General features: G+C 71.3%; 99 protein-coding genes and 2 tRNA genes (2 of these 101 cut by a window edge). 60 read left to right on the forward strand and 41 right to left on the reverse strand.

The features are described 5' to 3' along the window. Window positions 1-70: the 3' portion of a sensor histidine kinase gene (locus tag ISG29_RS00305; RefSeq protein WP_194501385.1), read on the forward strand. Its footprint begins 2,051 nt before the window's first position; the window shows 70 of its 2,121 coding nt (coding positions 2,052-2,121); the start codon falls outside the window, past its left edge; it ends in the stop codon at window positions 68-70. On the opposite strand, the gene ISG29_RS00310 is transcribed toward ISG29_RS00305, so the two are convergent. The 4 genes from ISG29_RS00310 to orn all read right to left on the reverse strand — a co-directional run bounded on the left by ISG29_RS00310 (window position 53) and on the right by orn (window position 3,058). Then, window positions 53-1,648: a phytoene desaturase family protein gene (locus ISG29_RS00310; protein WP_194501386.1), complete on the reverse strand. Its 1,596-nt coding sequence runs from the start codon at window positions 1,646-1,648 to the stop codon at window positions 53-55. The two genes, ISG29_RS00305 and ISG29_RS00310, sit on opposite strands and share 18 nt — an antisense overlap. Next, the gene (locus tag ISG29_RS00315; protein WP_194501387.1) at window positions 1,645-2,199 is read right to left on the reverse strand and encodes a GNAT family N-acetyltransferase; all 555 of its coding nucleotides are present in this window, start codon (window positions 2,197-2,199) and stop codon (window positions 1,645-1,647) included. Before ISG29_RS00315 ends, ISG29_RS00310 begins: the two co-directional genes overlap by 4 nt. 96 nt (window positions 2,200-2,295) lie before the next feature. Further along, window positions 2,296-2,371: transfer RNA gene (locus tag ISG29_RS00320), tRNA-His, on the reverse strand. A gap of 66 nt (window positions 2,372-2,437) precedes the next feature. Then, window positions 2,438-3,058, reverse strand: a complete 621-nt coding sequence (orn, locus tag ISG29_RS00325; protein WP_194501388.1) for an oligoribonuclease — start codon at window positions 3,056-3,058, stop codon at window positions 2,438-2,440. Window positions 3,059-3,129: 71 nt separating this feature from the next. On the opposite strand from orn, the gene ISG29_RS00330 reads away from it, so the two are divergent. Both ISG29_RS00330 and ISG29_RS00335 read left to right on the forward strand, forming a co-directional pair. Beyond that, window positions 3,130-3,609 carry a MauE/DoxX family redox-associated membrane protein gene (locus tag ISG29_RS00330; RefSeq protein ID WP_328827323.1) on the forward strand — a complete coding sequence of 160 codons (480 nt, stop codon included), beginning with the start codon at window positions 3,130-3,132 and terminating at the stop codon, window positions 3,607-3,609. Between the two features lie 43 nt (window positions 3,610-3,652). Continuing rightward, on the forward strand, window positions 3,653-4,384 hold the full coding sequence (locus ISG29_RS00335) for a DsbA family protein (protein WP_194501389.1): 732 nt from the start codon (window positions 3,653-3,655) through the stop codon (window positions 4,382-4,384). On the opposite strand, the gene ISG29_RS00340 is transcribed toward ISG29_RS00335, so the two are convergent. Beyond that, window positions 4,357-5,133 carry a PIG-L deacetylase family protein gene (locus tag ISG29_RS00340; RefSeq protein WP_194501390.1) on the reverse strand — a complete coding sequence of 259 codons (777 nt, stop codon included), beginning with the start codon at window positions 5,131-5,133 and terminating at the stop codon, window positions 4,357-4,359. The two genes, ISG29_RS00335 and ISG29_RS00340, sit on opposite strands and share 28 nt — an antisense overlap. Window positions 5,134-5,279: 146 nt before the next feature. On the opposite strand from ISG29_RS00340, the gene ISG29_RS00345 reads away from it, so the two are divergent. The 4 genes from ISG29_RS00345 to ISG29_RS21445 all read left to right on the forward strand — a co-directional run bounded on the left by ISG29_RS00345 (window position 5,280) and on the right by ISG29_RS21445 (window position 9,068). Beyond that, window positions 5,280-5,966 carry a LuxR C-terminal-related transcriptional regulator gene (locus ISG29_RS00345; protein WP_194501391.1) on the forward strand — a complete coding sequence of 229 codons (687 nt, stop codon included), beginning with the start codon at window positions 5,280-5,282 and terminating at the stop codon, window positions 5,964-5,966. A 61-nt stretch (window positions 5,967-6,027) separates the two neighbouring features. Beyond that, complete coding sequence (locus tag ISG29_RS00350; RefSeq protein WP_194501392.1) at window positions 6,028-6,429, forward strand: response regulator; 402 nt, start codon at window positions 6,028-6,030, stop codon at window positions 6,427-6,429. A 290-nt stretch (window positions 6,430-6,719) separates the two neighbouring features. Continuing rightward, window positions 6,720-7,703: a cytochrome P450 gene (locus ISG29_RS00355; protein ID WP_194501393.1), complete on the forward strand. Its 984-nt coding sequence runs from the start codon at window positions 6,720-6,722 to the stop codon at window positions 7,701-7,703. Between the two features lie 93 nt (window positions 7,704-7,796). Next, window positions 7,797-9,068 (forward strand): sensor histidine kinase, encoded by a 1,272-nt coding sequence (locus tag ISG29_RS21445; RefSeq protein WP_194501394.1) that lies wholly within the window; start codon window positions 7,797-7,799, stop codon window positions 9,066-9,068. Window positions 9,069-9,127: 59 nt separating this feature from the next. Here ISG29_RS21445 and ISG29_RS00365 read toward each other — a convergent pair. From ISG29_RS00365 to ISG29_RS00375, 3 genes are all read right to left on the reverse strand, one after another. Beyond that, window positions 9,128-9,201: transfer RNA gene (locus ISG29_RS00365), tRNA-Arg, on the reverse strand. Between the two features lie 42 nt (window positions 9,202-9,243). Then, complete coding sequence (locus ISG29_RS00370) at window positions 9,244-10,386, reverse strand: YibE/F family protein (protein ID WP_328827330.1); 1,143 nt, start codon at window positions 10,384-10,386, stop codon at window positions 9,244-9,246. A gap of 118 nt (window positions 10,387-10,504) precedes the next feature. Beyond that, on the reverse strand, window positions 10,505-11,929 hold the full coding sequence (locus ISG29_RS00375) for an aminopeptidase P family protein (protein WP_194501396.1): 1,425 nt from the start codon (window positions 11,927-11,929) through the stop codon (window positions 10,505-10,507). A gap of 69 nt (window positions 11,930-11,998) precedes the next feature. Between ISG29_RS00375 and ISG29_RS00380 the strand changes: the two genes are divergently transcribed. The 4 genes from ISG29_RS00380 (at window position 11,999) to ISG29_RS00395 (ending at window position 17,415) form a co-directional block, all read left to right on the forward strand. Continuing rightward, window positions 11,999-13,120, forward strand: coding sequence for a PrsW family intramembrane metalloprotease (locus ISG29_RS00380; RefSeq protein ID WP_194501397.1), 1,122 nt, complete (start codon window positions 11,999-12,001; stop codon window positions 13,118-13,120). Next, window positions 13,117-14,877 (forward strand): dynamin family protein, encoded by a 1,761-nt coding sequence (locus ISG29_RS00385; RefSeq protein WP_235958406.1) that lies wholly within the window; start codon window positions 13,117-13,119, stop codon window positions 14,875-14,877. The genes ISG29_RS00380 and ISG29_RS00385 overlap by 4 nt, the downstream gene beginning before the upstream one ends. 98 nt (window positions 14,878-14,975) lie before the next feature. Then, the gene (locus ISG29_RS00390; RefSeq protein WP_194501398.1) at window positions 14,976-16,622 is read left to right on the forward strand and encodes a P-loop NTPase family protein; all 1,647 of its coding nucleotides are present in this window, start codon (window positions 14,976-14,978) and stop codon (window positions 16,620-16,622) included. Window positions 16,623-16,662: 40 nt separating this feature from the next. After that, window positions 16,663-17,415 (forward strand): methyltransferase domain-containing protein, encoded by a 753-nt coding sequence (locus ISG29_RS00395; protein WP_194501399.1) that lies wholly within the window; start codon window positions 16,663-16,665, stop codon window positions 17,413-17,415. Window positions 17,416-17,435: 20 nt separating this feature from the next. Here the strand turns inward: ISG29_RS00395 and ISG29_RS00400 are convergent, their stop codons facing one another. Next, window positions 17,436-18,635: a glycosyltransferase gene (locus tag ISG29_RS00400; protein ID WP_194501400.1), complete on the reverse strand. Its 1,200-nt coding sequence runs from the start codon at window positions 18,633-18,635 to the stop codon at window positions 17,436-17,438. Further along, window positions 18,632-20,596: a mannosyltransferase YkcB-related protein gene (locus ISG29_RS00405; protein ID WP_328827336.1), complete on the reverse strand. Its 1,965-nt coding sequence runs from the start codon at window positions 20,594-20,596 to the stop codon at window positions 18,632-18,634. Before ISG29_RS00405 ends, ISG29_RS00400 begins: the two co-directional genes overlap by 4 nt. Window positions 20,597-20,950: 354 nt before the next feature. Between ISG29_RS00405 and ISG29_RS00410 the strand changes: the two genes are divergently transcribed. Beyond that, window positions 20,951-21,370 (forward strand): single-stranded DNA-binding protein, encoded by a 420-nt coding sequence (locus ISG29_RS00410; protein ID WP_194501402.1) that lies wholly within the window; start codon window positions 20,951-20,953, stop codon window positions 21,368-21,370. A gap of 45 nt (window positions 21,371-21,415) precedes the next feature. Next, the gene (gene ettA, locus ISG29_RS00415) at window positions 21,416-23,098 is read left to right on the forward strand and encodes an energy-dependent translational throttle protein EttA (RefSeq protein ID WP_194501403.1); all 1,683 of its coding nucleotides are present in this window, start codon (window positions 21,416-21,418) and stop codon (window positions 23,096-23,098) included. A gap of 166 nt (window positions 23,099-23,264) precedes the next feature. Here the strand turns inward: ettA and ISG29_RS00420 are convergent, their stop codons facing one another. Together ISG29_RS00420 and ISG29_RS00425 are read right to left on the reverse strand one after the other, a co-directional pair. Next, entirely contained in the window at window positions 23,265-23,774 is a 510-nt protein-coding gene (locus ISG29_RS00420; RefSeq protein ID WP_328827339.1) for a MarR family winged helix-turn-helix transcriptional regulator, read from the reverse strand. Between the two features lie 73 nt (window positions 23,775-23,847). Then, window positions 23,848-25,065: an acetyl-CoA C-acetyltransferase gene (locus ISG29_RS00425; RefSeq protein WP_194501404.1), complete on the reverse strand. Its 1,218-nt coding sequence runs from the start codon at window positions 25,063-25,065 to the stop codon at window positions 23,848-23,850. A gap of 146 nt (window positions 25,066-25,211) precedes the next feature. Here ISG29_RS00425 and ISG29_RS00430 point away from each other — a divergent pair, with 146 nt between their 5' ends. Continuing rightward, the gene (locus ISG29_RS00430; protein WP_235958407.1) at window positions 25,212-26,102 is read left to right on the forward strand and encodes a thioesterase family protein; all 891 of its coding nucleotides are present in this window, start codon (window positions 25,212-25,214) and stop codon (window positions 26,100-26,102) included. 15 nt (window positions 26,103-26,117) lie between these two features. Here ISG29_RS00430 and ISG29_RS00435 read toward each other — a convergent pair whose 3' ends face one another. Both ISG29_RS00435 and ISG29_RS00440 read right to left on the reverse strand, forming a co-directional pair. Then, window positions 26,118-26,735, reverse strand: a complete 618-nt coding sequence (locus ISG29_RS00435) for an RNA polymerase sigma factor (protein ID WP_194501406.1) — start codon at window positions 26,733-26,735, stop codon at window positions 26,118-26,120. A 788-nt stretch (window positions 26,736-27,523) separates the two neighbouring features. Next, the gene (locus tag ISG29_RS00440) at window positions 27,524-27,898 is read right to left on the reverse strand and encodes a globin (RefSeq protein ID WP_194501407.1); all 375 of its coding nucleotides are present in this window, start codon (window positions 27,896-27,898) and stop codon (window positions 27,524-27,526) included. 218 nt (window positions 27,899-28,116) lie between these two features. On the opposite strand from ISG29_RS00440, the gene ISG29_RS00445 reads away from it, so the two are divergent. Further along, window positions 28,117-28,542, forward strand: a complete 426-nt coding sequence (locus tag ISG29_RS00445) for an OsmC family peroxiredoxin (RefSeq protein WP_194501408.1) — start codon at window positions 28,117-28,119, stop codon at window positions 28,540-28,542. 24 nt (window positions 28,543-28,566) lie between these two features. Here ISG29_RS00445 and ISG29_RS00450 read toward each other — a convergent pair whose 3' ends face one another. Next, on the reverse strand, window positions 28,567-29,607 hold the full coding sequence (locus ISG29_RS00450; protein ID WP_235958408.1) for a mechanosensitive ion channel family protein: 1,041 nt from the start codon (window positions 29,605-29,607) through the stop codon (window positions 28,567-28,569). Between the two features lie 148 nt (window positions 29,608-29,755). On the opposite strand from ISG29_RS00450, the gene ISG29_RS00455 reads away from it, so the two are divergent. Together ISG29_RS00455 and ISG29_RS00460 are read left to right on the forward strand one after the other, a co-directional pair. Next, entirely contained in the window at window positions 29,756-30,151 is a 396-nt protein-coding gene (locus ISG29_RS00455; RefSeq protein ID WP_194501409.1) for a hypothetical protein, read from the forward strand. Next, window positions 30,138-30,521 carry a DUF5130 family protein gene (locus ISG29_RS00460; RefSeq protein WP_194501410.1) on the forward strand — a complete coding sequence of 128 codons (384 nt, stop codon included), beginning with the start codon at window positions 30,138-30,140 and terminating at the stop codon, window positions 30,519-30,521. The genes ISG29_RS00455 and ISG29_RS00460 overlap by 14 nt, the downstream gene beginning before the upstream one ends. Window positions 30,522-31,178: 657 nt before the next feature. Here ISG29_RS00460 and pepN read toward each other — a convergent pair. Next, window positions 31,179-33,722, reverse strand: coding sequence for an aminopeptidase N (pepN, locus tag ISG29_RS00465; protein WP_194501411.1), 2,544 nt, complete (start codon window positions 33,720-33,722; stop codon window positions 31,179-31,181). Window positions 33,723-33,891: 169 nt separating this feature from the next. Here pepN and ISG29_RS00470 point away from each other — a divergent pair, with 169 nt between their 5' ends. Together ISG29_RS00470 and ISG29_RS00475 are read left to right on the forward strand one after the other, a co-directional pair. Further along, on the forward strand, window positions 33,892-35,829 hold the full coding sequence (locus ISG29_RS00470) for a CHAP domain-containing protein (RefSeq protein ID WP_194501412.1): 1,938 nt from the start codon (window positions 33,892-33,894) through the stop codon (window positions 35,827-35,829). Window positions 35,830-35,903: 74 nt separating this feature from the next. Then, on the forward strand, window positions 35,904-36,503 hold the full coding sequence (locus tag ISG29_RS00475) for a mycothiol-dependent nitroreductase Rv2466c family protein (RefSeq protein ID WP_194501413.1): 600 nt from the start codon (window positions 35,904-35,906) through the stop codon (window positions 36,501-36,503). On the opposite strand, the gene ISG29_RS00480 is transcribed toward ISG29_RS00475, so the two are convergent. Continuing rightward, window positions 36,496-37,791, reverse strand: a complete 1,296-nt coding sequence (locus tag ISG29_RS00480; RefSeq protein ID WP_194501414.1) for a DUF2254 domain-containing protein — start codon at window positions 37,789-37,791, stop codon at window positions 36,496-36,498. The two genes, ISG29_RS00475 and ISG29_RS00480, sit on opposite strands and share 8 nt — an antisense overlap. A gap of 93 nt (window positions 37,792-37,884) precedes the next feature. Here ISG29_RS00480 and ISG29_RS00485 point away from each other — a divergent pair, with 93 nt between their 5' ends. From ISG29_RS00485 to ISG29_RS00500, 4 genes are all read left to right on the forward strand, one after another. Then, window positions 37,885-39,129 (forward strand): N-acetylmuramoyl-L-alanine amidase, encoded by a 1,245-nt coding sequence (locus tag ISG29_RS00485; RefSeq protein ID WP_194501415.1) that lies wholly within the window; start codon window positions 37,885-37,887, stop codon window positions 39,127-39,129. A 54-nt stretch (window positions 39,130-39,183) separates the two neighbouring features. Further along, window positions 39,184-40,992, forward strand: coding sequence for a methionine--tRNA ligase (gene metG / locus ISG29_RS00490; RefSeq protein ID WP_194501416.1), 1,809 nt, complete (start codon window positions 39,184-39,186; stop codon window positions 40,990-40,992). A 4-nt stretch (window positions 40,993-40,996) separates the two neighbouring features. Then, window positions 40,997-41,770, forward strand: a complete 774-nt coding sequence (locus ISG29_RS00495; protein WP_194501417.1) for a DUF3626 domain-containing protein — start codon at window positions 40,997-40,999, stop codon at window positions 41,768-41,770. Window positions 41,771-41,868: 98 nt separating this feature from the next. Continuing rightward, window positions 41,869-43,158: a peptidase associated/transthyretin-like domain-containing protein gene (locus tag ISG29_RS00500; protein ID WP_194501418.1), complete on the forward strand. Its 1,290-nt coding sequence runs from the start codon at window positions 41,869-41,871 to the stop codon at window positions 43,156-43,158. A 7-nt stretch (window positions 43,159-43,165) separates the two neighbouring features. On the opposite strand, the gene ISG29_RS00505 is transcribed toward ISG29_RS00500, so the two are convergent. Further along, window positions 43,166-44,338, reverse strand: coding sequence for a hypothetical protein (locus ISG29_RS00505; protein WP_194501419.1), 1,173 nt, complete (start codon window positions 44,336-44,338; stop codon window positions 43,166-43,168). After that, window positions 44,331-44,864, reverse strand: coding sequence for a SigE family RNA polymerase sigma factor (locus ISG29_RS00510; RefSeq protein WP_194501420.1), 534 nt, complete (start codon window positions 44,862-44,864; stop codon window positions 44,331-44,333). Before ISG29_RS00510 ends, ISG29_RS00505 begins: the two co-directional genes overlap by 8 nt. A gap of 172 nt (window positions 44,865-45,036) precedes the next feature. On the opposite strand from ISG29_RS00510, the gene ISG29_RS00515 reads away from it, so the two are divergent. After that, a complete protein-coding gene (locus tag ISG29_RS00515) occupies window positions 45,037-46,137 on the forward strand; it encodes an S-(hydroxymethyl)mycothiol dehydrogenase (RefSeq protein WP_194501421.1) in 1,101 nt (366 codons plus the stop codon). Further along, on the forward strand, window positions 46,134-46,772 hold the full coding sequence (locus tag ISG29_RS00520; protein WP_194501422.1) for an MBL fold metallo-hydrolase: 639 nt from the start codon (window positions 46,134-46,136) through the stop codon (window positions 46,770-46,772). The genes ISG29_RS00515 and ISG29_RS00520 overlap by 4 nt, the downstream gene beginning before the upstream one ends. A 45-nt stretch (window positions 46,773-46,817) precedes the next feature. Here the strand turns inward: ISG29_RS00520 and ISG29_RS00525 are convergent, their stop codons facing one another. Continuing rightward, entirely contained in the window at window positions 46,818-47,978 is a 1,161-nt protein-coding gene (locus ISG29_RS00525; protein WP_194501423.1) for a class I SAM-dependent methyltransferase, read from the reverse strand. 75 nt (window positions 47,979-48,053) lie between these two features. On the opposite strand from ISG29_RS00525, the gene ISG29_RS00530 reads away from it, so the two are divergent. The 4 genes from ISG29_RS00530 to groL all read left to right on the forward strand — a co-directional run bounded on the left by ISG29_RS00530 (window position 48,054) and on the right by groL (window position 52,335). After that, window positions 48,054-49,073 (forward strand): hypothetical protein, encoded by a 1,020-nt coding sequence (locus ISG29_RS00530; protein ID WP_194501424.1) that lies wholly within the window; start codon window positions 48,054-48,056, stop codon window positions 49,071-49,073. After that, window positions 49,070-50,116 (forward strand): hypothetical protein, encoded by a 1,047-nt coding sequence (locus tag ISG29_RS00535; RefSeq protein WP_194501425.1) that lies wholly within the window; start codon window positions 49,070-49,072, stop codon window positions 50,114-50,116. The genes ISG29_RS00530 and ISG29_RS00535 overlap by 4 nt, the downstream gene beginning before the upstream one ends. Window positions 50,117-50,286: 170 nt before the next feature. Beyond that, on the forward strand, window positions 50,287-50,580 hold the full coding sequence (gene groES, locus ISG29_RS00540) for a co-chaperone GroES (protein WP_194501426.1): 294 nt from the start codon (window positions 50,287-50,289) through the stop codon (window positions 50,578-50,580). Between the two features lie 132 nt (window positions 50,581-50,712). Beyond that, window positions 50,713-52,335, forward strand: a complete 1,623-nt coding sequence (groL, locus tag ISG29_RS00545; protein ID WP_194501427.1) for a chaperonin GroEL — start codon at window positions 50,713-50,715, stop codon at window positions 52,333-52,335. Between the two features lie 238 nt (window positions 52,336-52,573). On the opposite strand, the gene ISG29_RS00550 is transcribed toward groL, so the two are convergent. After that, window positions 52,574-54,148 carry a hypothetical protein gene (locus tag ISG29_RS00550; protein ID WP_194501428.1) on the reverse strand — a complete coding sequence of 525 codons (1,575 nt, stop codon included), beginning with the start codon at window positions 54,146-54,148 and terminating at the stop codon, window positions 52,574-52,576. Between the two features lie 113 nt (window positions 54,149-54,261). On the opposite strand from ISG29_RS00550, the gene ISG29_RS00555 reads away from it, so the two are divergent. Then, a complete protein-coding gene (locus ISG29_RS00555; RefSeq protein ID WP_194501429.1) occupies window positions 54,262-55,164 on the forward strand; it encodes a GNAT family N-acetyltransferase in 903 nt (300 codons plus the stop codon). A 137-nt stretch (window positions 55,165-55,301) separates the two neighbouring features. On the opposite strand, the gene ISG29_RS00560 is transcribed toward ISG29_RS00555, so the two are convergent. Continuing rightward, window positions 55,302-56,954, reverse strand: coding sequence for a 13E12 repeat family protein (locus ISG29_RS00560; RefSeq protein WP_194501430.1), 1,653 nt, complete (start codon window positions 56,952-56,954; stop codon window positions 55,302-55,304). A 405-nt stretch (window positions 56,955-57,359) separates the two neighbouring features. On the opposite strand from ISG29_RS00560, the gene galK reads away from it, so the two are divergent. After that, complete coding sequence (galK, locus tag ISG29_RS00565) at window positions 57,360-58,460, forward strand: galactokinase (protein WP_194501431.1); 1,101 nt, start codon at window positions 57,360-57,362, stop codon at window positions 58,458-58,460. Window positions 58,461-58,486: 26 nt separating this feature from the next. Further along, complete coding sequence (gene guaB, locus ISG29_RS00570) at window positions 58,487-59,989, forward strand: IMP dehydrogenase (RefSeq protein ID WP_194501432.1); 1,503 nt, start codon at window positions 58,487-58,489, stop codon at window positions 59,987-59,989. Window positions 59,990-60,010: 21 nt separating this feature from the next. On the opposite strand, the gene ISG29_RS00575 is transcribed toward guaB, so the two are convergent. Continuing rightward, window positions 60,011-60,691, reverse strand: a complete 681-nt coding sequence (locus ISG29_RS00575; protein ID WP_194501433.1) for a DNA alkylation repair protein — start codon at window positions 60,689-60,691, stop codon at window positions 60,011-60,013. Window positions 60,692-60,722: 31 nt separating this feature from the next. Between ISG29_RS00575 and ISG29_RS00580 the strand changes: the two genes are divergently transcribed. From ISG29_RS00580 to rnhA, 5 genes are all read left to right on the forward strand, one after another. Next, window positions 60,723-60,968 carry a DUF3099 domain-containing protein gene (locus tag ISG29_RS00580; protein WP_328827359.1) on the forward strand — a complete coding sequence of 82 codons (246 nt, stop codon included), beginning with the start codon at window positions 60,723-60,725 and terminating at the stop codon, window positions 60,966-60,968. 48 nt (window positions 60,969-61,016) lie between these two features. Continuing rightward, window positions 61,017-62,123 carry a GuaB3 family IMP dehydrogenase-related protein gene (locus ISG29_RS00585; RefSeq protein ID WP_194501434.1) on the forward strand — a complete coding sequence of 369 codons (1,107 nt, stop codon included), beginning with the start codon at window positions 61,017-61,019 and terminating at the stop codon, window positions 62,121-62,123. Between the two features lie 199 nt (window positions 62,124-62,322). Next, a complete protein-coding gene (locus ISG29_RS00590; RefSeq protein WP_194501435.1) occupies window positions 62,323-62,763 on the forward strand; it encodes a hypothetical protein in 441 nt (146 codons plus the stop codon). Between the two features lie 4 nt (window positions 62,764-62,767). Then, a complete protein-coding gene (locus ISG29_RS00595; protein ID WP_194501436.1) occupies window positions 62,768-63,559 on the forward strand; it encodes a carbon-nitrogen hydrolase family protein in 792 nt (263 codons plus the stop codon). Window positions 63,560-63,595: 36 nt separating this feature from the next. Then, the gene (gene rnhA / locus ISG29_RS00600) at window positions 63,596-64,078 is read left to right on the forward strand and encodes a ribonuclease HI (protein WP_328827365.1); all 483 of its coding nucleotides are present in this window, start codon (window positions 63,596-63,598) and stop codon (window positions 64,076-64,078) included. Here the strand turns inward: rnhA and ISG29_RS00605 are convergent. Then, entirely contained in the window at window positions 64,047-64,799 is a 753-nt protein-coding gene (locus ISG29_RS00605) for a phytanoyl-CoA dioxygenase family protein (RefSeq protein WP_194501438.1), read from the reverse strand. The genes rnhA and ISG29_RS00605 overlap by 32 nt on opposite strands. Before the next feature lie 82 nt (window positions 64,800-64,881). Between ISG29_RS00605 and ISG29_RS00610 the strand changes: the two genes are divergently transcribed. Beyond that, window positions 64,882-66,609, forward strand: coding sequence for a glycerol-3-phosphate dehydrogenase/oxidase (locus ISG29_RS00610; protein ID WP_194501439.1), 1,728 nt, complete (start codon window positions 64,882-64,884; stop codon window positions 66,607-66,609). A 131-nt stretch (window positions 66,610-66,740) separates the two neighbouring features. Here ISG29_RS00610 and ISG29_RS00615 read toward each other — a convergent pair whose 3' ends face one another. The 5 genes from ISG29_RS00615 to ISG29_RS00635 are packed head-to-tail and all read right to left on the reverse strand — an operon-like array spanning window position 66,741 to window position 69,694. Beyond that, complete coding sequence (locus ISG29_RS00615) at window positions 66,741-67,235, reverse strand: hypothetical protein (RefSeq protein WP_194501440.1); 495 nt, start codon at window positions 67,233-67,235, stop codon at window positions 66,741-66,743. Between the two features lie 9 nt (window positions 67,236-67,244). Next, window positions 67,245-67,478 carry a hypothetical protein gene (locus ISG29_RS00620; protein ID WP_194501441.1) on the reverse strand — a complete coding sequence of 78 codons (234 nt, stop codon included), beginning with the start codon at window positions 67,476-67,478 and terminating at the stop codon, window positions 67,245-67,247. Next, window positions 67,475-68,101, reverse strand: coding sequence for a sigma-70 family RNA polymerase sigma factor (locus tag ISG29_RS00625; protein ID WP_207792620.1), 627 nt, complete (start codon window positions 68,099-68,101; stop codon window positions 67,475-67,477). Before ISG29_RS00625 ends, ISG29_RS00620 begins: the two co-directional genes overlap by 4 nt. Window positions 68,102-68,126: 25 nt before the next feature. Further along, window positions 68,127-68,534, reverse strand: coding sequence for a hypothetical protein (locus ISG29_RS00630; protein WP_194501443.1), 408 nt, complete (start codon window positions 68,532-68,534; stop codon window positions 68,127-68,129). Continuing rightward, a complete protein-coding gene (locus ISG29_RS00635; RefSeq protein WP_328827372.1) occupies window positions 68,531-69,694 on the reverse strand; it encodes a molybdopterin-dependent oxidoreductase in 1,164 nt (387 codons plus the stop codon). The genes ISG29_RS00630 and ISG29_RS00635 overlap by 4 nt, the downstream gene beginning before the upstream one ends. Window positions 69,695-69,825: 131 nt before the next feature. On the opposite strand from ISG29_RS00635, the gene ISG29_RS00640 reads away from it, so the two are divergent. The 7 genes from ISG29_RS00640 (at window position 69,826) to ISG29_RS00670 (ending at window position 81,449) form a co-directional block, all read left to right on the forward strand. Further along, window positions 69,826-70,989 carry a phosphotransferase family protein gene (locus ISG29_RS00640; protein WP_194501444.1) on the forward strand — a complete coding sequence of 388 codons (1,164 nt, stop codon included), beginning with the start codon at window positions 69,826-69,828 and terminating at the stop codon, window positions 70,987-70,989. Next, complete coding sequence (locus ISG29_RS00645; RefSeq protein ID WP_194501445.1) at window positions 70,986-72,125, forward strand: hypothetical protein; 1,140 nt, start codon at window positions 70,986-70,988, stop codon at window positions 72,123-72,125. The genes ISG29_RS00640 and ISG29_RS00645 overlap by 4 nt, the downstream gene beginning before the upstream one ends. A gap of 33 nt (window positions 72,126-72,158) precedes the next feature. Further along, window positions 72,159-73,610: an aldehyde dehydrogenase gene (locus tag ISG29_RS00650; protein ID WP_194501446.1), complete on the forward strand. Its 1,452-nt coding sequence runs from the start codon at window positions 72,159-72,161 to the stop codon at window positions 73,608-73,610. A 153-nt stretch (window positions 73,611-73,763) separates the two neighbouring features. Further along, entirely contained in the window at window positions 73,764-75,380 is a 1,617-nt protein-coding gene (locus ISG29_RS00655; RefSeq protein WP_194501447.1) for a succinic semialdehyde dehydrogenase, read from the forward strand. Continuing rightward, window positions 75,380-77,104 carry a GMC family oxidoreductase gene (locus ISG29_RS00660; RefSeq protein ID WP_194501448.1) on the forward strand — a complete coding sequence of 575 codons (1,725 nt, stop codon included), beginning with the start codon at window positions 75,380-75,382 and terminating at the stop codon, window positions 77,102-77,104. The genes ISG29_RS00655 and ISG29_RS00660 overlap by 1 nt, the downstream gene beginning before the upstream one ends. A 405-nt stretch (window positions 77,105-77,509) precedes the next feature. After that, complete coding sequence (guaA, locus tag ISG29_RS00665; protein ID WP_194501449.1) at window positions 77,510-79,087, forward strand: glutamine-hydrolyzing GMP synthase; 1,578 nt, start codon at window positions 77,510-77,512, stop codon at window positions 79,085-79,087. Window positions 79,088-79,478: 391 nt separating this feature from the next. Beyond that, entirely contained in the window at window positions 79,479-81,449 is a 1,971-nt protein-coding gene (locus tag ISG29_RS00670; RefSeq protein ID WP_194501450.1) for a metallopeptidase domain-containing protein, read from the forward strand. Window positions 81,450-81,480: 31 nt separating this feature from the next. Here the strand turns inward: ISG29_RS00670 and ISG29_RS00675 are convergent, their stop codons facing one another. Continuing rightward, window positions 81,481-82,995 (reverse strand): SDR family NAD(P)-dependent oxidoreductase, encoded by a 1,515-nt coding sequence (locus ISG29_RS00675; protein ID WP_328827379.1) that lies wholly within the window; start codon window positions 82,993-82,995, stop codon window positions 81,481-81,483. 72 nt (window positions 82,996-83,067) lie between these two features. Between ISG29_RS00675 and ISG29_RS21450 the strand changes: the two genes are divergently transcribed. Together ISG29_RS21450 and ISG29_RS00685 are read left to right on the forward strand one after the other, a co-directional pair. Next, window positions 83,068-83,334 (forward strand): type II toxin-antitoxin system VapB family antitoxin, encoded by a 267-nt coding sequence (locus tag ISG29_RS21450; protein ID WP_194501451.1) that lies wholly within the window; start codon window positions 83,068-83,070, stop codon window positions 83,332-83,334. Next, the gene (locus ISG29_RS00685) at window positions 83,331-83,720 is read left to right on the forward strand and encodes a type II toxin-antitoxin system VapC family toxin (RefSeq protein ID WP_194501452.1); all 390 of its coding nucleotides are present in this window, start codon (window positions 83,331-83,333) and stop codon (window positions 83,718-83,720) included. The genes ISG29_RS21450 and ISG29_RS00685 overlap by 4 nt, the downstream gene beginning before the upstream one ends. A gap of 3 nt (window positions 83,721-83,723) precedes the next feature. Here the strand turns inward: ISG29_RS00685 and ISG29_RS00690 are convergent, their stop codons facing one another. Both ISG29_RS00690 and ISG29_RS00695 read right to left on the reverse strand, forming a co-directional pair. Next, entirely contained in the window at window positions 83,724-84,137 is a 414-nt protein-coding gene (locus ISG29_RS00690; protein ID WP_194501453.1) for a VOC family protein, read from the reverse strand. Window positions 84,138-84,180: 43 nt separating this feature from the next. Then, window positions 84,181-85,707, reverse strand: a complete 1,527-nt coding sequence (locus tag ISG29_RS00695) for an alpha/beta hydrolase (RefSeq protein WP_328827383.1) — start codon at window positions 85,705-85,707, stop codon at window positions 84,181-84,183. Window positions 85,708-85,883: 176 nt separating this feature from the next. Here ISG29_RS00695 and ISG29_RS00700 point away from each other — a divergent pair, with 176 nt between their 5' ends. From ISG29_RS00700 to ISG29_RS00720, 5 genes are all read left to right on the forward strand, one after another. Beyond that, complete coding sequence (locus ISG29_RS00700; protein ID WP_194501454.1) at window positions 85,884-86,672, forward strand: hypothetical protein; 789 nt, start codon at window positions 85,884-85,886, stop codon at window positions 86,670-86,672. Continuing rightward, window positions 86,669-87,235: an RNA polymerase sigma factor gene (locus ISG29_RS00705; protein ID WP_194501455.1), complete on the forward strand. Its 567-nt coding sequence runs from the start codon at window positions 86,669-86,671 to the stop codon at window positions 87,233-87,235. The genes ISG29_RS00700 and ISG29_RS00705 overlap by 4 nt, the downstream gene beginning before the upstream one ends. After that, the gene (locus ISG29_RS00710; protein WP_194501456.1) at window positions 87,232-88,458 is read left to right on the forward strand and encodes an NADH:flavin oxidoreductase; all 1,227 of its coding nucleotides are present in this window, start codon (window positions 87,232-87,234) and stop codon (window positions 88,456-88,458) included. Before ISG29_RS00705 ends, ISG29_RS00710 begins: the two co-directional genes overlap by 4 nt. 151 nt (window positions 88,459-88,609) lie before the next feature. Further along, window positions 88,610-90,490 (forward strand): S53 family peptidase, encoded by a 1,881-nt coding sequence (locus tag ISG29_RS00715; protein WP_194501457.1) that lies wholly within the window; start codon window positions 88,610-88,612, stop codon window positions 90,488-90,490. A gap of 158 nt (window positions 90,491-90,648) precedes the next feature. Beyond that, the gene (locus ISG29_RS00720) at window positions 90,649-91,983 is read left to right on the forward strand and encodes a threonine/serine exporter family protein (protein WP_194501458.1); all 1,335 of its coding nucleotides are present in this window, start codon (window positions 90,649-90,651) and stop codon (window positions 91,981-91,983) included. Between the two features lie 22 nt (window positions 91,984-92,005). Here the strand turns inward: ISG29_RS00720 and ISG29_RS00725 are convergent, their stop codons facing one another. The 3 genes from ISG29_RS00725 to ISG29_RS00735 all read right to left on the reverse strand — a co-directional run bounded on the left by ISG29_RS00725 (window position 92,006) and on the right by ISG29_RS00735 (window position 94,987). After that, window positions 92,006-92,527, reverse strand: a complete 522-nt coding sequence (locus tag ISG29_RS00725) for a DUF402 domain-containing protein (protein ID WP_194501459.1) — start codon at window positions 92,525-92,527, stop codon at window positions 92,006-92,008. Window positions 92,528-92,636: 109 nt separating this feature from the next. Further along, window positions 92,637-93,473, reverse strand: coding sequence for an SDR family NAD(P)-dependent oxidoreductase (locus ISG29_RS00730; protein ID WP_194501460.1), 837 nt, complete (start codon window positions 93,471-93,473; stop codon window positions 92,637-92,639). Further along, window positions 93,470-94,987, reverse strand: a complete 1,518-nt coding sequence (locus tag ISG29_RS00735; protein WP_194501461.1) for a flavin-containing monooxygenase — start codon at window positions 94,985-94,987, stop codon at window positions 93,470-93,472. The genes ISG29_RS00730 and ISG29_RS00735 overlap by 4 nt, the downstream gene beginning before the upstream one ends. A gap of 41 nt (window positions 94,988-95,028) precedes the next feature. On the opposite strand from ISG29_RS00735, the gene ISG29_RS00740 reads away from it, so the two are divergent. Further along, window positions 95,029-95,631 (forward strand): TetR/AcrR family transcriptional regulator, encoded by a 603-nt coding sequence (locus tag ISG29_RS00740; protein WP_194501462.1) that lies wholly within the window; start codon window positions 95,029-95,031, stop codon window positions 95,629-95,631. 150 nt (window positions 95,632-95,781) lie between these two features. Here the strand turns inward: ISG29_RS00740 and rocD are convergent, their stop codons facing one another. The 4 genes from rocD to ISG29_RS00760 form a co-directional block, all read right to left on the reverse strand. Further along, entirely contained in the window at window positions 95,782-97,023 is a 1,242-nt protein-coding gene (gene rocD, locus ISG29_RS00745; protein ID WP_194501463.1) for an ornithine--oxo-acid transaminase, read from the reverse strand. Between the two features lie 104 nt (window positions 97,024-97,127). Then, window positions 97,128-98,636, reverse strand: coding sequence for a sensor histidine kinase (locus tag ISG29_RS00750; RefSeq protein ID WP_194501464.1), 1,509 nt, complete (start codon window positions 98,634-98,636; stop codon window positions 97,128-97,130). A gap of 3 nt (window positions 98,637-98,639) precedes the next feature. After that, window positions 98,640-99,359, reverse strand: coding sequence for a response regulator transcription factor (locus tag ISG29_RS00755; protein ID WP_194501465.1), 720 nt, complete (start codon window positions 99,357-99,359; stop codon window positions 98,640-98,642). A 130-nt stretch (window positions 99,360-99,489) separates the two neighbouring features. After that, entirely contained in the window at window positions 99,490-101,049 is a 1,560-nt protein-coding gene (locus ISG29_RS00760) for an FAD-dependent oxidoreductase (RefSeq protein ID WP_194501466.1), read from the reverse strand. 167 nt (window positions 101,050-101,216) lie between these two features. Between ISG29_RS00760 and ISG29_RS00765 the strand changes: the two genes are divergently transcribed. Further along, entirely contained in the window at window positions 101,217-102,890 is a 1,674-nt protein-coding gene (locus ISG29_RS00765) for a Calx-beta domain-containing protein (protein WP_194501467.1), read from the forward strand. Further along, window positions 102,887-105,901: a hypothetical protein gene (locus ISG29_RS00770; protein ID WP_207792621.1), complete on the forward strand. Its 3,015-nt coding sequence runs from the start codon at window positions 102,887-102,889 to the stop codon at window positions 105,899-105,901. The genes ISG29_RS00765 and ISG29_RS00770 overlap by 4 nt, the downstream gene beginning before the upstream one ends. 45 nt (window positions 105,902-105,946) lie before the next feature. Here the strand turns inward: ISG29_RS00770 and ISG29_RS00775 are convergent, their stop codons facing one another. Beyond that, a complete protein-coding gene (locus ISG29_RS00775) occupies window positions 105,947-106,120 on the reverse strand; it encodes a hypothetical protein (protein WP_194501469.1) in 174 nt (57 codons plus the stop codon). Window positions 106,121-106,134: 14 nt separating this feature from the next. Here ISG29_RS00775 and ISG29_RS21210 point away from each other — a divergent pair, with 14 nt between their 5' ends. Then, window positions 106,135-106,266, forward strand: coding sequence for a hypothetical protein (locus ISG29_RS21210; RefSeq protein WP_268927532.1), 132 nt, complete (start codon window positions 106,135-106,137; stop codon window positions 106,264-106,266). Between the two features lie 732 nt (window positions 106,267-106,998). Here ISG29_RS21210 and ISG29_RS00780 read toward each other — a convergent pair. Beyond that, the gene (locus ISG29_RS00780) at window positions 106,999-108,723 is read right to left on the reverse strand and encodes a peptidoglycan recognition protein family protein (protein WP_194501470.1); all 1,725 of its coding nucleotides are present in this window, start codon (window positions 108,721-108,723) and stop codon (window positions 106,999-107,001) included. A gap of 190 nt (window positions 108,724-108,913) precedes the next feature. On the opposite strand from ISG29_RS00780, the gene ISG29_RS00785 reads away from it, so the two are divergent. From ISG29_RS00785 to ISG29_RS00800, 4 genes are all read left to right on the forward strand, one after another. Further along, the gene (locus ISG29_RS00785; RefSeq protein ID WP_194501471.1) at window positions 108,914-109,660 is read left to right on the forward strand and encodes a GTPase domain-containing protein; all 747 of its coding nucleotides are present in this window, start codon (window positions 108,914-108,916) and stop codon (window positions 109,658-109,660) included. A 5-nt stretch (window positions 109,661-109,665) separates the two neighbouring features. Continuing rightward, window positions 109,666-113,604, forward strand: a complete 3,939-nt coding sequence (gene hrpA, locus ISG29_RS00790; RefSeq protein WP_328827397.1) for an ATP-dependent RNA helicase HrpA — start codon at window positions 109,666-109,668, stop codon at window positions 113,602-113,604. Window positions 113,605-113,950: 346 nt separating this feature from the next. Then, on the forward strand, window positions 113,951-115,279 hold the full coding sequence (locus ISG29_RS00795) for an MFS transporter (protein ID WP_194501472.1): 1,329 nt from the start codon (window positions 113,951-113,953) through the stop codon (window positions 115,277-115,279). Further along, window positions 115,276-115,343, forward strand: the start of a protein-coding gene (locus ISG29_RS00800; protein WP_328827399.1) for a pyridoxal phosphate-dependent decarboxylase family protein. The gene runs 1,384 nt beyond the window's last position; 68 of the gene's 1,452 nt are visible here — the first part of the coding sequence; its start codon is at window positions 115,276-115,278; its stop codon lies beyond the right edge, outside the window. The genes ISG29_RS00795 and ISG29_RS00800 overlap by 4 nt, the downstream gene beginning before the upstream one ends.

Here is a 115,343-nt window from a genome sequence, read left to right on the forward strand (position 1 = left end):
GGAGACCGACGAACCGGTGCACGCGACCGGGGCCCGGCCAGGTGCGGGAGGGTCAGCGCAGGGCGAGTAGGGCATGGGCAGCGTGATGGCCGCCCAGCCCGGAGACTGCCCCACCGCGCCGGGCACCGGAACCGCAGAGCAGCACCCGCGCACAGCTGGTGGCCACGCCCCACGCCCGGGCCGGGGAGTCGAGATCCTCGGAGTCGGTGGCCCAGGGCCAGGCGAGATCGCCGTGGAAGATGTGTCCGCCGGGCATGGCCAGGTCGGCCTCGACGTCTTGGGGGATCTTCGCCTCGATGCACGAGGTGCCGTCCTCGTTGCGGTACAGACAGTCCTCCAGCGGCTCCGCGAGGTGCTCCTGCAGCGCGGCCAGTGCCCGGTCGACGGCGATCTGCTTGCGTTCGGCCGCCTCGGCGGGCGAGCCGTCGAAGAGGCCGGCCGGAGTGTGGAGGCCGAAGTAGGTCAGCGTGTGGGTGCCCTTCGGTGCGTCACCGAGGATGGAGGAATCGGTGAGGCTGTGGCAGTACACCTCGCCCGGCATCCGGCTCGGCAGGTGGCCGGCAGCGGCCTCGGCGTGGGCGCGCTCGATCTCCGAGTAGCTCTCGGCGAGATGCAGGGTGCCCGCGAACGCCTCCGTCGGGTCGGCGCCCGAGCGCAGCGCGGGCAGTCGGCGCAGCAGCAGGTTGATCTTCAGTTGCGAGCCCGCCGGCTTGGCGTCGGCCGGCTCCTCGCCCAGCAGTCCGGCGAGGGTCCACGGGGCGACGCCGGACAGCACGTACCCCGCCTGCACGGTGTGGACGCCGGCCGCGTCTCGCCAGGTGATCTCGGCGCCGTCGTCGTCGGTGTCGATGCCACCCACGTCGGCACCCGTCACGATCTCGGCCCCGGCGCGCACGGCGGTGCGAGCCAAGGCGTCGGTCACCGCACCCATGCCGCCCACGGGCACCCGCCACTCGCCGGTGCCGTTGCCGACGAGGTGGTAGAGGAAGCAACGGTTCTGCACCAGCGAGGCGTCGCGCATGGAGGCGAAGGTGCCGATCAGGCCGTCGGTCGCGACGAGGCCGCGCACGAGGTCGTCGGAGAACCGGCGCTCGACGGCGGCGCCGAGAGGCTCTTCGACGACATCGCGCCAGATGTCGGAGGAGATGCGTGAGCGTAGATCCCTCTCGCGGGGCAGCGGCTGCATCAGGGTCGGCGCCACCACCTCGGCGAGCGTGGCCACCTCGCCGTAGAACTGCTGCCAGGCCGCGTACTCATCGTCGCCGCCGGTGAGGTCGCGAAAGGACGCCGCCGTGGCCGCGGACTCGGGCCGGTGCACGTGCAGGCCGGTGGGTCGCCCACCTCGCATCGTGGGCGTGTAGGAGGCGGTGCTGCGCGAGGCGAGCCGGATGTCGAGGTCGAGGTCGGCGACGAGGGCCTCGGGCATGACCGACACCAGGTAGGAGTAGCGCGACAGCCGGACCGGATGACCGGGGAAGGCGGCCGCGGAGACGGCCGCGCCGCCGGTGTGGTCGAGACGCTCCAGCACCAGCGTGGCCAGCCCCGCGCGGGCCAGGTAGGCCGCCGCGGTGAGTCCGTTGTGACCGCCGCCGACGACGACGACGTCGTAGCGTGCACGAAGCGTGGGACTCGCGGGCGTCGAGGTCATCCCGCCACGTTATCGGGCTCGCCGGACGCCGCGCGGACGGTGTCGGGCAGGGTCTTCTCGAAGAACAGCTCCGCCGCGGCGTTGTCGTTGTAGCGCTCGACCTCGCGGTAGCCGGCGCGTTCGTAGAGGGTCACGGCCTCGGTGAGGTGCCGCTTGGTGTCGAGCAGCACGCGCCGATGCCCCAGGTCGAGGGCGCGCCGCTCGAGGTGGCGCAGCATCCGGGCCCCGAGGCCGGCCCCCCGCCAGTCCTCGGCGACCCACATCCGCTTGACCTCGGCGGTGCTCACCTCGGTGGAGAGCAGCGGCAACGCCCGGACGCCGCCGACCGCCACGGGGCGGCCCTGGCTGACGGCGAGCAGGTAGTGCCCACCGGGGTCGAGGAGGGCGTCCCCGTCGGCCAGCCGGAAGCCACCCGGGGTGCGACGGTCGAGCTCGGCGACGTAGCGCGTCACGCACTCCACGACGTCCGGGTCGTCGTCGGGTCGTCGTTCGATCGAGACGGTCGCGGCGCGCGCGAGCTGGCGAGGCGGCGTCCCCGGGCGGCGGGTCATGTCGTCCGACCCTAGTCAGGCCATGCGGCCCCGAGGCGTGAAGGCGCAGAACCCCTGGCCGGACTGGAGTCCGACCAGGGGTTCCCTGATGCTACGTGGGGTGAGCGACGGGACTTGAACCCGCGACCCTCGCGACCACAACGCGATGCTCTACCAGCTGAGCTACGCCCACCGTGGGCCCGGAGTGCCGGACCGGGGACGAGTGTAGGGCGTGCTCGCCGCCGCCACCGAATCCGGGTCAGTGCTCGTGACCGATGCCCGTGATCGAGCCACCGTGACGCTCGGCGATGTGCCGGCTGGTGCCGGTGTCCGGGCCGGGCGGCGGCACGAAGACCGCCTCGCGGTAGTAGCGCAGCTCCTCGATGCTCTCCTGGATGTCGGCCAGCGCCCGGTGGTTGCCGCGCTTCTCGGGCGAGGCGTAGTAGACGCGCGGGTACCAGCGCCGCGAGAGCTCCTTGATCGAGGAGACGTCGACGATCCGGTAGTGCAGGAAGCCCTCGAGGTCGGGCATGTCGCGGGCGAGGTAGGCGCGATCGGTGGCCACGGTGTTGCCGGCCAGGGGTGGCCGGCTGCCGTCCGCGCAGTGCTGACGCACGTAGTCGAGCACCGTCTGCTCGGCCTCGCCCATGCTCACGCCGTCGGCCAGCGCCTCGAGCAGCCCGGACTTCTCGTGCATCTCCCGCACGAAGGGGACCATCTGCTCCAGCGCCTCCGCGGGGGGCTTGATGATGACGTCGACACCCTCGCCGAGGATGTTGAGGTCGAAGTCGGTGACCAGCGCGGCGACCTCGATCAGGGCATCGTTGCGGAGGTCCAGTCCGGTCATCTCGCAGTCGATCCACACCAGTCGGTCGGTCATGGCTGCACCCTACGCCCCGGCCGGCGTCCCTTTTCGGGGGTCGTTCGGCCGCGGCCACTACGCTCGGCTGCGTGCAGGCGACGACGCGGACGACGACTCTGGCCTGGGTGGGCCTGCTCGTGCGGCTGGTGGTGGGTGGCGTGTGGATCGTGGCGGGTGCGATCAAGCTGCCCGACCCCGATGCGGGGATCGATGCCGTGCGTGCCTACCAACTGCTCCCCGGGGCGGTCGTGCCCGCCGTCGGACTGCTGCTCCCGATCGTCGAGGTGGTCGTCGGGGTCGCGCTCGTGCTGGGCCTGCTCACCCGGTTCGCGGCTGTCGTCTCGTGTCTGCTGTTCGTTGCGTTCATCGCCGGCATCTCCTCGGCCTGGGCGCGCGGCATCACCATCGACTGCGGCTGCTTCGGCGGCGGTGGGTACGACCCCGACGCCGCCGCGAAGTACCCCTGGGAGATCGCTCGCGACGTCGCGCTCTTGGCGGCGTCGGCTTTCCTGGTCTGGCGCGGTCGCCGCACGCGGTGGGCGCTCGACGCGAGACTGTTCCGCACCTGACACGACCCCCCGACACGACCCAGACCCGGAGGACCACGAGGCCATGGCCAAGAAGAAGCCCGTCCACGACCGAGCCGCGAAGGCGCAGGCCGCGCGCGACCAGCAGCAGCGCTCGGAGCGCCGCCGCACGCTGCTCTCGGTCGGCGGCGTGGTGCTCGTCATGGCGCTCATCGTCGGCATCGCCCTCTTCGTCCAGCAGTCACGCACGACCACGGTCGACGCGGCCGCGGCCAGCTCGGAGGGCACCTACGGCGTCGCCGTCGGACCCGACGACGCCCCGCACGAGGTCATCGTCTACGAGGACTTCCTCTGCCCCTACTGCGGCGAGCTCGAGAAGGTCACGCACGAGAAGCTGACCGCCGCCGCAGAGGCCGGCAAGGTGCAGGTCGAGTACCGCCCCTTCGACCTGCTCTCCCAGATCAGTGACTACTCGGCCCGCGCCGCCAACGCGTTCGCGGTCGTGCTCGACGCCTCCGGCCCGGACGTCGCGAAGAAGTTCCACGACCTGCTCTACGAGAACCAGCCGGAGGAGTCGGCGGCCACGTTCCCGAGCAACGAGGATCTGCTGGAGCTGGCCGTCAAGGCCGGGGCGAAGGAGGCCGACGTGTCCGACGGCATCCTCAACGACACCATGAACGACTGGGTCGTCAAGGCCACGAAGGCCGCCGAGGATGCCGGCGTGCGCGGCACCCCGACCGTGCTGCTCGACGGCAAGGTCGTGCAGGCCGGCTCGATCGACGAGATGGCTCAGAAGGTGCTCGACGCCGTCGAGTGAGCCCCGGCGCTCGCGTCGGCGGGTGCCTGGCCGGCCGGCGGCACGAACACGTGCTCGGCGGGGCCGGTGAAGTGGTCGAGCAGGGGGCCGCTGAGCGACTCCGAGCCGGTCGTGCTGAGCGACTCCAGTTGCGAGGCGTGGGCGCGGATCGCGGCCAACTTCGTCGCGTGCTCCTCGTCGTCGAGGTCGATGCTGCGCATCGCCTCCCACGGGGCGTCCGCGGGGCTCGTGGTGCGCCACATCAGCACGGGGTACTCCAGCAACGCCGCGCCGGTGTCGGCCGCCACCCGGGCCGCGGCGCGGCCGGCGGCGTCGTGGTCATCGTGGCCGTCGTGCCGCCACGGGGCCACCAGTACGGTGTGCGACCCGTCTCCGACGATCTCGCCGAGGGCGGTCACGACCTGGTCCTCGACGGCGCTCACGCCGCCGTCCGGTGCGCCGAGGAACACCACCGGCGAGCCGGGTGCGAGCACCTCGATGGCGGCGTCCATCTCGGCGAGCCGTTGCGTGGCCAGGGCGTGGCGGGTCGTCTCGCGGCGGGGCGGGTGTGAGTCCTCACCGGCGGTGAGCAGGACGAGGTAGACCTGGCGACCGCGTCGATGGGCGCCCGCGATGAGCCCGCCCACCCCCAGGCTCTCGTCGTCCGGATGGGCCGACACCACCACCACGCGGTCGCGATCGGCGAGGGCCTCGTCGAGCGTGAGTGTGCGCTGTCGCCAGCACGGATGCTCCTGCCAGGTTCTCGGCACGGTGTTCCCTTCGGCGTCCTGGGTTCGGTGTCCGTGGACGGACGGGTGATCTCGGGACTGCGCCCACCGTAGGCGTCTGGTCCGGTCACGTCATCGTTCTCGTGGGTGAACCCGTAAGAGAGCGCGTCATCTCCTATTCTCGCCCCATGTCAACCCACGGCCCGGTGCGTGTCGCGATCGTCAACGACTACGACGTCGTCGTGGCGGGAGTCGCCGCCCTGCTCAAGGCCTACGGCGACCGCGTGCGCGTCGTCGAGCTCAGCAGTGGCATGAGCGTGCTCACCGACGTCGACATCGTCCTCTACGACACGTTCGGCCGCAGCGAGGGTCTCGCCGAGCTCGAGCGGCTGGTGCGCGACAGCGACGCCGTGGTCGTGGCCTACTCGTGGGACGTGGAGGACGCCCTGGTCGACGCCGTCCTCGCGGCCGGAGCGCGGGGGTACCTGCCCAAGTCCGTCACGGCCGGAGCGCTGGTGGAGGCCCTCGAGCGCGTGCACGCCGGTCAGGTGGTGCGCCCGCGCGCCTCGGGTGTCTCGGCGTCCGACGGGTCGCCCACCTCGGGCGAGCGGGAGTGGCCTGGCCGCGCGCACGGGCTGAGCGAGCGCGAGGGCGAGGTGATCGCTCTCATCACCCAGGGCCTCTCGAACCGCGAGATCGCCGAGCGCAGCTACCTTTCCATCAACTCGGTGAAGACCTACGTGCGCACGGCCTACCGCAAGATCGGTGTGCACTCGCGCACCCAGGCTGCGCTGTGGGGCGTCCGTCACGGGTTCAGCCCGGACCGCAACCGGACGGTGGGCGAAGAGGCTGTCGCGCTCGAGACGGACGCCTAGAAACTGCTGGTGATCTGGCCGAATGGCCGAGGCGCAGGGTAAAGCGCAATACCCTGGAGGAGTGTCTTCCCCTTCTCGGACGCTTCGGTTCCTCGTGGTCGAGGACACCGAGGACATCCGCGCGATCGTGACCTGGATGATCCGGCGTCAGGGTCACGAGGTCGAGGAGGCGGCGGACGGCCTCGAGGCCGTCGAGATCCTGGGTCACAGCGACATCGACATCATGCTGCTCGACCTCTCCATGCCCCGCATGTCGGGCGAGGACGTCGTCCGCTGGATGCGCGCCCACCCCGAGGCGCACAGTGAGCCGTTGGTGGTGGTCATCAGCGCCTGGGCCGGCGACCGACGAGCCGACCTGGCCGAGCTGGGGGTGCAGCACGTGCTGTCCAAGCCGCTGCGACGCCACCACCTCGACGAACTCGTCGAGCTCGGGCTGCGGTATCGGTCTCGGCCGGGTGTTTGACCACGATGAAAAGGGATACCCTCATGGGTATCGGGATCAAGTCGTGGTTCCGAGCCGCGTGCACTCGCGCGGACGTCTCTCGGAGGGAGAACTCTCATGATCAAGCGCATCCAGGCCCGTCGTTCCACCGCTCGCGCGGCTCGTCAGATGGCGACCATCTACAGCTGGCGGCCCGGGCTCTGAGCAGCCCGACGATCACGGACGGCGCCGAGTCGGCGGGACGACTCGGCGCCGTCCTTCGTTGTGTCGGCGAGGCCGCGCCCCAGGCGTTGGGCAAGCACGGGCCGTGGGTGGTGACCACCGCCGAGCAGGCTCGCGAGGTGCTCACCAACCCCCGGACTTTCGCCCCCGCCTCGGACGTGTCGCGAGGCGGCGCCGTCGACGCATCGGCCCGGGCACCGCGGCCGTCGGCCTCCGCGGTGCGTGTCGCGACCGACGTGTTCGCGGCCGAGCTGATCGCGGCCACCGAGGTGTGGCGCCGCGGCGGAGTCGCCGACGCCATGCAGGTGCTCCGGCTGCCCGTCGCCCGGTCGACGGTCCGGGCGCTGCTGCCGGAGGCCGGGCCACGCGTCCGCGACGAGCTCGCCGACCTCACCTTGGCCTGGATCGACGCCCTCGGCCCGGTGATCGCCTCCTCGCGCCCGCCTGGCCGCTGGTCTCGGCTGCGTCGAAGGGAGTCGCGCGCGCGACTCGCCGTCGAGGGGGCGCTGGCCGCACACGTCGACCCGGCGGGCGACCCCCGGCGCCGGCCGCCCGTGCTGGCGGCGTCGTTGGCCGCCGGCGTGCAGGTGCCGATCGCGGCCGGCGCCTGGCTGCTCGTGCTGCTGGCGAAGCACCGCCCGGTCGCCCAGGGCGCCGAGGTGGTGCCGGGGCTGGTGTGGGAGACGCTGCGGCTGCGGCCGCCCACCTGGATCCTGCCCCGGGTGACCACCGGCGAGATCGACCTCGGGGGGGAGCGGCTCCCGGCGTCCGCCGTCGTGCTGGTCAGCCCGCTGTTGCTGGGGCGCGACGCGTCGCTGGTGCCCGGTACCGACCTCGACGCGTTCGTGCCCGGGCGATGGACCGAGCAGGCAGGCACGCCCGGGTCGTGGCTACCGTTCGGCGTCGGGCCGCACGCGTGCCCCGGGCGCAGTCTCGGCCTGGCACAGCTCACGTGCCTGGCCACCTGGGCGAACGCGTTGCGGTGGATTGCCGAAGGCGACTGCGCGCTGGATCAGAGTCGGGGTATCTTCCCGAGGTCGGCTCTTCTCAGGTGCACCGATGCGAGGGACTGAGTGAACCAAGCGCAGCCGCGGGGGTCGGCGGTGGCCCCCCGGACTCCGAAGGACGCCTCTGGGGTACAGCGAACACTCCAGGGCGAACCCGCTGTGTCCGCCCGCGCGGTCGAGTTGGCCGTGCGCATCCTCGACGCCCCGCTCACGATCTCCGAGGCCTGCGACCTCGTCGCGGAGCACTTCCTCGCCGGTGGTGTCGACCTGGTCGGCGCGGTGCTGACCTACGGGCGGCCACCGTTCGCGGGGTGGCACTCCCTGGGAGGGCGCGCGATCCTCGGCCAGTGGGTGCGGCCCGGAGCCACCTGTACGGTGCTGCCCAAGGGCTCGGACAGTGCCTCGAGCGCCCTGACGATGCCATGGGTGTCGGTCCAGGCCCGCGACGGCTCGCCGGTCGTCATCTCGGACGTCGAGGATCTACCGCCCGAGGCGGATCAGGACCGGCGGGAGCAGCGGGCCTGCGGAGTCGGCTCGTTCGTCACCAGATCCCTCCAGATCGGGGGAGTGATGTTCGGCAGCTTCTCGCTCGGACGCGAGACGAGTGGGGAGTGGCCGACCATTCAGCTGCGCGACTACCTGCTTCTCACATCCAGTCTCTCGTCACGGTTCGAGGCCGACCGTCAGAGCATGCTGCTCACCGACGCCCTGGCCGTCGGAGACCGGGCACGCCGTGACTCCCAGGAGTTCTTCGGGGCGATGGGACACGAATTGCGCACCCCGCTCTCGGCGATCATGGGCTACGCCGAGGTGCTGGCCGAAGAGGCCCGGTTGGGCACCGAGAATCTCGCGGAGATCGTCGCCAAGGACGCGCCGGTGATCCTGCGCGCGGCCGAGCAGCTGCACGCCGTCGTCGAGGATCTGCTGCGCACCGGCCGTGGTCTGGGGCGCACCGCGACCACCGTGCCGGTCTCCGTCGCCGACGCGGCGGCCGACGTGCTGCACTGGCACGCCGCGACCGCGGAGAAGCACGGCGTCACCATGCACAGCGAGGTGCCGCCCGGCGAACGCGTTCAGGCGCGCGCCGCAGGGCTCCGCCAGGTGCTGACCAATCTGGTGGGCAACGCGGTCGTGCACAACCGCCCGGGCGGCACCGTGCACGTGTACACGCGCCCCTTCATCGGGGAGTCGGGTGAGCCGCGACTGCGCATCATCGTGCGCGACGACGGGCCCGGCCTCGAAGCCGACGACCAGGCGCGGGTCTTCGAGCCGTTCGTGCGGCTCGACCCCGACTCGACCAGCGGCACCGGCCTCGGCCTCGCTCTCGCCCGCACCATCGCCGAGGCCGACGGCGGCAGCGTCGGCGTGCAGTCCGTACCCGGTCGGGGAGCGTCGTTCTGGGTCGAGCTGCGCGCCGTCGACGACTGCTGAGCCCGGACCGGCCACTGCCTGCCCGAACCCGAGTCACGACGCCGACGCCCTCGACACGGCGCCCCCGACAGGACTCGAACCTGTGACCGGCGGATTAGAAGGCCGCTGCTCTATCCAGCTGAGCTACGGAGGCTGGTGACGCGGTCGAACTCTACCGAGCCCCGGGCCTTTCGGGTCATTCGAGCCGGTCGCGACGCGGACCGCCCACGAGCCCGACGGCCACGGCGGTGGTCAGGGGCACGGCCAGCACGAGACCGATCGAGGAGGTCAGCGTGCGCACCACCTCCTCGGCGAGCTGCTCGGAGGAGACGAGGTCGAGCAGGGGCCGGTCGTAGAGGCTCAGCAGCATCAGCACCACGAGCGAGGATCCCGCGTAGGCGAACGCGATCGTGTAGATGGTCGAGGCGATGTGGTCGCGGCCGATGCGCATCGCGCCCCGCCACAGCTGGCGGCGCGACATCTGCGATGACGCTGCGCGCAGCTCCCACACCGCCGAGGCCTGGGTGATGGTGACGTCGTTGAGCACGCCGAGACCCGCCACCACGAAGGCGCAGGCCAGCAGCCCGCGGAAGTCGAGATCGCCCGCCGCGGAGACGAGCAGGCCGCCCGACTCGTCGGACACCCCCGTCAGTCGAGCCTGGCCGGCCCAGAAGAGTGCGATGCCGGCCGTCGCGGCGACGCCGAGCAGGGTGCCCACGAGCGCAGCGCTGGTGCGCAGGCTGAACCCGTGGGTCGTGTAGAGCACCACGACCATGATCAGCGTCGCGGTCACCACGGCCACCGCGAGCCCGTTCTCGCCGTCCAGCAGGGCGGGCAGGGTGAACCGCCAGATCACGACGCCGGCGACGGCCAGCCCGACCATCGCCATGAGGCCCCGGAGCCGCGCGACCACGAGCACCACCACGGCGAACAGCACCACCAGCCAGAGCAGCACGGCGTCGCGGTCGGTGTTGTTGTAGCTCCACGAGGTCTCGCCACCGGCCTGCGCCGGAACCCGCACCAGCTCGACGCGGTCGCCGACCGTGAGTCCCGACGCCGCCACCTCGGGCGGCACCTGCACGCGCACCGTGCTGCCGCGGTCGGTGCCCTCGTCGACCTCGGCGGCGAGGGCGTCGCGGCCCACGTCGGTGACGGTCGCGTGCGGGTAGGTGACGCCGGGGGCGGAGGCCACGATGCCATCGAGGCCGCCGCGCGGGGTCGCGTCGCCGTCGGGCCACAGCAGCACCGTGCCCAGGAGGGCGCCGAGGGTCGCCAGCACGATGACGCCGATGAGGCCGAAGCGCGCCCAGGTCGGTACGGGCGGTGAGTCGAGCCCCACGCCGTGCCCGTGTCCGTGCGCATGGCCGTGCCCGTGCGTATGGCCGGACGCCGAGTGACGCGGTGCTCGGCGGGCGCCACCACGAGAGGCCATGGACGGGTGCGGGTCGTGGGGTCGGTCAGAGGCGACCGGTGGCCATCCACTGCTCGATGCCCTCGACCGAGCGAGGTAGCGCTGCGGAGAGGTTGGCCGAACCGTCGGCGGTGACGAGGATGTCGTCCTCGATGCGGATGCCGATGCCGCGCAGCTCCTCGGGCACGAGCAGGTCGTCGGTCTGGAAGTACAGACCCGGCTCGACGGTGAGCACCATGCTCTCGGCCAGCGTGCCCTTGGCGTAGGCCTCGGGGGCGGCGGCGCCGCAGTCGTGCACGTCCATGCCGAGCATGTGACTGGTGCCGTGCAGGGTCCAGCGCGCGTAGACCCGGTGGTCGGGGTCGAGCGCCTGCTCGGCGGGCACGGGCAGCAGGCCCATGTCGTCGAGGGCGTGGGCCAGCACACTCATCGCGGCCTCGTGCGCTGCAGTGAACGGGACGCCGGGGCGCACGGCGTCGATGCCGGCCTGTTGAGCCTTCAGCACCACCTCGTACAGCTCGCGCTGGAGCGGGGTGAAGGTGCCGTCGACCGGCAGGGTGCGCGTGACGTCGGCGGTGTAGAGGTTGTGGCCCTCGACGCCCATGTCGAGCAGCACCAGCTCGCCCGGGGTGATCGGGCCGGAGTTCTCGGTCCAGTGCAGCGTGGTGGCGTGCGCTCCACCGGCGACGATGGAGTCGTAGCCGAGGTCGTTGCCCATCGTGCGCGCTCGGCGGAAGAACGTGCCCTCGAGCCAGCGCTCGCCGTGGCGCAGCACGTTCTCCCAGTCGGCCACGGAATCGGCGAAACCGAGGGTGGTGGCGTCGCAGGCGGCCTGGAGCTCGGCGACCTCCCAGTCGTCCTTGAGCAGTCGCATCTCCGAGACGACGCGTGCGAGGTCGCCGTCGCGGCTCTCGTCGCCGTCGACGAGCGCGTCGACGCCGGCCGAGATGCCTCGGTGCACCCGGGTCTTGGTGCCACCGGCGAGGGCCGCCGCTAGGTCGTCGACGTGGCGCACCTCCAGGCCGAGGGAGTCGCCCATCTCCTTGAGCGAGGGGCGGCGCCCGGCCCACAGCTCGCCGTACTGGCGGTCGCGGAAGAACTCGTCGGTCTCCCGCGACGACCGGGGCCGGGCGTAGAGCACGGCGTCGCCGCCCTCGACGACGAGCACGGCGTCGGAGGTGAGGTTGCCGGAGAAGTAGGCGTGCGCGGTGTCGGAGCGGAACCGGTAGTCGGTGTCGTTGCTGCGCACCTTGAAGCCGCCGGCCGGCAGCACGAGGCGCTCGCCGGGGAAGGCCTCCGCCAGCGCGGCCCGGCGCCGGGCCGCGGGATCGGCCACGGGGTGGCGGGGCAGGTCGAGCTCGCGGTCGCCCCAGCCGGTACGCATGAAGGCGGCGTATGGCTCGGGCACGGCCGGGTCGTGGGACTCGGTGCCGGCGTCCGGTGCCTCGGTCGGGCTCTGCTGCTCGCTCATGGGCTCACTCTACGTGCGTGCGCGGCCAGGTGACGCGCCCCGCGGGCGCGCGACGATAGGGTTCGCAGCATGGTCCGGATGCCGCGCGACAGCATGGTGTTCACGGTCGTGGTGACCGTGCTCACGGTGCTCGGCGCCGCCGCGATGCTGCTGGTGATCGCCCTCTCGGGTGCACCGCGCACCCTGGCGATCGCGACGGTCTTCGCCGCCCTCCCCGTGGGGCCGCTCGTGGCCTGCTACCTCTGGCTCGACCGCTACGAGCCCGAGCCCCGCAGACTGCTCGCTGCAGGACTGTTGTGGGGCGGGTTCGTCGCCACCGCTGCGGCCCTGCTGCTCCAGGGCATCGGGGGCCTGTTGGTGGGTTTCACCGGTGACGACGGGATCGCGATCGTGGCCCCGATCACCGAGGAGGCCACCAAGGGGGCGTTCTTGGTGCTGCTCTTGTGGTGGCGCCGCGCCGAGCTCGACGGCGTGCTCGACGGCATCGTCTACGCCGGCATGGTCGGCATCGGGTTCGCGTTCGTGGAGAACATCCTCTACCTGGCCGCCGCCTACAACGGCACCGACGGCATGGGGCCGGGTGGCACCACGGCGCTGACTGCCACGTTCGTGGTGCGCTGCCTGGTCAGCCCGTTCGCGCACCCGCTGTTCACGACCTTCACCGGCATCGGCGTCGGCCTCGCGGTCAACGCCCGCAGCGAGACGGTGCGCTGGCTCACCCCGGTCGGCGGCTACCTGTGCGCCGTGCTCGCGCACAGCGCGTGGAACTCCTCGACCGTGTTCGGTGGCAACGGGTTCTGGCTGGTCTACGTGGTGCTGATGCTGCCTGCGTTCGTCGGGGTGGCGGGCATCGCGGTCTGGGCACGTCGCTCGGAGCGCACGATGCTCACCGCGGCGCTCGGAGACGCCGCCGAGCGAGGACTCATCCCCGCGACCGACATCGGCTGGGTGGTCGACCTGGGCGCGCGCCGTGAGGCGCGCCGGCATGCGCGACGCCAGGGCGGACGCCGGGCCGAGGCCGCCATGGAGACCTACCAGCAGGCAGCCATCGAGCTCGGGTTCCTGCACAGCCGCTACCTGCGGGGCACCCCGCCCCCCGACTTCGCCGCGCGCGGGCAGGCCTACTTGGCCCGCATCGACGCCACGCGCCCCTCCGTCGCCTTCCCCGGACAGGTGGTACCCACGCGATGACCGACCACACACCTCCGCCCACCGACTCGGCCGAGCCGGCCGTGGCCGCGGGTGACGTCCGCATGGTCACCGCACTGGTGCGGCTGCGCGGGGCCATGCAGGACGTCGCGCTGCCGCTGGACCTGCCCGGCGTCGAGGAGAGGCGCGCCGACCACCGCAGCATGGTCGACCAGCTCGAGGACTACGTGATCCCGCGGGTGATGACACTCGACGCCCCGCTGCTCGCGGTCGTCGGTGGATCCACCGGGGCCGGCAAGTCCACGCTGGTCAACTCCCTCGTCGGCTCGACGGTCACCACCTCCGGTGTGCTGCGTCCGACCACGCGCTCGCCCGTGCTGGTGCACCACCCCGACGACGCGCACTGGTTCGGCCAGGACCGCCTGCTGCCCGACCTGCACCGTGTCGAGCACACGACCAATGATCCCGACGCACTCCAGCTGGTCGCCTCGGAGTCGGTGCCCACCGGTCTGGCGATCCTCGACGCACCCGACGTCGACTCGGTCGAGGAGCGCAACCGCACCCTGGCCGCGCAGTTGCTGGCCGCTGCCGACCTGTGGCTGTTCGTGACCTCGGCGGCCCGCTACGCCGATCAGGTGCCGTGGACCTTCCTCAAGCAGGCCGCCGATCGCTCCACCGCCGTCGCGGTCGTGCTCGACCGCACCGCGCCCGAGGCCGTCGACACGGTCGCCACGCACCTGGCCCGGATGCTCAGCTCGCGTGGGCTCAAGGACTCTCCGCTGTTCGTGGTCCACGAGGGGCGGGTCGACGACGACGGCCTGCTGCCCGCCGGTCACGTGCGCGAGGTGCGCGCCTGGCTGACGATGCTCGCCGAGGACTCCGGTGCGCGCTCGGCCGTGGTCAAGCAGACCCTCGACGGGGCGATCCGCTCCATCACCCACCACGTGCACCCGCTCGTCGAGGCCGCCTCGCGGCAGGCCGAGGTGGCCGCACGACTGCGCGAGGAGAGCGACCGCGCCTACGAGCTGTCGCGCTCCCAGGCCGTCTCGGCGGTGGGCGACGGCACCATGCTGCGCGGCGAGGTGCTGGCCCGCTGGCAGGAGTTCGTCGGCACCGGCGAGCTGCTGCGCAGTCTCGAGAACCGGGTCGGTTGGCTGCGCGACCGCGTGGTCAACGCCGTCAAGGGCAAGCCGCAGCAGGCCGAGAAGGTGACCGTGGCCGTCGAGTCCGGTCTCGAGCTGCTCATCCTCGAGCACGCCGAGCAGGCGGCCGAGCACGCGCACGACGCCTGGCGCGAGCACGCGGCCGGGGTCGGGCTGCTCAGCCAGGCCGGCCCCGACATCGGACGCGCCTCGCGCGACCTGCGCAGGCGTGCCGAGCGCGCCGTCCGCGAGTGGCAGTCCGACGTGCTCGAACTGGTCAAGGAGGAGGGCGCCGAGAAGCGCAGCACCGCGCGGTTCCTCGCCTTCGGCGTCAACGGACTCTCCGCCGCGCTCATGGTCGTCGTCTTCTCCTCGACCGCGGGCCTGACCGGAGCAGAGGTCGGCATCGCCGGCGGCTCGGCCGTGCTGGGCCAGAAGCTGCTCGAGGCCGTGTTCGGCGACCAAGCCGTGCGCACGCTGGCGCACCGTGCGCACGCGATGCTCGAGCAGCGCATCACCGCGCTGCTCGAGGTCGAGCGCCGCCGCTACTCCGAGCTGGTCGACGGCCTGGGCCTGGTCGACGGCGCCCCGGAGGCCCTGCGTGCCGCCGCGCGGCGTGTCGACGATGTGAGGTTCGCCAACGCGAAGGGGGAGTGACCCCGTTCGCCGCGGACTCCCGGTCGTGCTCGTCTAGGGTTGGCGCGAACGTCACCGACCTGCCGCGCCTGCGCGGCGGGAGAGCCGAGAGAGGGAGCATGACGTCCGTGTTGGAGGGCCCGAAGAAGCTCCTCGCCCGGGGCACCGCGACCGGCGCCCGGATCGAGGGGCTGGCGCGCGCCGTCGAGGCCTCGCGCGGGCGACTCGACGACGCCCTCCTCGGCGATGTCGAGCAGGTCGTGGAGCGGGCCTCGGGCCGGCTCAAGCTCTCGGCCAGCCACACCATCGTGGGCATCGCCGGCGCCACCGGGTCGGGCAAGTCCTCGACCTACAACGCACTCACCGGGCTCGATCTCTCGGCGGTCGGGGTGCGACGTCCGACCACCTCGTGGGCGAGCGCCTGCGTGTGGGGCGCCGAGGGTGCGGGCGAGGTGCTGGAGTGGCTCGGCATCGCGCCGCGGCACCAGACCACGCGTGACTCCATGCTCGACACCCGGCGTGAGTCGCACACGATGGACGGAGTGGTGCTGCTCGACCTGCCCGACCACGACTCCACCGAGGTCAGCCACCACCTCGAGGTCGACCGACTGGTGCCGCTGGTCGACCTGCTCGTGTGGGTGCTCGACCCGCAGAAGTACGCCGACGCCGCCATCCACGACCGCTACCTGGCGCCCCTGAAGAGCCACCAGGGCGTCATGCTCGTGGCGCTCAACCACATCGACACCGTCCCGGAGGCCCGGCGCGAGGCGATGGTCGCCGACGTGCGCCGGCTCCTCGACGCCGACGGACTCGACCAGGTGCCGGTACTGCCGGTCAGCGCCCGGCACGGCATCGGCATCGACGACCTGCGCGCCGAGATCGAGCGCCGGGTCGCCGACAAGCACAGCACCGTCGCGCGCATCGAGGCAGACGTCCGGGCAGCGGCCGAGCGCCTGGCCGAGGCTTCGGGCGAGGCGAAGGCCCGCGAGCTGAGCAGCAAGCGCGTCGCGACTCTCGACGACGCCCTCGCCGAGGCGGCGGGCGTCCCGACTCTGGTGGCCGGCGTCGAGCGGGCCGCTCGGAGTCGCGCCGCCCGCGCGACGGGGTGGCCGCTCGTCACCTGGGTCACCCGGTTGCGACCCGATCCCGCGAAGCGGCTCGAGGTCGACCTCGGCGCCGCCGCACGTGCGCTCAAGGGGTCGGCCGCCGCGGCGCCCGAGGCCACCGCGGTGCAGCGCGCCCGGGTCGACTCCGAGGTGCGCGCCCTCGCCGAGGAGGCCTCCGCCGGGTTCGGGCCGGACTGGTCCGCCGCGGTGCGCGCCGCCTCCGTCGACCGACTGCCGGCCATGGGCGACAAGCTCGACGCGGCCGTCGCCGGCGTCGACCTCGACGCCACCCGCACCCCGGCCTGGGCCTCGCTCGTGCGCGTCGTGCAGTGGCTACTGCTGGTCGCCGGTCTGGGGGGTCTGGCCTGGACCATCCTCGCGGGGCTCTCGGGCTCCTTGCGCGACGCCCCGCAGGTGGGTGGGGTCGCGCTGCCGCTCGTGCTGTTGGTAGGCGGGCTCGCCCTGGGGCTCCTCCTCGCTCTCGCGTGCCGGGGCCTGGTCAGCGGCACCGCACGCTCGCGGGCCGCCAGAGCCGACTCCCAGCTGCGTGCCGCCGTCTCCACGGTGTCGAACGAGCTGGTCGTCGAGCCGGTGCGTGCCGAGCTGGCGGCCCACCAGACGGCGGCCGCCGGGCTCGAGAAGGCCCTCTCCAGCCGCTGAGCCGCACGCGGTTCCCTGCGGTGTGTGGGAGGGTCGGCGCGTGGCCGGTTTCGACGACGTCGAGAGCATCTGGTCGGCTCGCCTGGGCAGCCTGCGCAACACCGTGCGCCAGCACCTCGTGCGCACACAGCTGCACGCTCACCTCGGTGCGGCCCACACCGTGCTCGACGTCGGGTGCGGTCAGGGCACGCAGGCCCTGGAGCTGGCCGCTGACGGGTGCGAGGTGATCGGAGTCGATCCCTCGGCGGACCTGCTGGCCCGGGCCACGGACGACGCACGGCGCCGCGGGCTCGCGCTGACCGTGCTCCCCGGCGTCCTCGACGACCTGGGTGCGCTGCTGCCCGGCCGCTCGTTCGACCTGGTCTGCGCCCACGGACTGCTGATGTACCTGCCGGACGCCGAGCAGGCGGTGGCGAGCCTCACCGCGATGGTGCGCCCGGGCGGTCTGCTGTCGTTCACGTTCCGCAACGTCGACGCGCTGGCGATGCGGCCCGGTCTGCGCGGCGACTGGGACGCCGCCCTGGCCGCCTTCGGCGCTCGCTCCTACGTCAACGAGCTCGGTGCCGATGCCTACGCGCACGGAATCGACGACGTCGCGGCGTGGTGCCAGGCCCTCGGACTGGCCGTCGAGGCCTGGTACGGCGTGCGGGTGCTCACCGACCCGGCGGACGCCGACGTGCCGGCCTCGTCGGTAGCCGACCTCGACGCCTGCCTGCGGGCCGAGGAGGAGGCCGGGCGCCGCGACCCCTACCGCCGACTGGGGTCGATGATCCATGTGGTCGCGCGGCGCTGAGCCCGGGAGGCCGGCATGAGTCAGCGGGTGCGGAACACCCACAGCCTCATGGCCGCGAACCGCAGCACCGTCACGACCAGGTTGGCCGCGGTGAGCACGACGACCTCGGGTCCGCTGCCCCGCACCCCGAGAGCCTCGGCCGACCACAGCGCCGCGGTGGTGAGCCCGAGGCCGAACCCGAAGACCCCCAGCCCCCGCACCTGGTGCCGCCAGGCGTGTCGGCGTCCGCGCACGCCGAAGGTGAGTCGGCGGTTGGCCGCGGTGTTCGCGACGGCTGTGATCAGCAGGGCCAGCAGGTTCGCGGCGAATGCCGTCGTCAGCTGTCTCAAGCCCAGGTAGAGCACGGCGTAACCCAGGGTCGAGAGCACGCCGATGACGACGAACACCGCAAGCTGCGAGCCGAGGCGGCCGCTCCCCGCGGCGGCGCTCGTGCGCCCCAGCCGCTCACCGACCTCCGCCAGCGGCACCTCACCCCGCACCAGGGACCGGCCCAGCCGGGCCATGCCGCGCAGGTCGTCGATCGCCGTGCGCACGACGTCGACGCGGCTGTCGGGGTCATCGACCCAGTCGACGGGAACCTCGTGGATGCGCAACCCGGCCCGCTCGGCCAGCACCAACAGCTCGGTGTCGAAGAACCACGCGTCGTCGCGCACCAGCGGCAGCATCTCACGGGCGACGTCGGCCCGGAGGGCCTTGAACCCGCACTGGGCATCGGAGAACCGGGCACGCAGGGTGCTGCGCAACAGCAGGTTGTAACTGCGCGAGATGACCTCGCGCTTGGGGCCGCGCACGACCCGCGATCCGTGCCCCAGCCGGGTGCCGATCGCCAGGTCCGAGTGGCCACTGACCAGCGGCGCGACCAGGGGCAGCAAGGCGCTGAGATCGGTGGAGAGGTCGACGTCCATGTAGGCGAGCACCGCGGCGTCCGAGCTACGCCACGCCTGCTTGAGCGCCCGCCCACGACCCTTCTGGTCCAGGTGCACGACCCGGACGTCGTCGTACTCGTGCGCCAGCCGGTGCGCCAGTACCGCGGTGCCGTCGGTGCTGGCGTTGTCGGCGATCGTCACCCGCCACGACCACGGCAGCGTGGCCAGGTGGGCCCGCAGCCGCTCGACGCACGGCCCGAGGTCGACCTCCTCGTTGTAGACCGGCACGACCACCTCGAGGGTGACGGTCGCGGTGGAGGAGAAGGCCCGCTCGTGGGTCAGTGCCGCGGTCATGACGCGCTCCCCGTGGTGAGGTCGTAGACGGTGACGCCGTCGACCGTGGTCGAGGTGAAGTTCTGCTCGACCCAGCTCGCGATCTCGCTGCTGGCGTTGCTGCCGCCCATCGACTGACCGAAGCCGCTGCCGCCGATGAAGTAGTGGATCTCACCGGCCGCGACGTAGGCCTTGAACTGCGCCAGTGTGGGGCTGGGGTCGGAGCCGTTGAAGCCGCCGATCGCCATCACCGGGTCGCCCGAGGCCAGCTGGTAGCCCGACGCCGTGTTCGAGCCGACGGCCGCCGCCACCCAGGTGTAGGACGACGCGTCCTGGGTGAGCAGCGAGAGCATCGTGGAGCTCACCTCGCTGGTGCTCAGCAGGCCGCCCATTCCTCCGCCGCCGGTGCCACCGGTCGGTCCGCCGGTCGTGCCGCCGGTCGGTCCGCCGGTCGTGCCGCCGGTCGTGCCGCCGGCCGGTCCGCCGGTCTGCCCGCCCGCCTGACCCATCTGCGCAGGAGGTGTGCCCATGCCGCCTGGGCCGCCGCCCGTGTGACCACCGGGGCCGCCCCTGCTGCTCGACACGGTCGGTCCGGCCGAGGGGATCGAGCCGGTGTGCGGGGTGGCCGCGGTGTCGATCGCGTAGGCGGCCGGGCCGGTCAGCCCGAGGATCAGCGCGGCGGCCAGGGCGCCGGCGGCGAGCCGGCTGGAGAGCCAGGGGAGGGCCACGAGCGCCACGGAGGTGAGGAGTCCGCCCACGAGCACGACCCACGAGAGCCACGGCACGAAGTCGCTGCTGCGCTGGAGGAGCAGGAACGAGGTGACGCAGGTCAGGGCCAGCACGAGCGGTGCGACGACGGAGGCGACCGGGGTGCGACGTCCTCGGGCGAGAAGGTGCACGCCGATGCCGACCAGGCCGGCGATCGCGGGCGCCAGCGCCACCGTGTAGTAGGCGTGGAAGATGCCGGCCATGAAGCTGAAGACGAGTCCGGTGACCAGCAGCCAGCTGCCCCACAGCAGCAAGGCGGCGCGGGTGGTGTCGGTGCGCGGACGCCGCCACGTGACGGCCAGCCCGAAGACCAGCAGCACCAGCGCGGTGGGCAGCAGCCAGGCGATCTGGCCGCCGATCTCGGAGTCGAAGAGGCGGGTGATGCCGGTGCTGCCCCACATGGAGCTCCCACCCCCGCCACCTCCGCCGCCACCGCCGACCGACCCGGTCTCGTCGCCGGTGAGCCGGCCGAAGCCGTTGTAGCCGAGCGTCAGCTCGAGGATCGAGTTGTCCTGCGAGCCGCCGATGTAGGGCCGCGAGTCGGCCGGCCACAGCGACACGATCGCCACCCACCAGCCGCCGGCGAGGACGAGCGCCGCCAGGCTGAGGAAGAGGTGCCCGATCCGTCGACGGAGGCGGGGCGCGCCGCACACGAGGTAGACGAGGGCGAACGCCGGCAACACCAGGAACGCCTGGAGCATCTTGGCGAGGAACGCCAGTCCCACCAGGGCTCCGGCCAGCGACAGCCAGGCGCCCGGACGCCGCTGGTCGGGCTCGCTGGCGCGCAGCACCGAGGCCGCCGAGGCGACCAGGAGCAGCACGAGCATCGCGTCGGGGTTGTCGAAGCGGAACATGAGCACGGCCACGGGTGTCAGAGCCATCACGGCGCCGGAGAGCAGCCCCGCAAGCGTCGATCCGGTCGCCCGGCGGATGCTGGCGGTGAGCACCCAGACGGCCAGCACGCCCTCGATCGCCTGCGGCACGAGGATCGACCACGAGGAGAGTCCGAAGAGGCGCACCGAGAGACCCATCGGCCACAGCGCGAGCGGCGTCTTGTCGACCGTGATGGAGTTCGCTGCGTCGGAGGAGCCGAAGAAGAAGGCCTTCCACGACTCCGACCCCGCCTGGGCGGCAGCGGCGTAGAAGCCGTTGGCCCAGCCCGAGGCGCCGAGGCCCCAGAGGTAGAGCAACGCGGTCGCGGCCAAGAGCCCCACGAGCAGCGGGCGGTAGCGGTCACGCGGCTGAGCCTCGGGCGGCGTACCGCCGGAAGTCGATCCGGAAGTCGACCCGGGGCTCGACCCGGGGCTCGACTCAGGATGAGGTGGGGTCGTCGATCGGGAGGGGGTCAACAGGCTCATGCTCACCAGGTTCGGACGCCGCGTTGGCTGCCGGGTGTGCCATGGCTGTCGATTGCCTGTGCGCCCCGGCGCAGGCGCGCCCCGCCTCCACAGGTGCCGTTCGTGCAGCCGTCGTGCACAGGTCGGTTCCGCGCGGCTCGCCGGGCCGCGAGACGACGGGAGGCTGGGGCGCGTGCCCGGCGGACGGTCCGCCGGCGGTGAGGAGGAGCCGTGCTCAACGAGACGGTGGTGACCCTTCAGGGGTGGGTCGGCAGTCAGGTCGCGCTGCGGCAGGCCGGCGAGGCGGCGGTGGCGAGCTTCCGGGTGGCCTGCACCCCGCGGCGGTTCAACCGACGCACGGGGGAGTGGGTCGACGGGACGACCCAGTGGTACACGGTCAACGCCTGGCGAGGCCTGGCCGACACCTGTGCGGCTTCGCTGCGCAGCGGTGACCCGGTGCTGGTGCACGGCAGGCTGTCGGTGCACACCTGGGTGAACTCCTCGGGGGTCGAGGTCACCGGCTACGAGGTCGAGGCCCAGCTGGTCGGGCATGACCTGAACCGCGGCACCTCGTCCTTCACCCGCACCCAGCGCCAGGAGCAGCCGGCCGGGGTCGGGGACCGACCACGATCCGATGGCGCGGCGGCCTGACGCCACTTCGTCCCTCGGGCGAGCCGGTCGGTAGGCTCGCTGACCATGGCGGAGTATGTGTTCACCCTGCGCAACGTGCGCAAGGCCCACGGTGACAAGGTCGTCCTCGACAACGTCACCTTGTCGTTCCTGCACGGCGCGAAGATCGGCGTCGTCGGACCCAACGGCACGGGCAAGTCCACGTTGATGAAGATCATGGCCGGCCTCGAGCAGGCCAACAACGGCGACGCGATCCTCGACCCCGAGGCGACCGTCGGCATGCTCCAGCAGGAGCCGCCGCTGACCGAGGGCAAGACGGTGCTGGAGAACGTCCAGGAGGCCGTCGGCGACATCAAGACCAAGATGGACCGGTTCAACGAGATCGGTGAGCTCATGGCCGACCCGGACGCCGACTTCGACGCGCTCATGACGGAGATGGGCGACCTGCAGACCGATCTCGACAACGCGAACGCGTGGGATCTCGACTCCCGCCTCGACCAGGCGATGGACGCGCTGCGCTGCCCGCCGCCCGACGTGGTGGTCGACCACCTCTCCGGTGGCGAGCGCCGCCGCGTGGCTCTGTGCAAGCTGCTGCTCCAGCAGCCCGACCTGCTGCTACTCGACGAGCCCACCAACCACCTCGACGCCGAGTCGGTGCAGTGGCTCGAGGGCCATCTGGCCAGCTACCCCGGCGCCGTTCTGGCCGTCACCCACGACCGGTACTTCCTCGACAACGTCGCTCAGTGGATCCTCGAGCTCGACCGCGGCAAGACGCACCCCTACGAGGGCAACTACTCCACCTACCTGGAGACCAAGAAGGACCGCCTCAAGGTCGAGGGGCAAAAGGACGCCAAGCGCGCCAAGATGCTCGAGAAGGAGCTGGAGTGGGTGCGCTCCAACCCCAAGGCGCGCCAGGCCAAGAGCAAGTCACGTCTTGCCCGCTACGAGGAGATGGCGGCCGAGGCCGACCGGATGCGCAAGATCGACACGAGCGAGATCAACATCCCGGCCGGTCCGCGCCTCGGTGACGTCGTGCTCGAGGCGAAGGGCCTGACCAAGGGCTTCGAGGGCCGCACGCTGATGAAGGATCTGTCCTTCTCGCTGCCCCGAGCCGGCATCGTCGGCGTCATCGGACCCAACGGCGTCGGCAAGACCACGCTGTTCCGCATGATCACCGGCGCGGAGGAGCCCGACGAAGGTGCGCTCAACGTCGGCCAGACGGTCAAGATCTCCTACGTCGACCAGAGCCGCGGCGGCATCGACGGGCAGAAGAACGTCTGGGAGGTCGTCTCCGACGGGCTCGACTTCATCAAGGTCGCCAACTTCGAGATGAACAGCCGCGCCTACGTGGCGTCGTTCGGTTTCAAGGGCCCCGACCAGCAGAAGAAGGCCGGGGTGCTCTCCGGCGGAGAGCGCAACCGTCTCAACCTGGCGCTCACGCTGAAGATGGGCGGCAACCTGCTGCTCCTCGACGAGCCCACCAACGACCTCGACGTCGAGACCCTCTCCTCGCTCGAGGACGCCCTGCTCGACTTCCCGGGCTGTGCCGTGGTCACCTCCCACGACCGCTGGTTCCTCGACCGCGTCGCCACGCACATCCTCGCGTGGGAGGGCAGCGAGGACGACCCCGCCAACTGGTTCTGGTTCGAGGGGAACTTCGCTGCCTACGAGGAGAACAAGATCGAGCGCCTCGGCGCCGAGGCTGCCCGGCCCCACCGGGTCACCCACCGTCGCCTCACCCGCGACTGACCACCCGCGCTTCGCTGACCCGTCGCTAGTTTTCAAGTGACCCGTCGCTAGTTTCCGACTGACCTGCCACGAGTTTTCAGCGCCTGAAAAACGTGGCAGGTCACCTGCAAAAACGTGGCAGGTCACCGGAAAACTGGCGACGGCTCACCTGAAAAGACGTGGCAGGTCAGCGGATCTCGGATTCCGGGCAGTCCGGCACGAGCTGATCGGCGACGGCGTCCATCACCTCGCCGAGGGTCTGGAGTTGGGTGGGCGACATCAGGTCGACCAGGTGACGGCGTACGCCCTCGACGTGCACCGGGGCGGCGCGACGCAGCAGGTCGACGCCGTCGACGGTGAGCAGGCAGTCGATGCCGCGGCCGTCATCGCACGACTTCACGCGATCGACCAGGCCGGCCTTCTGGAGCCGGCTCACGGTGTGGGTCACGCGGCTGCGTGAGTGCGCCATGGCGTCGGCGAGCTGGGCCATCCGCAGCCGCAGCCCCTCGGCCTCCGAGAGCCGCACCAAGATCTCGTACTCCGGCATCGAGAGGTCGAAGGCGGCCCGCAGCTCTTCGTCGAGCCGGCCGAAGAGCAGGGTGCTACCCAGCACGAGCGCACGCCAGGCGTGTTGCTCGGTCTCGTCGAGCCAGCGCGGCTCCGCCTCGGGCGGGTCGGGTACGAGTTGCAGCTTCACGCCCCCACGATAGAACGCCCGCGCCGGCCCCGGGTGGGGCCGGCGCGGGCGTCGGTGCTCGAGACGACCAGCGTCAGGCCATGCGCTCCAAGATGAGCGCCATGCCCTGGCCGCCACCGACGCACATGGTGATGAGGCCGGTGGACTTGTCGTGCCAGTCCAGGCTGTTGATCAGCGTGTTCTGGAGCCGGGCGCCGGTCATGCCGAACGGGTGACCGACGGCGATCGCGCCACCGTTGACGTTGAGCCGGTCGAGGTCGATGCCGAGATCCTGGTAGGAGGGCACCACCTGCGCCGCGAATGCCTCGTTGATCTCGACGAGGTCGATGTCGCCGATGCTCATGTTCGCGTGCGCCAGCGCACGCTGGGTGGCCTCGACCGGGCCGAGGCCCATGATCTCGGGCGAGAGCCCGGAGACGCCGGTCGACACGATCCGCGCCAGCGGGGTCAGGCCCAGCTCCTTGGCCTTGGTGTCACTCATGATGACCACCGCGGCGGCGCCGTCGTTGAGGGCGCAGCAGTTGCCGGCAGTCACGACGCCACCGGGGCGGAACACCGGGTCGAGGCCGGCGATCTTCTCGTAGGTGACCCCGGCGCGCGGCCCGTCGTCCGCGGTGACGACCGTGCCGTCGGGCGTCTCGACGGGTGTGATCTCGCGCTCCCAGAAGCCGTTGTCGATGGCCTTCTCGGCGAGGTTCTGCGAACGCACGCCGAACTCGTCGAGCTCCTTGCGGTCGAGCCCACGAAGCGTCGCCACGTTCTCGGCGGTCTGGCCCATCGCGATGTAGACGTCGGGCACCAGACCCTGCTCACGCGGATCGGTCCAAGGGATGTTGCCCTGAGCCGTCTCCTCGGTGCGCTTCTCGGCGTCGGCGAACAGCGGGTTCTTGGTGTCGGGCCAGTGGTCGGAGGTGCCCTTCGCGAACCGCGACACGGTCTCGACCCCGGCCGACACGAACACGTCGCCCTCGCCGGCCTTGATGGCGTGGAAGGCCATCCGGGTCGTCTGCACGGACGACGCGCAGTAACGGGTGGTGGTGGCGCCGGGCACCGAATCGAGGCCCATCAGCGTGGTCACGATCCGTGCCATGTTGTTGCCCGACTCACCGCCGGGCAGCCCGACGCCGAGGTAGAGGTCGTCGATCGTGGCGGGGTCGAGGGCCGGGATCTTGTCGAGGGCGGCCCGCACGATCGTCGCGGTCAGGTCGTCAGGACGCAGATCCTTCAGCGAACCCTTGTTCGCGCGCCCGATGGGGCTCCGGGCGACGGAGACGATGACTGCTTCAGGCATGGCTGACCAACTCTCTTCTCTGGTCTCTTCTCGGGTGGACCGTCACGAACCCTAGCCCCCGAAGACATGTGTCTCGTGGGTGGTCGTGGTCACACCGGCCGGGGATGCGACGATCGACGGCGATGCGACACGTCTACGAGTGCCCGATGAGGTGGGCCGACCTCGATCTGCTGGGGCACGTCAACAACGCGGTGTACGGCGACTACCTCCAGGAAGCACGGATCGACATGATCCGGACCCTGGGGGCGAGCCATGCCACGGAGGCCACGTCGGAGGCCGACGGCCTGGTGGTGGTGCGCACTCGGGTCGACTACCTCAGGCCACTGCTCTTCCGGCTGGGCACGGTGCGGGTCGAGACCTATGTCGAGGAGATCCGACCGGCCACGTTCACCCTGGCCTACGAGGTCGTCGACGACCCCGCCCACGGTGGACCGGGCGATGACCGCATCGTCTACGTGCGCGCCCGCACGGTCCTCACGCCGTTCCGGTTCGCCTCCGAGACCCCGCGCCGGCTCACCGACGAGGAGCGGGCCCGGCTGGAGCCGTACCTCGAGCCGGGCCAGGAGCCGCGCACACCCGCTGTGGCCCCGGCCTCCGGGCAGCGCAGCGCACCGGGACACCTGCGGGTGCCGGTGCGCTTCAGCGACGTCGACGCCTACGGCCACGTCAACAACGTGACCTACCTCGAGTACCTCCAGGAGGGCCGGATCGAGCTGATCGGGCGGTTGTGGGGTGCCGCCCCGGGTGCACCGGCGGAGCAGGGTCGACCCGGCCCGGCGCTGGTGGTGGCGCGCGCCGAGCTCGACTACCGGGTGCCGATGGTCCCGCGCGCCGAGCCGTACGACGTGCACACGACCATCGAGCGCATCGGCCGGACGTCGATGACGTTCGGCACCGAGATCGTCGACGCGACGGGCGAGGCGGAGACCTGCTGCGCGCGTGGCCGCGTGGTGGTGGTGTTCGTCGATCGCGTCACGGGCCGGCCCGTGCAGCCGGACGAGGAGGATCTGCGCCCGCTGCGTGAGCTGGGCAGCTGACCCCTACAGCCCGGCTCAGCCGGCCTCGAGCTGGGTCCGCAACCGCTGGAGCCCGCGGTGGCGGGCGACACGCGCCGTCCCTCGACGGATGCCGAGGGCGCTGGCCGCGCCGTCGATCCCCAGATCGAGCACCTCGGAGACCAACAGCACGTCGCGTTCGCGCTGCGGCAGGCCCTCGAGCCGGGCGAGGGCCGCATCCAACTGCTCGGTGTCGACATGCGCGGCGGGACTCACGCCGTCGGCCTCCGGTCGGTCGGTGGGTGCGGTGCTGCGTCGAGCCGATCGACGGTGCGTGTTGAGCGCGATCTTGCGCGCCACCCCGAACAGCCAGCCGCCGAACTCGTCGTCGTCGCCGTCGAAGTGGGCGATGCGCCGGGCCGCGACCAGCCAGGCCTCGTGGGCGACGTCGTCGGCATCGATCGCGGCGTCGCCCAGCGGGCGGGCGCGCAACCAGAGCAGCAGCCGGCCCGCGTGTCGCGCATACAGTTCGCGCCACGCGGCGGACTCACCACGCGCAGCGGCCGCCACGAGGGCGGCTGGGGCCTCGAGGAGGGCGTCGGTGGGGTCTGTGTGGGGGAGAGTCGGAGGCGGATCCGGCTGATCGGGCCGGTTCTCCTCGGCGTCCGGGATCACCGTCGTCCGGCACCCCCGTGATGTGCCCGAGACTTCTTGGGGGCACCCGCGCCCCCGGACTTTCCGGAGCCCGACGAGCCGGCCCCGATACCCGGGATCGAGGTCGGGGTCGTGCCCGGATCCTGGCCCGGCTCGGTGTGCGTGCCCTGGCCGTCGCCTCGCGCGGACGACTTGCCCTTGCCTTTGCCTTTGCCTTTGCCCTTGCTCTTGCCTTTGCCCTTGTCCTTGCTGCCGTTGTCGTGACCCGGGCCGGCGCCCCGGCCTGGCCCGCGCGTGGGCCCGGTGGAGCCCGGGCCCACGGTGGCGGCATCCTGAGGCTCGGAATTTGGTGCCCCCACCGTGGGAGTCGGAGATGGCGAAGAGGGAACGGTCGAGTCGGTAGCGGGGGAGGTCTGTGACGGCGCCGGGCTCTCGGCCGGTTCGGGCGACAGTGGCGAGTCGACACCGGGCACGACACCGCCCAGCCACGCGGCGACGCCCGCCACCGCCCCTACGGTGACGGCCGCGATCGCAGGGGCCCAGGGGGCCATGGCCGACGGAGCCGTGCTGCTCGAGGCCAAGGAGGCCATCTCGTCAGCGAAGGCATGGTCGGGCTCCAGCCGGGGAGGGGTGATGCGCAGATCGAGCCGGGCATCGGGCATGGCAACTTCTCTGGGCTGGAGTTCGGGACTAGATGACCGCCCCGGCCCAAGGCACGGGGGGCACCACGGCGGCCGGGGCGGTCACCCCTTACCTGTCATGAGCAGGACGACGCGTTACACGGTCGCAGAAAAACTTCGTCGCGTCGTTCAGTCGTCGAAAGTGTTGACCATGAACTGAGCGGCGTGCGTCACGTACTCCCAGAACTGGGCGTCCTGCTCCGGGGTCAGCGCCGCCTCGTCGAGCGCTGCGCGAAAGCAGGTCAGCCAGTGGTCGCGCGCCTCCGGATTCACCTTGAACGGAGCGTGCCGCATGCGCAGTCGCGGGTGACCTCGACGCTCCGAGTACGTGGTCGGACCGCCCCAGTACTGCATGAGGAACAGCCGGAACCGCTCCTCCGCCGGGCCCAGGTCGGCCTCCGGGTAGAGCGGACGCAGCACCTCGTCGTCGGCCACCCCCGCGTAGAAGCGCGCCACGATGCGGGTGATGGTCGGTTCGCCACCGATCTCGTCGTAGAACGACATGGGGCCTAGTGCATCACTCCTGCCCCGACCGTGCCCGAGGTGGCCCCCCGTCGACTCCGCCGACCCGCCCCGTGGCCGGTTCGAGTCCGAGCTCGCTGCGCCGGGCCGGCGAGCGGGTGGTCGGTTGCCTGCTCACCGCTCGGACGGTCGGGCTGCCCGCGGGCGGGGCTGCATGCGAGAGTGCGGAGGTACCCACCACTCAGGAGGAATCTCAGACCATGCCTACGACTCGCACCGCCACGACCACCTGGAACGGCTCGCTGACCGACGGCTCGGGCTCCGTTGCCCTGGAGTCCTCCGGAGTCGGCACCTTCGACGTGTCGTGGCCCTCGCGCGCCGAAGAGGCCAACGGCAAGACGAGCCCCGAGGAGTTGATCGCCGCCGCGCACTCGTCGTGCTTCTCGATGGCGCTCTCCGCGGGCCTCTCGAAGGCCGGCACGCCCCCGACCACGTTGAGGACCTCGGCCGACGTCGAGCTCACGCCGGGTACCGGCATCACCGGCATCACCCTCACGGTGGTCGGCACCGTCGAGGGGATCTCCGAAGAGCAGTTCGTCGAGGCCGCCGAGGGCGCCAAGGCGAACTGTCCGGTCAGCAAGGCCCTCGCGGGGGTCGAGATCGGGCTCAAGGCCTCCCTGGGCTGACGATCCGACCGGACCGAACCGGCTTTAGACAGCGGCCTCGTCACCGTCCGCGGTGGCGGGGCCGTCGTCGCTGCCTTCTTGGCGGTGCCACACCACACGCTGGGCGAACGGGATCTCGATGCCCTCTGCGTCGAATCGGGCCTTGATCCGGCGGCGCAGCTCCCGCGCCACCTTCCAGTTCTGCAGAGGTGCCGTCTTGGCCATCAGCCGCAGGTCGATGCTGTCGGCGCCGAGCCCCTCGACGCCCGTGACCTCGGGCTGCTCGATGAGCAGCTCGCGCCACGCCTCGTCCTCCCACAACTCGGTGCCGATCAGGGTGAGGACGTCGACCGCCTGATCGATGTCGGAGTCATAGGCCACTCCCACGTCGATGACGGCGCGTGACCAGTTCTGCGAGAGGTTGCCGACGCGCAGGATCTGGCCGTTCGGCACGTACCAGACCGTGCCGTCGAGCGACCTGAGTCGAGTGACGCGCAAGGTGACGGCCTCGACGGTGCCGGTGGCCTCGCCGACGTTGATGATGTCGCCCACCCCGAACTGGTCCTCGAGGATCATGAAGATGCCGGAGAGGAAGTCCTTCACCAGCGACTGGGCGCCGAAGCCGAGCGCGACTCCCACGATGCCGGCACTGGCGATGATCGGCGCGATGTTGACGCCCACCTCGCTGAGCACCATCGTGCCGACGATCGCCACCACGATGCCCGTGACGATGCTCTTGAGCAGGCTCCCGAGCGTCTTGGCGCGCTGCACTCGACGCGCTTGGGCCAGCGCGTCGGCGGCCCGGGTGCTCTGGTTGCCCTCCTTGCTGAACGCCATGCGCGAGACCCGGCTCGGCAGCGTGCCTTCCTCGGCCTGCGCGACGAGGCGGTCGACGAGTCGGTGCAGCAGCCACCTCACGACGAAGCCGCCGAGCACGAGGAGCAGCACGGCCAAGGGCTTGCCGATGAAGACGTCGGCGGCGTTGGCGAGGGTCTGGTTGCCCGTCGCGTCCATGACCGCGTTGCACACGGTCTCGCCGTCGGCGCAGGCTCCCTGGGAGAAGTTCAAAGCCGTGGGAAGAAGCATGCAGACCAGTAAACCGATGCCCTCGGTCGAACCCCACCGTTTCGGCCGGCGCGTTGGTGTCAGTCGGCTCACGTGCTGCGCGTCACGTCGAGGCGGCCGTGCCGTGCACCCGGGCGGGAGCCGCGTCGTCGTGTTCTACGCTGGGCGCGTGCATGTCACTGACGCCGCCGGTCCTGCCCGAGTCGCTTCGCGCGTGGCGCGTGGCGTCGCCGCCACGCTGACGTTGGGTGTCGCCGGGCTCGGCACCGCGGTGCTGCTGGCCGGTCCGGCCGCGGCAGACGTGCCGAGCGGGTGGTCCGACCCGTCCGCCGTGCACCCGCTGCACGTGCTGCTGGTGCTGATCGGCATCCCCGCGCTCGTCGCGGTCGTGCTCGTCGCGCTGGTCTACGGGCCGCCGTTGGCGCGCGGCGAGCGGGTGGCGCCGGGCGCCCCGCCGGTGGAGAACCAGTGGCTGGGCGGTCCGCGCGGCGCGGCCGGCGAGCTCGGCAGCTCCTCTGACGACGCCGACACCTCGACCACCGGTGGCGGCAGTGGCGGCTGGTGACCCGCTCTCCTCGCGACAGCGAGCCACGCTCGACGCCGCCATCCGGCGCGCCGAGCAAAGCTGCCGCTACGAGTTCTCCGTCTTCGTCGGCACCGTCGACGGGGCCGATGCTCGCACCTTCGCGCGACGCCTGCACGCATCGTTGACTCTGCCGGCGCGCAGCGTGCTGGTCATGGTCGACCCCACACGACGCGCCATCGAGATCGTCACCGGCGAGCAGGTGCGCAGCACCCTCTCCGACCGTGAGGTCGACCTCATCGTGCTGCACATGCAGTCCGACTTCGCCTCCGGTGACCTCGCCGGCGGGCTGCGTCGGGGCGTCGAACAACTGGCCGAGCACGCCCGGGCCCCCCGCACCCTCCACGCCTGAGCGTCCCGCCCACCGCTGGTTGAGCCGGTCGAGCCGCAAGGCCGAGATCGTGCCCGTCTGGTGGTTGAGCCGGTCGAGGCGCTAGCCGAGATCGTTCCCGTCCGGTGGTTGGGCCGGTCGCGGCGCTAGCCGAGACCGTTCCCGTCTGGTGGTTGAGCCGGTCGAGGCGCTAGCCGAGATCGTGTCGAAACCCGGTGAGACGGAAGTCGGCGTTGCTTGGAGGGGCGCCGGGTTTCGACGCGCTCGTCGCTGGCGCTCCTCGCGGCTCAACCACCGGAGGGCGTTGCGGTGGTTGAGCCGGTCGAGGCGCAAGGCCGCGACCGTGCCCGTCCGGTGGTTGAGCCGGTCGAGGCGCTAGCCGAGATCGTGTCGAAACCCGGTGAGCTGGGAGGCGGCGTTGTTTGAGGGGCGCCGGGTTTCGACGCGCTCGTCGCTGGCGCTCCTCGCGGCTCAACCACCGCAGGGCGTTGCGGTGGTTGAGCCGGTCGAGGCGCTAGCCGAGATCGTGCCCGTCTGGTGGTTGAGCCGGTCGAGGCGCTAGCCGAGATCGTGTCGAAACCCGGTGAGACGAGAGTCGGCGTTGTTTGGAGGGGCGCCGGGTTTCGACGCGCTCGTCGCTGGTGCTCCTCGCGGCTCAACCACCGGAGGGGGCGCGGGTCAGCCGGCGTCGCAGGCCTGGGCGGCCAGTGCCCGTTGCACGTCGTCGAGGGCCTCGCGCACGTAGCGCTGGGCCGGGGCCGGAGCCTCGGTCGAGGCCAGCCACGACTCCAGGCGCTGCGCCACGTCGGCGGAGGCGAGGACGACCGGGAACACGTAGCCGAGCACGACCGACGCCCGGTGGCTACCGAGGGTCTCCCAGGCGTGCTCCGCAGCCTCGAGGTAGGCGTCGACGTACGGCGCCAGCACGTCGTCCTGACCGGCACGGGGGAACGAGGTGACGATGGATCGACCGGTCTCGTTCGGTGTGGAGGCGTCGAGGACGCCGAGCCGCCAGGCCTCCTGCTTCGCGTCGGCGTCCGGTTGGGCGGCACGGGCGGCGGCAGCGTGCTCCTGACCGCTGATGGTGGGGTCGCGGGTGAGTTCGTCGGCGATGCGCGAACCGACGCGACCGGCGGCGGCCAACGAGGTGATGAGCGACCAGCGCAGATCCTGGTCGACGGCGAGACCCTCGAGCACGACCTCGCCGTCGAGCACGCCCGCCACCCAAGCCAGGGCGTCGTCCGAGCGCGCCGCCAGGGCGTAGGAGCGCACGAAGGTCAGCTGCTGGTCGGTGCCCGGCTCGGCCTGCTCCGCGAGCCCCCGGAGCCCCTGCTCCCATTGTGTGCGCACCGCTGGGCGGTGTTCGGGCGCGGTGTAGAGGTTGACCGCCTGGGCGCCCGTGGTCGGGATCCGCGAGACGCCCCAGGCGTCGGTCTCGGAGCCGATGTTGGCCAGCACGAGGGCGACGTAGTCGCTGGCGGGCATCTCGGCGTCGCGGGTCATGTCCCACGTCGCGCCCCACACCAAGGCCCGCGGCAGCGAGTCGTCGATGGCCGACAGTGAGGCGACCGCAGTGGCCAGGGACCGCTCGTCGAGACGGACCTTGGCGTAGGTGAGGTCGTCGTCGTTGAGCAGCAGCAGGTCGGGCTGCGGCTCGCCGGCCAGCTCGGGGATCTCGGTGAGCTCGCCCTCGACGTCGGTCTCGACGAACCGGGTGCGCACCAACTGCCCGGCGTCGTCGTAGGAGTAGCAGCCGACGCCGATGCGGTGACGCCGCAGGGTCGGCCAGTCCGGGTGCGCGCTTTGTCGGACGGCGAGACGCGCGTAGCTGCCGTCGTCGGCGAGGTCGAACTCAGGGCTGAGGGTGTTGACCCCCGCGGTCTGGAGCCACTCCTTGGCCCAGCCCGCGAGCTCGCGGCCCGACGCCCGCTCGAGGGAGGCGAGCAGGTCGGTGAACTCGGTGTTGCCGTAGGCGAAGTCCTTGAAGTACTGGCGCAGCCCGGCCATGAAGTCGTCGAGGCCGACCCAGGCGACGAGCTGCTTGAGCACCGACGCGCCCTTGGCGTAGGTGATCATGTCGAAGTTGACCTCGACGGCGTGCAGGTCGTGGTTGTCGGCGGCGATCGGGTGCGTCGAGGGCATCTGGTCTTGGCGGTAGCCGGTCTGCTTGCGGGCGTTGGCGAAGCCGGTCCAAGACTCCACGAAGTCGGTGGCCTCCGCCTCGGCGTGGTAGCAGGCCCACTCGGCGAACGACTCGTTGAGCCAGAGGTCGTCCCACCACTTCATGGTGACGAGGTCGCCGAACCACATGTGCGCCATCTCGTGCAGGATCACCGAGCAGCGGAACTCGTAGAAGGAGCGCGGCTGCCGCGAGCGCGGCAGGTACTCGTCGCGCAGGGTCACGCAGCCGGCGTTCTCCATGGCCCCGTTGTTGAACTCCGGCACGTAGAGCTGGTCGTACTTGCCGAAGGGGTAGGGGTAGTCGAAGGCCTCCTCGAAGAACTCAAAACCCTGCTTGGTGAGCTTCACGATCTCGTCGCGGTCGAGGTGCTCGACCAGCGACTGACGGCAATAGTGGCCCAGCGGGATGCTGCCGTGCTTGCCCTCGTAGGTGTCGTGCACGGCGTGGTACTCGCCGGCGACGATGGCGGTGACGTAGGTCGAGAGGCGCGGCGTGGGCTCGAAGGTCCAGCGCGCCACCCCGTCGCGGACGGGCTCCGGAGCGGGCGTGGGGGAGACCGACACCACGGCCCAGTCCTCCGGCGCGGTGACCCGGAAGGTGAACTCCGACTTCAGGTCGGGTTGCTCGAAGGTGGTGAACACGCGGCGGGCGTCGGGCACCTCGAACTGGGAGTAGCAGTACACGCGCTGGTCGGCCGGGTCGACGAAGCGGTGCAGGCCCTCGCCGGAGTGGGAGTAGGCGCAGTCGGCGCGCACGACGAGGGTGTTCTCGGCCGTCAGGCCGGTGAGCGTAATGCGGCTGTCGGCGTAGGCCGTCGCGGGGTCGAGCGAGTCGCCGTTGAGGGTGATCTCGTGCACGGTGGCGCCCACGAGGTCCGCGAAGGTCTCGGCGCCGGGCTCGGTGCACGTGAAGTCGATGGTGGTGGTCGAGCCGAACGTCTTCTCGCCGGTGGTGAGGTCGAGGTCGATCGTGTAGGCGGTGACGTCGAGGAGGGCGGCGCGCGTGGCTGCCTCGTCGCGGGTCAGGTTGGTTCCGGGCATGCCGCGATCATGTCACCGCGCTCCCCGAGACCGCTCTCGGGTGTGATCTGTGACGGATGTGACGACTGAGGCACACGAGAAAACTGAGATTTTTGGGATTTCACGGCGTGTCGGTCCTTGACGTGGTGTTGACTCTCGCCCCGTGACTCGAATTCGGACGATTCTCGGCGTGTCGTTCACCGCTGCAGTGGTGACGATGGGCGTACCCTTCCTCGCTCCCTCGCCGGCCCAGGCCGATCAGGTGGCTCTGTGCAACGGCTACGACGGCTGTGCGGCAGCGGGCTACGGCAACTCTGGCTATGCCCAGCACAACGGCACGATGTACTGGAACATGTACGCGGGTCACAACTGCACCAACTACGTGGCCTACCGCATGTACCAGGCCGGCATCACCTCGCGGCCACAGCCGTGGAACGGGAGTGGCAACGGCTACAACTGGGGTCACGTGCTCTCGAAGTACACCGACCAGACGCCCCAGGTCGGCGCCGTCGCCTGGTTCGACAAGTACCACGGGTACGCCGGCAGCAACGGCCACGTGGCCTACGTCGAGAAGGTCATCTCGTCCACCGAGATCCTGGTGTCCGAGGACATGTGGAACGGCACGTTCCACTGGCGACGCCTCACCAAGTCGGGTACCGGCTGGCCCTCGGGGTTCATCCACCTCGGCGACCGCTCCGCCCAGGTCGTCGAGCGGCCCAGCGTCAGCGGAACGAACGCGGTCGGCGGCACCATGACCGCGGACGTCGGCAGTTACGACCCCAAGGGCGCCGTCGCCCTGCAGTGGTACGCGGCCGGTAAGCCGATCGGTGGCGCCACCGACGCCACCTACACCCTGACCCCGGGCGAGGTGCGCAAGCGCGTGTGGGTGCAGGTCACCTCCACCGCCGACGGCTACGGGTCGGTCTCGGCCCGCTCGAACCGCTCCCGCAAGATCCAGCCCGGCACGCTCGAGACGGTCAACGCCCCGCGCGTCGAGGGCACCGCCCAGGTCGACAAGACCCTGCGCGTACGCCGGGGCTCCTACTCCCCGGTGCCGTCGGCCAGCTCCGTGCAGTGGTACGCGGACGGCACGGCCATCGACGGCGCGACCCGCAGCCGGCTCCCGGTCACGCCCGACCTGGTGGGCAAGGCGCTGACGCCGGTCGTCACCGCGACCCTCGACGGCTACCGCGACCTGCCGGCGTCCGGCCCCGCGACCGACGCGGTGCTGCCGGGGCCGATGCGGGCCAAGACCACTCCGACGTTGACCGGCAAGCCCATGTTCGGCGAGACCCTCGTGGTGCACCCCGGCAGCTACAGCCGCGACACCGCGCAGGAGACCTACACCTGGACCCGCGACGGCCAGGAGGTCACCGGGGACGCCGTCCGCGACGGCGGCCTGCGCTACAAGCTGGGCAGCGCCGACATCGGCCACACCATCAGCGTGCAGGTGTCCGGTGCCGAGCTCGGCTACGAGACCGTGACCACGGACCTCGCCGCCGACCAGGTGCGCCCGGCCCCGATGCAGGCGACGCAGCAGCCGACCCTCACCGGGACCGAGCGCTACGGCAAGCGGCTGGTCGTGCACCCGGGCAGCTACGACCGCCAGGGAGCCAAGGAGACCTACACCTGGCTGCGCGACGGCAAGCCGGTCACGGGCGACGCGGTCCGGGGCGACGGCCTGGTCTACAGGTTCGGACCAGCCGACATCGGTCACTCGGTGACCGTGCGGGTCGCCGGCGTGAAGGAGGGGTACGACACCGTCACCACCGACCTGGGTGACGACGACCTGGTCACCACCTCCTCGGAGCTCACGGCCGACGTCGTGGGCAAGGCGTTGCACCGCGGCGTGAAGAAGAAGTCGACGAAGAGGCACATCGTGCGCAAGATCGTCGTGCACGCCGCCGTCGACGCTCCGGGTGTCGCCACCCCCGACGGCCCCGTGACGGTGAAGATCGACGGTGGCGGCGAGGGCCTGGAGACCACCGGGCAGCTCGTGGACGGTGTGATCCGGCTCGGCGTCCGCGGTCTGGAGCCGGGGGAGCACCGCGTGCGCGTGCTCTACGCCGGCACCGACGCCATCGATGCCGACCGGCTGGCGCGGCGGGTGACGGTGCCGAAGCGCTGAGCGGATCAGGGAATAGCGGATCAGGGAATAGCGGACCAGGGAATAGTCGTCGGCCGGCACGGCTTGGTCCTGTCATGGACAAGGCTGACTTCTGGTTCGACCCGATCTGCCCGTTCGCCTGGATCACCTCGCGGTGGATCCTCGAGGTGAAGAAGGTGCGTGACGTCGAGGTGGAGTTTCACCAGATGTCACTGGCCTACCTCAACGAGGACAAGGACATCTCCGAGGACTACCGCGAGAAGCTCGGCGATGCCTGGGGCCCGGCCCGCGTCGTGCGCGCCGCGATCGAGCTGAAGGGCGACGAGATCGCCCTGCCGCTCTACACCGCGATGGGCACCCGCATCCACCACGACAAGCGCGGCCCCGAGCGTGACGTCATCGCCGAGGCGCTGGCCGAGCTCGACCTGCCGGCAGACCTGATGGACGCCTGGGACGACTCCTCGCGCGACGACGCCATCAAGAAGTCGCACCACGCCGGCATGGACCAGGTGGGCGACGAGGTGGGCACCCCGACGATCGCCGTCAACGGCTCGGCGTTCTTCGGCCCCGTGATGACCGCCATCCCACGCGGCGAGGACGCCGGGAGGATGTGGGACGGCGCCGTGCTGCTCGCGGCCAACCCCGATTTCTGCGAGCTCAAGCGCTCCCGCAGCCGGGATCTCGACTTCAGCTGACCGCACCGCCCCGCTCGTCGCGCGCCAGCTCGACCTGCTTGGCGCGCACCGCGTCGCGATGTGCGGGGATGGCTGCCGCCTCGAGTTCGTCGAGCATCGCGGTCAGGCGCCGCGGGATCTGGATGCTGTCGCGCCCCCAGTGCGCCACCTCGTCGACCGCCAGGTCGAGGTAGTCGCCGAAGGAGAACGGGCGGGTGACCAGCCGCAGCACACCGTCCTCGTCGTGCAGGTGCGGGCTGGTGGGGTCGACCACCGCCATGCGTCGCAGCAGGTCGTGCAGCTGGTCGATGGCCTGGACCGCGGTCGTGGGGTCGTTGACCCCCGGCGAGAGAGCGCGCTCCGCGATGTCGACGAGGCGACGCAGGCCGAACGAGACGTCCTGCCGCAAGGTGCGCTCCTGCGCCAGCTCGAGGGCACTGCACACGGAGCGGTCGACCTGGTCCCGTGCCTCGGCCTCGAGCTCCGGGGCGTGCACGAGCGCGACGGGGCTCCCCTCGACGACGAACGTGCCGAGCGGGTGCAGCACGTCGACCCGGCCCTCGTGGCGGTGCGCGACGCGCACCAGGTGGTGCACGTCGACGAGGTCGAGGTATCCGCTGTGGTCGGCGACCACGACGTGCGGGCGGATCGACGGTGCCGCGTCGTCGTCCCAGGCCTCGGACGCCGGCGAGGGTCGGGCCTCGTCCTGGGTCCGGGCCAGCAGGTCGCGGGTCTCGTTCGCGGTGCGCTGAAGCACATTGGTGACCCCGACCGCCTGCGTGATGTGGTGGATGAAGGCCAAGAACATGCCCACGGCGGCCAGCACGAGCAGGTAGGCGAGCACCAGCCCGACCTGCGGCACCGGGTCGCCGTTGCCGCCGCCGAGCGAGCGCATGAGGGTCAGGGCATAGACGAAGCTACCGGTGAAGAGCCCCAGGGTGTGCTGGGTCACCCGGTCGTCGAGGAAGCTGCGCAGCACTCGCGGCGAGTACTGGCTGCTGGCGAGCTGGAGCACGACCATCGTGTTGGAGAAGACCAGGCCGGTCACCGAGATCATGGCGCTGGCGATCGCCCCGAGGACGCTGCGCGCGCCCTCGACATCGGAGGGGAAGAGGAAGAAGAGATGGTCGGAGAGGCCTGCCGTCTCGAGTCGGGGCATCGCCAGGCCGACCACGCCCACGGCCACGCACCAGGTCACGGGGACGACCCAGAAGGGGCCGGTGACTCGATGCCACCACCGCGCCAGGGGAGAGATCGCGGGCTCGACGCCGGTGAGGGGGGTCGGCGTGCGCCGGGCTCGGGTGCTCACCGCTGGCTTATACCCCACGCAGCGGCGCCAGAGCAGCATCGACTCGCCGGAACCGGTCGACAGATGTGACTGATGTGACGCAAGATGTGCGTGATGTCTGGACAGCTTCCCCTCCCCGACCCGAACGCCGAGCGACGCACGGCCCCCGCCGTGACCCGTCGGAGCGTGCTGGCGACCGCCGGCGTCGTGCCCGTGCTGGCCGGTGGCACGGTCCTGCGCGCGGGCTCTGCCGACGCCCTCATCGCGGGGCGGCGCACCCGAGACGCCCGCCGGCTACCGGCCTCCGAGACGCCGCTGCGCGGCCTGCTGCACGCTGACGGCGACCAGCGGTGGACCACGGGCCAGTGCCGGGCCGAGACGTTCTCCGTCGCCGCGCTCACGTGGGACGGTGACACCGCCGCCGCCCTCTCGGTACGCACGCGCACCGGCCAGAAGTGGAGCGGTTGGACCACCCTGCGGCACCTCGACGACGCCCCCGACGTCGACCCCGGCACCCAGGGCGAGACCGCGGGCGAGGTGCGTTCGGGCACCGAGCCGTTGTGGGTGGGCCGCGCGCAGGCGATCGACGTGCGCGTCGAGGGCGAGAAGCCCTCGCGACTGCACCTGGTGCTCATCGACGCCGACCCGCGGGAGAGCGATCGGAACGTGCGGCCCTCGATCCCGGCCGAGAAGCCCGACGAGGCCGTGGCCGACGGCGCCGACGGTCGCACGCGTCGTCGCACCCCGCGCCCCGCCCTGCGCGACCGCAAGGACTGGGGTGCCAACGAGAAGTGGGCCGAGCACGACCCGGTCATCTGCCGGACCATCCAGCAGGTGCACATCCACCACAGCGCCAGCAGCAACGGCTACGCGAGACGCGACGTGCCGGGCATGATCCGCAGCTTCTACGCCTACCACACCCAGTCACTGGGCTGGTCCGACATCGGCTACAACTTCCTGGTCGACCGGTTCGGCCGGATCTGGGTCGGTCGCGCCGGCGGGCCGAACCGCCCGATCCGTGGGGCGCACACCCTCGGCTTCAACGACACCTCGGTCGGCATCTGCGTCATCGGCAACTACGAGCAGGTCAAACCCTCGGCGAAGGCGATCACCGCCATCGTGAAGCTGGCCTCGTGGAAGCTGCACATGTACCACCGCCGCCCTGGCGGCAGCGCCCGCGTGTGGAGCCACAGCAGCGACAAGTACCCGAAGCGGGAGTGGGTGAGGCTGCGCGTCATCGACGGGCACCGCGACACCAACGACACCGCCTGCCCGGGCATCAAGCTCTACCGCAAGCTGCCACGGATCCGGAAGCGCACGCGACGCCGCATCAAGCGGCACGGCGGCCTGGTGAAGTAGCGCTCCTGCGGAGCGGGCGCGAGGCGGGTGGCAGGCCCTCCCTAGGATCGGCCCATGAGCACCGTCCTCTCCGCAGTCGCCTGGCCCTACGCCAACGGTCCGCGCCACATCGGCCACGTGGCCGGGTTCGGCGTGCCCTCCGACGTCTTCAGCCGGTACATGCGGATGGCCGGCCACGACGTGCTCATGGTCTCCGGCTCCGACGAGCACGGCACGCCGATCCTCATCGCGGCAGACGAGGCGGGCCTGACCCCGCAGGAGCTCGCCGACCGCAACCACCGGCTCATCGCCGAGGATCTGGTCGCGCTCGGGTGCTCCTACGACCTCTACACCCGCACCACCACACGCAACCACCACGCCGTGGTGCAGGAGCTGTTCCGCGGTGTCTACGACAACGGCTACTTCGTCGAGCGCACGACGTACGGCGCCATCTCGCCGTCCACCGGTCGCACCCTGCCCGACCGCTACATCGAGGGCACCTGCCCGATCTGCAAGACCCCGGGCGCGCGCGGCGACCAGTGCGACGCGTGCGGCAACCAGCTCGACCCGGCCGACCTCATCGACCCGGTCAGCAAGATCAACGGCGAGACGCCGGAGTTCATCGAGACCCAGCACTTCTTCCTCGACCTGCCGGCGCTGGCCGAGGCGCTCGGCGCGTGGCTCGACGAACGCGAGGCGACGGGGCTCTGGCGCCCCAACGTCATCCGGTTCAGCCAGAACATCCTCAAGGAGATCCGGCCCCGCTCGATGACGCGCGACATCGACTGGGGCATCGCGGTGCCGCTGGAGGGCTGGGCCGAGAACCCCACCAAGAAGTTCTACGTGTGGTTCGACGCCGTGGTCGGCTACCTCTCGGCGTCCATCGAGTGGGCTCGGCGCACCGAGGATCCCGAGGCGTGGCGCCGCTGGTGGAACCCTGCGCCGCACGGGGAGGACGAGGCGTTGTCGTACTACTTCATGGGCAAGGACAACATCACCTTCCACAGCCAGATCTGGCCTGCGGAGCTGCTGGCCTACTCGGGCAAGGGCGCGCACGGCGGCACGCTGCACTCCTACGGCGACCTCAACCTGCCCACCGAGGTGGTCAGCTCGGAGTTCCTCACCATGGAGGGCAAGAAGTTCTCCTCCTCCAAGCGCGTCGTGATCTACGTACGCGACCTGCTGGCGCGCTACCAGCCCGACGCCTTCCGCTACTTCGTGGCCGCCGCCGGCCCCGAGGCGCAGGACGCCGACTTCACGTGGTCGGAGTTCGTGCGCCGCACCAACGACGAGCTCGTCGCCGGCTGGGGCAACCTGGTCAGCCGCACCGCCACGCTGGTGGCGAAGAACTTCGGTGAGATCCCCGCCGCCGGCGACCTCGAGCCCATCGACGAGGCCGTGCTCGCCACCTGCGAGCAGGCCTTCGCGAGGGTGGGCGACCTGCTGGGGCACCACCGCCTCAAGGCCGGCATCAACGAGGCGATGCGCGCGGTGGGTGAGGTGAACAAGTACGTCACCGACACCGCGCCGTGGACCCTCAAGGACGAGTCGCAACGCGAGCGGCTGGCCACGGTGCTGCACGTCATGACCCAGTGCGTGGCCGACCTCAACCTCGTGCTCAGCCCGTTCCTGCCGCTCTCGGCCAACGAGGTCGACCGCGCGCTGGGCGGCACCGGTGAGATCGCACCCATGCCGCGCATCGACGAGGTCGAGGATCTCGACGGTGGCGCCGGCTACCCGGTCATCACCGGTGACTACTCGGGAGCGCCGTCGTGGGGCCGACACCCCGTGGTCGTCGGCACGCCGGTGAGCAAGCCCGCGCCCGTGTTCCGCAAGCTCGACGTCGCGCTGATCGACGAGGAGCTCGAGCGGCTGGGAGGCTGAGCGCGTGCCGCCGGCTCCGGTGCCTCGGGTGCACGTGCACTTCCACCCCGAGCGGCGTTTCGGCGACACCACGGTGCTCGGCGCGATCGCGGATCGGGGCCGGTACGTGTCGCAGTTCGTCACCGGCACGTCCAACGGCGGACTGACGGCGCACCCGGGCGGCAGTCGGTGGCGATGGGAGTCGCGCCTCTTCGAGGGCCGCTACGACGACGGCGACGCGCTCGACCGCCCGGTGTACGGCGCCTGGGACCGGCTCGGCTCGCCGTGGGGGGCCGCGCCGCGGTTCGGGTCGGCCCACTTCGTGATCGGGCCCGAGGTCGGTCGCCGGAGCACGTTCTGCTTCCCCGACTCCTACCTCGAGCCGACCCACGTGGGCGGGCCCGCGCTGCTGCCCGTGCTGCGGAGCCTGGCCGACGAGGCCGCGGTCGCGCCGGGTGCGGAGCCGCTGGACGACTACGTCGAGGCGCACGTGCACGGCGGCCTGGCCGTGCCCGCCGACGTCGAGTGCGTCGTCCTCGACCCGTCGTTCCGGGGCGGTGAGGTGGAGGAGGCCGCGGGGCGCCTCGGGTGCGAGGTGCGCTGGCACCCCGGCTTCGTCGTCGACGTGTCGACGCTCGACCCCTCCTTCCGGACGCCGGAGTCGGTGGCGCTGGCTCACGAGATCGCCGATGCCCACGGGCGGCTCACGCCCGCCCTGCTGGGCGCCGCAGCCCCGCTCCACGATCCGCAGGTGGTCAAGCACGTGTGGCATCACCTGGCCGCCTTCGGACGCGGCTGACACCGGTCCCAGGGTGCGCGGGCCACGAGGATTCGTGGTCCAGACCACATTTCCTTTACCCTGACGTGCCGTGTCATGGGGGCCGGTCATGGTCGTTCTTGGAGTCTCTTGTGGTCGCTCGCCGGCTTCTGTCCCTGCTCGCCTTCAGCGCAGGTTCCGCGCTCTGTCTCACGGCGCTCACGGGCCCCTCGGTGGCCGCCGACGTCACCGGTCAGTTGCGGGTCGCGATCACCGTCGACGGCGAGCCGTCGGATGCGCTGCTCGAGCTCTTCGCGGTGGATCCCGAGGCCACGCCGCTGCCTGAGCAGTTGTGGTACGACACCGACTCCGCCGGGATGCGCAGTATCACGCTCGAGCCCGGCCGGTACTGGCTCAAGGCCTCCGCATTCGAACAAGCGTCCCAGTGGGCCGGCCAGACCCCCGACCGAGCCTCCTCTCAGGTACTCACCGTGACCGAGGGCGGTGCGACCGACGTCGCCGTCGACCTCGCCGACGGGTCGACGATCAGCGGCACGGTGGCCGACCGGAGCGCGGCGCGCACCTTCGTCGACGTCTGGGTGCCCGACGCCAGCTACCCGGCGGGCCGCCAGCGCGTCGGCGTGGGAGCGGTGGTGGCCGACGACGGCAGCTTCGAGGTCTACGACGTGCCCACGGCGTCCGTGTTGGTGCACACGTGGTCCGCCGACGGTCGCGAGAGCTGGTACGGCGGCCCGGACGCCGCGAGCGCCGAGCCGGTCGACGTCTCGGCCCCGCAGCCCGTCGACGGCATCGTGCTCGACGGCACCGGGCTCTCCGGCGCGATCGAGGGCACGCTCACGACGACACGCGGGCTGCCCGTCGGTCACGGATACGTGCAGGTGCTGACCGAGGTCGACCGCGGGAGGTGGCGATCCACGACCGGGTACCAGTCGGCGACCGCCGACGAGCAGGGCCACTTCCGCCTGCCGCTCCCCGAGGGCACCTACCGGCTGCTCGTGCAGGCGCACGACCGGGTCGCCCCGGAGTGGTACGCCGACGCCGACAGCGTCCTCGCGGCGCGTGACCTCGTCGTCGCGCCTGGCCACAACGCAGCGGTCGACGCCGCGCTCACCCCGCGCCGCATCCAGACGCTGCGCGACCCGGTGGTGTCCGGCTTTCGACGCACCGTGCGCGTGGGCGACCGTCTCAACGTGGGCAACGCCTTCCTGGCCGACGACACCGCCCGCTACACCTGTCGCTGGTTCCGTGACGACCGGCTGATCCGGCGCGACACCGAGCGGTGCGTCTACACCGCGCAGCCGGCCGACCGCGGCCACCGGCTGTCGGCGAAGCTGCGCGTCACCCACCGCTTCTTCCGGTCGATCCGGGCCGAGACGGCGCCCACCCCGGTGGTGCGCCGCCGACGCTGACGGGCGGCTAGCGGGTCTCCAGCAGGAACGGGAAAGACTCGCTCACCGGTCCGTCGAGCACCTCGGTGCTGCCGTCGAGGTCGTGTCGCACGACGGTGGTGGGCGCGCCCTCCGAGGCGGTGTCGACGGTGAGCCACGAGGTCGACGTCGACCAGGCCTGACCGGTGAACCCGCCGTCGATCGTGTCGAGCACGCCTCCGTCGAGGTCGAGCAGGTACTCGGTGAAGAACCCGAACCCGTCGGTGGTGGGAGGCGTGGCCAGAAGCCGGCTGCCGTCGGGGGAGAAGGTCAGGTTGCCCTGCTCGCACGTGCGCCACTCCAACCGGTTGCGCTCGAGGTCGAGCAGGCCCCAGCAGAGCTTCTCCTCGTTACCCGGAAGCAGCCCCGTGGCCAGCCGGCCGTCGGGCGAGACGTCGGTGACCTGGCTGAGCCACTCGCCGTGCCAGCCGGAAGCGCCGTCAGCCGTGACGAGGTAGGGGGTCATGGTGAACTCGAACGGTTCGTTGACCACCACGCCGCACTCATCGGGGCAGCCCACCACCTCCACCGGCTTGCTGCCGTCGGGCACCTCGCCCCAGTCCTCGGGGCGCTCATCGCCCCGGTTGAGGACGACGACGTGATGCTTGCTGTCCAGCCAGGCGACGGCCAGCTCGTCGTCGGAGCCGGCGAGTCCCATGTTCGAGTCCATCGCCTGCCGCATCACGACCGTGCCGGTGTCGTCGATCAGCACCGCTTCGGCGCTCCTGCCCTGGTCGTCGCTCACCTGGAGCAGCCAGCGGTCGTCGCCGGCCGCGGCGAACGACAACAGCTGGCCGTCGACCTGGGGTCTGAGTGTCGAGCCGTCATCGGTGTGGATCACGGGCGGCCCGGTCAGGTCGGCCCAGGCCAGAGGGCCGCGGGGCTGCGGGTTCGCGGTGTCGATCGCCGACGGCGTGTGGCTGGGGCCGGCGGGGTCGACGGAGTCGGCGCGCAGGTCGCCTCGCACCAGCATCGCCGTCGGCACGACGAGCGCCACGACGGCCAGCGCCGCGGCCGTCGTGGCGCCGGCGACGCGCCGTCGGTGGATGGTGCGCGCACGGCCGCGCACGACGTCGAGTCCGAAGCGAGTGTGCGCGACGTCGTCCGCACGCTCGCGCAGCAGCAGGTGGAGTGTCTCCTGCAGGGGGTCGTGCTCAGGCATGGCCGCCTCCTCGGGGGTGTAGATGGGCCGGCGCGCGCTCGCGCAACGTCGCCATCGCCCGTGAGGCCTGGGACTTCACCGTCCCGACACTGATCCCGAGTGCGTCAGCTGTCTCGGCCTCGGAGAGCTGTTCGTAGTAGCGCAGGACGATCACCGCGCGAGCTCGTCGCGGCAGCGACTGCACCAGCGCCCAGAGCTCGTCATCCGTGCCGTCGTCATACCGGTCGTGGTGGGGCGAACCCTCGGGCACGTCGTCGGTGGCGCGCTCCTTGCGGTGCCAGGCGCGCCGCCACAGCGATGTCGCCTCGTTGGCGATGATCCGACGCAGGTAGGCGTCGACCGCGTGCTTGTCGTGCACCTTGTCCCACGCCAGGTACAGCTTCGCGAGGGCCGTCTGGAGCACGTCCTCGGCCTGGTGCTGGTCGCCGCAGATGAGGTAGGCGGTGCGCAGCATCGCACCTTGACGCGCCGCGAGGTAGTCGGTGAACTCGACGTCGCGCGCGCTGGCGTCCACGACTGGTGTCATCGCTCCTCCTCCCACGCGGGGTGTGGTGGCCTCTCAGTGCTCCAGACGCAGCCGGGGGCGTAGAGGTTGCATCGACATCACGGCGTGGGCAGGGGGTGGCCGGAGGTGACTGCTTGGGCTTGGGTAGAACTGCTACGTCCGGCATCACCCACCGAGGAAGAGGAAGCCGCCCATGCAGAAGGTCAAGGCCGTCGTCGCGAAGTCGAAGGGCGCGCCCGTCGAGGTCGTCACCATCCATGTGCCCGACCCGGGTCCGGGTGAGGCCGTGGTCGCGGTGCAGGCCTGCGGGGTCTGCCACACCGACCTGCACTACCGCGAGGGCGGCATCAACGACGAGTTCCCGTTCCTGCTCGGCCATGAGGCCGCGGGCGTGGTCGAGGCCGTCGGCGAGGGCGTCACCGAGGTCGCGCCCGGCGACTTCGTGGTGCTCAACTGGCGCGCGGTGTGCGGTGAGTGCCGTGCCTGCAAGCGCGGCGACCTCCAGTACTGCTTCGCCACCCACAACGCCACGCAGAAGATGACGCTGGAGGACGGCACGGAGCTCTCGCCCGCACTGGGCATCGGCGCGTTCGCCGAGAAGACGCTCGTCGCCGCCGGTCAGTGCACCAAGGTCGACGCCGATGCGCGGCCGGCCGCGGTGGGCCTGCTGGGCTGTGGCGTCATGGCCGGTCTGGGCGCGGCGATCAACACCGGCGGCGCGACGCGCGGCCGCTCGGTCGCCGTCATCGGCTGCGGCGGTGTGGGTGTGGCCGCCATCGCCGGTGCGGCCCTCGCCGGCTCGAGCCCGATCATCGCGGTCGACATCGACCCGAAGAAGCTCGAGCAGGCCAAGGCGATGGGTGCCACCCACACGGTGGACTCCTCGAAGGCCGACCCCGAGATCGAGATCGCCAAGATCTGCTCGGCCGTCTACGAGGGTGCCATGGGTGCCGACATCGTCGTCGAGGCGGTCGGCCGCCCCGAGACCTGGAAGCAGGCGTTCTACTCCCGCGACCTCGCCGGCACCGTGGTGCTCGTCGGAGTGCCGACGCCCGACATGGTGGTGCCCGACCTGCCGCTCATCGACGTGTTCGGCCGCGGCGGGTCGCTGAAGTCGAGCTGGTACGGCGACTGCCTGCCCGACCGTGACTTCCCGATGCTCGTCGACCTCTACCGGCAGGGCCGGCTCGACCTCGACGCGTTCGTGAGCGAGGAGATCGGGATCGACGACATCGAGGCCGCGTTCGAGAAGATGCACCACGGCGAGGTGCTGCGCTCGGTGGTGGTCTTGTGAGTGCGCGGGTCGACCACGCCGTCGTCTCGGGCACCTTCTCCCTCGACGGGGAGACCTTCGAGGTCGACAACAACATCTGGGTCGTCGGCGACGACAACGAGTGCGTGGTGATCGACGCTCCGCACGATGTCGACGCGATCATGGAGGTCGTCGGCACCCGGGCGGTGCGCGCGATCCTGCTCACCCACGCCCACGACGACCACTGCCGCGTGGCTCCTGCCCTGCGCCAGCGCACCACCGCGCCGATCATGCTGCACCCCGACGAGCGCCCGCTGTGGTCCCTGACCCACCTCACCGACGGCGCCGACGGCCCCGAGGGCGAGTTGTGGGACGTCGACCTCGGTGACGGCTTCGAGGTGCAGGTCGGCGGCGTCACGCTCACGGCGCTGCACACCCCCGGGCATGCCCCGGGCGCCGTGTGCTTCTACGCCCCGGCGCTGGGTTGCCTCTTCAGCGGCGACACGCTGTTCAACGGCGGTCCGGGAGCCACCGGTCGCTCCTACAGCGACCGCCCCACGCTGGAGGGAGCGATCAAGGAGAAGCTGTTCGGGCTGCCCGACGACACCGTCGTGCACACCGGCCACGGCGACGACACCACCATCGGTGCGGAGAAGGCGGCGTCGGCCGACTGGTGACCCGGCCCGTCGAGGCCACGTGACGACTCGGTGAGGATGCGGGGGTCAGAACGGCTCGACGAGCAGGGCCGTGCCCTGTCCGGCGACGCGCGTCAGCACCAGCGTGGCCTCGGCGTCACCGCTCAGCGCCAGCCTCTTGCGCAGTTGCTCGGGTACCACGTCGACCCCACGCTTCTTGATGGTGAGTCGGCCGATGCCCCGCTCGCGCAACGCTGCGCGCAGCTGCTTCTCCCGGTAGGGCAGTTGCTCGCGCACCCGATAGCCGCGTGCGAAGGGGGTGCGGAACGCGGCGTCGGAGGTGACGTAGGCGATGTGCTGGTCGAGCAGTCCGCCGTCGACCCCGGCGGCCACGGCGGTGACCAGCCCCGCCCGGATGACGGCGCCGTCGGGTTCGTAGAGGAACGCGCCGGTCGCGCGCACCGGGGCGCCGGGGTCGTCGTCCTCGGTGAGGGTCGCGAGTCCGCCGTCGCCGATCACGGTGGCGCGGCGCGCGGTGGTGGCCAAACCGCCCGACCACAGCGCGGCCTCCTTCACCTCGCCGTGGTCGCTGACCCACTCCGCCTCGACATCGGCAGGTACCAGGTCGTGCGGGATGCCGGGGGCGACCTTCACGCAGGCGTCGCGGCGCAGCAGCGACTCGACGAACGACCAGGGCGGGGTCCAGTCGTCGACGTCGAAGCTGCGACCGCGCGCCGAACGACGGGCGGGGTCGGCGAAGGTGACGGCGAAGGGGGAGTGGTCGACCTCAGTCGCGTCGGCCACGCTCACCGCGCCCGGCAGGCCGAGGGCGTCGAGGTTGGCGCGAGCGACCGCCACCCGCACGGGGTCGAGGTCGACGCCGGCGCACACGAGGCCGGCCTCGGCGGCGGCGATGAGGTCGCCGCCGATGCTGCACCCCAGGTCGACCAGGCTCGCTGCCTCGTAGGCCGCCAGTCGCGCGGCCCGATGCCGGGCCACGCTCGGCCGGGTGGCCTGCTCGAGCCCGTCGGGGGTGAAGTAGAGGCGCGCGGCGAGATCGCCGAACTTCGGGGCGGCTCGACGGCGCAGGGTGGCCTGGGTCAGCGCTGCGGCTGCCTGCTCTGGTGTCGCGCGACGCCGCAGCGCGGTCTGGGCGGCCAGCGGGTCGGCGTCCGCGACCTCCTCGGCCTCGCGCAGCAAGCCTTGACCGTCGTCGGTGAGCAGCCAGGCGAAGGCGTCGAGATCCATGGGTCGATCCTGCCTGGTGGCGGCCTGCTGAGGTGCCGGGGTGTCGGATCGGTGCGAGGTGGGCAGAACCAGCGCATGAAGCGTCGAGCTGTGCCTCTTGCCGCGGCCGTTGCCGTCGTGGCGCTCGTGGTGGCCGTCGGTGTGGGGTGGCGCGCCTCGCGCAGGCCCGGTGGTCCGCGGACCGTGGCCGGCGAGGTGACCGCGCCGACCTCGCTCGACGACACCCCGGGCACTGCCAGCACCTTCCAGGTGCCCGAGGCGATCTGGACCGTCGAGGTGAGCGACCCGTTCGATGAGTTCGAGGGCCGCAACGCAGACGACGACTTCCCGCTGGCGACCCACGCGCCCGACGGCCTCGACTACGTGGTCGTGCGGGCACAGAAGACGCCGGTGCTCGGGGATGCGTCGATCATGAAGGCGGACGACGACGCCGTCACCCTCTCGCTCCTGGTCGACGGTGAGCCCAGCACGCTGCGCTCACCGGGTGACGTGGCGCCGATGACCTGGTACGTGACGGTGCCGACGGGTGCGCCGCTCGGTCTCTCGCTCGACTTCGACGGTCGCGATCAGGTCGTCGAGGCCGCGCTGCGACCCAGCGACGTCCAGAACGCGCCGGCTCTGCTGGCCGAGCCGACCCTGCACAACGGCACGAACTGCCCGGACTCCTGGCACGACGGCGCGCTCGACTCGTCGGCCGTCTGCACCGTTCTCGCGACGCGGGTTCCCTACCGCGAGGAGTTGGGCTGGAGCAAGGACGGCCAGGACTGGGTCATCGTCGAGTCGTCCTGGGAGTCCGCCGACACCGCCTACTGGGACGGCGAGGGCGGCCGGTCGGTGAGCTACGACGCCACCGTCGGTGACCTCACCGGCCGGCTGGGGGGCGTCGACCTCGACGATCCGGGGGTGCTCGACAGCGACACCTCGGAACACCCGGTCGACCAGGTGCTGGCCTTCGCCGTACCGGACGACGCACGTGGCCGACTCGTGCTGCGGCGCTCCGTCGACGCCCGGGCCCGCTCCGTGGCGCGTGCTCGTGCACTCGGTGCTCCGACCGCGTGGCGGGGTCAGCAGACCGTCTCGATGGTGCTCTCGTGAACGCCCGGCGGACCAGGCGGGCCCTGGCTGGGGCTGTGCTCCTGGTGGTGCCCATGACGGCCGCCTCGTGCAGCAACCCCCTCGACCAGCCCGACCGTCAGGTGTCGGCGGGAGAGGTGGTGCCCGCTCTGGGCAACCCCGATGGCCAGTTGATCAGTGTGGAGACCCCGGCCGGTCGTCTCGACTTCCTGGTGGGTACCGCGCGACCCGATGAGACGCCCTACTCCAGTGACGACTCCCCGGGGTCGCCTGAGTCGCTGGGCGCCAGCGACGGCAACACGCTCGTTGGAGTGAGCTACTCCCTGGCCATCGGCACGGGGTGGGCCGCCATGCTCGATGCCGACCGCCCCGTCACGCCCGTGGTGCAGCTCGTCGTCGACCCGGGTCAGGAGTCCGAGCACGCCTACGACCTCTCCGACATCGTCATCGACGAGGCCGACTCCGCGGGCTACCCGACGACGCTCGGTGTCTCCGGTTCGGCCTGGGTCGCGGTACCCGGTGACGGCAGCGACCTGGCGATCGCGGTCGACTACGACGGCCTGCGCCAGGTCAAGGAGGTCGACGACCTCGACCAGTCCGAAGGCGCGGCGGCCATGCTCTACTCCCGACGCAGCGAGCTGGGCACCAGCTACATCGACTGCGGTGCCCCGGCGACCCGGGGTCAGGTGCTCGACGACCTCAACGGCCAGTGCCTGGTGCAGGTCAGCAAGACGCCCTACGTGCCCGGTCTGGGCTGGGTGTCGAGCCGTGATCGAGCCTGGCTGGTCGTGGAGTCGACCGTGCGGCCCGACGAGCCGACCGCCGATGGCGGTCGCGTCCGGGTCGGGTGCTCGGGCACGGGTGAGATGGGTCCGGTGACCTATCGCTTCGAGGGTGCGAAGCCCGAGGACGTCGAGCAGGTGGGCCCGGACACCGAGACGCATGGCCGCGACCGCGTGGTCTGGGAGACCGACTCGTTGGCACGTGGCGAGCTCACGCTGCGTGCCGACTTCGCGCGCGACGCGTGCGTGGTGCCGTTGACCTGGTCGCTCCAGGTCTACTGAGGCCCCGACTCTGGCACTCCACTCAGGTGAGTGCTAGTTTCTGGATTGGCACTCTCCCGGTGAGTGTGCCAGCTCGCCTGCTCCCGGAGCGACCCCCGCGACGGCGCCCCGGCCACCCGCAGGCAACCAGACGTGAACCACTCAATCTGAGAAAGTGGAGGTCGACGTACATGTCGGTCAACATCAAGCCCCTCGAGGACCGGATCGTCGTCAAGCCGCTCGACGCCGAGCAGACCACCGCCTCCGGCCTGGTCATCCCGGACACCGCCAAGGAGAAGCCCCAGGAGGGCGAGGTCCTCTCGATCGGTCCCGGCCGCATCGACGACAACGGCAACCGCGTCCCGCTCGACGTCGCCATCGGCGACAAGGTCATCTACAGCAAGTACGGCGGCACCGAGGTCAAGTACGCCGGCGAGGAGTACCTGATCCTCTCCGCCCGCGACGTCCTCGCCGTCGTCTCCTGACGCACCTGGCATCCCGGCTGGCGGCGTTGCCGCTGCTCGACGACCGCTCAGCCTTCTAGGTCGCCTTCGCAGCGGCGCCTTGCCAGCCGGGCGCCAGGCACGTCAGGACTTTTGTCTTTTCAAAGGAGAGAGATGCCCAAGATCCTGGAATTCGACGAGAACGCCCGCCGCGCCCTCGAGCGCGGCGTCGACGCCCTCGCCAACACCGTCAAGGTGACCCTCGGCCCCAAGGGCCGCTATGTGGTGCTCGACAAGCAGTGGGGCGCCCCGACCATCACCAACGACGGTGTGACCGTCGCCCGTGAGGTCGAGCTCGACGACCCGTTCGAGAACCTCGGTGCGCAGCTCACCAAGGAGGTCGCCACCAAGACCAACGACGTCGCCGGCGACGGCACCACCACCGCCACCGTGCTGGCCCAGGCGATGGTCCACGAGGGCCTGCGCGCCGTGGCCGCCGGTGCCAACCCGATGGGTCTCAAGCGGGGCATGGACGCAGCCACCGAGGCCGTCGGCAACGCCCTGCGCGACGCCGCCCGCGACGTCGACTCGGTCGAGGACATGGCCTCGGTCGCCACGATCTCGAGCCGCGACCCGCACATCGGCGACCTGCTCAGCCAGGCCTTCGACAAGGTCGGCAAGGACGGCGTCATCACCGTCGAGGAAGCCTCGACCATGGGCACCGACCTCGAGTTCACCGAGGGCATGCAGTTCGACAAGGGCTACCTGAGCCAGTACTTCGTCACCGACGCCGAGCGCATGGAAGCCGTGCTCGACGACTGCTACATCCTGCTGCACCAGGGCAAGATCAGCTCGGTGCAGGAGCTGCTGCCGGTGCTCGAGAAGGTCATGGCGTCGGGCAAGCCGCTGTTCATCCTCGCCGAGGACGTCGAGGGCGAGGCGCTCTCGACCCTGGTGGTCAACAAGATCCGCGGCACCTTCAACGCCGTCGCGGTGAAGAGCCCCGCCTTCGGCGACCGTCGCAAGGCGATGATGCAGGACATCGCGACGCTGACCGGCGGCCAGGTCGTCGCCCCCGAGGTCGGCCTCAAGCTCGACCAGGTCGGGCTCGAGGTGCTGGGCCAGGCGCGCCGCGTGGTCGTCACCAAGGACAACACCACGATCGTCGACGGAGCCGGTGACTCGGCGGCCGTCGAGGGCCGCGTCAACCAGATCAAGGCGGAGATCGAGAACTCCGACTCCGACTGGGACCGCGAGAAGCTCCAGGAGCGCCTGGCCAAGCTGGCCGGCGGCGTCTGCGTCATCAAGGTCGGCGCCGCCACCGAGGTGGAGCTGAAGGAGAAGAAGCACCGGATCGAGGACGCCGTCTCCGCGACGCGTGCCGCGATCGAGGAGGGCATCGTGCCCGGCGGTGGTTCGGCTCTCATCCACGCTGTCTCCGTCCTCGAGGACGGTCTCGGCCTCTCCGGCGACGAGGCGGTGGGCGTGAGGATCGTGCGGCGCGCCGCCGACGAGCCGCTGCGCTGGATCGCCGAGAACGGTGGCGAGAACGGCTACGTCATCACCACCAAGGTGCGCGAGATGGGCGTCGGCAACGGGTACAACGCCGCCACCGGCGAGTACGGCGACCTGGTCGCCCAGGGCGTGCTCGACCCGGTCAAGGTCACCCGCTCCGCGCTGGTCAACGCCACCTCGATCGCGGGCATGCTGCTCACGACCGAGACCCTGGTCGTCGACAAGCCCGAGGAAGAGGACGACGCTCCCGCGGCCGGCCACGGCCACGGGCACGGTCACTGATCCACGGCTCCTCCGACGGCCCGTCCACCGCGAGGTGGGCGGGCCGTCGCGTTTCCCGCGAGGGGTCGCGAAATGTCCCGCGAGGGGTCGCGAAATGTCCCGCGAGGGGTCGCGAAATGTCCCGCGAGGGGTCGCGAAATGTCGCGCGAGGGGTCGCGAAATGTCGCGCGAGGGGTCGCGAAATGTCGCGCGAGGGGTCGCGAGGGGTCGCGAAATGTCGCGTGAGGGGTCGATGCCCTCAGCTGCCGAGGTCGGCGTTCCCGCTGCACACGGGGTCGATCTCTGGTCGGTCCAGCCCCCGAACGACCCACACGGGGTGGCCGTCGCAGGCGGTGCCGCGCGGCTCGTAATAGCGCGCCAGCACCGCCTCGAGTCGCGTGCCGATGGCTGGATCCCAGGAGCTGAGCGGGATCCAGCCGACGAACCAGGTCGGACGCCGCGACGACGAGAGCAGGCCGATCAACTGGTCGCGGTCGGGGTCGAGCACCCGCATGGGCAGCGTCCAGAGATAGGGGTAGGGCGAGGGGAGCCCGGACATCTGCTGGATCTCGGCGTGGCCCCCGTAGACCACCAGGGTGTCGCCGGGTTGGGAGGCGTCTCGCAGCGCGTTCGCCGTGTCCGACTCGGGAAAGGGCTGGATGCCCGCGAGCTGGAGGCCGGCCCACCCCGCGAGTGAGACCAGGGACGACACCACGCCGAGCCCCACCATCGTGCGCATCGCCCTCCCACGCTTCGACGGACGACGCCGTGCGAGCAGCGCGCAGGCCAGCACGGCGGAGGGGAGCAGGGCGAAGAGGTAGTCGCGCCAGTAGCTGCCCGAGAGCACCAGGCCGGTCGTGTCGACCGCGAGCATGGCCGCGACCGCGGCGGTCAACGGCGGGTCGTCGCGCCACTCGTCGGGTGCGTGCACGACGAAGCCGCCGACGACGAGCACGAGCCCCGAGGCGAGTGCGACGCCCGCCAGCACGGCCGCCCGCTCGAGCGGCGCGGTCGACGACGAGTCGGCCAGCACCTGCGAGGCGTCGCCGCGGAACCCGACCGCGGCGTACCAGAGCGCGTGCAGGTCGACGCCGTTCACGAGGGCCCAGCCCCACGTCACCGCCACGGGGACGGCCGCGCCGACGATCAGACCGGTCGTCAGGCCGGAGGCCCGGGGGAGCGTGAGTCGCCGGGTCGCGAACGCGACGAGGACGAGCACGCCGGCGAACACGAGCCCGCCGGCCAGGTTCTGCTTGAAGCCGACCGCGAGTGACCCGCACAGCCCTGAGGCGAGCGCCAGCGCCACGCCTCGTTGCCAGGACGCCGTCCGGAGGGCGTGCACGGCCAGCAGCGCCCCGCCGAGCACCAGGGGGATGCCCAGCACTTCGCCCTTGACCCCGACGACATCGATGGCGGGTGTCGTGAGGGTCGCGGCGGCGAGCAGGGCCGCCCACCCGCCGGCGCGTCGTCCGGCCTGCTCGTCACTCACCACCAGGCGACCGCCGTGGGCGGCGAGCAGCACCACCACCGCGCACGCGACCGCCCCGACGACTCGCACGAACAGCGGCCCGCCGATCAGGTCGGTCAGGCCGAAGAAGGCGATCACCTGGGGTGGTCGGTCGACGAAATACGGACCGTAGACCGAATGCACCAGCGTGCTGCCGAGCGGGTCGCCCGGCTGCCAGTTCTTCGCCACGAGGAGGAACCCGGCTTCGTCGGAGCGGATCGGCTGGAGCAGCCCGAGCAGGCGCACGAGCAGGGTGAGGGCGGCCATGACGACGACGGCGCGCGGACGCTCGACCCAGGCGACGACCCGCCGCAGAGAGCCCTGCATGCCGTCAGCCTCTCAGAACCCTTCTGCAGCTCACCTGACCGACCCGAGGCCCGGCAATGTCCAGGTAACGACGCGGTAACGAAGCGAGCGCGAACGGGGGCACAATGAGCCCTATGAGCATGCTGTGGAGGGTTCGCGCCAGTCTCCCAGACCGCCCCGGTGGCCTCGCTGCGCTAGCGCAACGCTGCGCCGAGGCGGGGGTCGACATCCGGGGCCTCCAGATCTTTCCCGACACCGACGCCGTCACCGACGAACTGGTGCTGGAGACGCCCTCGGCATGGGCTGAGCCCGACCTCGACGCGCTGGTCGCGGGGGCGGGCTGGACGTTCCTCACCGCGCGGGAGTGCACAGCCGCCGCGCTCACCGATCAGCCGACCCGCTACGTCGAGGCGGCGCGTTCGATCCTCGCCCGGCCGGCGAGCTTCCCGGAGGTGGTCGCCGCGCTCTTCGACGCCGAGCCCGGCGAGGGCGACGCCTCAGGGCACGACCTGATCGAGATGACAGTCGGCGACGTGGGCGTGCAGGTGCGTCGCGCCGCGCCGTTCACCGACATCGAGCGGTCCCGCGGAGCGGCGATGGCGCGCCTGGTCGACGACGTCATGCGGCGCAGCCGTGAGTCCGTCGCCCTCGGCGGTGGTCACGGCTCGGGCGGCAGGATGGGCCAAGGCGCCGAGCCGGACTTCGTCATCGCCGGGCTCACGGTCGCGGCCATGGTCGACGACGTGCTCGTCGGTCAGGCGGCGGTGCTCGCCCCCGAGGACGACGATCCCGAGGTGCGACCGGTCAGCCTCCAGGTCGACCCGGGCTGGCGGCGTCGGGGCATCGGCACCCGGTTGCTCAGTGACATCGTGCGGCTCGCGCACGCCGAGGGGGTGCAGGAGATCGTGCTGAGCGCGAGCTCGGACAACCAGGCCGTCATGCCGATGGTGCTCGGCGCGGGATTGCGGGGTCGTATCCGCGTCGCCGGCGGTCAGCTGACCGTGCGCATCGCGCTGCGTCAGATGTCGTGGCGCTGATCCTGCCCGACCATGGTCGAGATCCGGCCGTCCGTTGCGTGGCCCGCACTCAGGCTGCGCCGATGTCCTGCTGATCGGGCCCTGCTGACCGGGCCCTGCTGATCGGGCCCTGCTGACGCCGCATGCCGGTGGGCGCGTCAGGTGAGGTGTTCGGTGCCGTCGGGGTCGACGAGGAAGTGGCGCCCGTGGGGGCTGGTCCAGAGGTAGAGCCCGGGGCGGATGCGGCGGTAGCGCCAGCGTTTCTCGGATCGGCCTGGTTGGTGGCTGGGGCTGGGGTGGGTCTTGGCGCGGTGGTGGGTGCGGCACAGCGGGGCGAGGGTGTCGGTGCTGGTCTGGCCGGGTGGCCCGCCTTCTGATGGTGGGACGTATTCGTCGATGTGGTCGAGGTCGGCGCGCATCGCTGTCCTGGTGCAGAAGGGGAAGGTGCAGGTCTGGCGCTGCTCGGTGACTCGGTAGGCGATGCGGTCGGGGATCTCGTAGGCGTCCACGCTGATGGTCTCGGCCAGATCGACGACCGGCTTCACGATGACTTTCGTGTCGGGGTTGCCGGCCCAGGTGGCGACCTGGGCGGCGGTCACCGTGGCGCGGTGTGCACCGGTGGCGGTGGACACGCGGGCGAGGTGGAGGCCCAGGGCGCCGGTGGCGGGGTCGATGCTCGGTGTGCCGGTGCCAGTGATGGCCTCGCTGGAGAGGTGCACGTGGAGGACGAGTTGGCGGGCGGGCACGCTTGCGGGGACCGTGGTGGGGAGCGTGGTGGGTGGGGGTGGTTTCGACACGCCTTCGCCTTCGGCATCCGGCGGCTCAACCACCGGCAGGGCCGGTGGTTGAGCCGTGAGGCCGTCCACCACCGGTGAGCCTGGTGGTTGAGCCGTGAGGCCGTCCACCACCGGTGAGCCTGGTGGTTGAGCCGTGAGGCCGTTCACGGCCGAGCGCGTCGAAACCACACCAGCGCTCACCTGACCACCGAGGTCGAGCATGGTCTGGTTCCGGGCGAGCTGCCCCAGGGCGGCGGCACGTCGTTCGCCGAGGTCCAGCGGTGAGCCGAGCGCGGACTGCTCGGCGGCGAGGTGGCGGAGGGCGTGGTCGAGGTCTTCGGCATCGGCACGGTCCAGGAGCCCGTCGAGCCGCACGAGACCGTCGAACGCGCAGATGGCACCCTGGGTAGTCGATCGGCCGGACTGGTCGAGCTCGATCGTCACGTGCCGCGACGCGTGGGCGTCGGCGAGATCGGCCTCAGCGGTTTCGGGTTCGTAGCGGGCGATCGCGTCGGCGACGAGCCCGTCCAGGGCCCGCAGGCCGGTCTTGTGCGCGATGGGGGTGATCATCCGGTCCACGAACCCCGCAGCCTCAGGCCCGAGGCGCATGGTCTCTTCGGCGATGCGGCGTACCCGCCACGGCGGCACGCGCCCGGAGGTCATGGCCTCCCACAGCAGTGGGAGGCGGAACCGGGTCTCCATCACCGCACCCACGAACGCCCGACCCGACGCATCCGAGCGACCCAGGGCGGTGGCGAGCTCGATGATCGCGAACTCCGCCACCAACGGCGTCCCCGGGCCACCGGCGCCCACGAGGCGGTCGCCGCCCTCGACCTCATAGGCGGCCAGCAACTCATCGGTCACGACGCCCAGCGGGCCACCGGCGACACAGTCCGGCACGTGGCCCTCGGCGTGGGCGGCACACCACTCCGCGGCCGCCTCCCACAGACGGGCCTCGGCGGACTGGGCTTCGCGCTGCGCCGACACCGCACATGCCAGCAGTCCTGCGGGCTGGGGTGCGGGCGCCGGGGTCATGACCCGATTCTAGTCGAACACCTGTTCTATCTGAAGGTCTGGCGGGGAACTGTGGAGGAGATGTTGCCTTGACCGTTGCGGGGTTTCGACGCGCTCGTCGCTGACGCTCCTCACGGCTCAACCACCGGTGCGTCAGCGCCGCGCGGGGTTTCGACGCGCTCGGCCGTGGACGGCCTCACGGCTCAACCACCGGACGACGCGCTCGTGGCTGGTGCTTCTCACGGCTCGACCACCGGTGCGTCAGCGTTGTGTGGGGTTTCGACGCGCTCGGCCGTGGACGGCCTCACGGCTCAACCACCGGACGACGGGCTCGTGGCTGGCGCTGCTCACGGCTTCACCCAGCGGCGGGACACCGGGCTCGCTGGCGCTCGCTGCCCGACCACCGGCGGCTCGTAGGGTGGACGCATGCGGTGGTCGGCGCCCGGACGGGTCAATCTGATCGGGGAGCACACCGACTACAACGGCGGGCTGGTGCTGCCGATCGCGATCCCTCAGCGCACCACGGTGACCGCCACGAGGCGCGACGACGACCTGATCATCGCGCGCTCGAGCCACGGCGATCCTGCCGAGGTCGAGCTGGCCGATGTCGGCCCCGGCTCGCCCTCGGGCTGGACGGCGTACGTCGCCGGCGTGCTGTGGGCGCTGCGCCGCGACGGGCTCGCCGCGGGCGGGCTGGAGGTGTCGGTCGACAGTGACGTGCCCGTGGGCGCAGGGCTGTCGAGTTCGGCCGCGCTCGAGTGCGCCGTGGCGCTGGCGGCCGACGACCTCTTCGACCTCGGGCTGGGTGACTCCGACGAGGGCCGTGCACGCCTGGCGGCGGCCTGCGTGCGGGCCGAGAACGAAGTGGCGCAGGCGCCGACCGGGGGCATGGACCAGGCGGCGTCCCTGCGCTGCCGCGAGGGCCACGCGTTGCTGCTCGACTGCCGCAGCGGTGCCACCGAGGACGTCCCGTTCGCCCTGGGCGCCCACGGACTCACCCTGCTCGTGGTCGACACCCGGGTGCAGCACGCCCTGGGCGACGGCCAGTACGGCTCGCGACGAGCCGCCTGCGAACGCGCCGTCGAGACGCTCGGGCTCGACTCGCTGCGTGACCTCGAACCCGCCGACCTCGCCGCCGTCGAGGTCAGGCTCGACGAGGAGACCTTCCGTCGGGTCCGTCATGTCGTCACCGAGACCGACCGGGTGCGCCGCTGCGCCGAGCGGCTGCGCGACGAGGACTTCGCTGCCGTGGGTGATCTCTTCGTGGCGTCGCACGCGAGCATGCGCGACGACTACGAGATCAGCTGCGACGAACTCGACGTCGTCGTCGAAGCCGCGGTCGAGCGCGGGGCGCTGGGAGCGCGCATGACCGGCGGCGGCTTCGGTGGCTCGGCGATCGTGCTGGTCGGCGCCGACCACGCGGACGGCGTCCGCGAGGCCGTCGAGCGCGGGTTCGCCGAGCGCGGGTGGGGCGCGCCTGGTGTCTTCGAGGTCACGGCGTCGGCACCGGCCCGGAACGAACCCTGAGCCGGCTCAGCCTCTAGACTCGCTGCGTGGAGCTACCGGAGAAGTTCGCGGCCCTCGGCCTCACCTACGACGACGTCCTGCTGCTGCCCGGTCACTCCGACCTGGCGCCGTCCGACATCGACACCACCGCGCGGCTGACCCGCGAGATCTCGCTCGAGGTGCCGCTGTGCTCGGCCGCGATGGACACCGTCACCGAGTCGCGCATGGCCATCGCGATGGCCCGCCAGGGCGGCATCGGCGTGTTGCACCGCAACCTCTCGATCGCCGACCAGGCCTACCAGGTCGACCTGGTCAAGCGCACCCAGACCGGCATCATCTCCAACCCCGTGACGATCGGTCCCGACGCGACCCTGGAGGAGCTCGACCGCATCTGCGGCGAGTACCGCGTCTCGGGTCTGCCCGTCGTCGACACCGACAATCACCTCATCGGCATCATCACCAACCGCGACCTGCGCTTCACCCCCGTCGCGGAGTGGGCCACCACCAAGGTCGACGAGATGATGACGCCGATGCCGCTGATCACCGGCCGCGCCGGCATCACCCGCGAGGAGGCCACCGCGCTGCTGCGCAAGCACAAGCGCGAGCGGCTGCCGCTGGTCGACGACGACGGTCGCCTGGCCGGGCTCATCACCGTGAAGGACTTCGTCAAGGGCGAGCAGTTCCCCAAGGCGTCCTACGACTCCGACGGCCGACTCCTCGTCGGCGCCGCGATCGGCTACTTCGGCGACGCGTGGGAGCGCGCCACCACCCTCATCGAGGCCGGCGTCGACGTGCTCGTCGCCGACACCGCTCACGGCAACGTGCGCATGCTCCTCGACATGGTGGCGCGCCTGAAGGGCGACCCCGCCACGCGGCACGTGCAGGTCATCGGCGGCAACGTCGCCACCCGGGAGGGCGCGCAGGCGTTCGTCGACGCCGGTGCGGACGCCGTCAAGGTCGGCGTCGGGCCCGGCTCGATCTGCACCACGCGCGTGGTCACCGGGGTCGGCGTGCCGCAGGTCACCGCCGTCTACGAGGCCTCGCTCGCCACCAAGCCAGCGGGCGTGCCGTTGATCGCCGACGGCGGGATGAAGCACTCCGGTGAGATCGCCAAGGCGCTGGTGGCGGGGGCCGACACCGTCATGCTGGGCTCCCTGCTCGCCGGCTGCGAGGAGAGTCCGGGCGACCTGGTGTTCGTCAACGGCAAGCAGTACAAGTCCTACCGCGGCATGGGCTCGCTGGGCGCGATGAGCAGCCGGGGCAAGAAGTCCTACTCCAAGGACCGCTACTTCCAGGCCGAGGTCACCAGCGACGACCAGATCGTGCCCGAGGGCATCGAGGGCCAGGTCGCCTACCGTGGTCCGCTGGCCGCCGTGGCCCACCAGCTCATCGGCGGGCTCAACCAGTCGATGTTCTACGTGGGCGCGCGCACCGTGTCCGAGCTCCAGGAGAAGGGCCGGTTCGTGCGCATCACCCAGGCCTCGCTGAGCGAGAGCCACCCGCACGGTGTGCAGATGACCGTCGAGGCGCCCAACTACTCCGGTCGCTGACGTCGGGGCTCGGCCCACGGGTCAGCCGAGGCGTGTGAGCGCCTCGCGCCGCGACAGCCCCGAGAGCCTGCCGGCGTGGGCGTCGACGAAGGCGCGCACCCAGTCGGGATCGGTGCCGGAGAGGTCACGCAGGGCCCAGCCGATGGCCTTGCGCAGCCAGAACGTGGTGTCGTCGAGGTTGGCCTCGAGCGCATGCCCGAGCAGGTCGAGATCGATGCGCTCTCGGCGTCCGACCTGGCAGATCACGGCCGTACGCCGCACCCAGGGATCGTCGTCGCGGGCCCATGCCAGCAGGATGGGCGTGACCTCGGCCGGGTCGGCGTCCAGCGCATCGCGGACGACGTGCGTGGCGATGTCGTCGACGACGTCCCACCAGGCGCCGGTGGTGATCAGGTGGCGGGCCAGCGGCAGGCAGTCGGCATCGCGCCACGGCCGAGCCGCTCGCACCTTCGCCACGGCGAGGGCGGCGTACCACTCCTCGCGGTGGGTGGCGGCGTCCCACAGGTCGCGGACGTCGCCCTCCCACTGCCCACGTGACTGCGGCCGGTAGGCCCTCAGCACGGGTCGCAGCGCGGTGGTGAGTTCAGGGGAGGTGAGGCCGCGATAGGGCATCGCGGACTTCATGTAGGCCCGCTGCTTGGCCGCCCGCTCGCGGTCACCGGCGCCGTCGAGCAACGACCGGACATCGTCCGCGATCGTCATGGGGTGAGCATGCCCGACGTAGGTTCGAGAGGTGGAGCGACGACGCTACGAGGACGTCCCGGTGATCACCCGAGCGCGGGCCGGTCTGCGCGCCACGCAGCGGGTGCGGATGCGCCGCTACGCCTGGGTGATGGGCACCTGCCTCACCCTGTGGCTCCTGGCCATCTTCGTGGTGCGTCTCTACTCCATCCCGGCCGCGGTGGTGATGTGCGCCGTGGCCTGCGTGCTGCCGCCGATCGCCGCCGTCGTCGCGAACGCCGGGTCCAGCGGCGGCTGAGCCCGGCGCGCGTCCGCAGTGTCTGCGGTGCGTGACACACTGAGCGCCGTGACCGAGATCCAGATCGGCCAGGCCAAGCGCGCCCGGCGTGCCTACTCCTTCGACGACATCGCCATCGTGCCCTCACGGCGCACCCGCGACCCCGAGGAGGTCAGCACGCACTGGCAGATCGACGCCTACCGCTTCGACCTACCGGTCATCGCCGCGCCGATGGACTCCGTCATGTCTCCGGCCACGGCCATCGCCCTGGGGCGACACGGGGGTCTGGGCGTGCTGAACCTCGAGGGTCTGTGGACCCGCTACGAGGATCCCGAGCCGCTGCTCGAGGAGGTGGCCGGGCTCCAGGGCACCGAGGCGACGGCCAAGATGCAGGAGATCTACACCGAGCCGATCAAGCCGGCGCTCATCACCGAGCGGCTGCGCGAGATCCGCGACTCCGGTGTGACCGTGGCGGGCTCGCTGAGCCCTCAGCGCACCAAGGAGTTCGCCAAGACGGTCGTCGACGCCGGCGTCGACATGTTCGTCATCCGCGGTACCACCGTGTCGGCCGAGCACGTGAGCAGCCAGGCCGAGCCGCTGAACCTCAAGGAGTTCATCTACGAGCTCGACGTGCCGGTCATCGTCGGGGGTTGCGCGACCCACCAGGCCGCCCTGCACCTCATGCGCACCGGTGCGGCCGGTGTCCTCGTCGGTTTCGGCGGGGGAGCGGCGCACACCACCCGCACCGTGCTCGGTGTCGCGGTGCCGATGGCCTCCGCGGTGGCCGACGTCGCCGCGGCCCGCCGCGACTATCTCGACGAGTCCGGTGGTCGCTACGTGCACGTCATCGCCGACGGGTCGATCGGCACGTCCGGCGACATCGCCAAGGCCATCGCCTGCGGCGCGGACGCCGTCATGGTCGGCTCACCCTTCGCCCGCGCCAGCGATGCGCCGGGCCGGGGCTTCCACTGGGGCACCGAGGCGCACCACGCCGACCTGCCTCGCGGCCAGCGTGTGCAGTTCGAGTCTGTCGGCACGATGGAGGAGATCCTCTTCGGTCCCTCCCGCGTGGCCGACGGCACCATGAACCTCATCGGTGCGCTGCGGCGGTCGATGGCCACCACCGGCTACACCGACTGCAAGGAGTTCCAGCGCGTCGAGATCGTCGGGGCCTAGGAAGCGTCGACGGGCCACGACTCAGGGCACCGACGATCCCGGTCGGGCCGGGGGCCGGCGAGAAGTTGCCGCCGGGTCGTGATCCGGCCAGACGCGTCCGGCCAGACGCGTCCGGCCAGACGCGTCCGGCCAGACGCGTCCGGCCAGCTGAGTACCGAGACTCACGACCTCGCGGGTCGAGGAGGGTCAGAGTCGACCCGTGAACACGACCCCCTCCGCATCCGTGTCATCCTCCCGGTCGAGCCGGGTCTGGCAGACCCTGCTCGCGGTCCCGCAGGTCATCGCCGTCCTGGTCGCGATCCCGGCGGTGCCGCTCGGCGCCTACCTCTGCTGGGACGACGCGCAGACGCACAGCGACGAGTGGGACGGCTTCGGCCTCTTCCTCGGTCTGGCCCTCGGTGGCTCCACGGGGCTGCTGGCCCTGCTCGCCGTCGTGACGCTCTGGCTGCTGGCGCGTGGTCGGTCCCGCGGGGCCGCGGCCGTCGTGGCGTGCGAGGGATCGGCGATCGTGGCCCTGGTGCTCTGGGCGGCCGCCGGCGTCGGTCGCGACGTCCTGCTGGTCGGCGTGGTGGCGGCGACCCTGCTGCTCGGTCCCGCTGCCGCACTGCTGGCCGAGCCGCGGCGCCCGCTGGCATCCTGACGTCATGACGTTACGGGTCGCGGTCGGCCAGGCCGAGCCCGCGGTGGCCGACATCGCCACCAACGTGGGTCTCGCGGCAGACCTCACGGCGCGGGCCGGGGCGCAGGGAGCGCGCTTGCTCGTGCTGCCCGAGGCATTCCTCACCGGGTACCACCCCGACGCCTTCGACGCGGTTGTGGCCGGCGGTTCGCCGACTCACAGAGACCTCGATGGCCCACTCCTCGCGCCCCTGCGCGAGGCGTGCGCCGACAGCGGCTGCACCGTGCTCGTGAGCACGCCACTGGTCACGGACGACGGCCGCCTGCGGTTGGCGATGGTGCGCGTCGACCCCGAGGGCCGGGGCGCGGCGGTGTACGCCAAGCAGCACGTCGACCGCTCCGAGCGGGCGTGGTTCTCACCCGGCGACCCGGCCCCCGTCGTCCTCGCGATTCAGGGCGTGCGGGTGGGTCTCGCGATCTGCTACGACACGCGATTTCCTGAGCACGCCGCGGCGGCCGCACGAGCGGGTGCCGAGGTGTATGCCGTGTCGGCGGCCTACCTGGAGGGATCGACTCGCGGGCGCGAGGTGTCGCTGCCCGCCCGCGCCCTGGATCACGGCATGTACGTCGTAGCCGCGGCGGCCCTGGGCCCGACCGGCACGGTGGGCGCCACGGGTGGCTCGTGTGTGCTCGACCCGGAGGGGCGGGAGCTGGCGACCCTCGGCGCGGAGCCCGGTATCGCCGTGGCGGAGGTCGACCTCGACGCGCTCGCCGAGGTGAGGTCGCGCCAGACCATGCACGCCGACCGCATGCTCTGACCCGGCACCGGCCACAATGGGCCCACCATGGAATCCGTGAGCGAGCCCGCCGAGCAGTCCGAGGCTTCTGAGGTCGTCGTCATCCACACCGACGGAGCGTGTGTGCCGAACCCCGGTCCGGGCGGTTGGGGCGCCGTGCTGCGAGCGGGTTCGCGCGAGCTCGAGCTGTGCGGCGGCGAGGCCGGCACCACCACGAACAACCGGATGGAGCTCACCGCCCCGATCAAGGCACTCGAGGCGCTCACCCGGCCCGTGACCGTGGAGCTGTACACCGACAGCACCTACGTGCGTTCCGGCATCACGTCGTGGATGCACTCGTGGAAGAGGAACGGCTGGCGCACCTCGGCCAAGCAGCCGGTGAAGAACGTCGACCTCTGGCAGGAGCTCGACGCCGCCTGCCAGCGCCACGAGGTGCACTGGCACTGGGTCAAGGGTCACGCGGGCGACGAGTACAACGAGCGCGCCGACCGGCTCGCCGCCCGCGGACTCACCGAGGCCGTGGAGGCCGCCCGCGACTGACGTCGACGGCACCGGGCACCCACGGCAGGGCCTGCTGCGACATCAGTCGCGGCTCGCGGCCCCGATGCCAGGGATTCGCGGAGTGCACCAGCAGCGGATGTGCCAACCAGACGTCGCCGGCACGGCCGGTGACCGCCATCTCGGTGCGGCCGGTCGAGGCCGGGACGACGTCGGCACACACGTCGGCCCAGGGACGGCCGGCCTCCCCGGCATCGCGCAGGAACGGTGCGACGTCGTGGTGCGAGCCGAGCCGCACGAGGGTCGGTGCGTCGTCCTCCCCGACCTCGGAGAAGAGGTGCAGCAACAGGAGTGCGCGAGTGGGGGAGGCCAGCGAGCAGCGCATCACGCCGGACTCGTCGACCCAGCCGCCCTCGATGTGCCATCCGGCGTCCGGCTGCGGGTCACGGTGTGGGAACCGCACCGGGATCGTGCCCAGTCCGTACAACCGCTGCCATCTTCCGGGCCCCACCAGCCGGTCGTAGGCGGCGACCAGCGCGGGCGTGTGGCCGGCCTCAGCGAAGGCCGGCGTGGCGAGCCCGGCGATGCGCACCATCGGCTCGGTCCACGTCGCAGGAGCCCCGCGGACCTGCCCCGACTCCTCCTCCACCGCGCGCCACAGGTCGTCCGCGCAGGCGACGGCCAGTGCCGGGGGCAGCGCGCCCCGGATCACGACGACCCCGTCGCGCTCGAAGTCGAGGTCGGCATCGGTGCGGTCGTCCACGGTGTCGAACCTCCCTTCTGGGGAGGCGAGCGTCAAGCCGGTCGAAACCCGCGCGCAACGCGAGGTCTGGGAGAGTGGACGCATGAGTCGGCCCGGCGTCTTGAACCCCGAAGCCCGCGACACCGCCCTGGCGGCGATGGCGGGGGTGAGTGGTGAGCACGAGCTCGACGTGCTGGTCGTCGGCGGAGGAGTCACCGGCGCCGGCACGGCCCTGGACGCCGTCACGCGCGGTCTCTCGGTCGGCCTGCTGGAGCAGCGCGACCTGGCCAGCGGCACCTCGAGCCGTAGCAGCAAGCTGATCCACGGCGGCCTGCGGTATCTCGAGATGCTCGACTTCGGTCTGGTGCGCGAGGCGTTGCAGGAGCGCGGCCTGCTGCTCACCCGGCTCGCCCCCCACCTGGTGCGGCCCGTGCCCTTCCTCTACCCGCTGACGCACAAGGGCTGGGAGCGGCCCTATGTCGGTGCCGGGCTGATGCTGTACGACGCCATGGCCAAGGCCGGCAAGTACGAGATGGGCGTGCCCATGCACCGGCACCTGCTGAGGCGCCAGGTGGCCCGCATCGCCCCCGACTTCAAGGCCGACGACCTCGCGGGCGCCATCCGCTACTACGACTGCCAGGTCGACGACGCCCGACTGGTCACGGCCATCGCGCGCACGGCCGCGCGGCACGGCGCCCACGTCGCCACCCGCGTGAAGGTCACGGGGTTCCTGCGCGAGGGGGAGCGCGTGGTGGGCGTGACCGCGCGCGACCTGGAGCACGGTCGAGACATCGAGGTGCGTGCCCGGGTCGTCGTGAACGCCGCCGGGGTCTGGACCGACGAGATCCAGGCCATGGTCGGGGGGCGGGGTGCTCTGCACGTGCAGGCCTCCAAGGGCGTGCACATCGTGGTGCCCCGCGACCGGATCCGCTCCGAAGCGGGATTCATCGTGCGCACGTCAGTGTCGGTGCTGTTCGTCATCCCGTGGGGCCGGCACTGGATCATCGGCACCACCGACACCGCCTGGGATCTCGACAAGGCGCACCCCGCGGCGAGCCGCGCCGACATCGACTACATCCTCGAGCACGTCAACGCGATCCTGCGCGAACCGCTCGACCACACCGACGTCGAGGGCGTGTACGCCGGTCTGCGCCCGCTGCTCTCGGGCGAGTCCGAGCCCACGAGCAAGATCTCCCGCGAGCACACGGTGGTCACCCCCGTGCCCGGTCTGGTGATGATCGCGGGCGGCAAGTACACGACGTACCGGGTGATGGCGCGCGACGCCATCGATGCCGCGGCGCACTCCCTGGAGACCACCGGCACCGGCATGGTGCGGCCCTCGATCACCGACCGGGTGCCGCTGGCCGGTGCCGAGGGCTACGAGACCCGGGTCAACCAACGGGTGCTGCTTGCGCGGCGCGCCGGTCTGCACGTCGCTCGTGTCGACCACCTGCTGGGTCGCTACGGCGGACTCGTCGACGACCTGCTCGACCTCATCGCCTCTCGCCGTCAGCTCGGGCTCCCGCTCGAGGGTGCCGAGGACTATCTCGCGGCCGAGGTCGTCTACGCGGTCACCCACGAGGGCGCCCGGCACCTCGACGACGTGCTCGCCCGCCGCACCCGCATCTCCATCGAGACATTCGACCGTGGCGTCGCCGCCGCCCCGGCGGCCGCCGCACTGATGGCCGCCGAACTCGGCTGGAGCGAGGAGCGCACGGCCGAGGAGGTCGACCACTACCTGCGCCGGGTCGAGGCCGAGCGGCAGAGCCAGGCCAAGCTCACCGACCAGGAGGCCGACGAGGCCAGGGTCAGCGTGCCCGACATCGTCTGACGAGCCCGGTGGTTGAGCCGGGCGAGGCGCCAGCCGAGTCCCGGGTCGAAACCGGGTGAGGTGGGAAGCGGCGTTGCTTGTCGCTCACCGGGTCTCGACGACGCTCGCTGGCGCTCGCTGCTCGACCACCGCTACTTCGGGGGCGCAGCGGTCAGCCGCTCGCGCAGGTACGACGTCGCACCGTCGCGCTCCAGCGCCCGCTCGGAGCGAGAGATGGGGCCCTCGCCCGGCAGCACGTGCAGCACCATGAGGCCCAGGGAGATGACGGCGCCGAGCAGGTAGAGCGACAGCCCGCCCTCGCTGACGACGAAGGCCAGGGCCAGCGCGACGATCGCCACGGCGTCGCACAGCGCGATGCGCAGCATCATCGCGGCCTGGAATCGTTGCCCGGACTCCCGACCGGCCCGGGTCGGGTCGGTGCCGGGGGCGATCGGAGGCAGCCGGTAGCCGAGCGCACCCACGAGTGCGGCCACGGCCACGCCGAGCACCACGATGCCCAGGAGCCAGGCGGTGGGAGCGATCGTGCTCTCGCCGTCCGCCGGGGCGAGGACGAAGAACATCGCGACGCCGATCACGACCAGCGAGCTCATCATGGTCATCGACAGCATCCGCAAGGTCTGAAGCATGCCTCGAGCCTAGGGGGAGCATCCGGCGCCGATGTCGCGAACGGCGACCAGCAACCCCTCGAAGTCGCGGCGGCAGGCGCCGCACTCGCGCAGGTGCACGTGCGCGCCGGGTAGGTGTGCCTCCGGATCCTCGCCCGCCAGCACCAGGTCGACGTAGAGGTCGATGAGCTCCAGGGCATGCGAGCAGTCGGTGTCGGCGGGGTCGGTGCGCAGGATCGCCAGGATCCGCTCCCGTGCGGTCATCGGGTCACCTCTCCTTCACTCACGAGCCCCTCCGCGAGCAGGTGCTTGCGCAGTTTCGCGCGGACGTCGTACTCGGCCTTGTAGAGCGCGTTGCGGGTGCTGCCGAGCTCGAGCGCGAGCACGTCGATCGGCACCCCGCTGACGAAGAGCGCCTCGAACACGTGCCGCTGGCGGGGCGTCAGCTCCGTGGCGACCACGCGTCGGATCGCCTCGACGAGGATCCGCGCCTCGGCGACCTGCTCGGGCGCGGTCGAGATGCGTGCGGGCATCTGCTCCCACGCCTCGGGATCGAGGGCGGCACCGTCGCGCCGCCAGCGGTGCCGGGCGATCTTCTGGCCCACCTCGAGGATCGCGAACCGGCACGCCCACGTGGTGAACCGGCTGCGCCCCTCGAAGTCCGGCAGTCGACGCAGCACGGAGACGCAGGCGTCGTCTGCCGCCTGCTCGGCCACGTCGTCGAGCTCTCGGCCGTACAGGCCGTTCGTGCCCGCGCGCCGCGCCGCCTCGGCCGCCGTCACCCGGCGCAGCAGGGCGAGCAACCGCGCCACGGTGGCGTCGTGCTCGGGGGAGCCGGGGGTGAGCCCCCCGACCCACGCGGCGGACTCGGGGTCGGGGTCTGGCACACGCGGCAGCGTAGTGCGGCACGCGTCAGCTCCGTCGTGCACGCACGCGGTCGAGCAGCACCAGCGCGGCGCTCACGACCACCACGAGGGCCACGATCACCAGCCACCCGGTCACGTAGTCGCGCGGCAGCAGCGTCGGATTGTCGGGCTTGGCTCCGGGCCGGTCGAAGAGCGGCAGCGCCTGGGTCGCCGTCGTGCCGATGACGATCGCCGCTGCCGCCACGCGGGCGCGCACCGACGACGGTACGACGCGCAGCGCCAGGGCTGCGACCACGATGGAGAGCGGCGCCACGACCCCGTCGTGCAGCAGCACACCGCCGGCCAGCCACTCGACCGCGGCGACGATGTTGCTCCAGCCGGTGCCGAGCAGCAGCCAGGCTCCGTAGGCGAGCCCCGCCAGGCCCACCGCGCCGAGCGAGAGACGCGTGATCATGCGATCACCTCCAGCCGGTGCACCCATTTCGTCTGGAGCACGCCGGGTCGGTTCGGGGCGATGAGGCGGCACGGGAAGCCGTGGTCGAGGTCGAGATCCTCGCCGTCGACCTGGAGGGCCAGCAGCGTGTCGGGGTCGTCGCTGAAGCTGCCCTGGAGCGTGGTGCGTGCGAACGCGCCACGAGTCTGCAGGCTCTGCACCGAGATGTCGGACGACGCGGGCGCGTCGACGAGGTCGAGCAGGTCGCGCACCGGCACGCCGGTCCAGGTCGCCGAGGCACTCCATCCCTCCACGCACGCGATGGGCAGGGTGCGGGTCTGCTGCGGCAGCGCCGCGAGGTCGTCTCGGGAGAGCTCGACCGTGCGGTCGCCGTGCGCGATCGTGAGGCGGAAGGCGGGATCCTGGGCGGCGTCCGTCGCCCCGGCGGCCTCGGCGGAGCGGTTGACGGGCAGGCCCTGCGGGCCTTTCCCGTTGCGCACCGCCAGCAGCGAGATCCGGCGAAGCGGAGTGACGGTGGCGCCGGCCGTGGCGAGCACGGCCACCCCGGTGGCGACCCACGTGGTGCGTAGCAGGCCGCGGCGGGTGAGCCCGGCGGACGTCGCCTGGGTGCCGGGGCGGTTGAGCGCGTCGTCCTCGACATCGGAGCCGAGCGCCTGGCGGATCACGGGCAGCTTGACCGCCACGTGCAGCGCGAGGGCGCCGATCGCGAGCCAGGCCACGGCGTAGTGCGTGGGGCGGAAGCTGAACCCCCACGGGTACCACTGGGCGCTGTTCGACAGCCCGCTGGCGAGCTGGAAGATCGCGGCCGCGACGAGCACCGCGATCGAGCCTCGTTCCAGCACGGTGAGCACGCCCTCGCGTGAGAACGGCTTGGGCATGGCTTGGAACAGCTTCGGGAAGACGGTCCACAGCTTGACCAGCAGCAGCGGTACGCACGCGGTGCCGGAGACCAGGTGCAGGCCCTGGGTGAGCCGGTAGCCCCACGAGGGCGCCGTCGGGTAGGGGATCCACCATGTCTGCGCCTGCGCCCAGTGGCTCACCAGGCCGGTGAGGAAGGCGATGGTGAACGCGATGCCGAGCCAGCGCCCGATCCGCGCCGAGACGGCCGGGGTGCGCAGGCGGGAGGTGAACGAGCTCTCGCGGGGGATGGGCAGGGCCACCGTCACTCCTCGCTTCGTCGGGTGGGGGTCACGACGTTTTGGTGCCGGGATCGAGTCGAGTCTTACCTCACAGCTGGTGGGCAATGCCGGATCCGTTGACAAATTAGAACGTGTTCCACCACTGTGCTGCCATGGTGACCAGCGCCACACCCGGCACGCCGGACAAGTCCCCGCCCCCGGCCGACCTGGTGATGCAGCGCTCCAGCCGCGACGCCGCCGAGGTGGGTCGGCTGCTCACCGCCTGGCTGGCGAACGAACTGCCGGCGGGTGCGGATCCGTCGGTCGACGTGCTCGCCGGCGTCGACGCCAACGGCATGAGCAGCGAGACGCTGGTCTTCGACGCCACCTGGACGACGGATGCCGGCCGATTCACGCACCCGTTCGTCGCCCGGGTCGAGCCGGCCGCCGCCGACGTGCCGGTCTTCCCGCGCTACGACCTCGACGCGCAGTACGACGCGATCCGGCTGGTGGGCGAGCTCTCCGACGTGCCCGTGCCCGGCGTCGGGCTGCGCGAACAGACCGGGTCGGTGCTCGGCACCCCGTTCTTCCTGATGGACCGCGTCGAAGGCCAGGTGCCCCCCGACGTGCTGCCCTACAACTTCGGCGACAACTGGTTCTTCGACCTCGGAGCCGAGGGTCACCAGGCCGTGCAGGACGCCACGGTCGACGTGCTCGCGCGACTGCACGCCATCGCGGATCCGACCGAGCGCTTCGGATTCCTCGACCCGGTGCTGCACGGGTTCGAGGGCCGCACCCCGCTCGCCCGGCTGCTGGCCGAGCGTCGGGACTGGTACGAGTTCGCGAAGGCCGACCTCGGGCCGTCCCCGCTGATCGAACGATCGCTGGCCTGGCTCGAGGCGAACCTGCCCGACACCGACGAGGCCGTGCTCAGCTGGGGCGACTCCCGCATCGGCAACATGATGTGGCGCGGCACGGAGCCGGTGGCCGTCCTCGACTGGGAGATGGCCTCCCTCGGGCCTCGTGAGCTCGACGTCGCGTGGACGATCTACTGCCACCAGGTCTTCGAGTCCATCGCCACCTCGATGGGCCTGCCCGGCATGCCCGACTTCATGCGCGAAGCCGATGTCAAGGTCGCCTACGCCGCGCGCACCGGCGTCCAGCTCGGGGATCTCGCCTGGTACCACGTGCTGCACGGAGTGTCGTGGTGCACCGTCTTCATGCGCACCGGGCAGCGTCAGGTGCGCTTCGGCGAGATCGAGCAACCCGACGACATCGAGCAGCTCTTCCACTGTCGTGCGCTGGTCGAGCAGACCCTCGACGAGGTGGGCGCATGATCACCGGACTCGACGAGTACCCGATCCACCAGCTGCCGCAGCCGCTGATGCTGCCGGGCTCGAGCGATCGCAACTTCTACGATCGCAGCTACTTCAACGGCTTCGATCGGTCCGGCGCGGTGTTCTTCATCAGCGGCATCGGGTACTACCCCAACCTCGGCACCAAGGACGCCTACTTCATGGTGCACCGGGTCGGGGCCGATGGTGACATCGCGGGCGGGACCAATACCGCCGTCCACCTCGGCGAGGCCATCGACCACGATCGGATGAACCAGCGCGTGGGTGGCTTCTCGCTGGAGATCCTCGAGCCGCTCCAGAAGCTGCGCTTGGTCATCGACGACGTCGAGGGCATCAGCGCCGATCTCACCTGGAACGGCCTCTTCCCGGTAGCCCAGGAGGAGCACCACCTGATGCTCTCGGCCAAGGTGCGACCCATCATCGACGCCCAGCGGTTCGCCCAGGTCGGCTCCTGGACCGGCGCCTTGGCCATCGACGGCGACGAGTACGACGTCCGCCCCGACGAGTGGATGGGCAGTCGCGACCGGTCGTGGGGCATCCGGCCGGTGGGGGAGTCCGAGCCCCCGGGCAAGCCTGCCGACCCGCCCTTCGACGGCATGTGGTGGCTCTACTGTCCAGTGGCCTTCGACGAGTTCTTCATGGTGTTCATCGTGCAGGAGGAGCCCGACGGCTTCCGCACCCTCAATGACGTCACCCGCATCTGGCGCGACGGCCGGGTCGAGCAGATGGGCTGGCCGCGCATCGCGATCGACTACCGCTCCGGCACCCGGCTGCCCACGGGCGGCGTCATCACCTGCGCCACGCCCGAGGGCGCCGAGGTGCGCGTCGACATCGAGGCCGTGATGAACACCGCCACGCACATCGGTGCCGGCTACGGCGGCGACTCCGGCTGGACTCACGGTGTGTGGAGGGGCGAGGGCTTCGTCGAGCGGATCACCCACGACCTGGCCGACCCCGAGGTGGCCGGCCGGCTGCCGTTCGGGCTCATCGACTCGACCGGCCGGTTCACCTGGCACGAAGGCGGTTCCGCCCGCACCGGCTGGGGTCTCTTCGAGCACGGCGTGCTGGGTCAGCACCGCCCCAGCGGCTTCACCGACTGGTTCGTCCACGCGCCCTGATCCACCTCACCCACACCCACGAGGACTCCCACCGTGACCTTGGACCGCAACTCCTTCTTCATCGACGGCGACTGGCGGGAACCGACCACCGGCGACCTGCTGGAGGTGATCTCGCCGCACTCCGAGCAGGTCGTCGCCACCGTGCCGGCCGGCAGCCCCGCCGACATCGACGCTGCTGTCGAGGCGGCCCGCCGGGCGTTCGACCAGGGTCCGTGGCCGCGCATGACGCCGGCCGAGCGGATCGCGGTGATCGAGGCGTTCTCCGGTCTCTACGCCGCCAACCTCGCGGAGATGGCCGAGCTGATCACCGTCGAGATGGGCTCGCCGACCTCCTTCAGCAACCTCGCCCAGTCGCCCGCGCCGTGGATGCAGATCGAGGCCTTCCTCGCCATCGCCCGCGACTTCTCGTGGGAGGGCACGCGCCCGGGCGCGCTCGGCGCCGACATCATCGTGCGCCACGAGCCGGTCGGTGTGGTCGCGGCCATCCCGCCGTGGAACGTGCCTCAGTTCACCGTGATGTCGAAGGTGATCCCGGCACTCCTCGCCGGCTGCACGGTGGTGGTCAAGCCGGCGCCGGAGAGCCCGCTCGACACCTATCTGATGGCCGAGCTGTTCGCCGAGGCCGGTGTGCCCGCCGGCGTCGTCAACTTCGTCGCGGGCGGCCGCGAGACCGGCGAGCACCTGGTGCGCCACCCCGGCATCGACAAGGTCGCCTTCACCGGATCGACGGCCGCCGGCCGCCGGATCGGCGCCATCTGCGGTGAGCAACTCAAGCGGTGCAGCCTCGAGCTGGGCGGCAAGTCGGCCGCGATCATCCTCGACGACGCCGACCTCGCGACCACCGTCGAGGGCCTGAAGTTCACCTCGGTGATGAACTCCGGCCAGGCGTGTGTGGCGCAGACCCGCGTGCTCGCGCCGCGCAGTCGCTACGACGAGGTCGTCGCCGCGCTCGCCGAGGGCATCGGCTCCATGCTGGTCGGCGACCCGGCCGACCCCGCCACCGAGATCGGGCCCATGGTGGCCCGCCGCCAGCAGGAGCGGGTGCGCGGCTACATCGAGATCGGGCAGTCCGAGGGCGCCCGCCTCGTGACCGGGGGTGTCGGCATGCCCGACGGCCTCGACCACGGCTGGTACGTGCGTCCCACGGTCTTCGCCGATGTCGACAACCGCATGCGCATCGCGCAGGAGGAGATCTTCGGGCCCGTCGTCTCCGTCATCGCCTACGACGCCCCCGCCGACGCCGTGCGCATCGCCAACGACTCCGAGTACGGCCCGGCCGGCACGGTCTGGACGGCCGACCTCGAGGCCGGCCTCGACGTCGCCCGCGGCGTGCGCACCGGCACCTACGGCGTGAACACCTACACGATGGACTTCGCCGGCCCGTTCGGCGGCTTCAAGGCATCGGGTGTCGGTCGCGAGTTCGGCCCCGAGGGGCTCAGCCAGTACACCGAGCTCAAGTCGATCTACCTGCCGCTGCCGCAGTGACGTCGCCTGCGGGGTGGGCGGTGCGTCAACCCTGCGCGAGGCCGATGGGGTTGCCCGCTCACCGCTCAGCGCGCAACGGACCGTGATCCACGGCGCCCTTGTTGACAAATAAGGTCATTGTGTCAAATCCGGCCGGGGCTTAGAGTCTTACTCATGAGTACGACTCCTGGTTCCGGTGGCCCGCTCGTCGACGGTCCGGCCGATCCCGAGCACGACCCGGCCGCCGTCTACGCCCTCGAGCCCGACGACGTCGCCGCGCTCACGGCGCGTCTCGTGTCGACCACGGGCCAGACCGCCCAGGTGAACACGCCGCTCACAGGCGCGCCGTTGGCGCACATCCCGCAGTCGAGCGGCCACGACGTGGCCGAGGCGTTCGCCCGCGCCCGTCGTGCACAGCGCGCGTGGTCGCGCACGAGCCTGGAGCACCGGGCCGCCATCATGCTGCGACTGCACGACCTCATCCTCGAGCGGCAGGGCGAGATTCTCGACCTGATCGTGTGGGAGTCCGGCAAGGCTCGCAAGCACGCCTTCGACGAGCCACTGCACGTGGCACTCACCGCCCGCTACTACGCCCGCACCGCGCACCAGCACCTCGACGCGCGGCGCGTGCGCGGCGTCGTCCCGGCGCTGACCCGGGTCGAGGTCAACCGGGTGCCCAAGGGCGTCGTCGGCATCATCTCGCCGTGGAACTACCCGTTCACCATGGCGCTGTGCGACGGCCTGCCGGCGCTCATGGCCGGCAACGCCGTGGTCGCCAAGCCCGACGCGCAGACCATGCTCTCGGCCCTCTACGGCGCTCAACTGCTCGAGGAGGCCGGATTCCCGCGCGAACTCTGGCAGGTCGTCGCCGGTCCCGGCTCCCAGATCGGCCCGGAGGTCGTCGACCGCGCCGACTACATCTGCTTCACCGGCTCCACGGCCACCGGCAAGCGCGTCGCCGCGGGCTGCGCCGAGCGCCTCATCGGCTGCTCGCTCGAACTCGGTGGCAAGAACCCGCTGCTCGTGCTGCGCGACGCCGACGTCGAGCGGGCCGCCGAGGGCGCGGTTCGGGCGTCGTTCTCCAACGCCGGCCAACTGTGCGTCTCGACCGAGCGGCTGTTCGTGGCCGACCAGGTCTACGACCGGTTCGTGGAGCGCTTCGTGGCGCGCACCCAGGCGATGTCGCTGGGGGCGACGCTGGAGTGGGGCACCGACATGGGCTCGCTCATCTCGGCCGACCAGCTCGCGACCGTCGAGCGGCACGTCGACGACGCCGTCGCGCAGGGCGCACGGGTGCTCGCCGGCGGCAGGCACCGCCCCGACCTCGGCCCGTTCTTCTACGAGCCGACCATCCTCGAGGGCGTCACGCCGGGCATGACCTGCTTCGGTGAGGAGACCTTCGGTCCGGTCGTCTCCCTCTACCGCTTCCACGACGAGGCGGACGCCGTCGCGCGCGCCAACGAGGGTGAGTACGGCCTCAACGGCTCGATCTACAGCCGCGACGTGAAGCGCGCCCGCGGGCTCGCGGCCGAGATCAAGTGCGGCACCGTCAACATCAACGAGGCCTTCGGCGCCACCTTCGCCAGCGTCGAGTCGCCGATGGGCGGCATGCGCGAGTCCGGCATGGGGCGCCGCCAGGGCGCCGAGGGCATCCACCGCTACACCGAGGCCCAGTCGGTGGGCGACCAGCGCCTGCTGCGATTCGCCCCGATGCTCGGCATGAGCGACGAGCAGTACGCCCGGATGATGACCGCGAACCTGAAGCTGATGAAGAAGTTGAGGAGGGCCTGATGCCCGGAACCCACGCCGCCGCGGACTACGACGTCCTCGTCATCGGATCCGGCTTCGGTGGGTCCGTCAGCGCGCTGCGACTGACCGAGAAGGGCTACCGGGTCGGTGTCATCGAGGCCGGAGCCCGGTTCGAGGACTCCGACTTCTCCTCGGGCACCACCGACGTCAAGCGCTACCTCTGGGCGCCGTGGCTCGGCTGCTACGGGATCCAGCGCGTCGACGCCGTGCGCGACACCATGATCGTGGCCGGCGCCGGTGTGGGCGGTGGCTCGCTGGTGTACGCCAACACCCTCTACGAGCCGCTCGCGCCGTTCTACCGCGACCCGCAGTGGAGCCACATCACCGACTGGAAGTCCGAGCTGGCGCCGTACTACGACCAGGCCAAGCGCATGCTCGGCGTGGTCGAGAACCCGGTGCGCACCCCGGCCGACGACGTGATGGAGAAGGTCGCCGGCGACATGGGCGTGGCCGAGACCTTCCACCCCACGCCCGTGGGCGTGTTCTTCGGCGGCCCGGAGGCGAACCCCGACGAGGTGGTCGCCGACCCGTTCTTCGGCGGTGAGGGGCCCGACCGCAACCCGTGCCGCAACTGTGGCGAGTGCATGTCGGGCTGTCGCCACAACGCGAAGAACACCCTGGTCAAGAACTACCTCTATCTCGCCGAGAAGAACGGCGCGAAGGTCATGCCGATGACCACCGTCACCCGGGTGAAGCCCCGCAAGGGCGGCGGCTACGAGGTGCACGTGAAGTGGACCGGGTCGCGCCCGTGGGCGAAGGCTTCGCGCGTGCTCACCGCCGACCAGGTCGTGTTCGCCGCGGCCTCGTTGGGCACCCAGAAGCTGCTGCACCGCATGAAGGACGAGGGGCACCTGCCTGGTCTCAGTGACCGGCTCGGGTATCTCTCGCGCACCAACTCCGAGTCGATCCTGGGTGCCATCGCGCCGTCGTCCGACACCACGGACTACACCTTCGGCACCGCGATCACCTCCAGCTTCCACCCCGACGACGACACCCACATCGAGCCGTGCCGCTACGGCAAGGGCTTCAACACGATGGCGCTCATGCAGACGGTGCTCACCGACGGGGACGGCGACCAGCCGCGGTGGCGGGAATGGTTGCGGGAGTGCTGGAAGCAGCGCGGCAACCTGCGCGAGCTCTACGACCTCAAGCACTGGTCGGAGCGCACCGTGATCGCGCTGGTGATGCAGAGCCTCGACAACTCCATCACCACCTACGGCAAGAGGGGGCCCTTCGGCACCTGGCGCATGACGTCACGCCAGGGCCACGGTGCGCCGAACCCGACCTGGATTCCGGTCGCCAACGAGGCCGTGCGTCGGATCGCCGACGTACTCGGCGGCACCGCGGGCGGCAACATCGGCGAGCCGTTCAACATGCCGCTCACCGCGCACTTCATCGGGGGCTGCGCGATCGGGGAGTCCATCGAGACCGGTGTCATCGACCCTTACCAGCGCGTCTACGGCTACCCCGGCCTGCACGTGGCCGACGGCTCGGCCATCACGGCCAACCTGGGCGTCAACCCGTCGCTGACGATCACCGCCCAGGCCGAGCGCGCCATGGCGTTCTGGCCCAACAAGGGCGAGGCCGACCCGCGCCCGGGGCTGGACGCCGAGTACCAGCGCCTCGAGCCCGTGGCGCCGCGTTCACCGGCGGTGCCGGACGCCGCCCCGGGGGCGTTGCGGCTGCCCATCGTGGGCGTCTCCTGACGCCTTCCTGCAGGCTCCGCAGCGGTGTCTCGTCGGCTGGTCTGGTCCGGTGAGACACCGCTGAGAACTTTTTTGGGATCGGCCGTAACCGACCTGTGGAGCCGTCGTTGTGAAGTGTGATCCGGCACTCATGCTCCCTCCCGAAATCGCCGGATCGTGTCCAGGCGGAATCGACTGGACGACCAGGGCCCAGCCACCCTCCCTCCCCGGCCGGGCCCTGGTCCGCTTTTCGGATGTTCCCGCTTCGGGCATGTAACGCGGTGTTGCGCATGCAACGCGGTGTTCGGGTGACTGGACACCCCGCACAGCGCCGCACCAGTCCGGGTAACACCGCGTTACATGCGAGCCTCAGGTCTGGCATCGTCTGCCTGCCGGGTGCCGGAGAGGCGCCGATAGGCTGCGGCCATGAGCGATGCGCTTGCGAGCACCCCCGATCACGACCTGGTGCTGGTGGTCGACTTCGGTGCCCAGTACGCCCAGCTGATCGCCCGGCGGGTGCGCGAGGCGAAGGTGTACTCCGAGATCGTGCCGCACCACCTGCCGGTGGCCGAGATGCTGGCCAAGCGGCCGGCCGCCATCGTGCTCTCGGGCGGTCCGTCGTCGGTGTACGCCGAGGGCGCTCCGGGCATCGACGAGGCCATCTTCGAGGCCGGGGTGCCCGTGTTCGGCATGTGCTACGGATTCCAGCTCATGGCCAAGGGCCTGGGCGGGGAGGTGGCCGCGACCGGTGCGCGCGAGTACGGCCGCACGCCGGTGTCGGTGACCAGTGGCGGGACGCTGCTGGCGGGCGTGCCCGAGCAGCACAAGGTCTGGATGAGCCACGGCGACTCGGTGACGGGCGCCCCGGCCGGCTTCGACGTCCTCGCCTCGACGACGGTGACCCCGGTCGCGGCGTTCGAGTCGGTGGCGAAGCGCATGGCGGGCGTGCAGTGGCACCCCGAGGTCATGCACACCGAGCACGGGCAGGCCGTGCTCGAACACTTCCTGCTCGAGATCGCCGGGTGCCGACCCACGTGGACGATGGTCAACATCGTCGAGGAGCAGGTCGAGCGCATCCGCGAGCAGGTCGGCGACGCCCGCGTCATCTCTGCGCTCTCGGGCGGCGTCGACTCGGCGGTCTCGACCGCGCTCGTGCAGCGCGCCATCGGCGACCAGCTCACGGCCGTCTTCGTCGATCACGGCCTGCTGCGCCAGGGCGAGGCCGAGCAGGTCGAGCGCGACTACGTCGCGGCGACCGGCGTCAACCTCAAGGTCGTCGACGCCGCCGACCAGTTCCTCGGCTTCCTCGAGGACGTCACCGACCCCGAGACCAAGCGCAAGATCATCGGCCGCGAGTTCATCCGCACCTTCGAGGCCGCCGAGCGCGAAGTGCTCGCCACGCCGGGCGCGCCGGTGAAGTTCCTGGTGCAGGGCACGCTCTACCCCGACGTCGTGGAGTCCGGCGGGGGAGCGGGCGCCTCGAACATCAAGAGCCACCACAACGTCGGCGGTCTGCCCGAGGACCTGGAGTTCTCGCTCATCGAGCCGCTGCGCACGCTGTTCAAGGACGAAGTGCGCGAGGTCGGCCGCCAGCTCGGCATCCCCGAGGCCATCGTGGGCCGCCACCCGTTCCCCGGCCCCGGCCTGGCGATCCGGATCATCGGCGCGGTCAGCAAGGAGCGTCTCGACATCCTGCGCGCGGCCGATGCCATCGTGCGCGAGGAGACCACGGCCGCCGGCATGGACGCCGAGATCTGGCAGTTCCCGGTCGTGCTGCTCGCCGACGTCCGCTCGGTCGGAGTGCAGGGAGACGGTCGCACCTACGGTCACCCGATCGTGCTGCGCCCGGTCACCTCCGAGGACGCCATGACCGCCGACTGGGCCCGGCTGCCCTACGAGCTGCTCGAGCGCATCTCGACCCGGATCACCAACGAGGTGCCCGAGGTCAACCGCGTCACCGTCGACATCACCTCCAAGCCCCCCGGCACCATCGAGTGGGAGTGAGCCGCCTCGCGGCGGCGGGATGCGCGGGAGACCGATCGCCTGATAGGCCATTCCCAGGCTCGGACGTCGCCAGCGTGTGCCTGCTGGAGCGGACGCGAATTGCACTGCAGCGTCGAGGGATAGCAGGAGATCCTCGTCCACCGGATGCGCCGAACGAGGCGCGAGACGGCCGTGGCTCAGGTCGAGGCGGTCGCTGCGGCCGTGGTCCTCGACTCCCTCGGCCTCGAGGTCATCTCGCCGTAGGAACGTCTACCAGGGCGTCTCGTCGTCGGCCTCCAGGAAGTAGCCGTACCGGTCTTCGCCGGCCCCGCCGCGAACTCACGGTCCACCGACCGGGCAACACCTTGCTCGCGGCAACCGAGGGGAGTAGAGACGGGCTCAGGAGGCTCTCTTGAACTCATCTCGGACTCGAGCCGTCGGCATCATCGGCGCGATCGCCCTGGCGGTGGGCGCCCTCGCGATGTCACCGGTCACCGCGGCGGCCGTCTCACCGACCCGGTCCGACTCGGGCTCGGTCAGCTATCTCGACCCCGGTCTGGTCGGTACGGCGACGCACGTGGTGCGTGGCCGGCTCGACATCGCGACCCGGGACACTGCCTCAGGCGCCGGGAGGGTGGTGTACGGCATCGAGCGCGGCCCTGGGCACTACCGCACTCTCCGCTTCGATGCGGCCGTACCCGCGGTGACCGCGGGCACCCCTGTGCGGGCGGAGGTCACGGACGACGGCACCGTGGCGCGGGCGACCTTCTCGCCGTCGGTTCGTGAGAGCGCGGCGCCGCGTACCGTACCCACGTCACCACAGACCCCGGGGCCGCAGCACCTCTACATCGCCGAAGTGACCAACGTCGGCACGTACGACTACGGCGACGCCGAGATAGCCACCCGTGTCGACCGCACGCTCGCCCGCTGGGTGACCGAGTCCGACGGCATGATCACCTCCTTCGACCGGGTCGGCGCCATCGAGCACTATGCGACCCAGGTCGACTGCTCGAACGGCAGCGCCCTCTACAACGAGGCGGCCGGCCAGTTCCCCGACGTGTCCTTCGCGCACAGCGGGCCCAACCATCTGCTCGTCGTCGTACCGGCGGGCGTCGGGTGTGAGTACGCCTTGGGCAGCAACGGATCGCCCGATGCGCCCTTCGGCGGCGGCCGCGCCACCGTGGCGGCGTCCTCGTCGTTCAGCCAGGCCCTGATGCACGAGCTGGGGCACAACTTCAGCCTGGCCCATGCGGGTCGCGAGGTGTGCGACCCCACGTGCTCGGTGTCGACCTACGCCGACCACTACAACTTCATGGGCTCCTCGTTCCCCGACGACTGGGGCATCATCGCGCTCAGCTCCGTTCAGCGGCGCCAGCTCGGCATCACCCAGCACTGCGAGGTGCCCGAGCTCGACCTGCCCGAAGGGCAGGGCACCTCGACGCGCACCTACGATCTCCTGGGTCGGGGCACAGACTCCGGCACCCGCGGCGTGCTCGTGACGGATCCTTCGACCGGCGACGTCTACGGACTCGACTGGCGCAACCGTCTCGGCCGCGACGACCATGCGATCTACGGCACCTATGGCGCATCGAACGACAAATCCGGGCTGGTGGTCGAGCGCTACCAAACCGACCGCAGGCTGATCCTGCAGACGTACGCGCCCCGCGACCCGAGCGACGACTACGACACGTCTCGCCTCGCGGGTGAGAGCGCCGTACGCGGCGGCATGAGCGTGCACGTCGACCGCTACGTGGGTGCGGCCGACCCGGCAGTGTCCGGGTCGCTACCCCCGGCCGTGCAGGTGACCGTCACGCTGACCGATCCCGGCGTCGACACAGCGCCGGCCCTCCCGGCGCAGCAGGGGACGGCCGAGGTCGTCGGCGACGTGGTATCGGGGGCGACGGTGAGGGCCCGGGCGGCCGACTGGACCTCCGGCTCCTGCTACACCTACCAGTGGAACGTCGACGGTCGGCCCGTCGACGGCGCGATCTCGCCGACCTTCGCGATCCCGGACGACTGGCAGGGCCGCGACCTCTCCGTCACCATCACCGGGCAGCAGTCCGCCCGCGCGACACGCACCAGCACCTCGACGCCGGTCACGGTGGGCCGCCAGGCCTTCACCACCTCGCCGCGCCCGGTGATCCGGGGTGTCAAGCGGGTCGGCAAGGTGCTCCGGGCCCGTCACCGCACCTGGGAGCCGACGCCGACGACGTTCCGCTACCGATGGTCAGCGAACGGTCGGCGCCTCCAGGGTCGCACCGCGTCGACGTTGCGCCTGGGGCGGACGTTGAAGGGCAAACGGATCACGGTGAGGGTGATCGCGCTGCGCGACGGCTACCAGACGACGCGTCGTGTCTCGAAGCCGACCTCGCGCATCCGCTGACCCAGGCGGTGATCCACGCGCCGCACGTCACCTACCAGGGTGCCTTCTCGTAGTCCTTGAGGAAGCAGCCGTACAGGTCTTCGCCGGCCTCGCCGCGCACGATGGGGTCGTAGACGCGGGCGGCGCCGTCGACGAGGTCGAGCGGGGCGTGCCAGCCCTCGGCGGCGATGCGCAGCTTCTCTTGATGGGGCCGCTCGTCGGTGATCCAGCCGGTGTCGACCGAGGTCATCAGGATCTGGTCGGTCTCGAACATCTCGGTGGCCGAGGTGCGGGTCATCATGTTGAGCGAGGCCTTGGCCATGTTGGTGTGGGGGTGGCCGGCGCCCTTGTAGCGGCGTCCGCCGAACTGACCCTCCATGGCACTGACGTTGACGACATACGCCCGGCGCGCGCCCGCGCTCACCGCGGCTCGCATGGCCGGCCGTAGGCGGGAGATGAGCAGGAACGGCGCGATGGCGTTGCAGAACTGCACCTCGAGCAGCTCGAGCGGGTCGACCTGGTCGATGACCTGGGTCCAGGAGTTGGTGGTCTGGAGGTCGGGCAGCAGCCCGCCCGCGTCGACGGCGGTGCCGTCGAGGTGGGCCTCCAGCGAGGCGCTACCGGCCTTGAGCGCCAGCGCGGTGAGCGTGGCCGCGTTGTGCGCAGCGAGCGCGTGGTCGGCCGTCTCGCCCTCGTGATGGGCCACGGAGTGCTCGCGCAGAGCGCCGGTGATCGCAGCGGGGTGCGCCTCGGAGATGCGGTCGAAGGTGACCATCTCGGGGCTGAGGTCGAGCTGGGGGAGGGGAGCGGACTCCAGCTCGACCAGCTGCGCGTAGGCGCCCGGCGAGCGGCGCACGGTCTGGCAGGCGTTGTTGACGAGGATGTCGAGCGGGCCGTCGGCGGTGACGTCGTCGGTGAGCGCCACGACCTGGGTGGGGTCGCGCAGGTCGATGCCGACGACCTTGAGCCGGTGCAGCCAGTCGGCGGAGTCCTCCATGGCTGCGAACCGGCGGACGGCGTCCTTCGGGAATCGGGTGGTGATGGTGGTGTGGGCGCCGTCGCGCAGCAGCCGCAGCGCGATGTACATGCCGATCTTGGCGCGGCCGCCGGTGAGCAGGGCTCGACGTCCGGTGAGGTCGGTGCGCTGGTCGCGCTTGGCGTGCGAGAACGCTGCGCAGGTGGGGCAGAGGCCGTGGTAGAAGGCGTCGACGAGGGTGTAGTCCTGCTTGCAGATGTAGCAGCCTCGCGCCGTGATCAGCTCGCCGGCGAAGGCTCCCGTGGCCGTCGAGACGAGCGGCAGGCCCGCGGTCTCGTCGTCGATGCGCAGCGCCGAGCCGGTCGCCGTCCGTTCGATGACGGCGCGATCGGCCGCGGCACGCTCCTGACGCAGGGCCGCACGGCGGGTCTTCTTGATGAGCTTCCACATGTGCCCGGTGGCGTGCTTGACGGTGCGGACATCCGCGTGCTCGGGGTCGAGCCGGTGCAGCTCGCCCAACACCTTCAAGGTGGTGGCGAGCTCGTCGGGGTCGACTCGCTCGAGGTACGGCTCGCCGTCGGGTGTGGGCACGCCGAGACTCTAGGAGATTGTTCGAGCCTTGGTAGGAACCGTCTACCTCAATGCGAAGGTGTAGTTCTACACGTGGGCCTCAACATCAAGAACGAACGGGTGCATGCGTTGGCGCGCGAGGCCGCGCGTCTCACCGGTCGGACGCAGACGGGTGCCATCGAGGAGGCTCTCGAACTGCTGCTGCGTGAGTTCGGGGCGGACCCGGCAGGTGCGGCGGTGAGGAAGCGCGTCGAAGCAGTCCATGGCATCGCCCTGGAGTACGCCGCCGATCCCGGAAACGCGAAGCCCGAGGTCCGGGCCATCGACGATCTCTACGACGGCCAGGTGCTGCCGCTGTGATCGTCGACAGCTCAGCGGTCATGGCCGTGTTGGAGACGGAACCCGGGTGGCAGCAGGTAGCAGACATCGCTGCCCGGCACCCATGCCATATGTCGACCGCCACCTGGGTGGAATTGGGCATCGTCGCGGACGCCCGATCGGCCCGGCACGGTGCCCGCTTGGATCGCCTTCTGGCGACGCTCGACGTGGGACTCGTCGAAGTGTCGGCGTCACACGCCCGCATCGCACGCGACGCCGACCGGCGTTATGGGCGAGGTTCCGGATCGCCCGCCAGACTCAACTTCGGCGACTGCTACTCCTATGCCTTGGCTACCAGTCTGGGCGAGCCGCTGCTGTTCGTCGGAAACGACTTCACGCACACCGACGTGCTCGTGGCTGCACCGTGATGATCACGGCACGACAGTGCGTGTGATCGGACCGTCACCCGCACACGCGATCTCCCAGCGGTAGCCGTCGGGGTCGAGCACGTAGCCGGAGTACCCGCCCCACACACGCCGGGTGCCGGCCTCGCCGAGCGTGCCGCCGGCGGCGACCATCGTGGTGATGACGTCGTCGACCTCGGCGTCGGTGGCGAGGTTGTGGGCCAGGGTGACGGGCGCGATGCCGCCGGCCATCGGTGCGCCCACCTCGGCGGTGAATCCCTCGCGCGTCCAGAGACTGAGCAGCAGGTGTTTTCCGGTACGGACCATCAGCACGTCGTCGGCCTCGAGGAACGGCTCCCACCCCAGACCGTCGATGTAGAAGGCGCGGCTGGCGGCGAGGTCGGCCACGGCGAGGGTGATGAGGCTGAGGCGTTGGTCCATGGATTCGTTCTACCCGGCGGCGCCGACAGCGGCGGGTGCGTGGTCAGCAGCCCACGTGGTCGATGTCGAGGTCGACCCGCGGGCGCCCGTCGTCGGCCAGCGAGTACGCCGAGCAGTAGCGCTTCGAGAGCAGGTCGTCGCGCTTCAGCGTGATCGGCTTCCACACGCCGTCGCCCTGCGGCTCCAGGTAGGTGAACGACGAGGCCAGCAGAGCCCGGGTGTTGTGGCGGTGCTTGAGGTAGCGGTCGAGCCACAGCTGGATGTAGGTGCTGTCGAGATCCTGGCCGTAGCGGCTGGCCGGTAGCACGAGCGGGATGTCGGTGTAGTCCAGATGCGTCGAGGCGTGCGGCACGACGAGCATCGAGTCGATGCCGGCGCGGTGCCAGCCGTCGAAGCCCGTGGCACGCTCGCGCATCGGGTCCGGCCCCGCGGGGCTGGGCTGGGGCTGGAGCGAGCTGCCGCCGCTCAACCACCACGGGGTGACGGTGAAGCCGTACTCCGACTGCAGGGCCAGCGCCGGGATCGTGGGTGTGTTCTGCACGCCCGGTGTGCTGCCGGTGAGATCGCCGGTCGCGAGCTTGTCCATGGCCACGACGGTCATGGCCCGCTGGTCGATCTGCTGCACCTTCGACACGGCCTGGGCGCCGAGGGAGTGGCCGATGATCGCGATGCGCGTCGTGCGTCCAGGGGTGTCGGTGCGCCTGTCCTTCGAGCGGTCGAAGAGTCGCCAGAACGGGTTGAAGTCGTTCACGTCGGCACCCGCGGCGCCCGCGTTCGGGTAGTGCCGGCGTGGGGTGGAGGTGAAGAAGCCGAGCGCGTTGCGGGTGCCGACCACGAAGTTCGACAGCTGCTGGAACGGGACGCCGGGGCACCCGGTCATCTCGCCGGGCGCCGGGTCACTCGTGGGGTCGCAGAACGGGAAGACCTGCCCGCTCTCGTGCGGCAGCGTCTCACTGGTGCCCTGGCCCTGCACGTCGTAGGTGAGGACCACGTAGCCGCGTTCGGCGAGATCCTGCGCCAGCCACTCGTACATGCCCTGCGAGCCCTGCACCGAGCCGGTCGTGATGACGACCCCCGGGTAGGGGCCGTGGAGACGCCGGCCGGTGTAGGGGTCGCGCGCGTGCTTCAGCGGTGCCCACACCTTGCCACGCAGCAGTGCGCCGTACTTGTTGGTGAAGGTCACCTTGCGCACGCGTCCGCGAGTGCCGGCCCAACCGGCGCGCAGCGGGTTGCCGACGTTCCACCCCGGCACCAAGAACCCGGGACTCACTGCCGGCCGGGTCGGGGTGGCCATCTGATCGAGCAGCTGGTCGACGCTTCGCTGGCCGTTCGCCTGCACCAGTGCCGGGAGGTAGGCGGGGTTGCGCAGTTGCCCGTTCTCGCCGGTGATGCGGCCGTAGGCATCGGCCATGCTCTGGGCGTCGGCGACCTGGTACTCAGGCGTGGTCGGGTCGGTCGGCTCGGCCTGGGCTCCAGGCGTCAGCAGGGCGGTGAGCAGGGCTCCGGCCGTGGCCGTGGCGAGCGCAAGGCGCCGGCCGGCGGCCCGTGCCGAGTGGCGATGTCGGTGCACGTGTGTCCTCCCTCTGCGTCGTGGGATCAACGCGGTGATGTCGCCGGGGTTATGCCGCCGTAACGCATCGACACATCCAGGGTGGAGGCGGGCACACGCTCGCGTCGCCGACCCAGGAGAGGATCTCGACCGTGACACGAACCGACAACGCATGGCCCGCGGAGCACGCTCGGCTCGTGGCACAGACAGCGCCCCAGGTCATCGAGGCCGACAGTTCCGAACTCGACCGGGTGTGGATGCGTATCGAGCAGTCCATGATGGACCACGCGCCGCGTCCGCGTCGGCGACGCTCGTTGCGGCTCGCGGCCACGGCCGGTATTGCGACGGCTCTCATCGGCGCCGGTGGATGGGCCGCGGCAGGGGTGTACTCGGCCCACACGGGCAGGGGGCCCGTCGACGCGGAGGATCTGCGGCTGGGAGGCCCCGGCGAGCGGTTGGATCCCTCGGCTGCCGACTACGCCGACGTGGTGGCCGACGTGGTGGCCGACGTCCCGTTCCCCGACGCTGAGTCGCGGGAGCGCTGGGTCGAGGTCGAGGTCCGCCTCGACCAGCGGGGCGCTGTGCCAGGGGAGGCGTCCACGGGAACCGGCGCGCTGCGCTTCTGGGCTGCACGGGCTTCGGTGTGCGCGTGGTCGGACCAGTGGGCCGGAGCACTGGCCGCGGGCGATGTCGACACGCTCGATCGGTCGGCGCACATGCTCATGGACGCACCGCACTGGCCGGCCGTGACCGATGTCGACCCCGAACAGGACATCGCGTGGGAGCACCGGGACGTGACGGACCCACGCTCGGGTGAGGTGTCGGTGCGCCGGGTGGCGTTCGACAGCACGCCTGCCGGCTACTTTCCCCTCGTCGCCGAGGCAGTCGAGGCCGAGAACGTGGATCGTCTCGGTGCGGTTCTCGCTCGCTGGGGGGTCTGCGGGATGACCTACCAGATGCGATCGCTCCCGCAGGCTGCACGGTGACGACTCCTGGTGGGCGGCTCGACGTACCCGAGTTCGAGGCGCTCTACCGCGCCACGGCGCCACACTTGTTCGGCTATCTGCGCCGACGTGGCGTGGCCGAGGCCGAAGACGTGGTGGCCGAGGTGTTCGCCGTCGCCTGGCGTCGTCGCGCCGAACTTCCGGACGCCGATCTGCGACGTGCCTGGCTCTTCGGCGCCGCAAGACGGGTCGTGCTCCAGCAATCTCGGCGAGAGCAGCGTGCTGGGAGGGCGGCCGAGGCGGCGGCGATGCTCGCGTCCTCCACGACTGGTGCGTCCGCGACGAGATCTTCGCCCGTTCGGGAGAACGCGGTGGCGCGAGCCCTGGCCCGACTCGACCCCGCCGCACGCGAGATCGTGCGGTTGGCGGAGTGGGAAGGTCTCTCGCCGGCCGAGATCGCGGTGGTCATCGGCGTGCGACCCGGCACGGCCAGAGTGCGCCTGCATCGGGCCCGACGTGCGCTGGCTGCCGACCCCGAACTGCGAGGCGTGCTCCAGGACGGCGACCACACGACTCGGCTGGAGGCGTCTACCCTGCCGAGGTGACCGTCGACACACCGGCACCCGACCCGCTCGCCCCCGCCGAGCTGGGCCCGGTGCGGCTGCGCAACCGGGTGATCAAGGCGGCCACCTACGAGGGACTGAGTCATCGCGGGCGGGTCACACGGGATCTGCTCGACTTCCACCTGGCTTACGCGCGCGGCGGCGTCGGCATGACGACGGTGGCGTACTGCGCGGTGAGCGCCGACGGGCGCACCGACAAGCACCAGATCCATTGGACCGACGAGGCGCTGCCCGGCCTGCGCACGCTCACCGAGGCGGTGCACGCGGAGGGGGCGGCGGTGTCGGCGCAGATCGGGCACGCCGGACCCGTCGCCGACCCGCGCTCGGCCGGACGCCACGCGCTCGCGCCGAGCAGTCGCCTCACCGCCACGATGACGCGCACCCACGCGATCGACCGCGCCGGCATCGAGCGCGTCGTCCGGGCTCACGCGCAGGCGGCACGACGTGCGATCGAGTGCGGCTTCGACGCCGTCGAGGTGCACCTGGGGCACAACTACCTGCTCAGCTCGTTCCTCAGCCCGCGGCTGAACCGCCGCGACGACGAGTACGGCGGATCGCTGGAGAACCGAGCGCGCTTCCCACGTCAGGTGCTCCGCGCGGTGCGCGAGGCCGTGGGCGACCGGATCGCGGTGCTGGTGAAGCTCAACATGGACGACGGGGTGCCCGGAGGCTTCTGGCTCGACGAGGCGATCGGTGTAGCGCAGTGGCTCGAGGCCGACGGCACCTGCGACGCGCTGGAGATGACGGCCGGTTCGTCGCTGGAGAACCCGATGTACCTCTTCAAGGGCGACGCGCCGCTGGAGGAGTTCGCCGCGGTGATGCCGCAACCGATAAGACTCGGCGTGAAGCTGGTCGGCAGGAGGTTCATCCGCGCCTACCCCTACCGCGACGCCTACCTGCTCCAGCACGCGCGCCAGGTACGGGCCGCCGTCGACCTGCCGATGGTGCTGCTCGGCGGCATCGTCGACCGGGCCTCGATGGACCTCGCGATGAGCACGGGCTTCGACTACGTCGCCATGGGGCGAGCGCTGCTGCGCAAGCCCGACCTGGTGAACCGGATCGCCGCCGACGCGAGCACGCCGAGCCTGTGCATCCACTGCAACAAGTGCATGCCCACCAACTTCACCGGCACCCGGTGCGTGCTCGTTGACCGGGGCACCACGCGGCGAGACACCTGGGGAACCCCAGCGGGCTACGTGGGCTGACTCTGAGTCCACGCTGAGTCGACGCTGAGAGCACGGGCCGGGACTTCTCAGCGCTTTCTCGGGCGCCGGCCCGTGACCCCGCTGGCGGGCGCGACGTTGCACTGGTCAACCACCCGAGACGCCTCGGCGTCCCCCACCTCTTGGAGCTCTCGTGTACCCCACCTCTCCCCGCCGTTGGAAAGCCGCCGCCACCGCGGCCCTCGCTGCCGGTGCCCTGCTGGTCACCCCCGCGGCCGGTGCCGCAGTCGCGCACACGGCCTCCCGCCGCGCCGACACCCAGAAACTCACCCGGGACTTCACCTACAACCTGCTGCCGGGCCTGTCCCAGGCCACGGACCTCGGTGCGGCGCCTGCGGCGACCCCGATGCACCTCGTGGTGAGCCTCGACCGCCCGCACCTGGCCGCCGAGCGCCGCCTCATCACCGCGATGAACACGCCGGGCAACGCCCACTACGGGCACTTCCTGACGCCGGCGCGGTTCGCGCGCCGGTTCGGGGTGCCGGCCGCTCAGCAGGCGCGAGTCACCCAGTACTTCACCGACGCCGGCCTGAGCGTCGACCACGTCTCCCGAGCGGGCGACGTGCTGAGTCTCAGCGGCACGTCGTCCGCGGTGTCCTCTGCCTTCCACACCCCCATCGACCGGTTCCGCACCGATGGCACCACGTTCCTCGCCAACACCGCCGCCCCCTCGTACGCGAAAGGCCTCGGCATCAGCAACGTCGTCGGCCTGAACACCCTCCAGGCCTACCGCACCACCACCGGGCCGCACACCCACTCGGGCACGGCGGCCACCACCAGCCAGGACTCCTGCCTGCCCACGGGCGACTGCATCGGCTCCACCACTCCGCAGGATCTCTGGAAGGCCTACCAGCAGCCGGCCCGCTGGAAGGGCCAGAAGCAGGGTGTCGCGGTCTTCGGCGAGGGCCAGAGCAAGGACGTCATCGCCGACCTGCGCGACTTCGAGACGGCCAACAAGCTGCCGCGGGTGCCGGTGCGGGTGAAGCACCCGAAGGGTGACAGCGGATTCTCCGACGACTCCGGTCGCGTCGAGTGGAACATCGACACCCAGGCCTCGACCGGGATGGCGCCGAAGGTCGGCAAGCTCACCCTCTACTTCGGCAAGGATCTCAGCGACGCCGACGTCGATGCGGTGTTCAGTCAGTTCGCGGACGACGCGAAGGGGCCGTTGCAGGCCTCCGCGAGCTACGGCGAGTGTGAGTCGATCCCGTACGTGAGCGACGCCGTGGCGCCGGTGCTCAACGACCCCACGGTCTACAACCTCCCGGCGGGCATCGGCATCGGCAACGCCAGTGACGCGACCCTCACACCGATCACCCAGCAGATCGCGCTCGAGGGCAAGACCGTGTTCGTCTCGACCGGTGACACCGGCTCCTCGTGCCCGGTGGCCTATGCCGCGGTGATCGGAGCCGGAAACGGTGTGCTGAACCAGGGGGTGCCGATCACCAACTCCCCGGCGTCGCTGCCCTACGTGACCGCCGTGGGCGGCACCGTGCTCTACACCGACGGCCAGGGCCGGCGCACCCACGAGTACGGCTGGGCGTTCGGCGGCGGCGGCTCGACGCTGTTCATCGACCGTCCGGACTACCAGAAGGGCGTCGCGAACAACGCGATCCCGTGTGTCACGACCGGCAACCCGTGCCGCGGCATCGCCGATGTGGCGGCCCAGTCCGGTGACGCTCTCTCGAACGGCTACCTCATCAAGTCCGCCGGTCAGGACAGCTACGGCGGAGGAACGTCGCTCTCGGCTCCGCTGATGCAGGGCATGTGGGCGCGCATCCAGTCGGCCTCCAAGAAGTCCCGCGGCAACGGATTCGCCAACTACGGCCTCTACCGGGCCGGCACGAGCAACGCCGCCGCGAAGGACTACTTCGACGTCACCTCGACCGACACCAGCACCGGGGTGCCGGCCACCAACGGCCTCTACCCGACGACGCCCGGCTGGGACTACGTCACGGGGTGGGGCACTCCCAAGGTCAAGGGGCTCATCTGCACACTCGATCGACGTTGCTGACGGGGTGCTTGCCGGGGTGTTGAGCACCCACTGACTCCCTCCCGGGGCCTCGATCTCATGGGGGATCCAGGCCCCGGGAGGGCTGCCCCGCCGGCGGTGGCACGGATCACGTGTCCGTCGGTTGGGGTGCTCCTGGGCGGCGCTGTCACCATCGCGACATGACCGACGAGCGCGAGGTGAACCTGACGCTGGACCTGTGCCTGCGCATGGGTGAGCTGCTGCTCTCGACCGGGGTCGGTGCGGCCGACGTGACGGCCACGATGCTCTCGGTCAGCCGATCGCTGGGCCTACGCAACGTCGACGTCGACATCATCTTCACCTCGCTCACGATGAGCTACCAAGACACCGCCGAGCGGCAGGCGATCACCGCCCGCCGCCAGGTCCAGCAGCGCGCGATCGACTACGAGCAGCTCACCCGGGCCGACCATCTCATCCGCGCCATCCTCAACGGCGAGACCGACTTGCGCGGGGCCCGCACCGAACTGGGTCGGATCACCTCCAGCGGACGCCGCCGCCCGCGCACGGCCATCACCTTCGGGTGGGGGGTCATGGCGGCCGGTGTCGGGCTCCAGCTCGGGGGCAACGGCTGGGTGCTGCTCACGGCGTTCGTGTCGGCCATGCTCATCGACCGGCTCCAGTTGCGCATGTCGCGGCGCCGGATGCCCGGCTTCTACCAGCAGGTGCTCGGCGGCGGCGTGGCGTCGCTGCTGGCCATCGGCGTCGGGGCGACCCCGCTGCACGTCAACGTCTCGGCGGTCATCACCGCCAACATCGTGCTGCTGCTGGCGGGCATCGGGTTCATGAGCGCGCTCCAAGATGCCCTCACCAGCTTCTACATCACCGCGGGGGCCCGCCTGACCGAGGCGCTGCTGGCGACGGCCGGCATCATCGCCGGCGTCTCCGGCGGGCTCGGCGTGGCGCAGGTCGCGGGCCTGCGGATACCGTCGATCAACCCGGGCCGGTACAGCCTCCAGACGTTCGGCATGCTCGTGCTGGGTGCTGCAGTCGCGGCGGCGGCCTTCGCCTACGCCTCACGGGCGCCGCACCGGATCCTCGCGCCGATCGCTCTGGTCGCCGGCGTCGCGATCGCCGTCAGCCGGATGCTCGACCAACTCGGGGTCGGGCGCGCCTGGTCGGTGGCCTGGGCCGCCCTGCTGGTGGGCGTGGTGGCCTACGCGATCGCGGGGCGCTTCTCCGTGCCTCCGTTGGTGGTCGTCGTGCCGGCCCTGGTGCCGATGCTCCCCGGTATCTCCATCTACACCGGCTTGAGCCTGCTGGCCATGGACGACAGCCAGGTGCCGGCCGGTCTGCTCGCCCTCGGCACCGCGGTGTCGGTCGCGATCGCTCTCGCTGCCGGCGTCCTGCTCGGCCAGTACCTCTCCCAGCCGCTCAAGCGCGAGGCGCGCCGGCTCGAGGCCCGATTGTCGGGTCCGCGGCTGGTGGGTCCGGTGCGACAGGTGACGCGGCGTCGGGAGTCGCGCCGCGTCGGCTGACCCGCTCCGCCCGGACTCGGGGTCACTGGGGCACGAGGTCGAGCCAGCGACGGTGGCTGCCGTCGAACGGCGTTCGGCGCGCCTGCATCGCCGCATGGACGGCGGCGCACTCAGCACGCGCCTGGGTCACGACGTCGTCGGGGTAGCCGAGGGCGAGACGGTGCTCCTCGAACTCATCCTCGTCGTCGACGAAGAGCCGCCCCGTGCGCTCGCGGACCACGTCGAGGTCGAGGTCGGTGCTGCGCAGTACCCAGGTGTCGTCGTGCTCGCCCACCCACGCGAGGGCCGGGGGAGTGGCGATGTCGACATAGGTGTCGCACCACCAGTGGTCGGGTGCGTGCCAGGTGGGCAGGTACCAGCCTTTCCGCGGTGCCAGGGTCACCGTCGGCACGTCGCTGACGAACTCCATGCCCGGGCGCGAGTGGCGGGTGCCCGCCGGCACCCCGAGCCAGTGACCGTGCTCGTCCTCGCCCAGCCAGATCGCCGCGAACTCCCAGTGCGCACGGTTGCCCCACTTGGTCATCACGATCCGGCCGGGGGTCATGGCGCCGACCCTAGCGACGTGCGCGAGGTGCACGTTTGGTACCAAACCACAGTAAAATCCCCGGTCTTTACCGTCGTTTGGTACCAAACGACGGCCTCTAACGCCCCAATCACACTGCCTTGGCGGGGAGCACCTTCTTGCTGATCCGGGCGACGACGTCTTGGTACCGAGAGCCGGAGAACTTGGCGAAGGTGTGCAGGGCGTGGGCGTCGAGGCCGACGAGCACGCGGGCCTGGTTCCTCTCGATGCCGCGCACGATGATCTGGGCCGCCTTCTCGGGCGTGGTCTTGGCGAGCTTCTTGTCGAAGAACTCGGCCGTGGCCTTCTGGTCCTCCTTGGAGGAGACGCGGGAGTTGCGGGCGATGGCGGTCTTGATGCCGCCGGGGTGCACGCTGGTGACGCCGACGGGGTGCCCGGCGATGAGCATCTCCTCGCGCACGGCCTCGGTCATGCCGCGTACGGCGTACTTGGCGGCGTTGTACATCGACTGGCCGGGCATCGAGAGCAGACCGAACAGCGAGGAGATGTTGACCAGGTGGCCGTCGCCGGAGGCGATGAGGTGCGGCAGGAACGCCTTGGTGCCGGTGATCACCCCCCCGAGGTTGATGCCGAGGATCCAGTCGATGTCGGGCCAGTCGAGGTCGACCAGGTCACCGGCCAGCGCCACGCCGGCGTTGTTGACGACGACGTTCACGCGGCCGAAGTGGGCGGCCACCTCGTCGGCGTAGGCGAGGAAGGCGTCCCGATCGGCGACGTCGAGCCGCTGGCCGACGACCTCGGGGGAGCCGGCTGCCTCGGCCAGGCGCACGGTCTCGGCGAGGCCGGCCTCGTCGACGTCCGAGAGCGCGAGGCGCGAGCCCTTGGCGGCGAGGTCGAGGGCGAGGGCGCGACCGATGCCGGATCCGGCTCCGGTGATGACGACGACCTTGTCGTGGAGCGACTTCATGCGGAAACGACCTCCTGGGTCGGGGTGGTGGTGTGCTCGGGGCTCAAGACGTACTGCTCGGCGTCGAAACGGGCGAGCAGCCGCCGGAAGGTGAAGGTGGTGCGCGGCCACAGCGTCGTGTTGCGGCCGTGCTCGTCGAGGTACCAGCTGGCGCAGCCGCCGCTGTTCCATACCGTGCGGCGCATGCGGCGGTGCAGGTCGTCGTTCCAGTCGGACGTCGCCTGCTCGGTCGGCTCGACGGCGCCGAGGCCCTGGGCCCGCATGGTGCGGATCGCGTCGCGCAGGTACGCGACCTGGCTCTCGATGATGAACACCATGCTCGAGTGCCCCAACCCGGTGTTGGGTCCGACGATGGTGAACAGGTTGGGGAACTCCGGGACCGTGGTGCCCTTGTAGGCGGCCATGCCACTCTCGGTCCAGCGCTCGGCGAGTGTCTCGCCGGTCCGGCCCGTGACGAGGTGGGCGATCGGCAGATCGGTGGTCGCGAACCCGGTGGCGACGACGAGCACGTCGACCTCGCGCCGGGTGCCGTCGCGGGTGAGGATCGCGTTGCCGTCGATCCGGGCTATGCCGTCGGTGACGAGCTCGACGTTGTCGCTGGCGACGGCGGGGTAGTAGGTGTTCGAGATGAGGATGCGCTTGCAGCCGATCTGGAAGTCCGGGGTGAGCGCGGCGCGCAGGTCCGGGTCGGCCACGGCGTCGGCGAGGTTCTTCAGCGCCATCTTCTGGGCCGGCATCGCCAACGCAGGGTTCCAGGTGAAGCCGGGCACGTAGGTCTCGCGACCCCAGTAGATGGCGGTGCGGTAGAGCTTCTGGAGACCTGGCACGTGCCGCAGCGCCGCCCTCTCGAGTCGGGAGTAGGTGCGGTCGTGGCGCGGCATCACGTACGGCGCGGTGCGCTGGTAGAGGTCGAGGTGGGCCACCTGCTCCTGGAGCTTCGGCACGATCTGGATCGCCGAGGCGCCGGTGCCGATGACCGCGACGCGCTTGCCGGCGAGGTCGGCGTCGGCGTCCCACTGGGCGCTGTGGAACAACTCGCCGGTGAAGCCGTCGATGCCCTCGATCTCGGGCAGCTTGGGCTCCGAGAGAGCTCCGGTGCCGGTGATCAGGGTGCGCGAGACGTAGGTCTGCTCGCCCTCCGGGCCTCGCGCGGTGACGTGCCAGCGCTGCGTGGCGCCGTCCCACGTGGCGGCCGTGACCTCGGTGTCGAACCGGAACCGCTCGAGCACGCCGGACTCGCGGGCCACTCGTTCGATGTAGGCCTGGATCTCGGGCTGCGGCGAGAACGACATCGACCAGTCGGGGTTGGGTGCGAACGAGAAGGAGTACAGCTGGCTGGGCACGTCGCAGGCGGCGCCGGGGTAGGTGTTGTCGCGCCACGTGCCGCCGACGTCGTGACCCTTCTCCAGGACGACGACGTCGCGCTCGCCGTCCTCGTCGAGCTTGATGGCGGCGGCGATCCCGGCGAACCCGGCACCCACGATCACGTGGTCGACAGCGAGAGAGCGAGGCATGTCGGTGAGAATACTGGCGCTATTGAAAAAACGTCAATAGAATGGCGGGTGTGACGACGCGCACGAGACTGAGCCCCGACCAACGCCGCACCCAACTGCTCGACCTGGGCGTGCGGTTGCTCTCGACCCGCTCGGTCGATGAGCTCTCGATCGACCTGCTGGCCGAGGAGGCCGGCATCTCACGGGGTCTGCTCTACCACTACTTCGGCAACAAGGCCGCCTTTCACGAGGCGGTCGTGCGGCACGCGGCCGACGACCTCATCGCGCAGACGGCGCCGCCGACCTCCGGTGACGCCTTCGAGCGCCTGCACGCCTCGATGGCCGCCTACCTCGCCTACGTCGAGCAGAACCTCGCCGGCTACCTCTCCCTGGTCCGCGGATCGGCGGGCGGCAGCGAGGCCATGCGCGAGATCTACGACGAGGCTCGCGCGGCTCTGACCGACCGGGTCTTCGACGACGAGCACGATGGCTTCCGGGTGCCAGACACCCCGCTGGCCCGCTTGGTGGTGCGTGGCTGGGCAGCCATGGCCGAAGACGCCGTGCTGTCGTGGGTGCTCGACCCGACGGGCGTGTCGCGCGAGCAGTTGCTCGACATGCTCACCGCCGCCCTGCCCTCGCTCGTCGCGACCGTGCCGGAGCAGTAGAAGCCCGCGAGCAAAGCGAACGCCGCCGACCGCGGGGGAGTCTCAGAACCCCGGGTCGACGGCGCACGCAGTACTCAGAGTACGCCCCGGGGAGTGCTTGTCACCATAATGAGGGACACCGCGACGCCTGGTCTCAGAGTGCTCTCAGATTCAGTCCTGATCGGACGCGCCGTGCACGACCTCGGCCAGCTGGTCGAGACCCCAGGCGAGATCGTCGGCCTCGATGACCAGGGGTGGTGCCAGGCGGATCGTCGAGCCGTGGGTGTCCTTGGCGAGCACGCCGCGCGCCATGAGCGCCTCACAGATCTCGCGCCCGGTGCCGATGGCGGGGTCGATGTCGACGCCGGCCCACAGGCCGCGGGTACGCACGGCGACGACGCCGTTGCCGACCAGCGCCTCGAGCCTCTCGCGCATCATCACACCGAGCTCGGCGGCCCGCTCTTGGTGCTGGTTGGTCGCCAGCATGCGTACGACCTCGAGCCCGACAGCGCAGGCGAGCGGGTTGCCCCCGAACGTGGAGCCGTGCTGACCCGGACGCAGCACCCCGAGGATCTCCCGGTCGGCCACGACGGCCGAGACCGGCACGATGCCGCCGCCGAGCGCTTTGCCGAGCACGTAGAGGTCGGGCACGACGCCCTCGTGGTCGCACGCGAACGTCTTGCCGGTGCGGCCGAGGCCGGCCTGGATCTCGTCGGCCGCCCAGAGCACGTTGCGCTCGGTGCACAGCCGGCGCAGGCCCTCCAGGAAGCCGTCGGGGGGCAGCACGACGCCGCCCTCTCCTTGGATCGGCTCCATGAGCACGCCCACCGTGTTCTCGTCGATGGCCGCCGAGACGGCGTCGAGGTCGCCGAACGGGACCAGCCGGAAGCCGGGCGCGAACGGGCCGAAACCGTTGTGGGCGTCGGGGTCGTCCGAGAAGCCGACGATGGTGGTCGTGCGACCGTGGAAGTTACCGCCCGCGACGACGATGTTCGCCTCGTTCGGGGTGACTCCCTTGATCTCGTAGCCCCACTTGCGCATGACCTTGATGGCGGTCTCGACGGCCTCGGCGCCGGTGTTCATCGGCAGCACGAGATCCTTGCCGCACAGGTCGCCCAGTTCGGAGCAGAAGTCGGCGAACTGGTCGTGCACGAAGGCGCGGCTGGTCAACGTGAGCTTGTCGAGCTGCTCGTGCGCGGTGCGCAGCAGACCCGGGTGGCCGTGGCCGAAGTTGAGCGCGGAGTACCCGGCGAGCAGGTCGAGGTAGCGGGTGCCGTCGACATCGGTCATCCAGGCGCCCTCGGCGTGCTCGATGACCACCGGCAGCGGCTTGTAGTTGCGCGCCGTGCGCGACTCCGCGCGCTGGAACAGCTCGCTCGAGCGCTGCTGGGTACCGGACACGACGGCGGTCATGCTCGCCTCCTGGGCTGGTCGTCAGGGCCATCGGAGGAGCCGACGGCTAGGGCCCAGCCCAACAGATCAACGCAGAAAACCCAAGATGGTCGAGTCGGGCAGATTCACTCGTCGGTCTCCGCGGCGGCGACGCGCACCTCGAAACGGGTGTCGCCGGGGGTGGAGCTCAGGGTGACCAGGCCCCCGTGCGCAGCCACGATGGCCTGCACCAGCGACAACCCCAGCCCCGCTCCGCTCGGCCGGGTGTCGTCGCCGCGGGTGCGCGCGACGTCGCCGCGCGAGAAGCGCTCGAAGGCGTGCGGCACCAGGTCGGGCGGGAACCCCGGCCCGTCGTCGCGCACCACGAAGCCGTCGCGCAGCGCCGTGACGGTCACGGTCGAGCCCTCGGGTGTGTACTTGCGGGCGTTGGTGAGCAGGTTGGTCACCACCTGGTGCAGTCGATGCTCGTCGCCGATCACCTCGACGCCGTCCTCGACGGCCGCCTCGGGCAGCTCCAGCCGCCAGCGGTGGCCCGGGGCCAGCACCCGGGCATCGGACACGGCCTCCACGAGCAGCCGCACCAGGTCGACCGGACGTTGCTCGAGAGGACGGCCGGAGTCCAGGCGCGCGAGCAGCAGCAGATCCTCGACGAGCGCCGTCATCCGCGCGGACTCCTCCTCGACCTTGCCCAGTGCCGTTTGCTGCGCCGAGGCGTCGTCGGGACGCCGTCGCGCCAGCTCGGCATAGCCCGCGATGGTCGCTAGCGGGGTGCGCAGCTCGTGGGAGGCGTCGGCGACGAACTGGCGCACCTGCTGCTCGCTGCGGTGCCGCGCCGAGAGGGAGTCCTCGACGTGCGCGAGGAGCGTGTTGAGAGCGGCTCCCACCTGCCCGACCTCGGTGTGCTCGTCGGTGAGCCTCGCGGGAACCCGCTGCTCGAGGCTGATCTCGCCCTCGGCCAGGGGCAGCGCGGCGACCGCGTGCGCGGTGGCCGAGACCTCGCGCAGCGGGCGCATCTGCCGGCGCACGAGCACCAGGCCCGCGAGGCCGGCCAGTCCGGTGCCCGCCAGCACGAGCAGCCCCTCCCACACGACCAGCCGCGTCACCACGCCGTCGACGCCGTCGGTGGGCAGGCCGGTGACGACCTTGCCGTACACCGTCGTGGTGGCCTGGACGCGGTAGTGGCCCACGCCGGGCACCTCGAGGGTCGTGGGCGACCCCGTCGGCACGGTCTCGAGCTCGTCGAGTGCCTTGGCCGAGAGGGAGCGCACCGAGTTGTCGCGGTCGTAGTCGACGACATTGCCCACCGGGTCGCCGTCGTAGCCGGAGACGTCGGCGTAGTAGGCGCTCAGCGTGCCGTTGCCGCCCGGCAGGCGGCGGCCGTCGTCGTCCTGGTCGCCCCGGCTGGGCGGTGGGGTGAAGGATCCCGACACGTAGAGCTGGGCCGGCGCCCTCTCGGACTGTCGGGCGGCGTCGGCGAGGTCGTCGTCGAGGCGTTGCATCAGGTAGGAGCGGACGGCGAGGGTGGCGACCGCGCCGACGACCAGCGAGGTGGTGAGCACGAGGGCGGCCGCCGTCAGCACCAGCCTCCAGGTGAGCGAAGGGCGGTGCCAGCGAGCGCGGGGGAGCCGGGGCACGCGTCAGCCCGCCGGCTTGAGCACGTACCCGGCGCCCCGCATCGTGTGGATCATCGGCTCACGGCCGGCATCGACCTTCTTGCGCAGGTAGGAGATGTACAGCTCGACCACGTTGGCCTGGCCGCCGAAGTCGTAGTTCCACACCCGGTCGAGGATCTGCGCCTTGCTGAGCACCCGGCGTGGGTTGCGCATGAGGAAGCGCAGCAGCTCGAACTCCGTGGCGGTGAGAGTGATCTCGTCGTCCCCGCGGAAGACCTCGTGACTGTCCTCGTCGAGGGTGAGGTCGCCGACGCTGAGCACGTTGGACTCGGTGATCTGCTGGGCCCCGGCACGTCGCATCAGCCCGCGCAGGCGTGCCACCAGCTCCTCGAGAGAGAACGGCTTGGTGACGTAGTCGTCGCCGCCGGCCGTGAGGCCGGCGATGCGGTCCTCCACGGCGTCGCGAGCGGTGAGGAAGACGACCGGCAGGTGCGGGTCGGACCCCCGCATGCGCCGCAGCACCTCGAGCCCGTCGAGATCGGGGAGCATGACGTCGAGCACCACGGCGTCGGGGTCGGTGTCCTTCGCGGCCTGCACCGCCCGATTGCCCGTGTGTGCGGTCGTGACGTCGAACCCCTCGTAGCGCAGGGCCATCGAGATGAGCTCGGCGATGTTCACCTCGTCGTCGACCACCAGTACGCGCAGGGGGGATCCATCGGGGCGGGTGAGCTCGGAGGTGGCCATGGCAGCACCATGATGACTGATCCTGTGCGCTTGCTGTGAACTCCGTATGCCCCGTCTCAGGGTTGGGTGCGGGTGGCCGGCGCCGCGCTCGGCACCGCGCAGCGACCCGAGCCGGCGAGAGATCCTGGGGTCAGTCGACCAGGTCTCGCACGGCGAGACTCGCGAAGACCATCGCGGTGCCCAGGGGCGCGCCGGGGCCGGGGTAGTACGGGCCGGTCATCGGCGCGGCAGCGTTCCCGCACGCGTAGAGGCGTGGCACCGCGCTGCCGTCGGGGCGCAGTGCGCGGCCGCTCGTGTCGGTCACGACGCCGCCCTTGGTGCCGAGATCGGAGAGCACGAACCGGGCGGCATAGAACGGCGCCTGCTCGACGCCCGTGAGCGCCTTGTTCGGGCCCTCGCCGGCGGTGAAGAAGGTGTCGTACTCGTCCGAGCCACGGCCGAAGTCCTCATCGACACCGGTGGCGCAGAAGCCGTTGAACCGTGCCACGCTGGTCACCAGTGCGGACGCCGGCACGCCGGTCTGCTCGGCCAGCTCCTCGAGCGTGTCGGCGCGCACCCACGTCCCTGCCTCCAGGTGCGCGGCGGGGTCACCCTCGGGCATCGCGATACCGGGCAGGCGGCCGCCCTCGCGGGAGTCGAAGACGAACCACGACGGGATGCGCGCAGGATCGGCCGCCATCAACCGGCCGAACTGGTCGTAGGGCAGCGACTCGTTGCCGTAGCGCCGTCCCGAGCCGTCGACCATGAGGCCGCTGCGGAAGCCGAGGGTGAACGAGCCGCCGCCATCGGGCTGCTCGAGCCCGGGACAGAACCAGCCGAGCCCGGTCCAGTCGACGGCAGCGCCCGCGTCGAGCGCGGCGGAGATGGGTTCGCCGCGGTTCGTGCCGCGGGGCGCCATGCTCCACTCGACCCGGCCCGGGGTGTCGTGGGAGTCGCGTCGGGCCTCGCTGCCCTCGAACCCGCCCGAGCCGAGCAGCACGCCGCGCCGCGCGCGCACCTCGACCGCGCCGTGCTCGGTCAGCGCCCACACGCCCACCACCTTGTCGCCCGAGACGTCGGTCTCGGTGAGCAGGTCGCGCACGGTGTGCCCCGTGCAGATCTGGCCGCCGGCACCGAGGAAGGCCGCGGCCAACCGAGCGATGAGCGCTTGGCCGCCGGTGAGGGTGTTGCGCCCCTCCTCACCGACGCGATCGCGCTCCACGGGGGGCCGGACGACGGCAGCGACGTCGCGCGGCAGCGCCGCGCGCTTGATGCTCGTCGGCTGGATCGATCGCCCCATCGGGCAGCGTCCCGGGGCGTCGTAGTACTCGGGGAACGGCAACCACTCGAAGTCGATGCCGGCGGCCTCGAGCTCGGCCACCACCACGGGCGCGTGCGCCAAGAACGCCTCGACCTTCGCCCCGTCGGGCGTCCACCCGTCGTCGGGTTGCAACACGGCCTCGAGGTAGGTGCGGGCTCCCTCGGTGGAGTCGGCGATGCCGGCCCGCTGCTGCACCGCGCTGCCCGGCAGCCAGCAGGCGCCGCCGGAGTAGGCCGAGGTGCCGCCGACGCGGTCGGTGCGTTCGAGCACCACGACGCTGAGGCCGGCACGCTGGGCGAGCAGAGCGCCGGTCATGGCACCGCCTCCCGACCCGACGACGATCAGGTCGACCTCCACGGGAGCCGGGTGGGTGAACGCGGACGCGGGCATGGGCCCTCCAGGGTGTGCCGGGGCGAGTGAGGGAGCAGGCCGAGGCTAGGGCATCGGCGACCGCGTCGTCTGTTGCTGTCTCGTTGGTGGGGGTTGGGAGGGTGAGGCCGCGGTCGGCCTGACACGGACCGACCGCGCCAAGCCGTCGGGACGCGAAGGGGAGGCGCATGGGCCTGCGTGCACGGGTGGGGATGGTGCTGGCAGTGCTGCTGGTCGTGCCGGCGGTGATCGCGACGTCGGCCGGGGCCGTGGCCACCTACGAGGCACCCGGGTGCGGGTCGACGCTCGCCGACCCGGCGATCGGCGATCTCTGTCCGGCCACGGGCTACCTCGACTACGACGTCTTCGTCTCGGGCGACATCGGATCCGGGGCCCTGGTCTCGATCGACACCTCGATCCCGGCGTGCCAGGAGCAGGACACCCTGACCGGCGTCTTCACGCCGTCGGTCTGCTATTACGGCATCTCCTACGACGTCGACTACGACACCTGCGCCTACCTCGACTCCTACGACTCCGGCACCGACCGGACCCCGACGTGGCTGGGGCGCGCCTCGTGGAGCTGCGACTACCCCGCGGCCACCGGCCAGGGCGACCCCGGCAGCCTGCTGTGGACGGCGCTGGGCAACGCCGGCTACCAGCTCGGCATGCACGACTGCCACGGGAGGTTCGACGGGCAGTACGTCTACGGCGGCGCCGCCGGGACCGATCAGGTCTGGGCCGAGCGTGGACCAAGGCTCGAGGAGTGCCTCTACCAACGCGCGGACACCGCGCCCAACGGCGTCGAGAACCGCCCTGACGGACTCTTCGGACCCACCTGGATCCAGGGCGCCGCGAGCCTTCTGGTGCAGGAGGAGGACGGTTCGGACGGCGCTCGCACGGCCCGCTTCTGGCTGCCGGTCGATGGCGAGGAGCGCGACCGCGCCCCCGTCGCCGGATTCGACCAGTCCCGGGCCGAGGACGGCGTCACCGTGACCTACGACGACACCAGCCGGGCGCAGTGGGGCCATCGGCTCACCTACGACTGGACCTTCCAGGTCGTCGACGCAGGCGGTTCGGAGTACCGGGACTACGCCACCAGCCACGAGGCCGAGCCGGTCGTCTCCTACGACGAGGGTGACTACGCCCTGGCGTCTCTCACCGTCACCGATCAGACCAACGGATCCAGGCATGCGATCGAGCACTCGATGAGGCTCTACCGCGGCAGCGGAGGCGGTGGCGGCGGAGATCTGCCGATCGTGACCGTCGAGGCCACCGACCCGACCGCACGCGAGCCTTCCGACACCGGCACCTGGACCCTCTCGCGCACCACCACGATCGGCGGCGAGCTGGCGGTGAACGTCTCCTCGAGCGGCACGGGCCGCCCGGGCACCGACTACGCGACGCTGCCGACCACGGTCACGTTCCCCGCGCAGGAGAAGACGGTCGACGTGCTGCTCATCCCGATCGACGACCACGAGGCGGAGAGGGCGCAGCGCGTCACCCTCACGGTGGAGCAGGGCAACGGCTATGCGGTCGGCCAGCCCGAGGCCGACGACGTCCGCCTCCTCAGCGACGACCGCGTGCCGGGCCCGCCCGGCATCGACCGCGTGGTCACGAAGAAGAAGGGGCATCGGGCGGTGCTCACGCTGGCGCCGGGCCGCGCGGGCAGTGCGCCCACCACGCGGTACCAGGCCACGTGCACCTCGCCGTCCGGACCGCACCGCACGTCGTCCTCGAAGCGGCCCACGGTGGTCGTCGCGACGTTGAAGAAGGGGGCCCGGTACCGCTGCACCGCGTGGGCCCGCAACCTGGTCGGCCGGAGCGCCGAGTCCAAGCAGAGCCGGAGGTTCACCGCCCGATGAGACGCCTTCTCGCTGCACTGTGTTGCGCACCGCTCCTCGCGGCCGGCTGGTCGGCCACGCCGAGTTCGGCGGCCTCCGACACCGTGAGGTCTGCACCGGCAGCCAGTCCCGGTCTGGCAGCCAAGCGCTCCACGGGCCCGGCGTGCGCGGGGCTCCCGGCCACCATCGTGGGCACGAACAAGTCCGAGACGATCCGTGGCACGGAGGCCGACGATGTGATCGTCGCCCTCGGCGGCAACGACAAGGTGCTCGCCGGCGCCGGTAACGACGTCGTGTGCACCGGTCGCGGAAACGACGTCGTGAAGGGTGGCGCGGGTCGAGACTTCGTCTGGGGCGGCCCCGGCAAGGACAAGCTCGTCGGCCAGGCCGGTAAGGACAGGCTCTACGGGCAGGGCGGCCCGGACCGTCTCGTCGGGGGCGGAGACGCCGACTACCTCGACGGCGGCCCGGCGCGCGACGTTCTCGTGGGTGGGCCGAGTCGCGATGGCTGTCGGGGCGAGAAACGGCGCGGCTGCGAGACGAAGAGGACGCCGAACCCGCACGCCGTCGACCTCGACGCGGCCTCGTGGCGCGGTGCGACCCTCGAGGTGTCCGGACTCAGCGACCCCGCGGGCGGGGTCCAGATCGACGGCGGTCTGGTGCCGGTCACCGCCGCGCCCGACCCGCTGGGCCGGTTCAGCGCGCGGGTCGACGTCGCGCCCGGCACCTCCACGGTGCGGGTGGTCTCGGCCGCCAGCGGACGGCGCGCCTCGCTGACCGTGCGTCGGCCCGATGTCGCGAACGACGGCGTCCTGACCGGCCGGGTCGTCGACGCGGTGACGAAGGAGGCGATCGCCGGCGCGGAGGTCGAGGTGGGGGGCCTGACCACGACCGCCGCCGACGACGGCACCTTCACCATCGCCGCGCCTGCCGACGGGCTCGTGCTCGTGCACGCGCGCGCCGAGGGCTACCTCGCGGGTCTCGCGCACGCGGGGATGAGGGAGGGCGCCGGAGCGGTCGACGGCGACCTCCCGCTCGTCGGCGTGGCCGACGAGCAGAGCATCGGTCCCGAGGGGGGCACGCTCACCGGAGACGGCTGGAGCCTGGAGGTGCCCGCGGGCGCGGTAGCCGAGCCGACCGGCATCTCGGTGACACCCCTGCCGTTCACCGGCACGAAGGACGTCGCGTACGGCATCCCGCTCTTCGACGTCTCGCCCACGGGGCTGACATTCGCGAAGCCCGTCACGCTCTCCTTCGAGGCGCCGATCCCGGGCGTGGACGACGGTCTCGTCGACGTCTTGGGGCTCGACCCCGACACGCTGGCCGAGCGGCATCACGACGCCACGCTGCGCGACGGTGTCATCAGCGTCTCGCTCACCTCGTTCCAGGGTGAGGAGACCCGCATCCGGCCCACCGACCAGGCCGACCCGAGCTGGCTCGGCGAGACGGCCTCGGAGCTGTGGGGCGGACTCGACGCCTTCTGCACCCCGTTCTCGTCGCAGACCGCCGCCGGACTGGCGCTGGCCTACGTCAACGACACCATCATCCCGTTCATCCGGGTCTACATCGGCTCGTGGAACGCCGCGCTGTGGATGAAGTACATCGGCGGTGGCAGCACCGGCATCGTGCGCGATCTGCCGCTGGAGCCGACGTACAGCTTCGTCGACGACTCCCGGTTCGGCACCACGGTGCAGCAGGCCGTGCAGCGACTCCTGACCAACCGCGTCGCCGAGGAGTGGATCGGTGACGGCGGCCCGCGAGCGCTGCCCAGCGGTGAGTCGGGCAGCCTGGAGTACACGATCAAGGAACTCGACCCGGGCGAGACCTACGTCGAGAACGGGCGCGAGCCGCTCGACCTGGCGCCCGGCTTCATGGTGCTCGACTACGAGGGCACGCTGACGCCGCCCGGCAACGCGGCCGGAGGTACCGGCAGCTACGTCGTGGGCGACGTCGAGTACCCCGACGAGCGCGAGGTCACCGGCACCCTGCGACTCGAGAGCGACATCGACTCCCGGGGGGTGGTGCGCGCCGCCGACCTGGTCACCGAGGGGCTCTCCTACCGCGTGCGCGACGCCATCGACTTCTGCCCCGGCAACCCTGGAACCGGACAGGAGATCGCCTTCACGGTGCCGTTCAGCCGATTGGAGGTGACCCCCTACGGCGACACCGACCAGACCTTCGCGGCGGCCGTGCCGTTCGAGGTGGACGTCGATCTCAAGGACGCCGACTTCGACGGCCTCAAGGCGCGGGTGCTGCCGGCGCACAACAACGACGAGGACAAGGACGGTTGGCCGAACTTCCAGCCCTACGTCGGCGCCGACTACGAGCTCGACAACTGCGTGCTCGAGCCGAACCCGCGGCAGCAGGACTCCGACGACGACGGTCTCGGCGACGCGTGCGACCCCTACACGTGCGACGACATCACCGGCCGGAAGGCCATTTGCAAGCTGCCCGTGCTGACCAGTGAGTGGACGCGGATCAACGCCAGCGGCGCCTTCGGCGCGAAGGGCTCGAAGGTCACCGCCAAGCTGGCGCCGTCCGTGCCCGCCTGCGACAAGTGGCCGGGCCGGGACAACTGGTCGCCGACGCCGTGCTACTACGAGACCGACGTGTTCGCCTCGGGGCAGTGCGTCTACCTCGACCCGGAGACCAAGGAGTTCAAGGAGATCGCCTGTTCGGCGCTCTACACCGAGCCGCCGGGCTGGTCGACGCCGCCGATCACCGAGCAGGCCGACACCTACCACTACAACCAGTCCGGACCGGTCAACTCCTGTGGCGCGGCCGGCAACTTCTGGACCTACATCTACGGCGGTGACGCCCGCTATGAGAAGTGGGCCCAGGTGGGTCCGACCTCCCTGGAGTGCCGGCTGCGCTGGGAGGCCGAGAGGCCCGATGCGCTGCCCGGCAAGACGTTCATGCAGATCTACGGCACCCTGCGCGGGCCGGAGAACCCCGACGATGGGTACAGCAAGGGCTTCGTCGCCCGGGTGAGCACCTGGATCCCCGTACGCGGCACCGAGCTCTCGGACTGATCGACCGGCCCACCCAACCGATCCCGCGTCGGGCCCGTCTTCGCCTCAGGAGAGCCCGCACCCGGGGGCCGGGCGAGGAGGATGGGCGGCATGGGCGAGCGGAGCCGCGAGCGCGACGCGGCGTTCACCGAGTTCGTGGCGCAGCGGCGCGACCGCCTCTTCCGCACCGCCTACCTGATCTGCGGCGACCCGCACCGCGCGGAGGACGTCGTGCAGCACGCGCTGCGCTCCTCGTGTACGCCGGACCCAGCCGTACCGTCAGCGTCACCGTCGACGGCTCCGACTCCGGCCACACGCCCGGGTTGGGCGAGGTAGACCTCGACGCGGTGCTCGCCTTCGTCACCGACCCGCAGTGGCAACAGTGAGCCGTCCGGTGGTTGAGCCGGGCGAGGCGCTAGCCGAGTCCCGTGCCCACCGGTGGTTGAGCCGGTCGAGCCGCTAGGCGAGACCGTGTCGAAACCCGGTGAGACGAAAGCTGGCGTTGCCTTCACAGTTGCTGGGTTTCGACGCGCTCGTCGCTGGCGCTCCTCGCGGCTCAACCACCGGCGGGGGCGCTCGTCGATTTCGACACGCCTTCGCCTTCGGCATCCGGCGGCTCAATCCACCGGCTGGCGCTCCTCACGGCTCAACCACCGGGGCCATGACGGTGGTTGAGCCGGGCGAGGCGCTAGCCGAGGTTCCCCACCGGTGGTTGAGCCGGGCGAGGCGCTAGCCGAGTCCCGTGTCGAAACCCGGTGAGACGAAGGCTGGCGTTGCCTTCACAGTTGCTGGGTTTCGACGCGCTCGTCGCTGGCGCTCCTCGCGGCTCAACCACCGGCGGGGGCGCTCGTCGATTTCGACACGCCTTCGCCTTCGGCATCCGACGGCTCAATCCACCGGCTGGCGCTCCTCACGGCTCAACCACCGGGGCCATGACGGTGGTTGAGCCGGGCGAGGCGCTAGCCGAGTCCCGTGCCCACCGGTGGTTGAGCCGGGCGAGGCGCTAGCCGAGTCCCGTGTCGAAACCCGGTGAGACGAAAGCTGGCGTTGCCTTCACAGTTGCTGGGTTTCGACGCGCTCGTCGCCGGCGCTCCTCGCGGCTCAACCACCGGGGGCGGCTACTTCGCGAACCGCTGCTGGGTCGTGGCGGGCTGGTAGGCCTTGTCGCCGGTGTAGGAGACGTGCACGATCTTGACGCCGGGCTTGAGGCCGCGTCGTCCGCCCAGCACGACGGCCTTGCCGAGCTTGGCCAACGGCACGGTCTTGGAGCGGTTGCCGGCCTTCACGGTGACCTGACCGTGCGGGTCGCGGTCGATGCCCTGCGGCGATGTCACCGAGACCTTCACGCGCAGCTTGCCGGTGCGGTCGTGGTAGTGGGTGACGACGTCGAGCACGGGCTCGGTCTTGACCCGGCCGGCGTCGAGCACCTGCACCGTGTCGGAGCGGCCCTGGGCCGAGGTGGTCACCCGTACCGAGAGGTCGTGGCCGAGGTCGGCCTGGGTGCACTGGTGCTTCCAGATCGTCTCGCCTCGGAGGGGTTGCCCGTCGCGCAGCCACTGGTAGGCCGTGCGCACCTTCTGGGGGTCATAGGTGCCCCGGCGCGCCTTGAGCATCGTGCCCAGCGCGGCGGAGCCCTCGAGGTGGGCGGGCTTGGTGACGCCGACCGGCTGTGGCGCAGGAGCCGGGCCGTTCATCGCAGCGTAGGTGAGCGAGCGGATGGTCGGCAGCTTCTGGTAGAGCAGGGTGCCGGGGCAGGAGGTGTCGTTGGTGTCGCGGTGGCCGTCGATCACCCGCAGCGTGGCCATCGCGCCCGCGGCGTACTTGTCGCTGCCCTCCGAGCGCACCGTGGTCTTGCCGCGAGGGCGGCGGTGGTACATGTCGAGCTTCCACGCGGCGACCGACGCCACCGAACGCAGCAGCGCCTTCGGGGGTGCCACCTGGTCGAAGTTGCCGATGCAGGAGACGCCGGTCGAGGTGTTGTTGAACCCCAGGGTGTGCGCCCCTCGCACCGGTCGGGTGACGCCGCCGTAGCGGCCCTCCCAGATGCGGCCGAAGCGATCGACCAGGAAGTTGTAGCCGATGTCGGACCAGCCCAGGCTCTTGGTGTGATAGCGGTAGAACGCCCGGATCAACCCGGGCACGTCGGACTTGGAGTAGTCGTTGCCGCTGGCGGTGTGGTGCACGTGCACCTGCTCGATGGTGCTGTTGTAGCGCGGTGATCCGTCGCGCCAGGACTCGTCGGCGCCCCACTGCGCGCGAGTGGCGATCTTCGGCTGCGACACCGGCTGGTCCGTGGAGCTCGGGCGCGCGTCGAGGTGGTTCTCGGAGAGGAAGGCGGCGTCGGCCTCACGCGAGGCCGGGTGCAGCAGCACCAGGTGCAGATCCTTCGGCACCGGGCCGACCGAGCGCACCTGCACCGACCGGCTGGGCCCCACCCACCAGGCGGCGGTGCCCTGGCGGACGACGCGGCCGGCGTCCTCGTCGGGCATGTCGTCGAGCTCGGGCAGACGCACCCAGTCGGTCCAACCGCTCTTGCGGTGGGCGCGGGCCTCGAGGTGTGGGTGCGCATCGGCGTTGCGCCAGGTGAGCGCGAGCATGGAGTACGTCGAAGTGCGCAGCGCTGCGCTGCGCACCTGGCCGTCGCGGTGGCGCAAGGCGATCGGGACGTCGAGGGCGGCGACATCGGAGCCGTCGTCGGCCGAGAGCGTGAGGACGTCGCCGCGTGAGGGTTCGGCGTCCTGCTGGTCGTGCGTGAGTCGGATGCCCGCACCGACGCCGCCGACGGCGACGGCGGCGAGTGCGGAGGCTTTCAGGAGGGAGCGGCGGTTCGTGGGGGAAGACACGGGCTCCATCGTGACACCGAGATTTACTCCGATTCGGGAGGCGCGCCCTGGGTCGGCTCCTCGCTGACCCGTCGCCAATTTTCACGTGACCCGTCACGAGTTTTCGTCTGACCTGCCACGACTTTCGCGCAGTGACCCCTCGAGCAGCGATATGTGACCCCTCGTGCGCACGACCGGTAGCGTCGGGGCGGTGAGTAGGCCCCGTCCCGTCCGTGCTGCCCGGCGTCGTGCCCGCGAGGGTCGCGAGCGGGTGAGCGGGCTGTGGCAGCAGCGATTCCCGACCGTCGCCGTCACCGGCATGACCGGCGTCGGCAAGACCGAGCTGGTCGATGCCCTCGCCGGCCGCCCGGGCGCCTCCACCACCGGTGAGGTCGGGTCGGCGGTGATGGAGCGGCGCGTCGCCCGCGGACGCCGTCTCACCGGCTTCCGCTTCCGGGTCGTGCCCGGCGAGAACGCCGCGACGCGTCTCGGGGCCCTCGATGAGGTGTTCCACGACGTACCCGTCGCGGGTGTGCTGCACGTGGTGGCCGACGGTCTGGCCACCGGACGTCGCCCGGCCGGCACCAGCGGCACCGTCGAGGTCGACCGTGACGAGCAGCGGCAGCGCGAGGTCGACGACTGGGCCGTCACCGCGCACCTGATCGCGGCGATGGCGGTGCGTCGTCCGCGCCCCATCTGGTTGGTCGTCGCGGTCACCAAGGCCGACCTGCTCGAGGATCCCGCCGACGCCGTGCGCCGGTACTCACCCGGCAGCGGTACGCCGTTCGGCGACCGGCTCGACGAGCTGCGCGCGCTGGCCGGCGGAGCGTCGCTCTCGATCGACGTGCTGCCCGTCTGCGCTCGACTGGACGACGACAGCCACGTCGGCGCCGAGCAGCGCGACGCCTGGCTCGAGGCCCTGGAGCGGCGGATGGCACAGCTGTCCGGACACCTGTGAGCCGCGTGGCGTCCGGGGCGGAGCCGTCAGAAACGGAGCCGTCGCCGCTGGAGATCACCTATCCGGATCTGCCGGTCAGCCAGCGCAAGGACGACATCGCCGAGGCGATCCGCGACCACCAGGTCGTCGTCGTCGCAGGTGAGACGGGGTCGGGCAAGACCACGCAGCTGCCGAAGATCTGTCTGGAGCTCGGCCGCGGGCGCCAGACCTGGCACCGCGCCCGCGACGGCAAGAAGCGCCCGCGCGGCGGCCTCATCGGGCACACCCAGCCGCGGCGGATCGCCGCGCGCTCGGTGGCCGAGCGCATCGCCGACGAGCTCGAGCAACCGTCGGGTGACGCAAGCGTCGTCGGCTACCAGGTGCGGTTCACCGACCGCACCAGCGCTGCGACCCGCGTGAAGCTGATGACCGACGGCATCCTGCTCGCCGAGCTCCAGCGCGACCGGATGCTGTGGAAGTACGACACGCTCATCATCGACGAGGCACACGAGCGCAGCCTCAACATCGACTTCCTGCTCGGCTACCTCAAGCAGCTGCTGCCGCGTCGCCCCGACCTCAAGCTCATCATCACCTCGGCCACCATCGACGTCGAGCGGTTCGCCCAGCACTTCGCCGACAGCGACGGCCGGCCCGCCCCGATCGTGGAAGTGTCGGGGCGCACCTACCCGGTCGAGGTGCGCTACCGACCGCTCCTGGAGCTGCCCGAGGACGACGACGAGGGCGAGCCCGTGCAGCGCGACCAGACCGAAGCCGTGGTCGAGGCGGTGCGTGAGCTGGCTGCCGAGGGCCCGGGCGACGTGCTGGTGTTCCTGCCCGGCGAGCGGGAGATCCGGGACACGGCCGAGGCGGTGGAGGAGGCCGCCGCCTCGATGCGCGGCGCCGGCGGCGGGCTCGAGGTGGTGCCGCTCTACAGCCGGCTCTCCGCCGCCGAGCAGCACCGTGTCTTCGCACCCCACACCGGGCGGCGCGTCGTCCTCGCGACCAACGTGGCCGAGACGTCGCTCACCGTGCCCGGAATCCGCTACGTCGTCGACTCCGGCGTCGCGCGCATCTCGCGCTACAGCCTGCGCACGAAGGTGCAGCGACTCCCGATCGAAGCCGTGAGCCAGGCCTCGGCGAACCAGCGCGCCGGCCGGTGCGGCCGGCTCGGGCCCGGCATCTGCGTCCGGCTCTACTCAGAGGAGGACTTCGAGGCCCGTCCGGAGTTCACCGACCCCGAGATCCTGCGCACCAACCTGGCCAGCGTGATCCTCCAGATGCGTTCACTGCGGCTCGGCGACATCGCGCGGTTCCCCTTCGTCGAGCCGCCGGACCGGCGTCAGATCGCCAACGGCGTCCAGCTGCTCGAGGAGTTGGGCGCGATCACGCCGGAGCAGAGCCTCATTCGCTCACACGTGGGGCGAGGACGCAGCGACGACGGCCTGACCAAGACCGGACGACGCCTCGCGCGGCTGCCGATCGACCCGCGGCTGGGCCGGATGATCCTCGAGGCCGACCGGCTCGGCTGCGTGCGCGAGGTGCTGGTGATCGTGGCCGCACTGAGCCTCCAGGATCCACGCGAGCGTCCGGCCGAGCAGCGCGCCCAGGCCGACCAGCAGCACGCCCGGTTCAAGGTCGACGGCTCGGACTTCCTCGCGTGGCTGGAGCTGTGGCGGTATGTGAGGAAGCAGCAACGCGAGCTGTCGTCGTCCGCCTTCCGCCGCCTGTGCAAGCGCGAGTACCTCAACTACCTGCGCATCCGCGAGTGGCAGGACTACGAGTCGCAGCTGCGCACCGTGTGCAAGGAGATGGACGTTCTTGCAGGCCGCCCCGCGGACACCCCCGACGCCGACGGCATCCACCAGGCGCTGCTCTCGGGGCTGCTGTCGCACATCGGCGCGCTGGAGGAGCGGGAGAAGCCGCCGCCGGGGGCCAGGCGCGACAAGAGACCCGGCCCGCGGGAGTACCTGGGCGCCCGCGGCACCCGGTTCGCGATCTTCCCGGGATCGGGCCTGCACCGGGCGAACCCGGGCTTCCTGATGGCCGGCGAGCTCGTCGAGACCTCGCGGCTGTGGGCGCGGCAGAACGCGGCCATCGACCCGGACTGGGTGGAGCGCCTGGCCGGCGACCTGGTCAAGCGGCAGTACTCCGAGCCGCACTGGTCGCGCAAGCGCGCCGCGGTGATGGCGCACGAGCGGGTCACGCTGTACGGCGTGCCGCTGGTGGCCGACCGGCTCGTCGGTTACGGGCAGGTCGACCCGGCTCTCGCCCGCGAGCTGTTCATCCGGCACGGACTCGTCGAGGGCGACTGGGCCGAGCTGGAGTCGGGGCGGCAGAAGTTCTACGCCCACAACACCGCGCTGCTCCAGGAGGCCGCCGAGCTCGAGCACCGGGCACGGCGGCGCGACATCGTGGTCAGCCAGGAGACGCTCTTCGACTTCTACGACGCGCGGCTGCCGACCGAGGTCGTGAGCGGCACGCACTTCCTCACCTGGTGGAAGAAGGAGCGGAGCAAGCGGCCGCGACTGCTCGACTTCGACCCCGACATGCTCACCCACGAGACCGCCGGCCAGGTGAGCGCGGCCGACTTCCCGGAGAGCTGGCAGGGCCCGGACGGCGGGCTCACCTTCTCGATCGGCTACCACTTCGAGCCCGGCGCCGCCGACGACGGCCTCACGATCGACGTCCCCGTGGCGACACTGAACCGAGTCGGCGCCGACGACTTCTCCTGGAACGTGCCGGGGCTGCGCGAGGAGCTGGTGACGGCGCTGATCCGCTCGTTGCCGAAGAACCTGAGGGTCTCGTTCGTGCCCGCGCCCGACCAGGCGCGCACGTTCCTGCGCGACGTGCCGCCCGGGGAGGAGTCGTTGCTGACGGCGCTGGAGCGGTGGTGTCGCTCGACCAAGGGCGTGGTGGTGCCACGTGAGGCGTGGGACTTCTCGAAGATCCCCGCGCACCTGCAGCCGACGTACCGCGTGGTCGACGAGCACGGCCGCGAGCAGGCGCGCGGCAAGGATCTCGAGGCGCTCAAGGCGCCTCTGCGCGGTGAGTTCGACCGGGCGATGACCGACGTGGCCACCGACTCCGGCCTCGCGCGCACCGGCGAGACGACGTGGGTGTTCGCAGAGATCCCGGCCGAGATCACCCAGACCCGCGCCGGCCACGAGGTCACCGCGCACCCGGCGCTGGTCGACGAGGGGGCGAGCGTCGGGCTCGAGGTGGTCGGGTCGGCCGAGGAGGCCGCGGCGCTGCACCGGCTCGGCGTCCGACGCCTCGTGCTGCTCGCGCTCGACGCGGACGGTGACCGGACGACGCGCGCCGTGCTCGACTCCCTCAGCAACGCCCAGAAGCTCGGCCTGGCCGGCTCGCCCTACCCCTCGGTCGCCGCGCTGCTCGACGACTGCCGCACAGCGGTCGCGGGCGAGGCCGTCGACACGCGGCCTCCGGTGCGTGACCAGGCCGGCTTCGAGGCGGTCGTGACCGAGGTCCGCCGCGATCTGGAGGCGCGGGTTCGGGGCGTGCTCGCCGACGTGGTGCGGGTGCTGGAGGCCTGGCGCGGCGCGGATCGGGCGCTCACCGGGCGCACCGACATGGCGATGCTGCCGGCGATGACCGACCTGCGCGCTCAGCTCGATCGGCTGGTGCATGCGGGCTTCGCGGGTGAGGCCGGCCCGACCCGGCTGCGCCGCTACCCGACCTACCTCGCCGCGCTCGTCGTCCGACGGGAGCGATTGGCCGAGGGCGGGGGAGCAGTGGGCCGAGATCGTCAGCTCATGGCGCAGATCGGCGACCTCCAGGACTCTTGGCAGCACGCCGTCGACGCCTTGCCCCCCGGTCGCCCGATGACCGACCGGCTGCGGCAGGTGCGCTGGATGCTCGAGGAGTACCGGATCTCGTTGTGGGCCCAACACCTGGGCACCGCCCATCCGGTCTCGGACCAGCGGATCAGGAAGGTGCTGGGGTGAACTCCCACGAGACCCTCGAGGACGCCGTGAGCCGGCATGTCTCGTAAGTGATCGACGCGGTGCTGGAGGAGGGCGAGCTTCGACGGCTGGAGTCGCGGCTGGGCGCCATCGCGAGGCTTGCTTGGAGAGGAGGAACTCTCCTTGCCGGCGCGGGTGACAGTGAGTGGTGAGACCCCCGTCGGATTCGTTGCGCATCGCGGGGTGGGGGTGGAGTCGCCACTCGACGTCTGCACCGACGGCCTCCAGGTCTTCTGTGGCTGAACTGTTGCCCGGCGTCTCACCCGCACTCGACGACGAGCGATGGCGCGCGCTGCCCCACCACCGGTCCGTCCTCTAGCCTGCCGCCATGGTGACGGCGACCACGGTGGCGCTTCCGCGCGGCGTCCGTGCGGGGTACGGAGCGGGGTCGGTGGCGACGGGTGCCTTCGGCACGGTGCCGGGTCTGATGCTGCTGCCGTACCTCACCGACGAACTGGGGGTGGCTGCGCTGCTGGCCGGCGTCATCGTGTTCGCGCCGAAGGCGTGGGACGTCGTGCTGAACCCCGTCGCGGGCCGCATCAGTGACCGGTCGAGCGATCCGCGCGGGCCGCGGCGCCCGTTCCTGCTCCGCGCCGGTCTCGCGCTGGCCGCTGGGTTCGCGCTGCTGTTCGCGGCGCCGCCCATGCCCCTCGCGGCCGAGACCACCTGGGTGCTGCTGTGCTTCTTGACCTGCGCCACCGCGTACGCGTTCTTCCAGGTGCCGTACGTGGCCATGCCGGCCGAGATCACCGGCTCCTACGACGAGCGCACCCGCCTGATGACCTGGCGGGTCGCGACCTTGGCGTTCACGATCATGCTGGCGGGAGCGACGGCGCCGCTGATCCGAGACGCGGTCGGCGGCCGCGACGGCTACCGGGTGATGGGCCTGGTGATGGCGCTGCTCATCGCGGCCGGTGCCGTCGGCGCCTACCGCGGTACCCGATCGGCCCCCGTCGGCACCATCGAGCCCGGCCCGGGGAGCCTGCGCGACCAACTGCGCGTCATCGCCGGCGCGCGCGACTTCCGATTGCTGCTCGCCACCTTCGTCGTGCAGGCGCTCGCCACCGGCTGCATGCTCGCCGGGGTCGACTACCTGGCCACGAACGTGCTCGACTCGAAAGCTGCCTCGACAACCCTCTTCGTCTGCTTCGTCGGCCCGGCCCTGCTGCTCACCGGCTCCTGGTCGGCGCTCGGCGCCCGCATCGGTAAGCGGCGCGGCTACCTGGGTGCCTCGCTGGTGCTCGCGGTGGGCGCCGCGCTCGCCGTCCTGGCTCGCAGCGCTCCGTCCGGCGTGGTGTTCGCGGCCGTGGCGCTGGTCGGAGTCGGGTACGCCGGCTGCCAGGTGTTCCCGCTCGCGATGCTGCCGGACGCCGCCGCGGTCGACGCCCGACGCACCGGCACGAGCCGCATCGGCGTGTACACCGGCGTCTGGACCGCCGGCGAGACGCTCGGCCTGGCCCTCGGCCCCGGCCTCTTCGCCGTCGTGCTGGCACTCGGCGGCTACCGCTCCAGTGCCGGCGGCGACGTAGCGCAACCCGACTCCGCGCTCACCGCCATCACCCTCGGCTTCTCACTGCTGCCCGCCCTGCTCGTGCTGATCAGTCTGGTCTGGCTGGTCCGCTACTCACTCGACGCATCGGAGGTCGACGCCTCGTGAACACCGACGGCCTGCCAGGAGAACTGCCAGGCGAACTCCACCGCCTACGCGCCCACGACCTGCC

Origin of the sequence: Nocardioides acrostichi (assembly GCF_015319165.1) — a bacterium.
Lineage (GTDB): Bacteria > Actinomycetota > Actinomycetes > Propionibacteriales > Nocardioidaceae > Nocardioides > Nocardioides acrostichi.

Excerpts from the sequence above, each read along its gene's own strand:
- ISG29_RS00310 (WP_194501386.1), bottom strand. The coding sequence starts at position 1,648 with ATGACCTCGACGCCCGCGAGTCCCACGCTTCGTGCACGCTACGACGTC.
- ISG29_RS00315 (WP_194501387.1), bottom strand. The coding sequence starts at position 2,199 with ATGACCCGCCGCCCGGGGACGCCGCCTCGCCAGCTCGCGCGCGCCGCG.
- orn (WP_194501388.1), bottom strand. The coding sequence starts at position 3,058 with ATGACCGACCGACTGGTGTGGATCGACTGCGAGATGACCGGACTGGAC.
- ISG29_RS00335 (WP_194501389.1), top strand. The coding sequence starts at position 3,653 with ATGGCCAAGAAGAAGCCCGTCCACGACCGAGCCGCGAAGGCGCAGGCC.
- ISG29_RS00345 (WP_194501391.1), top strand. The coding sequence starts at position 5,280 with ATGTCAACCCACGGCCCGGTGCGTGTCGCGATCGTCAACGACTACGAC.
- ISG29_RS00375 (WP_194501396.1), bottom strand. The coding sequence starts at position 11,929 with ATGAGCGAGCAGCAGAGCCCGACCGAGGCACCGGACGCCGGCACCGAG.
- ISG29_RS00380 (WP_194501397.1), top strand. The coding sequence starts at position 11,999 with ATGGTCCGGATGCCGCGCGACAGCATGGTGTTCACGGTCGTGGTGACC.
- ISG29_RS00385 (WP_235958406.1), top strand. The coding sequence starts at position 13,117 with ATGACCGACCACACACCTCCGCCCACCGACTCGGCCGAGCCGGCCGTG.
- ISG29_RS00390 (WP_194501398.1), top strand. The coding sequence starts at position 14,976 with ATGACGTCCGTGTTGGAGGGCCCGAAGAAGCTCCTCGCCCGGGGCACC.
- ISG29_RS00400 (WP_194501400.1), bottom strand. The coding sequence starts at position 18,635 with ATGACCGCGGCACTGACCCACGAGCGGGCCTTCTCCTCCACCGCGACC.
- ettA (WP_194501403.1), top strand. The coding sequence starts at position 21,416 with ATGGCGGAGTATGTGTTCACCCTGCGCAACGTGCGCAAGGCCCACGGT.
- ISG29_RS00425 (WP_194501404.1), bottom strand. The coding sequence starts at position 25,065 with ATGCCTGAAGCAGTCATCGTCTCCGTCGCCCGGAGCCCCATCGGGCGC.
- ISG29_RS00430 (WP_235958407.1), top strand. The coding sequence starts at position 25,212 with ATGAGGTGGGCCGACCTCGATCTGCTGGGGCACGTCAACAACGCGGTG.
- ISG29_RS00440 (WP_194501407.1), bottom strand. The coding sequence starts at position 27,898 with ATGTCGTTCTACGACGAGATCGGTGGCGAACCGACCATCACCCGCATC.
- ISG29_RS00445 (WP_194501408.1), top strand. The coding sequence starts at position 28,117 with ATGCCTACGACTCGCACCGCCACGACCACCTGGAACGGCTCGCTGACC.
- ISG29_RS00450 (WP_235958408.1), bottom strand. The coding sequence starts at position 29,607 with ATGCTTCTTCCCACGGCTTTGAACTTCTCCCAGGGAGCCTGCGCCGAC.
- pepN (WP_194501411.1), bottom strand. The coding sequence starts at position 33,722 with ATGCCCGGAACCAACCTGACCCGCGACGAGGCAGCCACGCGCGCCGCC.
- ISG29_RS00475 (WP_194501413.1), top strand. The coding sequence starts at position 35,904 with ATGGACAAGGCTGACTTCTGGTTCGACCCGATCTGCCCGTTCGCCTGG.
- ISG29_RS00485 (WP_194501415.1), top strand. The coding sequence starts at position 37,885 with ATGTCTGGACAGCTTCCCCTCCCCGACCCGAACGCCGAGCGACGCACG.
- metG (WP_194501416.1), top strand. The coding sequence starts at position 39,184 with ATGAGCACCGTCCTCTCCGCAGTCGCCTGGCCCTACGCCAACGGTCCG.
- ISG29_RS00505 (WP_194501419.1), bottom strand. The coding sequence starts at position 44,338 with ATGCCTGAGCACGACCCCCTGCAGGAGACACTCCACCTGCTGCTGCGC.
- ISG29_RS00510 (WP_194501420.1), bottom strand. The coding sequence starts at position 44,864 with ATGACACCAGTCGTGGACGCCAGCGCGCGCGACGTCGAGTTCACCGAC.
- ISG29_RS00515 (WP_194501421.1), top strand. The coding sequence starts at position 45,037 with ATGCAGAAGGTCAAGGCCGTCGTCGCGAAGTCGAAGGGCGCGCCCGTC.
- ISG29_RS00525 (WP_194501423.1), bottom strand. The coding sequence starts at position 47,978 with ATGGATCTCGACGCCTTCGCCTGGCTGCTCACCGACGACGGTCAAGGC.
- ISG29_RS00530 (WP_194501424.1), top strand. The coding sequence starts at position 48,054 with ATGAAGCGTCGAGCTGTGCCTCTTGCCGCGGCCGTTGCCGTCGTGGCG.
- groES (WP_194501426.1), top strand. The coding sequence starts at position 50,287 with ATGTCGGTCAACATCAAGCCCCTCGAGGACCGGATCGTCGTCAAGCCG.
- groL (WP_194501427.1), top strand. The coding sequence starts at position 50,713 with ATGCCCAAGATCCTGGAATTCGACGAGAACGCCCGCCGCGCCCTCGAG.
- ISG29_RS00550 (WP_194501428.1), bottom strand. The coding sequence starts at position 54,148 with ATGCAGGGCTCTCTGCGGCGGGTCGTCGCCTGGGTCGAGCGTCCGCGC.
- ISG29_RS00555 (WP_194501429.1), top strand. The coding sequence starts at position 54,262 with ATGAGCATGCTGTGGAGGGTTCGCGCCAGTCTCCCAGACCGCCCCGGT.
- ISG29_RS00560 (WP_194501430.1), bottom strand. The coding sequence starts at position 56,954 with ATGACCCCGGCGCCCGCACCCCAGCCCGCAGGACTGCTGGCATGTGCG.
- galK (WP_194501431.1), top strand. The coding sequence starts at position 57,360 with ATGCGGTGGTCGGCGCCCGGACGGGTCAATCTGATCGGGGAGCACACC.
- ISG29_RS00575 (WP_194501433.1), bottom strand. The coding sequence starts at position 60,691 with ATGACGATCGCGGACGATGTCCGGTCGTTGCTCGACGGCGCCGGTGAC.
- ISG29_RS00595 (WP_194501436.1), top strand. The coding sequence starts at position 62,768 with ATGACGTTACGGGTCGCGGTCGGCCAGGCCGAGCCCGCGGTGGCCGAC.
- ISG29_RS00610 (WP_194501439.1), top strand. The coding sequence starts at position 64,882 with ATGAGTCGGCCCGGCGTCTTGAACCCCGAAGCCCGCGACACCGCCCTG.
- ISG29_RS00615 (WP_194501440.1), bottom strand. The coding sequence starts at position 67,235 with ATGCTTCAGACCTTGCGGATGCTGTCGATGACCATGATGAGCTCGCTG.
- ISG29_RS00620 (WP_194501441.1), bottom strand. The coding sequence starts at position 67,478 with ATGACCGCACGGGAGCGGATCCTGGCGATCCTGCGCACCGACCCCGCC.
- ISG29_RS00630 (WP_194501443.1), bottom strand. The coding sequence starts at position 68,534 with ATGATCACGCGTCTCTCGCTCGGCGCGGTGGGCCTGGCGGGGCTCGCC.
- ISG29_RS00640 (WP_194501444.1), top strand. The coding sequence starts at position 69,826 with ATGGTGACCAGCGCCACACCCGGCACGCCGGACAAGTCCCCGCCCCCG.
- ISG29_RS00645 (WP_194501445.1), top strand. The coding sequence starts at position 70,986 with ATGATCACCGGACTCGACGAGTACCCGATCCACCAGCTGCCGCAGCCG.
- ISG29_RS00655 (WP_194501447.1), top strand. The coding sequence starts at position 73,764 with ATGAGTACGACTCCTGGTTCCGGTGGCCCGCTCGTCGACGGTCCGGCC.
- ISG29_RS00660 (WP_194501448.1), top strand. The coding sequence starts at position 75,380 with ATGCCCGGAACCCACGCCGCCGCGGACTACGACGTCCTCGTCATCGGA.
- guaA (WP_194501449.1), top strand. The coding sequence starts at position 77,510 with ATGAGCGATGCGCTTGCGAGCACCCCCGATCACGACCTGGTGCTGGTG.
- ISG29_RS00690 (WP_194501453.1), bottom strand. The coding sequence starts at position 84,137 with ATGGACCAACGCCTCAGCCTCATCACCCTCGCCGTGGCCGACCTCGCC.
- ISG29_RS00720 (WP_194501458.1), top strand. The coding sequence starts at position 90,649 with ATGACCGACGAGCGCGAGGTGAACCTGACGCTGGACCTGTGCCTGCGC.
- ISG29_RS00725 (WP_194501459.1), bottom strand. The coding sequence starts at position 92,527 with ATGACCCCCGGCCGGATCGTGATGACCAAGTGGGGCAACCGTGCGCAC.
- ISG29_RS00730 (WP_194501460.1), bottom strand. The coding sequence starts at position 93,473 with ATGAAGTCGCTCCACGACAAGGTCGTCGTCATCACCGGAGCCGGATCC.
- ISG29_RS00735 (WP_194501461.1), bottom strand. The coding sequence starts at position 94,987 with ATGCCTCGCTCTCTCGCTGTCGACCACGTGATCGTGGGTGCCGGGTTC.
- ISG29_RS00740 (WP_194501462.1), top strand. The coding sequence starts at position 95,029 with ATGGCGGGTGTGACGACGCGCACGAGACTGAGCCCCGACCAACGCCGC.
- rocD (WP_194501463.1), bottom strand. The coding sequence starts at position 97,023 with ATGACCGCCGTCGTGTCCGGTACCCAGCAGCGCTCGAGCGAGCTGTTC.
- ISG29_RS00755 (WP_194501465.1), bottom strand. The coding sequence starts at position 99,359 with ATGGCCACCTCCGAGCTCACCCGCCCCGATGGATCCCCCCTGCGCGTA.
- ISG29_RS00760 (WP_194501466.1), bottom strand. The coding sequence starts at position 101,049 with ATGCCCGCGTCCGCGTTCACCCACCCGGCTCCCGTGGAGGTCGACCTG.
- ISG29_RS00765 (WP_194501467.1), top strand. The coding sequence starts at position 101,217 with ATGGGCCTGCGTGCACGGGTGGGGATGGTGCTGGCAGTGCTGCTGGTC.
- ISG29_RS00770 (WP_207792621.1), top strand. The coding sequence starts at position 102,887 with ATGAGACGCCTTCTCGCTGCACTGTGTTGCGCACCGCTCCTCGCGGCC.
- ISG29_RS00795 (WP_194501472.1), top strand. The coding sequence starts at position 113,951 with ATGGTGACGGCGACCACGGTGGCGCTTCCGCGCGGCGTCCGTGCGGGG.